Source organism: Paenibacillus sp. FSL R7-0312, assembly GCF_038004445.1.
In the GTDB taxonomy this organism is placed as follows: Bacteria; Bacillota; Bacilli; order Paenibacillales; family Paenibacillaceae; genus Paenibacillus_AQ.
The window spans coordinates 7,319,565-7,434,907 of sequence record NZ_JBBORE010000001.1; the positions used below are offsets into that span (position 1 = coordinate 7,319,565).

Sequence of the window (115,343 nt, forward strand, 5' to 3'; positions counted from 1 at the left end):
ACTGCAGTGGGTAACCCAGGGTTGGCCAAAATCGTAGAATATCGAGCCATTGTGGTTAGAGATCAGATGCTGATAAGGATCATTGTCTGTCACGATTCTGGCGTATCGCTCCCAGTCCTCAAGCGTCTTGTTTCCCATGAAATCATATTCATTCGCAAGAGACCACCAGATATTGCGGTAAGCCGAGAGTCTTGCCACGAGGTAATGAAGATAACGGTCATCCGCTTCCTTGCCCATATCAGCATATCCCCAGCGGTCGTAGGGATGGAATAGAATAAGATCTGCCTCGATGCCAAGTGCGCCGAGGTCGGCAATCCGCTCCTCCAAATGCCGGAAAAATGCCGGGTTAAATCTGCTATAATCCCAGCCATCCTGAGGCGAGCCTTCGAACGGATAATACACTGGCTCATTCGAGTTGTAGGAATATGACTTAGGGAAGACACACATTCTTATTTTGTTGAATGAAGTCGCTTTCAAAGTTTCCAGAGTCTGCTGTTCCATCTCTTCTTCCTGGTGGGTCCATGCGTAGCACGTGGTTCCGACAGGAAGATACGGCGTCCCGTCTTCATAGGCAAAATGAAAGGTATTCCTGACGCGGACCGGCCCATGATTCCCTGCACTTGCCGCAGAACATTCGAAGGCTCCTTCAATTCCGTGAAGAGAGGGTTCTGAGCTGCTTGTCCGGAACCCCCACTTCCCTGGGCTGCCTGGCATGAACCGGATGCGGTACACACCCTCCCCGTCATAGAACCCGGAAGTTTGAATTGAGCGCTCTCCGAGTGTAAATTGTGCATGTAATGAAACATCCGTAAACGGATTTCCCTGTACTGGCCCTCCATGCAGTACAATTTCACATACTCCCCATTGGAGGACCGGGTTTGGGACCGAAATAGAGACACTCCCTTGAATAGTCATAATACCTGCTCCCTTCAGCATGAAACATTAGATAAATAACGATCAATAAAAATAACAAAAAAAAACTAAACAAATACTAAACAAATTTAACATAAACCAATATTGTTTATATAAAATAATCCTACACTACGCAAGCAAACTTCGTCAATAACGTTATTTCTCAGTATGAAAAGTGGTTTAATCAGCTCTAAGATCAACTAAACAAAGCTAAACACTCCACCATAACCTATGAGCTTCTATCAACTCGCCCGATCGATCCCATAAGAAATCTGTCCAATTGCTAAATTTAATATCTTCCCTTACACTAAACATACTTAACATGCTCAGAATGGAGGAATATCCGTTGAATATGGAGGAGCTTGCTAAACTGGCCGGGGTCTCCAAAGGAGCCGTCTCTCTGGCGCTGAACGGGAAACCAGGGGTTTCACAGGATACACGTGAGCGTATTCTCCGCCTGGCCAAAGAATTAGGATATTCAGGTAAAGGACGGGCGGCGCCTGCAGATCCGAACGGCAGATCCTTGAGGTTCCTGGTGTTCACCAATGCCGGGCTTGTCCATGAGCAATATTATCAGCAGCCTTTTTTCCGGGAGCTCATTCATCATATTGAAGAGCGCTGCCGTATGGGCGGTTACAGCCTGATCTTCTCAGCGATCGAAGAGAAGCACTATGCGGAGGGAATCCGGACGATTATGGAGGAACGGACCAGCGGAGTTATTCTTCTGGGCACCAATTTAGGGGCTTCCAGAATTGCCGATATTGCGGACAAGCTGCCACACCTGGTCGTCCTGGACACTTGCTTCGATGCGCTCCCTGTCCATTTTGTGGAGATCAATAATTACATGGGGGCTTATCAGGCAGGGACCTATCTGGCAGAGCGGGGACATCAGAGAATAGGTTATATCGCTTCCGAGGAACGGATACATAACTTCGATGAGCGGCAACGGGGATTCATGTCAGCAATGGCTGAATATCATGTGGAGATATCCCGGAGCAACATTCTGGCGGTGCCCCCAACCATGTTCTCCTCCCAGGGGCCGTTGCTGGACAAGCTTCAGCACTTACGGGAGAGCGGACAGCCCTTCCCCACAGCTTTCTTCTGTGAATGTGATTATATTGCCATCAGCACCATGAAGGCGCTCAGCGAACTGGGCTTCTCGATTCCGGATGATGTGTCTGTCATCGGATTTGATAATATCAACGAAGCTCTTATCGTGACACCGGAGCTGACTACTGTTCATGTAGAGAAAGAGCGGATGGCTGCATGGGCTGTTGATCTGTTAACCGCTGCCATTCAAAGGCCGTCTGCCGTCACCACCAAGGTCAAGGTCGATACGCTGTTTATCGAAAGATCATCCTGCCTGCGGCTTGAACCCTCCCATCATTTTGAATAAAATAGGAGCCTGATCCAAGCAGCCTTTTTCATGGCTTTGGAATCGGCTCCTGTTTGATAAGTCTTAGTTATCGTTATCCAGCCATGTACGCATCATAGATAACAGCTGCGCACTGTTGACCGGTTTGGTAATGTAATCCGAACAGCCTGCTTCGAGGCATAGCTCCCGGTCTCCCTTCATCGCTTTCGCCGTCAGCGCAAGAATGGGGAGGTCCTTGAATTCCGGCTTGAGCCGGATGGCACGAGTCGTTTCATAGCCGTCCATCCCCGGCATCATGATATCCATCAGGACAATTTCGATGTCCGGTGTCTGTTCCAGAAGAGTGATGGCATCCTGGCCGTTCTCCGCAGGGATGACCTTCATCTGATGACGTTCCAGAATGGAAGTGAGTGCGAAGATGTTCCGGATATCATCATCCACTACAAGCACTTTTTTAGACTCAATCATTTCATCCGAGTGATGCAGCTTAACCAGCTTATCCTTTGAACCGGACGGCAGGTTCTCCGCCTTGCGGTGCAGGAAGAGGGTCGTTTCATCGATCAGCTGGAGATTCGATTTCACCTCTTTGAGCACCGCCATTTTGACCAGCTCATCCCACTCACTTTCTTCCGCCGGTGTTAGCTTCCTGCTCATGTGGACCAGGACGGGAATCCTTTTGTTCTTGGCGTTCTTGTACATATCCCGGATAAACCGGATGAGATTCATCTCCGTCAGGCCGCTGTCCAGCACCACACAATCGAATTCTTTGGTGTTGATCTGGTTCAATGCTTTGCGTGCCGTGTCCACTGCCGTGAGACTGATATCAGCGTTGCTTAACAGCTCAATGATTTGCTTGCGCTCTTCCTCATTCTGGACCGCCACCAGCAGATTTCTGGTCTTCTGATCTGCAAACTGGTTCAGACGGTCGAGCGCATTCTCCAGCTCTTCATTGGTTACCGGTTTGCGGAAGTAATCATGAGCGCCCCGCTGTAACAGCAGTACCTCATCCTCATCGACCGTCATCACACAGACCGGAATATGCCGCACCTCAATATCGTTCTTCAGCTGCTCGAGTACCAGCCAGCCGTCGGCGTCTCCGCCGAGATGCAGATCGAGTGTTATAGCAATCGGCTGGTACTTATGAACAAGCTCCAGCACATCATAGCCGCTGGATGTAATCACGGCTTTGATTCCTTTTTTGTGGAGCAGATCCAGCATAATTTCATTGAACTTCTGGTCATCCTCAATAATCAGGAAGACACGGTCTCCCGGCCCGATCTGATCCCGGTCATCAAGGAACGTGTCATCTGCCGGCTTAGCCAGAGTACTTCTGCGTTTGGATGGGGTGATATCGATCACCTCCGGAACATGTGCCTTGGGGATCTCCGGCTCGGTGAATTCCGCTTCAGTGGGCAGGTACAGATTAAAGACGCTCCCTTTGCCCGCTTCACTGTACAGGGTGATTTCTCCGCCTAGCATCTCGGCAATCTCGCGGGATATGGCAAGACCCAGGCCTGTCCCGCCGTATTCCCGGTTCGTGCTGCCATCCGCCTGCTGGAAGGCTTCGAAGATAATCTGCTGCTTTTCAGGCGGGATACCGATTCCTGTGTCGCTTACAGAGAAGCAGATCACTGTTTTGGCCCGCGTCAGCGATTCATTCTCCGGATGCCAGCCCTCGCCTGCTTTGCGGATCTGCAGCATGATCTGCCCTTGCTCCGTGAACTTGAAGGCGTTGGACAGCAGGTTCTTCAGAATTTGCTGCAGCCGCTTGAAATCCGTTGCTATTCTGGCCGGCACACCGGAATCAATGATGATCCGGTAGTCCAGCTTCTTGGCATCCACCATATGGCGGAAGGTACGGTCCAGCCCGTCTGTCAGCTCTGCCAGAGAAACCTCGCTGTAATCCGGCGTAATCGTGCCCGATTCGATTTTGGACAGATCCAGAATATCGTTGATAAGGTTAAGCAATTCAAGTCCGGAGTCCTGAATGGTCTTCGCGAACTTCACCTGAATCTCATGAAGATTCTCATCCGGGTTCTCGGCCAGCTGTTCTGCCAGGAGCAGCAAGGAATTCAGCGGGGTACGCAGCTCATGAGACATGTTGGCCAGGAACTCGGATTTGTACTTGGACGTGAGGGCAAGCTGTTCCGCTTTCTCCTCCAGGTAACGTTTGGCTACCTCTACCTCATGGTTCTTGCTCTCGACTTCCGCCTTCTGCAGCACCAGCAGCTTCGCTTTATCCTCAAGCTCGTCATTCGTACTCCGCAGCTCCATCTGCTGCTTCTGGAGCTCCTCGGTGAGCGACTGTGATTGGATCAGCAATTCCTCCGTACGCTGGTTTGCCTGCATGGTGTTGATCACAATGCCGATGGATTCGGTAAGCTGATCCAGGAAGGCAATGTCGATATCACTGTATGGACGGAAGGTAGCCAGCTCCAGAATCGCCAGCACCTGATCTTCGAATATAATCGGCAGCAAAATAATATTAAGCGGTGTGGCTTCTCCCAGTGCGGACGAGATCACTACATAATCACCCGGTACGTTGGTAAGCAGGATGCGCTGCTTCTCAATCAGGCACTGGCCGACCAGCCCTTGCCCGGCCCGGAATTCATTCGCCAGATGCTTGCGGCTCTGGTAAGCATAGCTGGCGAACAGCTTCAGAACCGCTTCACCGCCGGACGGTTCATTGATGTAGAAGACCCCATGCTGCATAGATACAAGCGGAGCCAGCTCGGACAGGATCATGCGGCTCACCGCGTACAGATCTCTTTGCCCTTGCAGCATCCTTGAGAATTTGGCCAGGTTGGTTTTGAGCCAATCCTGCTCAGTATTGATACGGGTCGTCTCCTTCAGGTTCCGGATCATTTCGTTAATATTGTCTTTGAGTGTCGCGACTTCTCCGGAGGCGGATACGTCGATGGCCCGTGACAGATCGCCATTCGTTACCGCCGTGGCAACATTCGTAATGGCTCGAACCTGCGTGGTAAGCGTACTCGCCATGTAGTTAACGTTGTCGGTCAGGTCACGCCACGTTCCTGCTGCTCCAGGCACACTGGCTTGTCCGCCCAGCTTCCCTTCGGCGCCTACCTCCCGCGCCACCGTGGTCACCTGGTCGGCGAAGGTCGCCAGCGTCTCGATCATATTATTAATGGTATCGGTCAGCTCGGCGATTTCGCCTTTGGCTTCCACGGTCAGCTTTTGCTTCAGATTACCGTTCGCAACAGCCGTCACAACCTTGGCGATCCCGCGCACCTGATCCGTCAGATTGGTCGCCATAATGTTAACGTTGTCGGTCAGATCCTTCCAGATCCCCCCGACGCCGCGCACCTGGGCTTGCCCGCCCAGCTTACCGTCTGTACCGACCTCGCGGGCCACACGGGTAACCTCGGAAGCGAATGAATTCAGCTGGTCCACCATCGTATTAATCGTATTTTTCAGCTCAAGCAGTTCGCCTTTAACGTCTACCGTAATCTTCTTGGACAGATCGCCGTTCGCTACCGCTGTCGTAACACCGGCAATGTTGCGCATCTGAATGGTCAGGTTGCTGGCCATGTAGTTGACCGTATCGGTCAGATCTTTCCAGGTACCAGAAACATCCTTAACTTCTGCCTGCGCCCCGAGCTTGCCGTCCGTGCCGACCTCGCGCGCTACACGCGTAACCTCAGAAGCGAAGATCGAGAGCTGGTCCACCATGGTGTTGATCGTATTCTTGAGCTCCAGGATTTCACCTTTGACATCTACGGTAATCTTCTTGGACAGATCCCCTTTGGCTACCGCCGTCGTAACGTCCGCAATATTCCGCACCTGGTCCGTCAGATTCCGGGCCATATTATTTACGCCTTCGGTCAAGTCTTTCCAGGTTCCGCCGACGCCCTTCACCTGCGCCTGTCCGCCCAGTTTGCCGTCTGTACCTACCTCGCGGGCCACACGCGTCACCTCAGAGGAGAACATCGAGAGCTGGTCCACCATTGTATTGATGGTATTTTTGAGCTCCAGGATTTCGCCCTGGACATCGGCAGTGATTTTCTTGGACAGATCCCCGTTCGCTACTGCCGTCGTTACAACAGCAATGTTACGCACCTGATTGGTCAAGTTCGAGGCCATATAGTTTACACTCTCGGTCAAATCCCGCCAGGTCCCGGCAACGCCTTTAACCTGGGCCTGTCCGCCCAGCATGCCCTCGGTACCGACCTCACGTGCCACACGGGTAACCTCGGAAGCGAAGGTAGAGAGCTGCTCTACCATCGTGTTAATGGTGTTCTTGAGCTCCAGGATTTCTCCGGTCGCATTTACCGTGATCTGCTTGGACAAGTCGCCCTTGGCAACCGCCGTTGTCACTTCAGCGATATTACGTACCTGATCGGTCAGGGTACCCGCCATAAAGTTCACACTGTCCGTTAAATCCTTCCAGGTGCCGGATACCCCCTTCACATCTGCCTGACCGCCGAGGATTCCTTCCGTAGAGACCTCCCGCGCTACCCGCGTCACCTCGGAGGCGAAGTTGCTGAGCTGATCCACCATAATATTGATGGTGCTCTTCAACTGGAGAATCTCGCCTTTCGCATCAACGGTTATTGTCTTCGATAAGTCGCCCTTAGCGACGGCGGTTGTTACTTCGGCAATGTTGCGCACCTGATTGGTTAAGTTCGAGGCCATGTAATTTACGCTTTCCGTCAAATCCCGCCAGGTGCCGGATACGCCTTTGACATCCGCCTGTCCGCCAAGGATCCCTTCCGTACCGACCTCACGCGCCATCCGGGTAACCTCGGAAGCGAAGGTCGACAGCTGATCCACCATCGTGTTGATGGTGTTCTTGAGCTCCAGAATTTCGCCCTGGACATCGGCAGTAATCTTCTTCGACAGATCGCCGTTTGCGACCGCTGTGGTCACAACCGCGATGTTACGCACCTGGTTGGTCAGGTTGGAGGCCATGTAGTTTACGCTTTCGGTTAGATCCCGCCATGTACCCGATACATCCTTCACGTCTGCCTGCCCGCCAAGCTTACCCTCCGTGCCAACCTCTCGTGCTACACGAGTAACCTCGGAAGAGAACATGGAGAGCTGATCCACCATGGTGTTGATCGTATTTTTGAGCTCAAGGATTTCTCCCCGTGCATTTACTGTAATTTGCTTTGACAGATCACCGTTCGCCACAGCAGTCGTTACCGCCGCAATATTACGTACCTGATCCGTGAGGTTAGTCGCCATGTAATTTACGCTGTCAGTTAAGTCTTTCCAGGTTCCCGATACCCCTTTGACATCTGCCTGGCCGCCCAGAATCCCTTCCGTGCCGACCTCGCGTGCTACCCGGGTGACCTCGGAGGCAAATGTGCTGAGCTGATTCACCATCATGTTAATATTGCTTGCCGTCCGCTGGAATTCACCAGTGAGCGGTCGTCCTTCAATCTCCAGCTCCACCTTCTGGGACAGATCGCCTTTGGCTACGGCGTTAATTACCCGGACCATCTCGCTGGTCGGCTGAATTAAGTCAATAACCATCCCGTTCAGCGAATCGGTAATGGTCTCCCAGGAGCCGCCCAGATTCTTCTGCACGAATCTGCGCGACAGATTACCTTCTTTACCGACCACTCTGGCTACTGTCTGGACTTCATTCACCAGACTTTCCTGAATATCCATGATCTCGTTGAAGGTATCCGCTACCTTACCGGCTATTCCTGTGCGGTCATAGGGCATTCTGTGGGAGAAGTTTCCTTTCTTCATCGCCATTAAGGCGTTGAGCAATTCGCCGGCATCAATCTGATCCCCGCTTATCTCTTTGCTTTGGTTCTGATCGCTCATAGTATCAACCCTGCCCCTTATGCATTATTTACTTGGAATTGTTTGACTGAAATGGTAAAAACAAAGGTGGCGCCAGGTTCAATCGACGGTTCTACCCGGATGCTGCCGCCCATTAATTCAACTAAAGATTTGCTGATCGATAATCCCAGCCCCGTGCCTCCGAACCTGCGTGTTGTAGAGGCATCCAACTGGGAGAAGGGCTGGAACAGTTCGTTTATCTTATCCGGGGGAATTCCGATCCCCGTATCTTTAATTATAAATTCAAGCGTAAGCGTATTCGCCTCTTCGGACAGCTTGTTAACCCTTATGTATATACTGCCTTCATGGGTGAATTTCACTGCATTGCCCACCAGATTATTCAATACCTGACGGAGGCGGGTCATATCTCCCATTATATAAGTCGGAACCGAAGGATCTACGGTCACAGCCATCTCCAGATTCCGTTCCCTGGTTTTGGCTGTGAACAAATCAATCGTTTCAGTCAGGCAGTCCTGAAGGGAGAACGGCGCCGCTTCCACTTCCATCTTTCCGGATTCAATTTTGGAATAATCGAGAATAGGATTGATGACCGAAAGCAGTGCATTGCTGCTCGTGTGGATAATTCCCGCCATCTCAGCATATTCTTCCGGCAAATCGGAGGTGAGCAGCAGATCAGACATGCCTATGATTCCATTCAGCGGAGTCCGAATTTCATGGCTCATCATGGCCAGAAATTCTGATTTCGCACGGGATGCGATTTCCGCCGCTTCCTTGGCCTCTCTGAGCTCCTGATTCGTTTTCTCCATCTGCTTCGCTTGTTGCTTGAGCATGTCGCTTTGGATCTGCAGGGTTTTGTTAGCTTCATACATGCTGACATACCCTTCGATTTTGGATTTGAACAGCTGCGGGACGAAGGGCTTCGTCATATAGTCCATAGCTCCGACTGAATGGCCTGCGAAGATATCCTCCATTGCATTGCTGGTCGCAGTCACAAAGATGATAGGCACGTAATTGTTTTTCTCCCGGGTCCGGATGAGGCGTGCCGTCTCCAGCCCGTCCATTCCCGGCATTTGCACATCCATGACGATGACGGCAAATTCTTCTTCCAATAAACAGCGCAAAGCCTCTACCCCGGAATATGCCCGAAATAGATGGTAGGGTTCTCCGCTTAGAAGGGCCTCAATGGCAAGCAAGTTTTCGGGGTGATCGTCTACGAGAAGGATGTTGACTGGGAAATCCATGAGGACCCTCACTTTCCGACTTGTGGCTTGCTGACGTTTATATTTCGAAAATATAGCTTATATACCCCTAATTTCAAATAACGAAACTCGACTTTCCCCAGCCTTTGTCGCCGGTCACATGTATGTTTCCCGGCGTTTTGTCTAATCAATCTATATTTCCAGAAAAGAAGGGACTTTTTTTGAATATATCTTTGGAGGAGCCAGATCTTTGACCGGATCGTCAACGTCGGAATACTTGAACATGTCAGCCGGGTTAATCCCGGTGTAACTTCCGGCTCAAAGATCTAGAGAATCTCCGTCAGTTTGGAATCACCAAAGGTGTCAGTAAAATCAAAAGAGCAGTGAGGTCTATTTCCTGACCTCCTGCTCTTAGGGGATGCTATGTATGTACACTCTAATCATTAAAGCACAGGCAGAATAATCTCAACTATCGTCCCTGCCGGCAGGTTCGTCAAGAATTGGAGAGTCCCCTTGTGATTATGTATGATTTTCTTGCTGATCATAACACCAAGCCCATTGCCTCCCGGTTTGGTCGTAAAGAACGGCGAACCGATCTGGCTAATAAGCTCTGCCGGTATGCCTGGCCCATTATCCGTGATGCGAATAACTCCTATATTCCCCTCACGGCTCAGCTCTACGGTAATTTCTGCTCCGTGCGGACTTGCTTCTATCGCATTTTTCAGCATATTGATAAAGACCTGCTTCAGCTTGTTGTCCGCACATCTAAGAAGCAGTCTGTCGAGGTCCGTGTGCATAATAATTTCGTTGTCTGTCAAATGCGCCTGGGCATTCAGCAGTACGACTACTTGGCTTAACAGCTGGACCAGATTACAGTCTGACATTTCTGACGGCATCTCCTTGCCCAGGAGCAGCAGTTCGCTGATAATAGAATTAATCCTGTCCACTTCAGATAAAATTATCTCGTGCAGCTCCTTATTCATCTTAGACTGGGAATAGAGCAGTTGGACGAACCCCCGGATACTGGTCAGCGGATTGCGGATTTCATGTGCAATGCCTGCTGACAACTCACCTATCATGGACAAGCTCTCGTTATACCTCAGGAACTCTTCGGTTTTCTTTCGCTCTGTCATGTCACGGGTAATCGAAATTACCATTTCCCGGCCATTCAGCTTAAACGGCTTTGCACTGATCTCCACCGGGATCTCCTTGCCGTCTTTCGTTACCTGAACCCATTCGACGAACATCCCTTCTCCGCTAAGAATACACCCAAACGTCTTGTCCACCTCAGGCACCAGCACCTCCGCAGCGATGGAATAAGGAGTCTTGTCCAGCAGTTCGCGGCGTGTATAGCCCAGCATCCGGCAGGCTGCTTCATTCACATCCAGGAACTTCGAGGGTTTGCCCCCCTCATCCTGTTCATAAATGAAGATAGGATCATTCGCTTCATTAAAAAGTTTATAATATTTCAGCTCTGAGAATTTGATCTCCGTTACATCCCGCAGCACACATACATAAGCCGTAATGCGCCCTTCCAGATCTTTTACAGGAGAGATGGTTATTTTGACACTGATCAGCTCACCGTTCCGTTTAATCCGAAAGGTGTCGAGGGCAAACAGCCGCTGCCCCTGGTCAATGAAAACATACATCTGTGCAAGCTCGTTCCTAAGCACCATAGGGACATGCGGGAAATCGTACTGGTTCAGCTCCTCCATTGTCCAGCCGTATAGCTCGACGAAGTTTGAATTGGCGTAACTCACCTTTTTATCAGTGCCTAGAATGTAAATCGGATCCGGACTGTGTTCGGCAAAGGAATACAGCGAATAATGCATCTTGTGATGAACGGAAAAACAACTCATATAGCAGCTCCCGCGGCCAGTTTATTTTCCATCCATGGTAACATGTTGTCTGGAACTTATCTGTGACAAAAGCAGGCCTATGTCTGCTGATAATTCACAGCTGTGATCAGGCAATCCCTGCACAGAAATGCATAATAGATTCCCTCGCTGTCCTCTGCTTGTTCCATATCCATCTGCGCGATAAATTCCATGGTCTCCGAGCAGCATGGGCATGCGGGATATTCCGCATCCTGAATCCAGGTCGGATGTCCCCCGATTTGTGATGCCGGCGCCTCAAGCATCCAATGTGCATTTTCATAGCTGCCTGCCGGCTGTTCCGACAGCTGCATACAATGCCATGCCGGTTCTTCCAACTCGCTTTCGTTATCAGGCAAGTAGTCAGGAACAGTATTATATTCGCTCCATGCATAGCCGCCATCCAGATCCACTTTCATAAACACGGTGCCGTAACAATTACAGTGCAAACAGGCGGCAATTCTCAAATATCGGCCGGAGAGCTCCATAAACTGGACTAATGAATTGTGCAAGTCGTAATCAAAAATAACTGTCAACTTACTTCTGCACCATGGGCAGGAATAGGCTCCTGTCTGTAAAGTCTTCACCGCTGAAAGATCCCGGGATACTCCCTTATTGTCTTCCCCGCACACTTTAAAAAGGTAACTTTCCGGGTGAAACAACAGCCTCTTTCTGCCTCCGGCATCTAATTCCCAGCCCGCTTCGTGAGCATAGGCTTCCGGAGACTGGTATAACTCTGAGGCCCACTCCGGCGGCGACTGCCTCCATTTCGCAAACAGCCGGGCCACCTCTTCATCGCCAATCCAGGCCAGCGCCAGCAGCAAGTGATTACGATTTACCGGATCGCGTTCCACTTGATCCATGAGCTGATCACGTATAACGGCTCCTGCGTCCTTATAGAGAATTGCAGGATAATACTTGCCTTTGCGAAAAAACACCTCAAGCCCCCGCCCAATCCGGGTGTCTGTATAACAGGTAAGCGACAATAGAATGGTTTCCGCCTGGTCAAAATCCTCTTCCTCCATTAAGGTAACCGCGTAAGCCACCAGACGCTCCCGTCCGCTTTCCGTCAGCTGATGATAGAGCTCCTTCGCGGTCTTGGGATAGGGTACTTCTTGGATAAGAGGGTTGTATTTCCGCGGCTGGTGCATGATTTTAAGAATTTCAACCAAATCCCCTACACCGGCATACAAATTAACCTCTTTGCGGTTTTGCTCAATATATGCCTTCTCCGCAAGCGTAAGCTTCCTCTGATGACAAGGCATGCAGATTCCACCTGTTTTATGCGCCGTTGCAGGAAGAATGGTCGCCTCACAGCCCGGAGTCTGACAGGGCAGACGCTCACTCATTGTATCTCTCCTGTTCTGTATAAGTCCGCAGACTTAGATTCTTGTCCCATTATATGTTAATACCCGAAATATAATCGCCCTTCAAGTGTGCAAAACATCTACTTCTTGTAGTGTATCTGAAAAGGTTAAAGGTGTCCAAAATCCATTAAATTACATTCTAACCCTTGACTGTTAGCGCTTCATCTATGATAATAACAACCTCACCCAAATAGATACGGGACAGGCACATCATTGATTATAGAAAAGGGGCGGTCGTTATCAGCTGGTTAAATGATCTCTATAAATTACAGAAGCGGGAGCTGAAAAAGGACATCGAACCCGCTCTGGTCAATGCCATCTTCCGGATGTATGACCGGTTTCCCCGGATCGGCCTCACAGAGAGGCTCGGCCAGCAGGATATGTCTCTGGATATCGCGGATGCTTATGTACATAGCCGCAATGCGATGATTGAGGCCGGAGTCGGCATCGGCAAGTCTTTCGCCTACCTTATACCCGGCCTGCTCATTAACCAGATCTCCCGGCAGCCGGTCGTTATTGCCACCTCCTCCATCCAGCTCTCCGAACAGATCCATAAAGATCTGCGGTTCATCGGCAGCCGGCTCGGGTTCACTTCGGTCCGCTCCGTAGTAGGGAAAGGGATGGGGCAATATGCCTGCCGGTATAGGGCTGCTGAACTATACAAGCCGGATGCTGCCGCTTCCCCCCTGTCTGCGCTTGCCGAACGTATTGTGAATTACGGGATCGATGAGCGGGCAGATATTGAGGGCGGTGTTAGCGACGCGGTGTGGTCCGGTGTTTGTGTGAATGATTGCAAATTTGAGCAATGCCATTACCGTAGCACCTGTTCGTTCTACGAGATGAGGGCCAAAATTAATGCCGGCCCCGGCGACATGGATTTCATTATCGTTAATCAGGACCTGCTTATCCGTGACCTGATTAAGAAGAAGGAAGGAACCAAGGGCTTAATTACGGAACGGCCGGCGCTGATCATAATAGATGAAGCGCATAATCTCGAAGCAAAGGTCAGAGATGCAAGAACGCTCGAATTCACCTTCCGGGGAACCTGCCGCATACTGGAGGACGCCCTACAGATTCTTTTCAGGCAATCCGCAGATAAGGGGCTAATGGCACAGTATAAATTCATAAAAAGATGCGCCGGAGATATTTTCAGACAGGTAGAGGCGGATCTGCTGCACACAGCCAAGCAGGACAATGACCGGATCAAAGTATCGGAGATTACAGGAGTCCCGCTGCAGCGGGGAATTCAGGTATTGAAAGAGTTCAGTCTCAGCCTGTCCGTCTTCACTTCCCGGCGTGAGCGGGAGATTGACAATGCTTTTGAAGCCATAAACGGACTTATCGACCTCTTTGCTGTACTCGCCGGAGCGGAGGACAACTATCTGATCTGGGCAAGCCATACGCGGGGGGAGAGCACGGTCAGTATCTGTCCCAAAGGTATAAGCCAGTTCCTGAAACACAGCTTGTTTAACGGGAAGACCTCTGTCATCTTAACGTCAGCAACCCTGTGCCAGTCCGGAGATACGCTGGAGGAACAATACGCTTATCTGACAGAGTCTCTCGGATACCGGGGAGATTATATGGAGCGCCAGGCTTCACCATTTGATTACGATAACCACACCCTGATGTACATTGCCAGGAACGTTCCCTACTATAACCACAACAACCGGGAAGCCTATCTGGAAGCAGCGTACAAGGAGATGCTGAGACTCTGTAATTTGACGGACGGGCGGACACTGGTGCTTTTTTCGGCAAAAGAGGATATGAAGTACATTCATAAGAAGCTAAGCGCCGAGAAGCTTAATTGGGCGCTGCATGTGCAGAGGGAAGGCTCGTCCCAGGACGGGATAATCGCTGAATTCCGGGCCAGTAAAGGCGTTTTGCTGAGTACGGGGGTATTCTGGGAGGGCGTAAATATCGCAGGCTCCGATTTATCGCAGTTAATTGTGGTCAGGCTCCCCTTCCCGGTTCCTGCCGATCCGGTCTATGAATATAAGGCCTCCTTGGCCGGGGACCCCTTGAAAGACGTATTCGTCCCGGACATGCTGCTCCGGTTGAGACAGGGCACCGGGCGTCTGATCCGCAGTGAAACGGACCTGGGTGTGCTCAGTATCCTCGATTCCCGTCTGTCCGCTGCAGCCCATAAGGACTACCGGGATAAGGTGCTGGGAGCTTTACCCTTCAAGCGTGTTACCGAGGATTTCAGGGTGCTGGAGAAGTTTGTACAGGAGAAATTTGATAAAATTTGATATCAACCGCTCTAACGGACACGCTGGCGCATCGGATTTCCTTTTTTAAGCTTCATGCTGGTTTGCTTCAAATTGTTCTCGCCTCCAGCCTCCCCTTTGCTTGGAGTAACAGCGAAAAAGGACAACAGTCCGCCAGCTGCCCCTACGGCTGCCATAGTGCCAAATAAGACCCAATGCCCCCGGTTCATTAGAAGGGACACGACCGGCGGGCCCAGCGCAACCCCGATAAACCTCATGCTGCTGTATAAGGAAGTGATTGTTCCACGGTTCTCTTTGTCTATTCCCTCCGTAATCAGCGCATCCATGCAGGGCAGAACCACACCAATCCCAACTCCGCTTAAACTTAAGAAGCCTACCATGAAATATATATTCTGGCTAAAGCCTGTGATCAGCATGGCTGTAGTAAGCACCGCCATACCTCCGAAACCGATCCATTTCATTAACAGCTTATTTTTGCCGATGATTTTGCCGCTTCCGTAGGAGGCCAGACACAGAAGTGCAAGGGGGATGGCCAGTACAAACCCCTTGGAGGCCCCATGCAGGTTATACTCCGACTCCAGCGTCTCCGATAAATAGAATAGCACGCCGAAGGTTGCGAACATACAGATTCCGCCTATCGCAAATATGGCATACAGCCAGCGGCCCCTTTCATGCAGGATTTCTTTGATGCCGGTTAAGAATTGCCCAATGCTTTTCTTTTCGGCCTTCTCCTCCGACTTGGGTTTCTTCACCAGAAATACAACAAGCGCAAAGGAAATCATACACAGGACTGGAATCGCGATGAAGGGTGCATACCATAGCAATGTCCCGAGATAAGCACCAAGGATTGGACTTAATACTTTACCGAAGGTGTTGGAGGTCTCAATGATTCCCAATCCTTTACTAACCTCTTTCTCATCCTTGAACAGATCGCCTACAAAGGGAAGGACGATCGGAAAGGCTCCTGCGGCTCCAACCCCCTGGACTAAACGCCCTCCGAGGATGACCCAGTAAGCAGTGACTCCGGTTAAGAACCAGGCAGCGGCAACACAAATAGCTCCGCCTATGGCTGCAAGGAAAAGACTGGGTAAGATAACGATTTTTCGCCCATAGCGATCCGATAAGTAACCGGCAACCGGAATCATCAAGATCGCAATCAGGCCATACACCGTGATGATCATACTGACCTGAAAAGCAGTGATACCAAGCTTTTTGGAGATCTGCGGCAGAATAGGCAACAGCATGGAATTGCCAAGTGTCATGATTAACGGAATGGAAGCAAGTGCAATTAATGCTCCTTTTGAACCTTTCATGGCGAACCACCTTCTTTGTAATCACATCCTGCTTATTGTGGTTCCTACGGCATTATTTAATACACCTAAGTTTAAAGCACACTCCACATATATAAAAGGCCCGCGAGCTTTCGCGGGCCTTCTTGGTGGCTGTCCTTTATCCATCTTTACCGTTTATAATTAAATCTTGTTTTTGCGCAGCCTGATCCCTGTGATCCGGAACTCAGGACCGCCCTGCAGAGAATGGGATTCACGGGTACCGCCTTTTTTGCCGCGAAAGTGTTGAACCATCCAGTCACTCAGCGCAATCAGTGAAACAATCAGCAGACTGATGTAGAAGCCCGGGCGGCTGAGCGTATGAAACAGTGTCCCTGCTACAGCAGCCGCAATCAGCACCAGGCCTGTCCAGCGTTTCACACCGCTGAGAAAACTGGGCTTAAGCAGCCGGCCGGCTGAGAGCAAGATAAAGGACCAGTTATACAGGATCATGAGGCCCGCAGCCGTGGTAATGTATTCATATACTTTTCCCGGCAGCCACAATGACATCATGATAGCGCCTATCAGACCGGCAGCAATCAGACATAGGGCATAGAACGGATATTTATCCTTCCATTTCTTCGAGAATAACTTCGGTGCATCGCCTTCCTGCGCAAGAGTGATCATCATCGAGGTAATGGCATACAGCGAGGCTGTCATCGTAGAGAATCCGGCAATGATCAGCACCCCGTTAAACAAATGCGGCACAAAGGCCAGATGATCACTGCGGAGTGCGAGAACAAAAGGACTTTCTTTCGGGTTGAAGGCGCTTAACGGCACCATGATCACCGCAAGTCCAATCGACAGGACATACACCCCAGCCAGACCGAGCAGCATGACCTTCCCCGCTTTTGGAGCCTCCTCAGGCTTCTTGAGCCTGTAGGACATAATCCCCAGCACCTCAATGCCGCCGTAAGCATAAAAAGCAAAAATAAAGGCAGACCAAAGTCCGATGCCCCCTGACGGAAACAATGCCTTATACCCAAGGGGTACCTTCGGTGTGAACTTCCCGCCGCCGATCCAGCCTGCCAGAAGCGCAGCAGCAATCACAAGAAACATTAGAATCGCCGCCACTTTGATGACAGCCAGTATATTTTCAACCCGGTCAAATCCCTTATTCCCAAAAAACACAATCAACAGGCTCACTGCGGCAAACCCGGCAGCAAAAACCCACATCGGTACGGCCGGAAACCAAAAACGCGAAAAGATGGATAACGCTGTGAGTTGGCTTCCCATAATCAGCAGCTCCGAGAACCAATATACCCAGCCGCTTCCGAACCCTGCCCATCCGCCGAAGGCTTTCTTGGCATAGGACCGGAAGGAGCCCTGCTCCGGATGTTCCGCCGTCATCCTTGCCAGCGCATCAAATACAACGTAGGTTCCGCCAGCCGCTAAAATGTAGGCCAGCAGCACAGCAGGACCGCCAATGGAGATGGCCAGTCCCGAGCCCAAAAAGTATCCGGTTCCTATAGTCCCTGCTATGCCCAATAAACTAAGCTGCCACCATTTAAGCTTCTTGTCTTCTCCGGTTTTACTGAAAGTTTGATTCATGAATTCTGTCCTCATCCTGATTAGAATTTGAGAGTTCTCATCTCTACAATTCCCCTCGGGCGGATAAATTAGTACTCTCTTTTATTCCCCTTCTTCACATACTCCCATTCGACCTCAATATTTTTCCGGACTCTCTGCAGAAGCTGATACAATAGTTCTGATTCTTGTCCGGAGAATCCGGCTAAGGCTACCCTGTCTGTATGATCCCCTTCTCTCTTCAGAAAAGAGTAAGCCTGTTCACCTTTTTCAGTTGTAAACAGTCTGTTTATTTTTTTGTTTGATTCATCATCCTTCTTCTCAATGAAGCCTTGGACTTCAAGCTTCTGCACTGCACGTGCGGCAGTTGTCCGGTCTACCTTGATCATTTCGGACAGCTTCTCCTGAATAATTCCCGGGTTCTCATAGATACGGATGAGATATAAATACTGCCCCTTAGTAAGATTTAATTCCTTGAATTCTATATTACTTATAGAATCCAGTGCCCTCGCAATCATTCCAACCTCACGAAGTATCTCTTTCACTTCATCACCTGTCCGTCCAATAATGTTGTATTTACAACAATAATGAATCTATATATACTAATGAATATCGTTATTTCATTATGGCGTTTTTGGCACAAAAAACAAATGCAGAATGAATCGTCATCTTACATTTAGGAGTGAATAACATGGAGATCAGAATCGATAATTTGACTGGAACTGAAATCATAGCATTGATCAGCGAGCATTTACAGAGCATGTTTGAGCAATCCCCGCCGGAAAGTGTACATGCACTGGATTTGGACAAATTACGGACACCGGAAATCACCTTCTGGAGTGTCTGGGAACACAGCGAATTGTTAGGTTGCGGGGCGCTTAAAGACCTTGGGGACCATCATGGTGAAATCAAATCCATGCGGACTTCTGCCAGGCACCTCAGAAAGGGTGTCGCCTCTGCAATGCTTGCCCACATCCTTAAGGAAGCTAGAGCGCAGGGCTATGCGCGGCTGAGTCTGGAAACCGGATCGACGGAAGGCTTCGAGGCGGCCCGGAAATTATACGAGCGATTCGGATTTGAGACCTGCAGCCCGTTTGCGGATTACATTGAAGATCCTTACAGTGTGTTTATGACCAAGACATTGTGAGACAACAAATTGAAGTCAGATAGACGATGGAGCCCGTGAGAACGCTGCGCGAACGGACCGTTGTTGTATTCAATGGGACAGTGGTGCCGAAATTGACAGATTCGCGTTGGCCTCGATCTTGGTGCCGTCCACAAAGTAATGCTCCAGGGAAACGTATTTTTCGTCAGCCAGAAACTGAAGCACGGCGGTAAATACGCTTTCAAGGACGTCCTTCATCCGCTGAGAACGAAAGCGGCTAAGCGTGCGGAAATCCGGGCGTTGTCGTCCCGCCAGCCACATGAAGGGAATGTGTTCACGGAGCGTCCTCACCGAGCTCAAGTGTCTATCCAACTCCAAAAGAAGGGGGTGTCCCAGCCATTTCATGGCTTATGGGACACCCCCTTTTAACGCTGCAATTGGTTCATTCCGTTATTTGGATTCAGTTGATAAACAAAGTGTTATCAAAGAAATAATAAAGGTTTCCCTTATCATCATAGAATAGGTTGGTCGCACCAGCTAAATCAATGGATTTGACCTTTTGGAAGGTGGTAAGATCACTATAGGTAAATATTATGACAGTTAGTATGAACGAATACTGCTGCTTAAACTCGCAAAAAAAGCGGCCGCCCCTTGCTCAGCAAGGATGCAGCCGCCATATTAATTAAAGCAGAAAAGATACATATTATTAAACAATACGCCCCTTATTCCTTACCCATCGTGCTGATATCAATGACAAACCGGTAACGGACATCAGAAGCGAGTACTCGCTCCCAGGCTTCATCAATCTGGTCGGCAGAGATTACCTCGATCTCAGAGGCAATGTTATGTTCAGCGCAGAAATCAAGCATCTCCTGCGTCTCACGGATTCCGCCAATCATCGATCCGGCAAATGAACGGCGGTGGGCGATCAGCGAGAATGCATTAACAGCCAGCGGATCAGCAGGCGCACCGACATTGACTAAGGTACCATCCAGCGCCAGGAGCGATAGATAAGCATCGATATTAATCTGCGCGCTTACCGTATTTATGATCAGGTCGAACGAACCGGCAAGCCGCTTGAATGTCTCCGCATCGCTAGTCGCATAATAATGATCCGCCCCTAGTTGCAAACCGTCTTCCTTCTTCTTCAGTGACTGTGACAGAACCGTAACCTCAGCCCCCATGGAATGAGCGATCTTCACAGCCATGTGTCCAAGTCCGCCAAGACCTACTACAGCTACATTTTTGCCTGGAGCGGCTCCCCAATGACGAAGCGGTGAATATGTTGTGATTCCGGCGCATAATAGCGGGGCAGCGGCGTCAAGCGGTATAGCGTCTGGAATCCGGACCACAAAGTCTTCTGTCACCACAATATGGGTGGAATACCCGCCCTGTGTATAGTGACCGTACCGGTCGGTAGCTCCATAGGTACCCGTATTTCCATGTAGGCAATATTGCTCCTCGCCTTTATGGCAATTACTGCACTCTCCACAGGAGTCAACCATACAACCTACTCCAACCCGGTCACCAACGGAATACTTTGTAACTCCGGAACCGACCTGGCTGACAATCCCGGCAATCTCATGGCCCGGAACGAGCGGATACTTGACTGGCCCCCACTCCCCGCGGGCGGTATGAATGTCCGAGTGGCAGATCCCGGCGAATTTAATCTCAATCAGAACATCCTGCGGCTGAAGCTCCCGGCGCTCAATGGTCGTTAGCTTGAACGGGCCTTCCTGGCTGAATGTAGCGCGTGCATTAACTTGTATCATGGTGTAACCTCTCTTCTTGTTCATAGTAGAATCCATAAGCCCAACTTTACAAACCATATGATATTACTTAAAGTTAACTCTAAGTCAAGCACAAAATATAATTGAGACTGGAGATTCGTGATGAAGACATACTCTATAACTGAGGCTGCAGAACATTTTAATATGACACCCCATACTCTGCGTTACTATGACAAGGAAGGTCTGATGCCCTTTATCGAAAGGACCTCCAGCGGAAGACGTGTGTTCAAGGAAGCGGATATGGAAGCTCTACAAATAATTGAATGCCTGAAATCATCAGGGATGCCGATTAAGGAAATCAAACATTTCATTGAGTGGTGCTCTGAGGGAGATTCCACCCTGCAGCAGAGATATGACATGTTCCTGGAGCGGAAAGCCTCCGTAGAAGCACAGATGGAGGAGCTGAAGAAAACGATGGAAGTCATCGAACATAAATGCTCTTATTATAAGACTGCCTTAGACAGCGGTACGGAAGATATTCATAAATCCAAGAAGGTGACAAGCTTTTAACGGGAGGATGTGAATCGGGAAAAGCAGGATTTGGTGGTTCACCCCGCCGGGCGGCGGTTATCGTTACATAGAACGACTTTTATTGACGCATTCTATCACAGACGCTGCATACAAAAAGGAGATGGACAGATGAAGGACAATAAGGAAGCTCCGCTTGACGGGCGCAGCCCGGGCGTTCACCCTATACCTGAAGCCGATTCAAGCCTGAACGAAGAAAAAGGGGCCTCTGGCAAGCTGGACGAAATTGTGGGTGCTCTGATGGGTGATGATCCGGAGGTGTCGGCTCCCGGTATTGCACCGGATCACAAGGAGAAGCGGGAACCCAAGGGCTGAGTATACGACAAAAGGGTAGCCGGGCTTGCAATATTTTGCAGAGTCCGGGCTACCCTTGTTTAAGGTTAACTCAGCGAAATGGAATCTTCCTTTTGTGATTTTCTGCACTTGCACTATTTTAAAATACCGTACGTTATATTGGGAAATATGAAAACAGCCTTGCAGCAGGAAGTCGGCGTTGAACCGCCCGCTTTTCTTGATGGAGAGTCCGCTTTCCAGCAAAGTTTTTTCCATCCGGAATACAGTCGTATGTAAATTCTGCTCTGCCTTATGGGGATCATGCTCCGGCCATAAGCTCTCACAAATGACCCATTTGGACACATTCGTATCATCCCTGTGAATGAGCAGAAAAGCCAGCAGCTCCTCCGCCTTAGCGGTCGGAAAGTCTACCGGCCCGGTTCCACTTGAATGGTGAACATGAAAATGTCCGAAACATTCTATATGCGGAGTGGAGCGGCCAATTCCAGCCCGTTCATTCCGGGCATATCAATATCCAGAAAGACTGCATCAGGTCTTGAACAGGTGAAGTCATGTAATAGGTCTGTATATTTGGTAAACGCCCCAACCACTTCGACATCGTCAGGGCACTCCAGGATTTGTACAAGCCGCTGGACCGCCAGCCGTTCATCGTCAACAATTGCAACTCTCATGAATGATCCTTCCCTCTTCTAAAAGCTTACGCTAATGCTGAATTTCGAAATGAAACCGAACGCTTGTCCATTCCCCTTCTTCACTGGATACCTGTAATGCTTCTCCATAGAAATGCTTCAGTCTTCGCTGAATATTCACGAGTCCAACTCCCCGTCTTTCGGAAGAAGCACTCTCGCTCGTCCATAAGGCTTGGAGCCCCGTCTCACTGATACCGCCCCCGTTATCCCACACTTCCACATTAACCCTATCCTTGTCCAGGGAAATGGAGATTCTGACCGTTCCTCCCTCCATTTTCTTCGTTACCCCATGCCGGATAGCGTTCTCTACCAAAGGCTGTATCGTCAGCGGCAAAATCTTTCTCTTCAGAACCTGCGGGTCCACATCATATACAACCGTAAGCCTCTCCTCAAACCGGGCTTCCTCGATCTGCACGTAAGCATCGACCAGCTGTAATTCGTCCTCAATCCGGACAAAGCTGTCAGGCTTCGGGTCAAAGCTTCTTCTTAAGTAATAGCTTAAATGCATAATCAGCTTCTCCGCACGCGCGCCGTCTGTCCGGCATAAGGCAATAATCGAGTTCAACGAGTTGAACAAGAAATGCGGTTTGATCTGCGACTGGAGAAAATCCACCTCTGCCTTCAAGGCGTCTTCCACTGACTTCTTAAGCTTCAGGAGCGTTTCCGTTCTGGCCCTGACCTCTGCAGCATCAAACGGCTTGATGATATAATCATTCGCCCCTGCCTTGAAGCCGGCAGCAATATCGCTATTGCCGTAACGCGCCGTCAGCAATACAATAGGCAGCTCAAATAGGGTATATTGCTCGCGGATCTCTGTGCAGACTTCAACCCCCGACATCTTAGGCATCATTACATCGAGCAGAACCAGGTCGATATCAGAGCGTTTCTTCAACATTTCCAAGGCCTCCAGCCCGTTGGTCGCCCAGATGACCTGATAAGGCTCATTGGCAAAAACCCGGGACAGGACCTGAAGATTGGATGGTTCATCGTCAACGGCCAGCAGCGTGAAGGTGCTCTTGTCCCTGCCTGGTAATTCCGCCATGCCCCATGCTTCGCTTATGGAGACAGATTCCTTGGCTGCTTCGTAATCCGGGAGTGAATTCCGGACTGCTTCGGCAACCGGAAGTGTAAAAGCGATGCCCGTCCCCTGCTCCGGCTCTGACCATTCTACCTTAATGGTTCCATCCATCAAATGCAGCAGCTTCCTGCAGATAAACAACCCCAGTCCTGTTCCCCCGTACTCCTCGGGAGAATGTGCTTGCTCAAAGGGCTGGAATATATCCTCCCAGTCAGATAAGCTCATCCCCACTCCGGTATCCTCCACCACAACTTTGACCTGACCCTCTATCACCTGGGCATGAATCGTAATCATACCCTCATGAGTAAATTTCACCGCATTGCCGACCAGATTGTGGAGGATTTGCCTGAGCCGGTTCTCATCCGCATAGACGAGGGGCAGATGCTCCGGTACGGCATTAACAAATCTGATTTTTTTACCTGTGATCAAACCCTGGAATAAATCGAACACGAGGGAGACGGACACACGGACATCCACACCGGTTAGTTGAACCTTTAGCTCGTTGCGTTTGATTTTCTCCAGATCCAGAATGTCATGAACCAGTCCCGAGAGCCTTCTGGAGGTATCTCTGATCAGGGACAGATTCTGGATATGACTTGCGCTGAGTTCTCCTGCTTCTGCTCCGGCTCCTGCCTCCAGCATGGATTGGGATAAATTAATAATTCCGTGAAGCGGAGTCTGAAATTCGTGAGAGGTATGCAGCAGGAACTCGTCTTTCTGCTTATCCGCCTGCTGTAGCATTACAGCCATTCCTTCTATCGTCTTATACGCTTCCGAATACCGGTAAGACAGGAGGAAGGAGGCCAGAAAACAAAAAATCAGTATAGAGCAGTATCCTAGGGTGTAACTGGGCGTCAGGCTGCTCAGATACAACCCGTAATCGAACAGCCCTATTACATATCCGGCTAAGGCCAATATAAAGAGGAGCAGTGTCCGTTTGCTGAATTCTCCATACCTGCCCTTCAGGTATGAATGAAGCATCAACCCCAGAATGATGACATAGATGAATAGCTGCAGATAGCTGAATGCCGCATTGAAACGCGAATACCATTGAAACGGCGTGAGCAGCACAAAGCCGATATACAATGCCGTCACACCGACAACACTATTAATTAACCACTCAGGAATCATGCTTTTACACATAGTCTTAATAAACATGACCATCGTGATCAGAGAGAGATACAGCGATACAGCTTGAATCTTATAATAAATCTCATGCGGCAGATTCACATACTCAACCAGAATCCGGTCACCGTTGCTGGCAAAAGACCAGGCGATAATGATGCAGCTGAGTCCGAAATAAAGAAGTCCTCTTTCCTCTCTCCGTATAATAAACACACTAAGCTGATAGCACCCGAGCATAAGGAGCGATACAATCAGAATTAAATTAAGAATGGTTGTATGGGTATTCAGCTTAAGAATTCCCCCGGCGCTCCCGAAATAAAGGCTATAAGGAATCCCGCCCTGCGAATTCTCATAATTCGCTGCATGGATGATGATCTCCGCCGTATCTCCCTGTACCGTAAAAAAAGCATTAAACGGTTTATTCTCATACGTATACAGGCTTTCGGATTCCGCGGGTTTACCGCTGCCGCCCACCCTGTTCCCGTTCACATAGATCTCGCTGGCCATGCGGATGTTAGATATTCTAAGCCCATACATCGTTGCCGAAGGCTCAAGCTTAATCTTTAGACGGTAGGTAACGGCTCCTTGGCTGTTTACGTCCCCGTTTTCATTCGCATGCTTCCAAAAACCGGGTACCTGCATATATCCAGGGGAAACAGAAGGTGCTCCCCCCGGCCTGAGCAGCTGATCCCAATAAAATTCCCACTGTCCATCCAGCGAAACCACCTGTTCTCCCTGAAAATCCCATGCACTCAAATCTAGAACACCATGCCGGGCGGGAGCGGGGTTCTGGGCTTTATGATCAGAGGCCTTCACTAGGCCGAATAATATAGCAAAACATCCGAGGCCCACTATAATCAGGCCCATCAGCATTTTTCTCATCTTGAGGATCTACTCCGTTTCTCAGCCCTATCTTTATTCATTTCAATGCAGGTTTAGTTCCATCATATCATCTGTACCATTTAGAGGCATGTCCTTTTCTTGCGCATGATCTATGACGATTCTCCTAAGTCCAAATTATTATTGCTTACCTACTGGTATGGGATTATGTATGATGTCACTCTCCCACTTGATATCAACATCTTAAAGAAAACAGTTGAAAGACATGACATTTAACATAGTTTGAGCATGTTTACAGTCACATCCGGGAAAGACTTAACTGTGTTACGATATATCTTATTCCTCAAGAGGAGTCTTATATTGTCAACAACTTGCGAAAGAGGTGTGTAATTGAAACTTCCAACAATCCAATTCGGACATATTAAGTCGAGAGTTCCTGTTATTCAAGGTGGAATGGGCGTGGGCATATCCTTAAGTGGATTAGCCGCCGCTGTAGCCAATGCAGGCGGGATCGGCACCATCTCTGGTACAGGGATCACTACTGAAGAGCTGAGAATGCATATTCGCCAAACAAGAGAACTCTCTAAAGGGATTGGCTATATCGGTGTGAATGTACTCTTCGCAGTGAAGGACTTTGCCGAAAAAATGAAGGTTGCTTTGGAGGAAAAGGTTGACTTCATTATTTCCGGAGCGGGAATTTCCAGAGATATTTATGCTTGGGGCAGAGAATATGATACTCCTGTGGTAACTATTGTTTCATCCGCCAAATTAGCCCGAATCTCCGAAAGACTTGGTGCCTCCGCAGTCGTTGTGGAAGGGTTCGAAGCTGGGGGACATTTAGGTACAGACAGATCCATGTTTGATATCCTTCCTGAAGTCTTAGAGGCCGTTTCGATTCCGGTTATTGCTGCGGGTGGAATTCTGACAGGGGACGATATCGCAAAAGCCCTTCGGCTTGGCGCATCTGGTGTTCAAATGGGTACCCGTTTTGTGGCTAGCCATGAATGTGATGCTCCCTTAGCCTTCAAGCAAAAGTATGTAGATGCTCAGCAAGGAGATACCGTCCTGATCAAGTCTACTGTGGGTCTAGAAGGCAGAGCGATTCGGAATGAATTTACGGACCGGATCAGTAATGATGCCAGATTAAAGATAGTCAAATGCTATGATTGTCTAAAGGTTTGTTCACATCGCTTCTGTACAATGGAATCCTTGCTCACTTCCCTTAGAGGAGATGTTAAGAACGGATTGGTTTTTGCCGGGTCCAGAGTTCATGAGATTAAAGAGATTTTGTCCGTACAGCAGATTATCGACAATTTAATGAATGAGTATCAAGGGGCATTTAACAAAGCAATTTAAGGTTGCTGCTCTTAGGTACACAAGCACAATTAACCACTTAGGCTTGGGATTTCCGAGAGTAAGTGGTTATTTATTTCGCTTTGTGTTCAATAAAATAATAAAAGCAACTCATCCGTAGACAAGTTGCTTAGTAAAGTTATAAAAGCAATAAGGCCAGCTACCACAGTTTCCCCTACTATCAGGATTGGTGAATAGTCATTGAGTGCCAGGAATAAGACAACCACGAACAGCATGGAATAAATAAAGATTCTCCAGCGAAGACGCTTCATTCTAATTCTCCTTTGAATATCATAATTAACAAGCAAAAAAATCCCATTTCAAATATTGTATTGTCTGAGCTTTAGATCATCTGCTCACCGCTTTTCTCTATCCGCGACACATAACTCCTCGATATCCCCAGATCCTTCGCAATCTACCGTTGCGTCCGCTCTTCCCCCGCATGTATCCAAACCAAATTGCCCTACCACGACTCCCTTCTCTCTCGTCCAGAATATAGAGATTTCGGTAGATCTTGCTCTTCTCAATCTTCAGATCCACTTCCTTTATCACATCGTCTGCCTCTGAGCCGAGAGTATTAATCAACGTAATCTCGTTCCCTTCCTTGTCTGTCCCAATAGGATCATGCAGAGACAAGTCCTTCCGGGTTTTTTACAGCGAACGGAGGTGCATCGGTATCCAGAACTATACATATCACATTATGTTAGTTAATCTATCTGATAGTTACCATATATATCACAAATTTTAATAAATATAGTGTTTATTCTATATCAAAACTCTGAAAATATATTAAATTTTTAATATTTATTGACTGATAGGAATAACGATGTTATATTTCCTAACAAATATTAATAAATATACATACAGGAAGAGGAGATTACTGAAATGAATAAGCTACAACGTCTAAGTAAAACTAAAAGAAATCATTCTGGTTCCCCCCGCTCCGAATATTCACCAGCAAAAAATAATTGGAGTAAAAAGCAATTTATAGCTACGTCCATTGCGTTATCTGTTATCGCTTCGAGTGTCATTCCGTTTCAGACCGCTGATGCTTTAACCCGGGTTACTTCAGCAAGCGGCACAGTATGGGAGATTCATGATGTCTTTGCGCCTAGCTTAGACACAGGAAGCTTACGTACCGTTGGGACTACACAAGTACAAGGCTTCGGTAATATCTTTGTTAAAGTGTCATCGCCTTCTGCTTCCCTGATGAATGGACAAATGATGCGCGGGTTTGACCTGAAATACGATGGCGTGAATAGATTCACTTCAACTCAATCTGTAAATCTAGGAAATGTAACAGTCACTCGTGATGTGTATATTGATACAATAAATAATAGAACGAGATTTTTTGATACATTTACTAATAAGAATGATATGGCAGTAAAGGTTGATGTATCTTTCGGCGGCTCTTTAGGGTATGGAACAGCGGCAAATGCTTCAGTAGTCAAGGCAACTTACTCCGATGATCTGGAGGTGACTGCAGACGATTCATGGATTGTTGTCGACAGCAGTGCCAAAAACAATAAACCCCTAGGCGTTGCAGTCGGATCTCCACATCCATTTGAGAATGGATTAACCGGACTAGGCAATCAGCAGCAGAATCCATTTACCACACCATTAGCCAGGTCCGGAAATGAGGCGAATTTCTACGGTTTCATTAACACCTTAAATATCGAGCCAGGTCAGTCAAAATCCCTGGTACATTTTGTACAAGTCGGTGAAGCTGGCGAAGAAGGGCTGAACAATCTGGTTACTATTCTGGATGGACTCAATCGTCAGCTGGATGTATCTGGATTAACCAATGCACAAATCCGTACAATCAGTAACTGGGATATCTCTGCTATAGAGGGGCTTGATACTGGAGATAGCCTGGTTATTCCAGATGCTCCTGCTGCCAAAACATTCTTAACTTCATCCCCCTATGATGTCACGAATAAATCAATTGCAGAAATGCAGCAGGATATGACGAACGGTAAAACGACTTCTGTACAAATTACTCAAGCATATTTAGATAGAATCAAGGCGTACGATGAGGGTCAATTAGGATTCCATGCCTTCCTGCATGTATCTGAAACTGCGCTAGCCCAAGCCAAAGCTGCTGACGATGCCCGTGCACAAGGCGCTCAAGGTGATTTGCTGGGTATTCCAATTGCGATAAAAGATATCTATGATACCAAGGATATGCCTACTACAGGCGGCAGTAAGGCGCTTGAAGGCTGGAGGCCTGATTCTGATGCATTCCAGGTCGCTAAGCTAAGAGAAGCTGGAGCTGTAATTATTGGTAAGACAAATACTTCGGAGTTTGCTAATAGCGGAAGCTTTAGTGAAAGCGGCTGGATGCAAACATGGAATGCGCTATATCCATCCAAAACATCCTTTGGCTCAAGCGGCGGATCGGCAGTATCAATTGCAGCTGATTTTGCAGCAGCAGCAATGGGATCGCAAACAGGGGTCTCTCTCTATGCACCTACGACAGGCTCCAGCTTAAAAAGCTTCCGTGGTACAGACGGTATGGCCAGTACTACAGGTGTACTGCCGCTCACTTGGGGACAGGATTATGCAGGTCCCATTGCTAAGACAGTAACTGACCTTGCCATTATGTTGAATGCTACAACGGGTACGGATCCACAGGATATTTTCACAGTGACCGCTGATGCAGACCATAAGCGTCCGGTTAACTGGAAGGAATCTCTGGATACTAATGCATTGAAAGGAAAGAAAATCGGATATATCCCTGCTTCCTTTGTCTCTAGTTATGCCGATGATGATACCGGACAAGCCATAATGAATAAGTTCTCCGAGCTTCAGGCAGCGGGAGCGACAATGGTTGAAATGTCAAAAGTACCGTCAGCACCTACCCGTCCAGCAGGCATTAATGGATCTACAGAAGGTTGGGCACGCTATATTGAGCTCCATAAAGACTTCCCTTACATGGATGGAGCAAGTGTACTGGCTTCAGATAAGGTGCTTATCTATAATCAAAGAGGCTATGCTCAACCTACGCGTATGACTGAACAGGCTGTACAAGATTACATCAAGTATAGAACTGACTATAAGGAAGTTATCAAAGGCTGGATGGATGAGAATGGCGTTGATGCTATTGTTTATGCAGGTTTCATTAGTGACGTATATAACAATGACGCATCAGCCTCTCAATTAAGTTCGGACCGCAACACAGGGGTATTAACGTCTAACGTGGGTCTCCCTACGGTAGTGGTTCCTGTAGGAACGAACGACAGCGGATATTCTATCTCTATGCAGCTTGTTGGCAGAGCATGGGACGATGCAAAAGTATTAGGTATGGGCTATGCTCTTGAGCAACAAAGTCAAGCCAGACTGCTTACCGCATTTGCTCCAGCACTTAAATACGTTTCAAACCCTACTAATCCTGATCCAGTAGATAATGAACCAAGTAATCCAGGTCCTGGAGGAGGTACCGTAACTCCCCCGGTAACAGCAACGCCCACACCAACACCGGCTCCTACAGCACCTGCAGAAACAGCAACACCAACCCCTAAGCCGGAAGTGGTCAGTTTTACAGATACAACGAATCATTGGGCAAAAGCAAGCATTGACGCGCTTATTGCTAAGGGACTACTAACAGGTTATTCCGATGGAACCTTCCGTCCAAATTCAGGATTAACCCGTGCTGAAGCCATCAAGGTCATTGCAACGTACATGGGACTTGAAGGGCAAGCAAGTAGCTTTACAGATGTATCTGGGGCTCACTGGGCGAATAAGTTCATTGGTGCAGCGGCCGGATCAGGCTTGATGAACGGATACAGCGATGGAAGCTTCCGTCCGGACAAGAAGATTAGCCGTGGTGAATTAGCAGCACTAATCACTAGAGCCTTTAAGCTGACAGGAACCGGAAATACATCCTTCGCAGATGTTAACAGAAATGTATGGTATTATGCTTCTATTGATGCCCTCGCCTCCAATAAGATTATTACCGGATACGCCGACAGCACCTTTAAGCCTGAAAAAGATATTACCCGAGCAGAGTTTGCAACCATGGTATCCAGATTACTGGAGACTGTGAATTAAAAGAAGCATAGCCCTTTGATCTGTGACCCGCAAGAAAGACACTTTGAAAAAAGTGACCTTCTTGTGGGTCTTTTGTGTTTGAATCAGAAGATTAGAGAAGAATCCAAATGTTCAGCGAGTATCCGAGACGAATATTTCGTATACTTCTGAGTTTAAGTTGGCGGCAGTGAAGGCCTACAATGAGGGGACACCCCCATCAGAAATATTTCTAATTCCGAGCGATACCAATGGAATTACGATAGATCTTGCTCTTCTCGATCTTGATTGTTCGGTCGATAGCTTTCAAAGGCTTTAATCAGTCCAATGGTGCCGATGGAGATGAGATCCTCCACTTCTTCACCTGTATTGTCGAATTTCTTGAGGTTGTGGACACGATGCGATGTCAACCTCGATCTCAGATGCAATGTTGTGTTCAGCGGAGCAGATTGATCTGGCCTGCCTTTCACCAATTCGTAGTTTAACCGCACACTCCCTAGTCCTACATAAAACATAATGATGCAGATGCTGAGACAATTAAAAGAGCCCATGCTGTTCATCCTATAAGTTTTATCGAAATGGAATATTCCTTATTTAATAGAAGCATTGAGAAAGAGATTGTTCCTACAGCCAGAGAGCTGGGGATTGGAATTGTTGCTTTTGGCGCTCTTGCTCATGGATTACTTAGTGGGTAGGTTATATAGTTCTTAATCGTTGCGGACCTCACATCCAACCCATACATCGAACCATTTGGTGCAGCCAGTATGCCAAATTTGACCGATATAAAAGTACTTTCTCTCTTTTGACCTTTGAGCGCTTCGCCGATAATCATTTCATTTTTCCCCGAACCGTAAAAGTCACCTGTATTCAAATGATGGACTCCTGAATCAAGTGCTTCATGAATGGTTGCTATATATTCCTTTCGCTGATCATCATGGATCATTCCACCGCAGCCTTCTTCTCATGAATTTCAGGCAGTATGTCCTTTGCCTTAGCGGTAAGATATATTCTGTAAGCCTTACTGTTACTCTCGTGCTGCTTCTTATAGATGTAGCCCAATTCAATGAGTTTTTTTATGGTTCTTGCCGACATCGCTTTATCATTACCAACTTCTTCACTCAGTTTATTTTGGCTAATTCCTTCATTGCTTTCTAAAATAATCAAATCTTGCTTCGCTAATAAATGCTGTTGTTCCTGCTTGTACAAGGTTTCTAATTTCAGCAGTGCTCCAGCGTACATCCGGCCTCCTTCTACAAGGCGCTTGCGATTATTCTCATATCGTTCCAGCGCTACCTTCGCCATCCCAAGCCATTGCTGTTTATTGGCCACGTTGATATCCGCTGTTCTTAGACTCTCCTGTACTTCCTTCAACTTCTCCATACTTTCTTCCCAGTTGTGCTGTACCTGATCAATGCCATGCATTTCAGCAAAAATACGAAACCGCTCCTGCGGGTCCATGACCGCGAATTGATTGACCTCCTGCTGATACCAAATCAGGTAGAACAGATCGGGATCATTTCGGCTTATAAACGAAAGGATATCATCTGAAGTTTGCACTTTTGCCTCCTATCCGAAGCTCTTTAATGGCATATTCATGATATAGAAACATAAATAACCTGCAGGAATGAGACGTTATTCTCTCATCCCTACAGGCTATTATCCTACATATTAGTTTTTCTTAAGAAATGATTTCTATAGTTACCGTATAAACATAAATACCTTTCTTAATTTTATATGGATCGTGAATATTTTTGGTCCAGCCGGTATCTCCGCCAAGACCTGCATGTTTATAATCAATATTAAGATAAACAGAATCTGAATTTCCCAGCTCGTCTTCATAGGCGGCGTTGTCATATTGCTCAATACTGTGCCCATGAATATCAAAATGGAAATGTCCCGCTGCCGATACTTTTACTTCTTGTTCTTTGGATGACAAATATAAATACCGGACATCCTCCTTACCACCGCATTCTACCGGTAAGATATAGGGTACGTGCTGCTGTTCTACAGTGCTCTCATATACTCCAACGAATGCGGCAGATTTACGATCCGCGTAGTTTTCCCATGGCCCACGACCATACCATTTCATCTTCTTCCAAGCATCAGAGAACTTAAAGCTTAGCCCAATTCTCGGGAGGGTGTCGACCTTGGCATTGTTCACAACTGTATTTGTGATTTCTATACCTTTGCCGCCGACGGTATAATTGGTTTTTGTTTCAATGCATCCATGATATATACAATGAACTTGAATGATAACAGCAGCGGGTGCTGCAAATACCCGAATATTCTTGATTTCTTTCTCATTGGAATGGAGCCCGAGAGCTTTCCATTCATCTGCATAATTGGACGTTTCGAGATGAATACCTGAATCAATTCCTGTTGGAGGGCGATAGAAGTTATTTGTTCCTCCCGTGAAATAATTCTTGTTATTGTATTTTACAGAAATGAACTCTGCGGTTTCTTTCGAGAAAAGAACCGTTGTATTTTCATTATAGATATGAATTTCGTTTGTCGTTTCATCATACTTCAAGCTATCCTTTTCTATATCTCCGGTATGCACTTTATTCACAGAATCTCTAATCTCTATCTGGCAGGCATAAATACAGGTTCCCTTCTTAGAATAAAAGGTGTCCTCGTCCAAATAAGCATAGAAATTAAGAAAAGCTTCCCCGGAGACTTTAGACGAATCGTATGGCGCTTGAAGCTTATCAACGGATTCGGGTGCTGTGTGATATCTAGGCAAACTACCGCTTTCAATCACATTTCCATCGCAAACCAGCTCCCAAACCATATTCAAATGGCTTAAATCCCGATGCGTGTAATGATTATAAATTCGATAGCCATTATTCCCAGGCATGTAATCCATTTGGATAGGAGATTGTACATTTTTTATTTCATTCGCAGCCGGCTTGAGAGTTAGATCAGGGAAAACAATACCATTCAGGCACATATCAGGAGCAGGATCAGTAACTTCTTCATTGAATGCCCCGCCATAGACATACTTTTTATTTCCGTCTTTATCTTGCTTAACAAGCGCTTTATCCTGAAAATCCCAAATAAATCCTCCTTGAAACCGCGGGAATTTATGAATGAGATCCCAAAATTCCTTAAAGTTTCCGTTACTGTTACTTTTCGCGTACGCATATTCACACATAATAAAAGGACGCAAATCTTCGCTTTCAGCCATGACATCCAAGATCCAATCTTTCTGAGGATACATAGGCGCCACAATATCGGAGATATTTGCCGGAGGATTCAAAGATTCATACTGAACATACCTTGTTTTGTCATACTCCTTAATCCAGCCGTACATCGCAGCATGATTCGCTCCATAACCGGATTCATTACCCAGAGACCAGAGAATAATGGATGGATGATTTTTATCTCTCAGAACCATCCGTGTAGCCCGTTCCATATACGCATGTGTCCATTCGGGGGATGCGCTTAACTGGCCGCCAAGACCGTGTGTTTCAATATTAGCTTCATCTACCAGGTAAATGCCCAGTTCATCACACTGGTCATACCATTCGATTGCGTGCGGATAGTGACTTGTTCTTACCGCATTGATATTCAGCGATTTCATGACCTTGATTTGCTCGCGCATATATTCTGTTGTTACGGCTCGTCCGGTTTCAGGACAAAAGGCGTGAAGATTGGTTCCCCGTATAATGAGACGCTTCCCATTAATTCTCAGGACCCCTTTTCGATCGATCTTCACTTCACGGAAGCCGACATTCGCGCTCTCAATATCAATTACATTTCCAGAACAATCAATCATTTCTAACACCAATTTATAGAGGTAAGGGCTCTCATCGCTCCACAATTGAGGATTTGAAATGCTTTTCGTAACCTTTGCTACATATTTTTCTTGCAGGTAGAAATCACAATCCGCAAATTTTGGCGTTTCAAACTCAGTAACCAATTGCTGATCGCTATCATACAGGGACAACCGCACATGGGCCTCACCATAACCATTCACTTGATTATTAGGTGCAACCGTCACTTTTAATTCGGCATTGTTGTAATTCCCTGAAAAGAGGGTTTCGATCTTATAATCATGAATGCGCATACGTGGTTTTGCATAAATGAGAACATCTCGGTAGATCCCCGAGAGATGCCAGTAATCCTGATCCTCCAGATAGGTCCCGGCTCCAAACCGCATCACCTGAACCGCTATACGGTTTTGTCCCTTTTGAATGTAATCCGTGATATCAAAAGAAGCGTTAAGCTTACTGTCCTGAGAATAACCAACCATTTTGCCGTTTAACCAAAGATAAAAACACGATTCTACACCTCCAAAATCGATAAATATATCCCTTTCGTTAAAATGTTCGTCAACTTCAAACGTTCGGACGTAACAACCGGTAAGGTTACTATCCGGCACATGAGGCGGATTCAAAATGTATTCATTATTCTTGAGTTGAATTTCGTGATGAGAACCCTCCCCTTTTTGAACAAAGGGATACAACATATTGGTGTATACAGGTTTTCCATACCCCGAAAGTTCCCAATGGGAAGGAACCGAAATATTATCCCAATGGGAAACATCATGTTCAGGACTATAGAATTCATCCGTTACTTCATCGGGAGACCCAAACCACTTAAACTTCCACATTCCATTCAGGCTATTTACGTATTTAGACTTTCTCCGGTCTCCGCTTAAAGCCTGTTCAACGGTTTCGTATACTCCGTAGGGCTCATGCATGGGATAACGGTTTTTTTGAGTAACATATTGATTTTCCCAATCTCTGCTTAGCTTCATTGGCTTAAATAACACTCCCATCCATTGTTCTAATTGGTTGATCTTTCAATGTAGATAACCTTATAATATAAGGAAAATACCTTATATTAAATGTTGAGTATGGTATTTCATTTATCCATTTTGGTAGGAGTGTGAATGCATGAATTTTGAAGACATTAATGAAAATGATGTAATCTACCGATGTATCGGCAAAGATTTTAATCAAGGTATTTTATCTTGCGGCTTTATGCGGAAAAGATCAGCGGAGCGTTCTCAATATGATTTTAAGATAGGATATTACAGCTGTTTTGTAGTCTTGCAAGGCAGTGGAACGTTTATTTCTACGGACGGTACCGTTACTCCTATGCAAGCAGGTGATCTTATTCAACGTCTACCTGAACGTTTGCACTCTACTGCAATTGAACCAGATGGGAATTGGATCGAGTTCTATATCAGTGTCGGGTATCCTGTCTATTCATACTTAAAGACACTTGGAATTATTAATTCCGATAAGGAAGTTCAATCGACACAGCATACGAATGATTTTTTCTTTGATTTTGTTTCCTTGCTGAAAGCCTTGAAAAGTGCAACAGATGAAAGTCTTCCCTCCCTGCTAATGAAGTCTCAGGATTTGATTATCAGATTACACAGTAGCATTCATAATGCTCATAGCAATGAAAATGAAAGTAAAATAACAAAAGCCTGCGAGCTGATTAGTGTTTCCAATGATATTCACTTTGATATTCAGGAAGTGGCATCTGCCGTGAATATGGGCTACGAGAACTTCCGGAAATTTTTTAAAGATACTACGGGGATGTCCCCTAAGCGATATCACACTGAACATTTAATGAGACAGGCAAAAATGATGCTGCTATCCGGACTTCCCATCAAACACGTAGCCGTTAGTCTTGGTTACGGGGATATATATTCATTCACCAAACAATTTACGAAGTCAGAAGGGGTATCTCCAGGACGATATATTCGTAAAACAAAACCTATTCAAAATTAAGTTTGAAAGATAAAAAGCAACTCATCCGCGACACATAACTCCGCGAGATTCCCAGATCCTTCGCGATCTCCCGCTGCGTCCGCTCCTCCCCGCCAGTGTCCAGGCCGAAGCGGCCAACGACGACCTCTTTCTCGCGTTCATCCAATATATCAAGATTACGGTAAATCTTGCTTTTCTCTATCTTGAGATCCACCTCTTTAATCACATCATCTGCCTCGGAACTAAGAATATCGATAAGCGTGATCTCATTGCCTTCCTTGTCTGTCCCAATCGGATCGTACAGGGACACGTCCTTGCGAGTTTTTTTGAGTGAACGTAGGTGCATCAGGATTTCGTTTTCAATACAGCGGGCAGCAAAAGTCGCCAGCTTCGTGCCCTTGTTCGGGCGGTAGCTCTCGATGGCCTTGATCAGCCCGATCGTGCCGATGGAGATCAGATCCTCCATGTCTTCGCCGGTGTTGTCGAATTTTTTGAGGTTGTGGACACGATGCGATGTCAAAAAAATAAACCAATCACGATCGTTTCCGATTCTAATTGGTTCTTTTACGTTTTGTATTTAATCTGTAATTGTTTATCAATTATTTTGACCCATTCAGGTAATTCCTTTAAATAATATTTTATCCCGCTTTGATCTGCTTCAAGAATAAATTCCCCATCAGCTTTACTATTATCAACAACAATTAATTGATCAATCAGGTCTAAGTGAGATAACAGGTTATTCATACTTGTTACATTGCGTCTAACAATATCCTCGGTTTCAATATGATGACCACCGTTTTTCACGCGCAAAGCAACACGTTCAATATTTAACCGAATATCTCCTAACCTACATAAAAAATAATAATTTTAAAGCCTTGTTCCTTTGCAGCTCTCATCTGCCTTACAACGTTACCACCGGCTAAAGTAGTTTCCACGGTGAAGTCCCACTTATTCCGGATACATTCCCTGGCTATTCTTATGGCTTCTTTTCCAGCAGATACTTTACTCTTTTCAGGATGCCCATTATTACCGGCAAACACAAACATCGTTGCCTTTGTCTCATTCATGGATGAAGTCCTGTTCATTCATATTCTCGATCTTTCCCGTACTTATAGTTCGAGTATACTACAGTACAGCGCATTTTATATCCGCCTAAAGCTTAAGCACAATACAGTGAATTTTGAATTCCTAACTTAGAAATCACAAATAACCTGCAGGATCGAGACATCTAATGTCTCATTCCCACAGGCAACTTCTAACCTCACCGCTTCGCCTTATAAAACTCATGATACAGCTTCATGAGCGCCCGCTTCTCTATCCGCGACACATAACTCCGCGAGATCCCTAAGTCCTTCGCAATCTCCCGCTGCGTCCGCTCTTCACCGCCGGTGTCCAGACCGAAGCGGCCGACCACGACCTCTTTCTCGCGATCATCCAATATATCAAGATTACGGTATATCTTGCTCTTCTCGATTTTAAGGTCGACTTCCTTAATTACATCATCCGCCTCAGACCCGAGGATATCGATCAGCGTGATCTCGTTCCCTTCTTTGTCTGTCCCAATCGGATCGTGCAGAGACACGTCTTTCCGGGTCTTTTTCAGCGACCGGAGATGCATCAGGATTTCGTTTTCAATACAGCGGGCAGCAAAAGTCGCCAGCTTCGTGCCCTTATTAGGCCGATAACTTTCAATCGCCTTAATCAGCCCAATGGTGCCGATGGAGATCAGGTCCTCCATGTCTTCGCCGGTGTTGTCGAATTTTTTTACTATATGCGCTACGAGTCTCAAGTTGTGTTCGATCAGCAAATTCCGTGCTTTGGCGTCCCCCTCGGCCATCATCCCTAAGTATTTGCTCTCATCCTGCTCCGATAAAGGTTGGGGGAAAGCATTGTTCCTTACGTAAGATACCAGCAGCGTCAGTTCTTTGATCAGCAGTGCAATCGTGCTTATGATTCCTGGCAACTTGGCGACACCTCCCGCACATGTACAATGAAACCGATCTGTAGTCGAGAACTACGGGTTCATGGTCTCTTTATTGTATGTGGGTAGATGCCTAGAAGTGCATGTACGGGTAAATAGGTACGAGCTATGGTGAACAGGATTTACTATGGAATGGATCCTAGAAGGGCTTGCGAATAGCTATCATCCGACATTACATATTTATTGCGGTCCTTATTTCGTCTATTCTTATCCCTTTTTGCAGCATGTCTTAATTATTCTGAGAATAACCGCTATATTTACCTCTATAATCATAGAACGAAGCACCCACTGTATCATTTCATATCTTTGAGCTATTTCTTTTAGTCTCTTTACAACCATGCTGGTATAAATTCCTGCCAGAATAGGGGATGGCCCTTCATTCTTATATGGGTTTTCAGACAATATTCAACAACAGCATCAGCAGGTGGTCATCCCCAAAGATTATTCGGAGTTTAGAAAAGCTTTTGAAAGCAGGATATCAATATCATTGCTCTGCACAGTTTCACGAAATTCTTGCAATGATACAGAATGAATTGAAAACCTCCGGTGCGAGCAATATTATATTCATAGTCACTATACGGATTCTTCTATTACGGTTAGAAAGCTTGCAGAAATGTCACATATGAGCGAGGTATATTTCAGAAAGCTGTTTAAAGAAACATTCTCTATTTCTCCATAGTGGAGGGCATCTGGAAAAAACCTGACTAATCCATACTGTATCATGAGTTTTATAAGGAAAAGAAACAATTCATTCAAAAAGGGGGTGTCCCGAAAGCCATGAAATGGCTCGGGGCACCCCGTTGATTATTCATTCTGCAGATGAATGGTTGTTGAATTAGAAGGTGAGAATTCCCGAGGTATGGAGCAACACCAGGAACACCAGAATAGGCGCAACATACCGGAGCATGAACAACCAGATGCGGAACCAGCGTGCCTGTAGTCCAGCTGCTTCCGCTGCCCCTTTCCAGAAAAATCCGGCAAAAATGGTAATCAGCAGACCGCCAACCGGCAGCATAATGTTGGAGGTGATGAAATCCATCCAGTCAAACAGGGCTTTGCCACCAAACGTAAGCTCAGGGAACATCCCCAGCGACATCGCTGAAGGAACACCGAGCAGGAAACAGAGCAGAGACAAGATCCAGACCGAACGTTGGCGGCTCCAGTTCCAGCGCTCCATCGCGAAGGATACTGGTACTTCTAGCAGGGATACGGCCGAGGTCAAAGCAGCAATCGCCAGCAGGATGAAGAACAGACCACCGAAGAACGCACCGAAAGGCATAGCTGAGAAAGCCGCTGGCAGAGCGATAAAAATCAGCGAAGGCCCTTGATCGGGGGCAATGCCAAACGAAAACGTCGTCGGGAAAATAATCAATCCGGCGATAAACGCATATAGCAAATCTCCGGCGCCAATCGCAAATGCAGCGGTACCCAGCGACTGATTTTTATCCACATAAGAACCGTAAGTCAGTAGAATCCCCATCCCGAGCGACAATGAGAAGAAGGCATGTCCCAAGGCGACCAGCGCAGATTCCGCCGTCAGCACCGAGAAGTCCGGTTTGAGGAAGAAGGATACACCTTGGTCTGCACCCGGCAAGGTTAGCGCGCGAATCATCAACACAATGAGGAGAACGATTAGGCTGGGAATCAATACTTTGTTGAATTTCTCAATCCCGCCCGAAACCCCAAGGATGACTACGCCCGCCGTAATCAGGATGGCTACGCCCTGCCAGACAATCGGCATATACCCTGAGATAAAGGAGCCAAATTCACCTGCGTAATCATTAGTACTGAACAGTTGTCCATTGAAGGCAATCATCGCATAGTTCAGCGTCCAGCCTGCAACAATAATATAAAAGGAGAGGATTAAAAAAGGTGCCACCACTTGCAGAATTCCGGCTGCCTTCCAGCCTTTCCCGCCTCCGGCACGTATGAACGAAGTCGCCGCGCTTCCGCGTCCGCTGCGTCCGATGGCCAGTTCGGCCAGCAGCACCGGCAAGCCGATCAGTACCAGACAGACGATGAAGAGAAGGAAGAAAGCCGCACCGCCATTTTCCCCTGTAATATAAGGGAACTTCCACATATTCCCTAGACCAACAGAGCTGCCGATGGCAGCGAAAATAAAACCACTGGAAGAAAATCGCTCCTTCTTCTCCGTGAGCATATTTTTGTCACCTTTAAACTGATTCATTTACTAACCCCATTTTCTTTTTTAGACCTAATTATAGCTTAAGTAACCAATAGAGTCATAAGAAAATTTTCTAATTCTCTAATAATTATTACCTTTTTTCTGACTAAAAAATCAAAGCATCAGGGTCAATGTTGACGCTAATGCCAAGCGTGTCTACAGTCAGATTTCGAATCATGCTCTTCCTGCCGCCGTTATTTCCGACAAATCTTGAATACTGGCCACAATGATGAGTCCCCTCCCACCCTGCTCGTCCAAACCTCTTCACTATATGGGCAACCAGCCGCAGATTATGCTCAATTAGCAAATTCCGTGCTTTAGCATCCCCCTCGGCCATCATCCCTAAGTATTTGCTCTCATCCTGCTCCGATAGAGGCTGGAGAAAAGCGTTGTTCCTTACGTAGGATACCAGCAGCGTCAGTTCTTTGATCAGCAGCGCAATCGTGCTTATGATTCCAGGCACCTTGGCGACACCTCTCGCACATGTACAATGAAACCGATCTGTATTCGATTCAAACTGCAATTGTTCTTCATGATCAAACAACAGAGGAGCTTTCTCTCTATTAATACCAGGTTCCATCCCGGCTATTAAGGAAATTAAATGATCCATCTGATTATATTTGCGTTTGTCTGTGCTTTAGGAAGGTGCAGCGGAGGCTGCGGTCCGCTTCTTGGATTCGCTACTCGCTGATTCCTTGGTCTGCAGTACGTATATAGCAAAAAGTGTTGCCGCCACATACTTACAACTGGCAGAGTTCTCGTAAGCAGGACAAGTACAGTAGACTTCGGTATCATTTCCTGTAAAATTGATATTAAAAATCTCAACGTGGTAAGCTTTGCTTCCTTTTACCCATGCTCTATAGCGGTTGATTTCTGCATCAAAGGTCAGCTTGCTTACCCGCCCGGAATTATAATAGGATTGTCCGCGCTTATAAAAGGTGTTCCCGCAGAAGCCTTTGATATCTTCTAAAGTAAAATTTATCTTAATCACCTTCTTTATTTCTAGGTAGCCCTATAATTCATCTCTGTCTGAAGCATTTTCATTAAGGGGTAGAGTCTCTCTAGTCTCAGAACCGTTTTGTTACGCTTCATGTTCTTCCCAAGTAATTCCAAAGGGGAATCCACCCTCTGTGTATCCGGCAATATAATAAAAATTCTCATCCTGCTCCAATACATCGTGTTCCATTGTCTTTGCTATCTTCTTCCGCTTTCGTTTCCTGCCTGACAATATAATCACGTCCTTATATATTAAACTCATAATCTCAAAACAACCCTAACTGATCCACCCGCGCTTTCATTCGCTCCAGCGTTTCGGGAGCATGATCCCGGAAGTAGGCATGCTGGATCTGCTGGGCCGGTTCGATAATTTGTTTGGAGCTATCGGTAGTGGTGCGCAGACGGCAGCTGTAGACAATCGGGAAATAGTCCTGGAGAAACTTGCCTTCTGCATGCGCGGTCAAGGCGATAATCTGGAAGCCCAGCTGCTCAGCGATGAAGAAGACCGGACTGAGTACATGATCGCTGGACGCCTTGCCGAACGGGTTGTCCAGGATAACGGTGCGGTGCAGCTTCATATTGGCCTTGATATATTGCCGCCGTTCAGCAACATAATTGAGCAGCCCGAGGAACAACGTCATATTCTTGCTCCATTTCTCCCCGCCAGACCAGCGGCCCGACTGTTCCCAGGAGTAGGAGGCCTTCGTCACCTGGTGGTCGTTCATTACCTTGCGGCAGGTGACCTTCATCGCTTCGCTCTTCAGAACAACCTGCAGCAGTTGCCTCGAGTCGAGCCATTTTTCCAGACTTTTGCGCACATCACTCTGCTGAGATTTGCCCTGCTCGTCCATAGATTGACTGCGCTCCAATTGGGTCAGAATCCATTCGATATGGCTGCGGATACGGTCCTTGCCGTCCTGGTCCTCCCACTCCGGAATGGAGAAGCTGTAGATTTCCCGCCAACCGTCCAACGTCTTGATGCGTGTCTTCTTCGGCAGCTCCTTCAGCTCCTGTACAATATGCTTCAGGTGCGTATGAATCCGCTGAATGAATTCCTGCAGGTCACGGTCATGGGTCTGAATGGTTTCCTCCATAATATGAATCGCCTTCTGAATCCGCGTCTCCATCGTCTGCCTGAATTCGATAACCTCCGCATAGGTTTCCTTCAGTTCAATCCCCTGGATCGCCATTTGCCTGAGCTTCACATCCTTCACACGTGAAATGCAGAAGTCTTTGAAGCTGTTTCTGCCCCTGGTAACCAGGCTCCGCTCCTTCTCCGCCTTCTGCAGACTACTTTGCAGAACGGTGATCGACCGTTCACTGAAGTCCATACGTGCATATGCAAAATCTATCAGAGAACGCTCCTCAAGCTGTACCGGCTGAAGCCGTTCGTCATCCAATCGGTACAGCAGGGCATGTTGGTTCCACAGCTGCAGCACCCCTGCGAGATCATGAAGCTGGCGTTCTACCGCATCACTCCGCTGCTTCCACTGTCTATGCTCCTGCTGCAACTGGGCAGTCTCCTGCTGCAGCCGCTGCTTCACCTGCTCCAGTTCCCCGTCAAACCTTGCCGGTGTCTGCTCCGGAAACTGCTGAGAGAACTGCTCGCGCAGAACGGTCATGCGCCCTTCACTCTTTTGCAGCTTACCCTGATGGGTCTGAATCCGCTCAGTCGTCTGCTCACGTTCCCTGCGGTACTGCTCAATCTGCTTCCACAAGACCTGCTTCTTCGCTTCCGGTTCAGCAGGCAGGGCCAGCCCCGAATCAAGCTCCGGAACCTCGCGGGACAGATCCTTCATCGCCTGGTCGGCCGATACTATCTTCTCCCGCTCATGCTTCTGTCCAATTTCCAGCTGGTTGCGCTCTTTCAGGATGCCGGCGCGCTCATACTCCAGCACTCTGTGCTCTTCCTTAAGCTCTGCCATCGAACGGCTGGAAGCGGTGTAAGTAAAGCTTTGAACCTTCCCGTACAAATCATCCATGTGCAACAATTGCAGCTGCATCCTGGCATCACTCGCTGCCTGCTGCACCGCCTCATGCTCTTCCTGAACCCGGGTCAGGCTGTATTGCTTCATTCCCAGCTGTCTTTCCAGACTTGTAACCTGATCTTTGACCGGAGAGAGCGCCTTCTCCAGTTCCTCTATCTCTACACCAAACGTCAGGTAACGTTGACCATCCTTCAGCCAATCCCCAAGCTGATGACTCAAATCCTGCATCTCAGTCATTTCCGTACGAATGGTCTCCATCGACACTTCGAGCTGTTTCAGTCGCTGTTCATTCTGCCTGTGTTCTTCATTAGATTTCATCAGCCCTTCACGGCCTGCCTGGAGCTGCTGTTCCAGGGCTTGAGAGACAGTCAGCGGGAACTTCAGCAGAAACTGCTGGAATTGCTGCTCCGCCTTTTGCCACAACGCCAGCCCCGCTTCCCGCTGCTCACGCTCACGCCGGGTCTGCTCCGCACGCTCCACAAGCCCTGTCTTCCACTGCCGGAATTTAACTTCATCTTCATTGTTCTGAAAGTGCAGTGGAACAATCCACTGCTCCGCTCCTCCGTTCACCGTTCCCTGTACCATCGCTGCCGCTTCCGCTGTACCCAGCACACGGATTGGAAAGACAAATTCACTTCGGGCAGCCGAGAGCTTCTGCATCAGCTGCCTCTTATCCCCGTCGGTAGTTACCAGTGTCACGGACCATAAACGGTCTTCCCTCCGGCCCCGGACCTCATCATCCAGGTCTAGGGCACGGATGTATTCGGTACCTGTCTGCAGTAGGCTGAATTGTCTGCCCCAGGACTTGATGAATCTCTCGATCACCGGATCAGCAAAAAATATCTCCTGCCCGTTATAGTCATCCACATATCTGTAGGCCAGCCGTTCTTTCAGCAGAGAGGCCGTCTTCTGCTCTTGCCGCTTCTGCACTCCCTCACGGAGCCGCTCTGTAATGGAAGCTTCTGTATCGTATACGGAGGTCAGCCTCTCCCAATTCGGACGTAGTCCGCCCAATTCCTGAACAAGCCCGGCCTGCTCCTCACGAAGCTGCTTCTGCTGCTGTTCAATCCTGGCAACCTCCCGTTCCGTCTTACGGACCTGTTCCACCACGGTACGTTGAATATCGCGGATGGCGCCTTTTTCTTCGGTGATCTGCTTGAGCTGGCGCATAGATTCAATCCGCTTATCTTCCAATTCCTGCTGCCGCGCCCCCCAGACCGGAATTTGCTCCTGCACTTTCTCCAGCGACGGATTAGCCAGGATGGCGCGGGCGATTTTATGCTGCTGCGTTTTTTTCTCATCCAGCTGCGTTTGCTTGTCCCGCAGCGTAAGCTCCCACTTCCGGGTCTCCTTGCGAAGTCCGTCGATGGCCGTCTCCGCCGTATGTTTTTCGCTCAGCAAGCTCTCCAGCTCGGAAGTATGCGCCTTAAGCTGTTCCCCTATTTCCGTCTCCTTCCGGGCAAAAACACTCCGCAATTCCCCGCCGTTCTGTTCCCAGCGCTCCTGAAGCTGCTGCTCGTCTTCATTCTGCTCCAATCTGTCGAGCTGCTGATCTACTTGACGCAAACGCGCTTCTGCCATCTCCCGGTCCACCCGGTGCTGGGCATATTTCAGCGAATAAAAAGAATGCTCCGCTTGCCGCAGCCGCTGATGCAGGACATCCGCCTCTCCCTGAATCTGTGCCAGCTCAGCTTCCAGTACGGACTGTTCCCGTTCAGCCTCAGCAAGCTCCAGTGACTTCAACTGCAGCTGCAGATTCTCATTCTGCTTCACCCATTCTTGCAGGCGCCCGGCAAGTCCGGCCTGCTCCTGCTTCTGTTCATCATGCTGCTGTCTGGCCAGCCGCTGGTAAGCCTTCGCCTCTGCACGTGCCTCATCATATCCTTCCTCCGCCTTATGCAGCCCTTCGTATAGCTGCACATATTGGCTGAGCTCCTGCAGAATCAGCTTATTTTCCCCAATCTGCTCCTTCAGCTCTTTGTACCGCTTAAAGCCTTCGCGATGAGACTCGAACAGACCTGCGAAGCTACCCTGCTCGAAGCCTTCCATCGTCTCCTCCACGGTGGGAATCAGCAGTCTGTCGAACAGCTGGGAGGTCGATTTACACTCATCGAAAAAGCTCTCGATCCCGCCCTCCGTGCTATTAATTTTGGCGACAGCCTCCCATTCCGAGGAGATAATATGATAATTCTCTTCCAGGTAAGACTTATACTCCTTGATGGTGCCAAACATCCGTGCCGTCAGCGGAAACCGCTGCGCCATCGAAGTATAATAATCCTGAATTTCGCCCTTGTCCGCCGGACGGTTCCTGCCCATGTACTCCTTCACATACGGAATATGATCCAGTCCATGAGCATCATGCTCACCATATTCATAGGCATACCGGAAGGAGTCTACTCCGCTGGCGTTCAGGAACAGGCTGACACAAGTGACCGCGTATCTGCGGCGCGGCTTATCGTTCAGAATCCATTCAACGGCGACATGAGCGGGACCATTCTCCAGCAGCAGCGTATCCTTGAGCTTGCGTCCGGCGAGGTCCGTATGCGGGAGCATTGCCTGTAACGCCGTCTGGATAAATACGGTCTTCCCTCCGCCGTTCTCCAGTACAATCGCGCCGTTATAGCCGTCGAACAGAAAAACTTCGTCATTGTACCGCTTGTTTCCGCCTTCATACAGCACATGAGTAAACCTAATTTTCGAGATCGACGGCATCCGGTTCCTCCCCCTCTGCATCCTTTTTCCGCTCATCCAGACGATATAGAAATTCCAGAATCCCCCGGTTATACTCAAGCTCCATAAAATACCGCCCCACAATGACCCTCGTCTTCCCGGTCAACGCCAGCTCGCCTGCACCCACTTCCTCTGCCAGCTGCTGCTCCAGCAGGAACCGTCTCGCCGTATCGAGAAAGCTGAGCCGGCTGATCGTATTCCCCGTTTGCCGTTTGGCCGTTTCCTTGATATCGTCCATCGTATCCCATTTCTCAATGATTGTTGACCAGTTATAGGAGAACTCCTGCTCGAAGCGCTTCAGTTGTTCCTCATCATGCTCCTTGAGCGATTCAATTCTCTCCTGAACCAGCATCGCCCATTCATCCAGCGGCAGGAAATTCCGGGTTGGCTCCAGACTCTGATAGCTGTCATAGAAAGCGCCAATGAACACAATCATCGCCAGATACATCAGGTACAGATCGGCATTCACCGCAGAAGCCCGCAAATAGGTTTTCTTCATATAATCATTGCTCACATGAAATGGGGACAATCGCGCCAGCGGAATGAGATACAGCTCATCTCCCGCTGCAATGACTGCGCAATCTACCTCCGCTGCAAACTGATCGACAAGTCCCCGGATTTCATCATCCGCCATATATTCCTGCAAGCGCTCCTTAGCCGCTGCTCCGTTCATAGCAAGCTGCGAATATAGCCGGAACGCCTGCATTACCGTTTCATTACTGTAGGTAAAGGCCATGTTATCCGTCCTCCCATTTTAGCTTCATATTCTGAATCTGATAACGTGTTCCCGTCATGGCCATACCTGCAGCTTCCTGGATCAGGAGCACTTTTCCTCCAAGCAGGCCGAATACCTTGTCCAACCCGGCACTGTCGTTACCCTGTTCTACAGACAGTGGTTTTACCGGACTCCGCTGATGCAGAATCAGCATGAAATCATAGAAGCTGCGCCGCTCCAGCCAATGCTGGTACCCGTAACCCTTAACCCGGTCTATGAATTGAAGAAGCTCAAGCTCCGGCTGCTGCTCCAGCTCCTGAATTAACAATTCCATAATTTCTGCAAAAAACGCGCTCCGCCGCAGCGAAAACTGCAGCCCGCTTTGTTCGTCCGCCGCTTCCAGAAATCCTTCCTCACGCGGACCTTGCTCCGCTGTCCCGGTAGTATTCTGCTCGGCAAACAACGTCAGTGGTGACCACGTTTTTCTTTGGGCAATTCCCATAAAGGGAGATACAATCCCTCTCATTGATTCCAGCGGAAGCGGCAGCCCGAAGATCACACCTGCAACATCCTGCTCGAAGTTAAAGGAGCTTAGCCCCGTGTAATATAATGATTCCTTGGCCGAATGTAGCGCATGATTCTTGAGATCCATACTTTTCTGCAATAGACCTGAATGTTCAGCATGTACCTTCTCCAGCTCACCCGCTATCCGCAAAATATATTCATAAGCCCGCTCATGCTTGTCCGGATGGATCGCAGCATACAGCCGCGTCCGCGTATCTCTCACAAATTGCCTTAGCTCGTCAAACTCTTCATTCTCACGCTGCAGTCGGGTGTAAATATCATCAAGAAGTCCGCTATATCGCTTCAGCGTCTCCTCCGAGACAATGCTGCGTTTGATTTCATGCTCAAGCTTCACCATACGCTCCTGTAGCGACTCAACGTCAACCCGCATTTCATTGATCTGGCGCAGCGCGCCCTGGAATTCGCCTTTTTCGAGCTGTTTGCGCAGCACCAATTGATGAATGGACAGCTGAAATTCCGAGTAGAACTCCTTCGTGGCGAACACCAGCTCCAGCCCGTCTTCATCCAGCGCATAGTATTGCGTATTCGTCTTGGCATCAAAAGCATTCGCCCGTAGAATTGACGTATACACAGTTTGCCGTTCCCGGGATTCCCAGTTGAAGAAGGTGAATTCGCGTTTCTTGCCCGAGGCCGGCCGGAAGATTTGAATGATATCGCGCGCCAGCTCCTCACATTTTGCAATGTCCACCTGCAGCTTATCGTCCATAACACGCAGCAAATACAAGGCCAGGTCTCTGGCGCCTACCTTCGAATTCCTGACCAGCTTCTGTTCGAAGAAAAACAGCAGCGCAAGCAGGCCCAGCTCCATCATATCCACCGGCTGTCCGTTTGCGTCGGTCTGCTTTTTGCGCTGCAGTTCAAATAAAGGATCAAACAGCGCCACCTTCGACATTCGTTCCTGAAAGCCGGAAAGCGTGCCTTCTAATTCGAATCGGTCCATTGCTTCCATTCTTCGCTCCTCCATATAACCTGCAGTTCTTCAGTCGTCAAGATTTCTTGTGGGTAGTAGTTGCCGGAACCGAGACATCTTGCAATCAGAGCCTGCTGATCCGTGGAGAAATAGTGGACAAACGCCTGAACCGCATCCTCATTTCTCCGCTGATTGCTTTTGCCAGGTACAAACGGCTTAGCCAGACACGCCTCATAAAAGGGAAGCGCCGGAACCATCGCCTGCCGTTTGTGTGTATCATACCAGATGCGGATTCCCTCAACATCGAGGTCACCGAAATAATAAAAGACCTGCTCACGGCCTGTCACCGGATACTGTAACGGGAACATGTCCATATTGCCGGTGATTTTATTGCCGCTGCCGTAGATGAGTGTGCTGAACGTGCTGGACGGCAGAACAGGGAGCAATGCCTGAAAGGTGGTTTTATTCTCAACAATTAGATGCAGACTACGGAGGGAGGCTGTGCTCTTCAGGGCTTGCGGGTTTATAGCAAACATTAGAGGATCAGATACCGGATGGATCAGGAGCTGCTCCCAGAGACCCAGCCGCTTCAGCAGCGCATAGCCGCCAAGCTCTGTAATCCACTTCTCATTGCCGGTCAGCTGAAAGCTTCGTTCCGGGGCGGGAACCGGGGCGGACGGGAATCCGTTTGTTTGTAAAAATCGGTCAATCCGCTCGATCCACGGCCTGTCCTGCTCAAACTGCTGCTCGGACAACGAAAAATAGCTGTCCAGCCCAATCGCCGGATGAAGTCTCAGACGATACTGCTGCAGCTTATGGGTATGGTACATGATTATAAACTGTTTGTTCACACGGTAACGATAGCACAGCGGCGGTTGTTTCAACGTGCGGCCAGCCGATTTCACCGGTTCCAGCACTCTACTATTCTCCAGTTCAAGTACGGCTCCCGCAAACTCGCGGGGATCGGCTGCCACGCCGGCAAACAACAACTCCAGTTCCTCAAGCGCAATGGTCGCCTTTTTGTACAGACTAAGGTGTTCCTCTATCATTTGTTTCATATTCATATGAAGAACTCCTGAACTAAATTAGTGGATAGAACTTAATGAATATAAGCTTCAGATCCTAATTATAACATAGGTCTCCTATATCCCTTTAGCCCATTCACCTCACAGGTTCTTCCACTTATTGTGTTGAATTTAGGTGGTTTGGTAGGATCAGCTTTTTATTCCTCCTGAACAACAACCAACAGTACCATGGCGGTTGGCTCAGAACTACCGGTAAGCCACACTCTGGCAGTGGGCATTGTGTCTGTCTCTTTAACTGGTGAATTCATTATTGTTCCGAGATCTCCGGGATTTTTTTCTTCATATCTGCTTATAACCTTGAATTTCAAAAGACCTTTCTTCTCCACACGAACATACTCGAAGAAGATCCGCGTAGATGCATTGATAGATATCTGCTGATCCTCGATTACATACTCAGGTAATTCACTGCTGTCTTTGCCGCTAACCATAACAGCCTCGGATTCCGTAGATAACGTGAATGAATTCTCCTCCACCGCAGCCAGCCTACCGGATAAATCACCTTTCATATATACGTCTATTCCGCCCAGCTCCGGCTTATTTTCGGTGACATACTCTACCCCAGTATCCATGAATGGCAGCAGTTCAGGTTGGACCAACCCAATCCCAACGATTCCCCCGATACCCGACAGCAGATAGAATCCGACAATCGCCCCTAAAAGACGTTGCCGCGAATATATCATCCGGCTCATTCCCTTGTACACAGCGATTCCCAGCATCCCGCCTGCAAAGTTCAACAGAATATCATCAACATCGCTGCTGCCCAGAGCCAGAATATATTGAACCATTTCCAGAGCCAGAGAAACGGACAGAATAATAATGGCCTTGACCCTAAAAGATTTGCCGTGGCCCTGATAAGAAACAAACAGCCCCAAAGGAATAAAAATAACAATATTACCCAGTATATTCGCTAGCGCCCTCATACTTCCCATGGTCTCATTGGTAACAAACCCGGCAATGGTGTGGAAAGGAATCACATTTATACTTCTCAGCTGGGAATCCAAATCAAACATAGAAGTTACGGGAATTGTCTTAAACAGAACAATTTGCATAACAAATAGCAAATACACTCCAAATAACAGATACATTACGATGTGCAGCACCCGGCCGCCAGTTCGCTTTGCTTTCATTTGTATCCTCTTCCCTTCCTTACTTTAATCTCCCTAATCACTAGGCATAGCAGCCCCCTTGCTATTATCGTAACTCCAGGCAATAACCGTAGCGCTGTCCCGCCCTAACTGCTGATGCACATCCGTCAACAAGCCTTTTACACAAATACCCATATCGTCCTCCCCTGTAAAAGCAAGATAAAGTCTGCGCGGGTCCTCCAGTACCCTCGCTCCAACCTCCAAAAGACCGTCCGTGGTCAGCACGATCATGTTAGGCCCCTGCCGCAACTCACGGATTCCCGAGGAGTAACAGGCAACGGGCTGGGCGAAGGTATTCACGAATCCGATCCATTCATAGAAATTACGCTGGTTCAATGCATACTGCCCGCGGGCGGCAAGCTCCGGATGCAGCAAATACAGCGAATTATCGCCTACCGAGAACCACCAGATGTAATTCTCCATGCGTACGCAGATCAGGCACGCCGTCTCCCCTGTAACCTGCCGGCACTGCCTTATGAAATCCTCCGATTTGAATATAGACAACAGAAGTCCCTCCAGCGCGTGAAGCGCTTGATGAACCGGCAGGGAGAGGAGCTTAATGATTTCGCCAGCCTCTCTGTCGATTGTACGGACCAGTAGCTCCGCACTCTCTGCAGTTTTGTGCGCATCCAGAAGCATGGTGAATTCCCAGCCGCCGCCGGGTTCCAGTAATACATAGGCACCATCTTCATTCTTATCTGCACCTGCTGCAGTGTTCCCGCCGTAACGGCCGATAACCATACTCTTATGTGTAAGCGTTATCGGATGATCCGAATACATATCATCGCTGCCCACCCAGCTGAACTTATCAAATTCCTGTACCATCCTGATCCTCCTGCCTCTGCTCACCAGATGTTATGTTTTCATTATTATACGCTGTTCGGGAGGTGAATTGGATTTAGGATTATCTAATTTGGTAGGCAGGCTAAACACACATACAAGAATTTATAAAAAGTTTATCTCTTATTTAACTTTAACCCGGATTCTTCCTCCTTTTATTTATGCCTGTGTTAAACCTTTGCCTTAAGATAAGAAACATCTTCTAGCGGCTGACCTAGCCATAGACGGATGATGAATGTTAGGAGGGAATGAAATGAAGAATTACCGTGCCTATGCCGCTCTGGTATTGGGAGCGATTATTGCAAGTCAACACTTGGGTTTATCTGCATCTGCGGCGTCCAGCAGCGTTACTGTAAATAAGCCGCAGCAAAATCATACCCACGCCTTGTCTCAACTGTCCTCTGTGGCCATTCAGGCTGGAGTTAGCGTAAAGCTGACCGATGTGCAGCTGGCCAGGGGGAATGGCGGAAACAGCCTGACTTATACACTGACTTATAGCAATACAAGCAGCAGCTCTTATAAGCTGTTCAATATCTTCTCCAAGGTTACCACTCCTGAGGGAGCAACGCTTAAAGGCAGCCCTATTCCGGAGGATAAAGCTAAGCTGGAGGTCGCTCCCAAAGAACAATTATCTGTAACCTACTATGCAAACATCAATAAGACAGCCAAGCCTGGCGGAATCAAGATTTCACTATTCGGCTTCGACTTCAGCGGCTCTGACTACCAGAAGAAGCTTGGGGGCTTCACTGTTCCGGCCGTTTATACCCCTTACGTTCAGCAGGGTATAAGCCAAAAAATCACCATCAGCAACCTTCCGATTACCCTGAAGCCGGACAGTCTGCAAATCTACCGCTTCAATAACAAGACCTATGCCAAAGTCGCTCTGGGCTTAACGAATCTTGGCGCTAAGGCACTCTCTGCACCCGGCCACCGGGTGTACCTCGAATCCTCCGGCGGCTCCACACTTGAGCTGACGCTGGATAGTGCCAGCCGTGATTACAAAGTGCAGTCCGGTGAGAATAAGAAGGTCTACTACCTGGCTGAAATTCCTTCCTACATAACAACAACAAAGATGTCGTTGTTAATTACTGAGGAGAATGCAGGACTTAAGGTTGACTTGCCTGTGGTCTCCTTCCGGCTCCCGGACGCAACCTATCCAAGCCTTAACGTGAATGCCTATGCGGTCAAAAAAATCGGGATCAACAGCAATACCATTGAGACCCAGCTACAAAAAGCATCTGTCTCCTCTACAGGTGAAAAAGCCTTGTGGACGATACAGCTGCGGATCAAAAATGCCGGTAACAAAGCAGTCACCCTGCCGGCTTATGAATTATCCGTAATAGCCAAGGAAGGCTACTCCTTCCCCATCAATAACAAGGCGCTTGCAAGCCTTACGCTGAAGCCACTTGAAGAGAAAATCCTGCCGTTCTCTGCTGAAGTACCGCTTAATGTGAACCAGGGGACGCTTAAGCTCCAATTGGTGGAGCCGGCCGCCGAGGGCAAGGTGCTCTTTCCTGCAGCCTTGTACCAAATCCCATATGCTCTGGAAATGAATAACTCCGTAGACTCCGAGTACACCATTGATAACAGCTTCGGAACCTTCGGCGTCGTTCTGGAATCGGTTCAGCGCCTGCCGTGGACTACCGAGGATTTGCTTGTGGCCAAAATCAGGATCCGCAATGCCAGAGATGCGGCAGTGATACTCCCTGCTTTTACAGGGGGAATCAAAGCAGGACAAACCGCCTTGGACCCTTCGGTGCAGGTAGTGGCCGCAGGCTCCAGCCAGCAGCTCGCCGCAGGAGCCAGCGCAGTGTATTATGTGATCGGCAAGCTCCCGTATGAGCAGTCACTCGATCAAATCAAGATCGGACTGAACAGCGGTGCGGACGATACTGCGGAAGCCTTCCTCTCCCTGAACACACGGCAGGTAGCCCCCGGCATCCCTCCGGCAGCCGACGGTACAACAGCGTTCAACATCGAAACCGCAGGCAAACGGGCGGAGGTCAAAGAACGCCGGACGATCCTATATAACGGGACGAGCCAGAATATTGTGTATACGGAGCTTGAGGTAAACAGTCTTGAAGCCCGGAAAGCGGAATTGTCCAGACTCGTGGCGTACTACAAGACGCCAGACAATACCTATTATGAAGCGGAAGTCAGCCAATCCGTGCTTGCGACTGCACCCAAGGGCAAGAATGTGGTGACCGTGTGGAGCAAGCTGCCCGCATCCCTCGATGCCTCCCAGCTGATGCTCTCCGTCGGAGAAGGGGTTAGCGAAGGTAAGCTGACAGCACCAAGCGGGACTCCGACAGCCTATATTAACCCTCAAGCACTCGGACTCCATATTCAGACTCCCGCTGCACTGACCACCCTTGGTAACGGATTGCAATTGTTCCCATACACGTTCACAGTAACCAATGCCACGGGAGCTGTAGCTGAGGGGCAGGATACGCTGAATGTTAATCTGATCTACTCCCTTGCCAAGGATAATCTGTATGATATGGGCGCTTACGCGCATAAGCTGGTCGTGCAGCTGACAGATCCTCTCGGTCAGACGCAGGAAAAGACACTTGTACCTGGGACCGATCTGGTGACAGGAAGATTCCTGACCTATTCGGCAACCTTGACAAGCAGCGCTTATAAGACACTCCGGAGCGGAAAATTCCTTGTGACTATATATGATGAGTTCCAGGGAGAGAAAATTCTCTTGGGCAGCCAAAGCTACAACTTGACCTACACGCCTGCGGCGAAAGCCCCGGAGGCAACCACTGCCCCGAAAAACACGACAAATCCAGATAGCGGAGGATCGCTATGAACATCAAAAAAACAGTCTGGCTATCAGCCGCAATAATTGTGACCGCAGGAATCATAGCCTTTAGCTTGTGGCCGGACAAGAGCACGCAAGGAAATCATCCCGCTGTTCAAACAACTGCGGTGACAAAGGGCGATCTCTCCGTCACCGTGAAAGGCTCCGGCACTGTGAAAGCCACGAATACAAAAATTGTCTATGCTAAGGACTCGGGGAATGTAGCCCGGGTATCGGTTCAGGAAAATGAACAGGTAAAAAAGGGCCAGGTTCTGCTGACCTATGAGGGAGCCAATGTAGCCAGCAACGTGAGAATACAGGAAAATACGCTCAGACAGTCGCAAAATGATCTGCAGGAAAAACAGGATCAGTATAAGAAGCTCATCATGGACGGTGCTATCCTATCCGAAGTCGATGCGGCGAAGCTTGCTATTGAAAGAACTAAGGATACGATTACGGCGACACTGACCGAGCTTGAAGCACTGAAGAAGGATCACATCCCTCCCGCTTCCATTAAGGCACCTATGGACGGAACAGTCACTAAGATCAGCGCCTCCTCAGGCGGGATGGTCACGGACGGAGCCGAAGTATTCTCCATTACCGACTACAAGAATCTGAGCGTTACTATCAAGATTGATGAACTGGATATTCCCAAGATTAAGCTGGGCATGCCGGCGACCCTTAGAATGGATGCCTTGCCCACTACAGCCTATCCGGGCAAAGTCACGCGAATTGCTGACGAGGGAACGGTGACGGGCGGCGTCTCCGTCTTTGAAGTGACTCTTCTGCTCGCTGACTCTAACGGAGCCAGAACGGGCATGTCGGCACAAGGGCTGATTACGATTGAGGAGAAGAACAACATTCTCCTCCTTCCCATCGAGTCCGTGACGCAAAAGGATGGCAAATATTACGTTCAGGTGCAAGAGCAGAAGCCGGAGCAGACCCCTTCCGCCAAGGGCAGCTCCGCCACTCCGCCTCCAATACAGACAAAGGCTGTTATTGTAGGTATACACGATGAAAGCCGGATTGAAATTGCCAGTGGTCTGAGCGTAGGAGAACAGGTGATTGTTCCAACAATCGTGGCTGCCAGCACTGCCGCTCCTGCGGCCCCGGGCCTGTTCGACATGGGTGGCGGAGATGAAGGCGGCTTCGACAACAGCGGCAGCGCTGAAGGCGGTGTCCAATGACTGCAGAACCCCTGATCCGGATTGAGCATATGGTCCACGGATATATGATGGCCAAGGAACAGATGACGGTACTCAAAGGCCTCTCTTTTGTTATCCATCACGGCGAGTTCGTTGCCATCATAGGCCCTTCTGGATCAGGAAAATCAACTCTGATGAACATGATAGGCTGCCTGGATATTCCCAATGAAGGAAGCTATCTGCTGGACGGTCAAGACGTCAGGCGATTATCCGATAACCGTCTGGCGCAAATCCGTAACGAGAAAATAGGCTTCATCTTCCAGAACTTCAACCTGCTTCCGAAATTATCCGCTATCGAAAATGTCGAACTGCCGCTTGTCTACCGGGGCTTGTCTCACCGTGAGCGAAGACAGCTGGCCGCTGCAGCTCTTGAGAAGGTGGGCCTTCAGGACCGGATGCATCATCGTCCCAGTGAGCTGTCGGGAGGCCAGCAGCAGAGAGTCGCCATCGCCAGAGCACTGGCCGGCAATCCCCCCATTCTGCTTGCCGATGAGCCTACCGGGGCACTGGATTCCAAGACAGGACAAGAGGTCATGCAAATGATCAAAATGCTGAATGAACAGGGGCATACCATTATTGTAATTACTCATGATCTGGAGATTGCTGAACAAGCGAAGCGGGTGATCCGGATTCAAGATGGATGTCTGGTGGAAGATCGGAGAAATGACCAATGATTCTTTTTCAGAGTATACGAATGGCGCTGATGAGCATCGTCGGCAACAAGGTTCGTTCCTTCCTCACCATGCTGGGTATTATCATCGGGGTATCCTCGGTCATCCTGCTTGTCTCGGTTGGACAGGGTGTCACGGGCCAGATCACCAGTCAGTTCAGTGATTTGGGCACCAACCAGTTAACGGTAATGATCGCCGGACGCGGAACAGTCACCTCCCTCACGAATGAGGAAGTCGCAGCTTTCGGCAAATTGCCTGGTGTAGACCAGGTTTCGCCTACGATCAGCAGCAATGTAACCGCCAAGTACCTTTCGGTCCATACCACCGTCTCGCTCGAAGGCATCACCCCGAGTTACGAGAAGGTGCAGAACTTTCATGTTCAGTCCGGCCGGTTCCTGCTTGATATCGACAACGAGTACCGGCAGAAGACTGCTCTAATCGGTACAGAAACCGCTAAAAAGCTGTTTGGTGCTGAAAACCCGGTTGGCCATGAACTCCAGCTGAACGGCACAACCTTCAAAATTGTAGGCTTGCTGCAGGCGAAAGGCTCCTCACTCAGCGGATCAAATGATAAGAAAATCCTGATCCCCTTGGCTTCTTCCGAGCGGCTATTGCAGAGCAAGGGCATTCAGACTTTTGCCATAACCGCCTTGAGTGAAACTGACGTAGCGCCTGTTAAAGCAGCCGTCTCACAGATTCTGGACAAAAAGTTTCTGCACGCCAAGGATGCCTACAGCATCTTCGATTCCAAGCAGATGCTGGACACCTTGAAGAAGACCTCCGGCACCCTGTCCATGGCCCTCGCCGGGATTGCCGGGATTTCCCTCTTCGTCGGCGGAATCGGAATTATGAACATTATGATTATTTCGGTGAACGAACGCACCCGCGAAATCGGCATACGCAAAGCGATTGGCGCCAAAAAGATAGATGTTCTGCTGCAATTCATCATTGAGTCGGTTGTGCTTAGCACCTTGGGCGGAATCATCGGCATTGGAGTGGGATTAGGGCTAACCTGGCTTGTCGGCCAATTGACAGCCTTGCAGGTAGGTTATGCCTGGAACATGGTGACGATTTCGTTTATATTCTCACTTTTTATCGGTGTGTTCTTCGGCATCATGCCCGCCAACAAAGCGGCAAGACTCCGGCCCATCTACGCCTTGCGTACAGATTAGCAGCCCTGCTGCAAGGATGTTATGATTGCATTAAATATACGAGAAAATGTCGACAGGAAGGAACCGGGTATGACCATTAAGCGGCGCTTGTTCATCTCAAATATCCTTATGATTGTAATACCGGTATGTATTTCCCTGATCATTGCTTTTGTTGGTGTGGCACTTCTTTTTCAAGTATCGAAGCAGGATAAGCAAGGCCCGTTCTATACCGGATACGATGATTTGATTCAGCTGTCCACGAAGCTGCTTGAGGACAGCAGAGACGGGAATCAGGAACAAACCACACGTAAGATCGAAGATATATTGCAGAGAGACGGGTTGAGTCTCGTTATTTATTCCTCAACGAAAAGTCTGTTCAGCTTTGGCCTCCTTGAGGGCGGGCAGACAGACAAGCTGCTGCAGGCGATTTGGGCCATGGATGGAGAGGGTTTTGCTTCCGTCAAGGACCAGGAGGTCTATGCAGAACAACTGCGGGTTGGCGGCAGAGCATATACCGTTTGCATTTTCAGCACGGCAACCAACTACGATAACGGGAAGGTCACTCCAGCTATGGTTACCTTCATTATTGTGATCACCCTGGGGATCATCGCCACTATTATTTTGACGAATCAATTTCTAACCCGGTTTGTATTCAAACGGATCAAGCAGCCCCTGGATACTTTGGCAGAGGGAGTTCATCAGATCAGGGACGGCAATCTCGATGTTAGAATTCACTACGAGAATAAGGATGAATTCGCTCCCGTTTGTGAAGATTTTAATGACATGGCCCTACGCCTTAAGGAGTCTCAGCGGCTGATTCAGAAGCAGGATGAGAGCCGCAGGGAGCTGCTTGCCGGTATCTCGCATGATCTCCGTTCTCCGCTGACCTCGGTCCGGGCGTATTCAGAGGGTCTGCTGGATGGTGTGGCCACAACCCCTGAATCCCAGAAGAAATATATTCACATGATCAAGACTAAAGCTGAGGATATTGACCGGATGGTGGGTAAAATCTTTCTTTTCTCCAAAATGGATCTGGGGGATTATCCTTATGAACCGGAGGTCCTGGAAGTCAATCAAGAGCTTCTCTCCTTAATTAAAGCTACTGCCGAAGAATATAGAGAGAAAGGGCTGGATGTAATCATTGCTGCTCTGGCTCAAGATGTGCATATCTTTGCCGATCCGGCGCAGCTGAGCAGTATCTTCTTCAATATCCTGGAGAATAGCTGGAAATATAAAATGAAAGAGCGTGTTCAAGTAACTATTCGTACCGAAGTTAAGGGAAGTGACATGTTTATCTACCTGGAGGATAATGGACCCGGCGTGCCGGAGAATGCGCTTGATAAGCTGTTTGATGTGTTCTACCGCAGCGATCCTTCGCGCAACAACCCTACCAAGGGCAGTGGATTAGGGCTTGCAATAACCGCAAAAGCAGTCAGCCGGATGGGCGGCAGTATTCACGCTAAACCCTCTCTTGAAGGAGGCTTGTGCATCATCATCCAATTGCCAGTGCTGGATAAAGGGGCTAACTATGACAAAAATATTAATCATTGAAGATGACAGTGCGATCGCATCCATTGAGCGTGACTACCTGGAAATTAATCAATTCTCCGTGGAGGTCGCGGAAGACGGGATCACCGGGATCGAGCTGGCACTCTCAGGACAATTCCAGCTTATTCTGCTCGATCTGATGCTGCCTGGGGAAGATGGCTTCTCGGTTTGCCGCAAGCTCAGAGGCCAATTGGATATTCCTATCCTTATGGTTACTGCCAAGCAGGAGGATATCGATAAAATCCGCGGGCTTGGGCTAGGCGCGGATGATTATATCGTCAAGCCCTTTTCACCAAGTGAGCTGGTGGCCCGGGTCAAATCCAATTTAGCTCAATATTCGCGCCTCAAGGGCGGGAACGGGTTGACAGCCCAGAGCAGCAGCATCGAAATCGGTCCATTCGTGATCCACACCTTATCTCACAGAGCCTATCTTCATGGCCGGGAGCTGGAGTTGAAGAAAAAGGAATTCGACCTTCTGCATTTCCTGGCTATCCATGCTGACATCGTGTTCAGCAGAGATTCCTTGTATGAGCGCATATGGGGCTTCGATGCCATGGGGGATAATGCCACAGTAGCTGTTCATATCAACAGGCTGCGCGACAAGATCGAACAGGACCCCGGCAATCCGAAGTATATTCAGACTGTATGGGGAGCGGGGTACCGTTTTCAAGTGTAAAGTTGCTGCGGCAGGACAGATATAGAAGCAGGACGTCAGCTATAATGCTAATGTACTGCTTCTACTTTTATATGTCACTGTCGCTATATTATCGAGGTATATCTCACCTCGCCGAAACTCTGAACAACGCTGCTCCATGCGGCGGAATAGCTGAACTCAGCGTATCTTCGAGCGGACCTGTCTGCTTCCCGGTCCATAGTTCCTTGGCGTTAACCCTGCCCACTATTCCCAAATCGGCAATAGATATGGATACCTCCGCCAGTGACTCCCCTGTGTTGAATAAGGCTACGAACCGCTCTCCTTCAGGTCCTTCGGCTAACCACACTACCCTATCACCGGTACGGCTGATCTGGCGGGCATTACAGCTGTGGCGGTGCATATTCAGTACATCCTGGTTAGTCAGTAGTGACAGTGTCCATTCATCGTTGTCACGCATCTCGCCTCCGAACATCAGCGGCGAACGGAAAAGGGTCCATAATGTCATCATCGTTACTTGCTCGTCCTTCGTGAAGTTTGTCCAGCGGTCATGCTGTACACCGCGTATTCCAATACGCCCAAGCGGCAGCATATCACAATCCGGCCAGCAGCCGGGTTTAGGCCGGCCTTCCCAAGTGGAACAGCGGTCGAACATATCCAGCAGGAGCGGCCAGCGGTCCCAGAAATCATCCGTCATTCTCCATACATTCGCGTGGTTCTCCAAGAATTCCGCATGCTTCACAGGTGCAGGTCCCGGCGACAGGCTCAGCACAATACTGCGGCCAGTATGGTCAATGGCTTTGCGGATCAGCTCGATCTCAGCCAGATGCGGGCCGCCATGCAGCCAGGAATCTGCGATGTCATCCACCTTGATGTAATCGACATCCCATGAAGCGTACAGCTCGAATAAAGAATTGTAATATTCCTGCGCACCTTCCTTAGAAGCATCCACACCATACATATCCGTGTTCCAGCCGCAGAAGGAACAGGTATGCGCGATATCGCGTGCTGTCACCGCTGTTCCCTTAATAGGTGTATTGTCGTGAACCGCCTGCCGGGGAATACCACGCATAATATGAATTCCGAACTTGAGGCCTAGACTATGCACATAATCTGCAAGCGGCTTAAATCCAAGGCCGCCTTCTGCCGAAGGGAAACGGTTCACCGCTGGGATCAGCCGGGAATAGCCATCTGTCTCCAGACGGACAAAAGGACGGTATTGGTCCGACACTGCCCCAGGCTCATACCACTGAATATCAACCACAATATATTCCCAGCCATGCTCCTTCAGGTTGCGGGCCATATAATCGGCATTTCCCCGCACTTCCGCCTCTGTCACTGAAGCACCATAGCAATCCCAGCTGTTCCAGCCCATTGGCGGAGTAGGGGCAAATTCCCTATGATTCATAAGTTAATGTAACCTCCATTTGTGAATGAATTGTATTTTATTGTGGATACAGAATCATTGTATCGGCTATCCTTCTCTGATTCCACCGTAAAATTGATTCACAAATAGCACAAAATTGCTGTCTAATATAACGCACCATTCTTATTTTTCCTTTATCGTAGCATTTCATCCGAACTTCCCGCCGTAACATTCATCTCCTTCACTATTGTAATATATGTAATAGATTTCTAACTGCAAAGCTGCAAGAATCAGAAGAAGTTCTGAACACACTTTCACTTTCACCGGAGGGTAATCACTTATGCTGTTACTGGAATCATTCGCTACTGCTATGCTGCTGTCTTTTTCATACAAGATATTCGAGGGAATACTGGGAGTTGTCTCTAAGCAACAAGCACGATTTACCATTTATTATTGGGGAGCCGCCATGATTGGGGTAAGTGTTCTCTGGAACAACAGCTATACGTTCAACGCTCCACAGCAAGTGATGAAGGTGCTTCCGTTATTCCTTGTCATTCTGCTTGTGAACCTGATCATCTCAAGAACCTCCGGCTATTCTCCTGCGGGAACCTATAATACAATCAACTTCGTCCTTGCCTTCCCTGTCTTTGAAGAGATTGCCTTCAGAGGACTTATCCTACCCGTACTTGCGCGCCATCCGGCACTCGGTCAGCTGCATTCCAATTCCATCATCGATATAAGCTGGGCTATTCTCCTAACCTCGCTGCTGTTCGCGGTGTCCCATTTGCAGTATTACAGGCTGAACCGCGAGAGCGTCAGGTTTATGCTCTTTGCTTTTACCGGAGGGATCTTCTTCGGGTTATTCGCACAGGTGACTGGCTCCCTCCTGCTGACGATTCCGCTGCATATCGCTTTTAACGGATCGGCCGTGCTGTATGCCCGGGCTTACGCAAGCAAGCACCTTCAGGCCTGACGTATTTCTATATGTATATATGAAAAAAGAGCCACAGCTCATCTACAGAGCCAGCGCCTCTTCCGTAATTCTTTTAATATCAATGGAGGACAGTGTTTCTTCATTCACCATATCCGGCAGAATTTCTGCCAGGAAGTAATCCACACATCTCAGCTCAATGTTCTTGATCTTGATCAGGGCATTGCGGTACATCACCACAAATTCCTTCTCCGTGTTCCCTCTTTGCAGCTCGGCAAAAGCTTCATATACCTGATCCATTTTGTCGGCAACCTCCAGAATCAAGCCTTCAATCGACTCGTCCTTGCCCTCGCGCAGCTGATGGTAGAAGGTGCTTTTGAACTCATCCGGGATATGCTCCTTGATGAAGTTGTCGATCATGCCCTCCTCAACCTGCTGAATCAGCGACCTTAGCTGGAGTGAGGAGTGCTTCACCGGCGTTTTGATGTCCCCGATAAAAATCTCTCCGTAATCATGGCTGCTCGTAATCTCGTACAGCTTCTTCCAGTCGATCACCGCACCGTGTTTCTCTTCAATATCAGCCAGTGTTTTGGCGTATTGTACGACCTTCCAGGAATGGGCCGCTACGCTGTGCTCCTCGAATTTGAATTTGCCCGGACAGCGGATAATGCGTTCCAGTTCGTTCAGAGAGCGAAAATACTTGTGAATCCCCATGAGGCCAGTCCTCCCGTATGTTTATGATAGGCTCCGCTAGAGTACAGTTTAATCCTCCAGTATTAACCCCGAATGAACAACAAGACCTCTTTGTGTAAAATCCGTGTTTTCCTGGATTCATCCGTATTTTCCCGACCTCTCCCCGTCCTATTGCGGTCAGCATCCCCGACTAAGGTCGGGAACAAATAACAGTCTGCAGGCTGTTTTGCTGCGCGGGATTAATTCGTACAATACATACATAGACAACGCAGTGAACACGCCGCCAACCGGCGATCACCATATAAGAGAGGAAGATATTCATATGAAAAAATTATACCGTTCCGTAACTGACAGCAAACTTACAGGCTTATGCGGAGGATTGGCACGCTGGCTCAATGTTGACACTACCCTTGTTAGATTGCTCGTAGCCGCCGCTGCCGTATTTAGCTTCGGTACCGTCCTAGTCCTCTATGTCATCGGCAGTGTCATCGTGCCCAAAGAATCCTATGGCGGCTTCACTGACGGTTTCGACTACTAATCCTTCATTTCTGCTACACCCACCCCAACTAAAAAGGAGATCATAATCATGAGTATATTTCAAAGAATCACAACGTTAACCAAAGCAGCTATCCACGAGGGATTGAACAAACTGGAAGATCCGATGCTGCTTACCGGCCAATATCTGCGGGATCTGGAGGATAAAATCACCGATGCCGAGAGCAAACAGCGTGAATTCAAAGCCGCTGCCAGTGTGCTGGAGCGCCGCATCTATGAATATCAGGTGCTTGCGGAGCGCAGCGAAGCGGAAGCTGTTCAAGCCATGAGTGAAGGCAATGAGCCGGCAGCCCGCGCTGCGGTAATGGCTAAACTGCGCTATACGGAGAGCGGACAGGAATGCACAGCCGGACTGCAGGAGACTCAGGCCACACTCGCCTCGCTTGAGGTTCAACTGGCGAATGTGAAGGAAGAACATAAACGCCTCAAAGCCAAAAGAGCAGAGCTGGCGGAACGTGCCCGCAAAGCGGCAGAGATGAAGCAGGCGGCTCAAGCAAGCGCCTCTGGTTCCCCGGCCGGATGCCGTGGCCAGGTATTGAACGCCGGCAGCGCATCCCGCGGCTTCGAACGGATGGAGGACAAGATTGCCATGCAGGAAGCCCTTGCTGAGCAATCCGGACTGGCAGCAGCAGCAGCTCCTGAATCTCCGATGAATAGCGCGGTAGAGGCTGAGCTTGAGCGCCTGCGTAACCGCAAATAAGCTGACAGCGTGAGGTCAGCAACAACAAGGATGCCTCCCTTTTCATAAGGGCTGGCATCCTTTCTTTTGCTGATATACAATTTATCCAAATGTGTAATATACCTGATTTAATACTACTCAGCAGCAAGCCTCACCAATACTCTGGCGCCCTGTACCAGCACAGCCTCATCAATGTTGAACCGGGGCTGGTGAAGCGCATAGGTTATCCCCTGTTCCGCATTGCCGCAGCCGATAAAGGCAAACGCCCCGGGCACCTGATCGAGATACCAGCCGAAATCTTCCCCGGCCAGGCTCGGCTGCTCCAGCAGATACGCCTTCTCATCTCCCAGCACCTTGCGCGCTGCGCCGAGCATCCGCTGAACGGCCAAGCCGTCGTTCACCACGGCAATGCCTTCGCGCAGCTCCAGGCTGCTGCTGCCTCCATATGCCGAGGCTATCGCTGCAGCGTGGCGCTTCAGTCCTTCCGTAATCCGGCTGACGGTTGATTTCGTGAAGGCTCTGAAGGTGCCGGTCAGCTCACTGTGCTCAGCAATGACATTGATTGCTGTTCCAGCACGCAGTGTGCCGAAGGCCAGCACCGCTGCTTCCGACGGATTGATCCGATTGGCCATCAGCCCATTGGCTTCGGTCACAAACCGTGCCGCCATCTGTATAGCATCGACCGCTTCATGCGGTGCGCTGTGATGTCCGGCGGTGCCCCGGAATTTCACGGTGAAATGGCTTGAGGCCGCCATGGCATACCGGGGATGAATGCCCAGCCTACCAACGGCAAGCTCCGGCATCACATGCAGCGCATAACACTGGTCCACACCTTCCAGAATGCCGTCTTCGATCATATCCCTACCGCCGGAGAGCAGGTGCCCGTCCAGCGGACTCCGGCTTGCGCCTTCCTCCGACGGCTGAAAGACGAAGATCACCGTCCCGCTCAGCTGATGCCGGAATGCCGCCAGTGTCTGCGCGGCCCCGAGCAGCATCGCCGTATGGGCGTCATGCCCGCAGGCGTGCATAACACCAGGATTCCTGGACTTATAGTCCACCTCATTCAGCTCAGCAACCGGCAGCGCGTCCATATCCGCCCGCAGCAGAATTACCGGTCCGCTCCCTGCCGTTCCCCGCAGCGTCCCGGTGACTCCCCTCCCGAAATGCCGGCCCACATTCCGCCGCACTTCAATCCCCCATGACTCCAGGTGCGCAGCAACCTTGCCGGAAGTGCGGGCCACATCGTAGAGCAGCTCCGGATGGCTGTGCAGATCACGGCGGATCGCGATCAGCTCCGCCTCCAGCCCGCCGGCATACTTCATCATGGCTTCAAGATCCGGTTTCAGACGGTCTGCACCGGACTGCATTTGCGTCACACCTGCCCTGCCGGTTCAGAAGCCTTAGAGTAACGGTTCTCCGGCACTGGCAGTCCGAGATTGCCCCGCAGCGTATCGCTTTCGTATTCGGTGCGGAACAGTCCGCGTTCCTGCAGAATCGGAACGACCAGATCCACAAATTCCTCCAGCCCGTTCGGTACGGCGGCTGCCAGCATGAAGCCATCGGCTGCTCCGGCCTCGAACCAGGTCTGAATCTGATCAGCCACCTGCTCCGGCGTGCCGATGAAGCTGCTGCGAGGCGTAGCAGACTGCAAGGCTACCTGCCGCAGAGTTAAGCCCTGTTCTTTAGCATCCTTTTTGATTTTGTCCGTGCCGCTCTGGAAGCTGTTCCGGCCCAGATCACCGACATCCGGGAATGGCTCATCCAGCGGATACTGCGAGAAATCATGATGCTCGAAGAACCTGCCCAGATAGTTCAGCGCATTCTCGATCGTCACCAGACCGGCAACCTCCTGGTATTTGCGTTCCGCCTCCTCAGGGGTAGCTCCCAGAATCGGTGCTATTCCAGGGAAGATCAGCACTTCTTCGGGATTGCGCCCAAACGAAGCTACGCGGGTTTTCACATCCTTATAGAATTCCTGGGCAGACTTCAGCGTGTCATGACCCGTGAAGACGGCATCTGCTACACTCGAGGCATAATCTTTGCCGACCTCTGAGGACCCTGCCTGGAAAATAACCGGCTGTCCCTGCTTCGAGCGGGCGATATTCAGCGGTCCCTTCACAGAGAAGAATTCACCCTGGTGATCAAGCGTGTGCACTTTCCCCGGATCGAAGAAGACGCCCGTCTCCTTATTGCGAACAAATGCATCATCCTCCCATGAATCCCACAGCCCGCGCGCTACCTCCAGATATTCGGCGGCAATGCGGTACCGCTTGCCATGATCGGGATGCTCCTTCTTGCTGTAGTTAAGAGCTGAGCCTTCAAGCGGTGAGGTCACCACATTCCAGCCGGCCCGTCCGCCGCTGATGACATCCAGCGAGCCGAATTGCCGGGCCACAGTAAACGGTTCACTGTAGGAGGTGGACAGGGTACCTACCAGACCAATACGGCTACTGACCGCCGCCAGTGCACTAAGAATCGTCAGCGGCTCGAAACGGTTGAGGAAATGAGGGATAGACTTCTCATTGATGAACAGACCATCTGCAATGAAGATCAGATCCAGCTTGCCTTCCTCCGCTTTACGCACCCATTCCTTGTATAGCTCAAAGTTCACACTGGCATCAGGCTTCGCATCGGGATGACGCCACATGGAGGTACTTCCTCCAACCCCGTGCAGCAGTGCTCCCAGCTTCAATTGTCTCGCTTTAGTCATGCTCATTCCTCCTCAAGGTTGTGTATTCATTACAAAGTGGCTTGCTGGGCAGAGAGACTGGCTTCTGCTCCCCGCTTGACCCGTTCGATCTGGGCCAGATGGTTCTGCACATGGGCGGTGAAGCTGCGGACGATATCGGCAATCCGGACGGTGTCTCCCTTGACATTAATCCCGCTTTTCTCCCATTCTGCGGCAGTCAGTCTTCCCAGCAGGAGACTATTGTAATGCAGCAGGCTGCGGAACAGCTCCAGGCTGTCTGTCGCCTTACCCAGATTGCTGTGCTGCCCGCTGACCCAGGCATCCTGATTGAATGCCGGAAGCTGCACCTTCGTATCCGCCAGAATATCACGGATACGGAAGGAGACCACAATGCTGTGATCAGCCAAATGTGACAGTACCTCGGTTACGCTCCAGCTGGCCGGCTCCGCCTTCCACTTCAGATGCTCATCGGATAAGCCTTCCAGTGCCTGCATCAATTGCCCGTGCGTATTCAAGTACTCTGTTAGCTCCACACTACTCATTCGATCTCCTCCAATATAAGTTTCGGTTGCGGCTGGTCAGGCCTGATAGGGAAGCGTGACAGCACAAATGGCGCAATATTCTGCCTAGTATTTCCCTGTACAGCCAAATCTGCGAGGATCTCCCCGACCACGCTGGAGAATTTGAAGCCATGTCCCGAGAAGCCTCCGGCCAGCAGCACATTGCTGTAGGCCGGGTGGCGGTCAATAATGAAATCCTCATCCGGCGTATGCTCATATTTACAGACGGACCCTTTAAGCAGCTTCCCGGCTGCGCCAGGCATATAAGCCTCCAATACACGGCGAAGATCGTCTTCATCGCTCTCCAGACTGCCGAACGGTGCCAGCGGTTCGCCGGGCCTCCATTCCTCGCCTGTATCATGGCGGCCGATCTTCAGTCCAGCACCGCCGATGCTGGGGAAGCCGTAGAAGCCTCCTTCCTCAGCGCCCAGCGTGAAGCCTGGGAACTTCCCGGCCTCGAAGTCCGGCGTACTCCCAAACCAGCCCACTACCTTACGGACGGCCTTAATCGGCAGGCTGACGAAGGGTGATAATGAACTGAACCAGGCTCCAGCGCTGAGCACAGCAGCCGCCCCCTGATAATCGCCGTTCTTCGTATGAACGGTGACACTTCCTTCGCGGGCCGTTACATTCAGCACAGGTGTGTTCGTCAGCAGCTCTGCACCATGAGCCAGTGCCAGCTGCCGGTAGGCTGTTATGCACCGCTCACTGTAGAGGTAACCCGCATCCGGCTCATACATCGCCTCGAAGGATTCCGGAAGCTTCAGCGCCGGCCAGCGGCGGCGGATCTCCTCCGCATCCAGCTGCTCGGCCCGGACCTTCCGCTTACGCGCTTCCGCCAGGCGACCGGCGAAGGAATAGACGCCGCTGTCTGCCAGATTGAGCACGCCTGAAGGGACAAGCAACTCCGTCCCGCTCTCCGCTTCGGCCTCTTCCCATAGCACCTGGGCACGGAGCGCCAGGTCAATATAGGCCGGATCTCCGCTATAGGCATGCCGGATCAGCCGGGTCTCCCCGTGATGGCTGCCTTCGGTATGCGGCGGATCAAAGGCATCGATCAGCAGCGTCCTCACGCCTTGCCGGGCCAGATGATAACCCGCGCTCATTCCCATCGACCCTGCGCCAACAATGATCACGTCATATACGGGATGGTCAGCTATGATCCGCACCCCCTTCAGCCGCGAAATGCTCCAGCACCCGTACCGCCAGACTGCTGAAGAACCCGGCACCCACAGGCAGAGCCGCTTCGTCCAGATCGAACTCAGGGTGATGCCATTCCCGGCTTCCGGCCGTGCCGGTAAAGACAAATAAACCGGGAACCTCCCGCTGGTAGAAGGCGAAGTCCTCTCCGGCCGGTGATGGTACCGGCTTAACAGAGGTATAGCCAAGGTCCGCGGCCGTTTCTTCTCCAAGCCGGGCCAGCAGCGCGTCATTGATAACCGGCGGCGGTCCGCCGATCCAGCGCACGCTGGCTTCGGCACTCAGTGCGGCCGCAACACCAGTCACCACCTCTTCGAAGCGCTTCAGCACCCTGCCGCGCACCGCTTCGTCGAACGAACGTATCGTCCCTTCCAGCACCGCCGTTTCCGGGATGATATTCCACGAGTTCCCGCTGTGAATCTGCGTAACGCTGATGACGGCACTGTTCAGGCTGCTCACATTCCGGCTGACGATGGACTGCAGCGCCGTAACGATATGGGAAGCTGCTACGATGGGGTCTATACCGGCTTCCGGCACTGCCGCATGGGTTCCGAACCCGCGGATCTCCGCTATGAAGCCGTCAGCAGCTGCCATCAGCGGACCTTCCTTAATACCGATGGTCCCTACCGGCAGATCCGGCTTATTATGCATCCCGATGACCGCGCGGACATTATTCAGCCCTCCGGCAGCGATGATCTGCTGCGCGCCTTTTGCCTTCTCCTCGGCAGGCTGGAACAAGAAGCGGACCGTTCCCTTCAGGCTGCTCTCCTGATCCTTCAGCTGATAAACCGCCCCCAGCAGCGCCGCCGTATGGAAGTCATGGCCGCAGGCATGCATTCTGCCGGGAACCTGCGAGGCATAAGGCAATACGGTTTCTTCCTGAATCGGCAGTGCATCAATGTCGGCCCGCAAGGCAATCACCGGACCGCCCTGCAAGCCGCCGATTTCAGCAATCACTCCGGTCTTCAGCCCGTAATCTGCTATCTTCACGCCTACCTGCTTGAGCAGTGAGGTAATATATTTCGTAGTTTCATATTCTTCATTAGAGAGTTCAGGATGCCGATGCAGATGACGGCGGATCTGGGCCAGCCGCTCATTGAACGATAACCTGTTAACTGCCTGTGCAGCGGATTCCGCAGTTGTACTTGTCATGATGAGGCCTCCGCCGGAACCCCGGCGAGCGCTTCAGCCAGCAGCTCGAAGGAACGCAGCCGTTTGTCAAAGGGCTGCACATTGGTCGTGATAATAAACTCCTCCACCCCGGATGCCTCAGCCAACGCCAGCAGCTGCCCGCGGACACTTTCCTTCGTTCCTTTGGTAACCTCCGGCTCCCGTTCTTCCAGGGTGTAAGGCTCCGTGGTCTGGCGGGTGAACTCCTCCGCCTGCTCGCGGGTGGCCACCGTCAGCTTCTTCCCGCTGGCGAGTTGAATGCGGATCAGCTTATGCGCTCCGCCTAGCTCTTTGGCCTCCTCTTCCGTATCGGCCACGATTACAGCCAGCGCGATAATCACTTGCGGCTCCTTCCCGCTGCTGGTATTGAAGCCGCTGCGGTAAGCACGCACCGCTTCCAGGGCAACGGCCTGATCGCCGCCGATGAACAAAGAGAACACATACGGCAGCCCCAATTCCGCAGCGATTTCGGCACTGGCGACACTGGCCCCCAGTAAATACAGCTGCGGCGGAGTTCCGGGCAGCGGGCCAGCCTTCAGCCCGGTGAGCGGATGATCCTCCTCCAGCCGGTTATGTACATATTTCTCCAGCTCTATGATTTTATCGGTCAGTGAAGGAGCCTCGCCGCCTCCCTGCTGCAGCGCCTGCGTACTGCGCGGCAGCCCGCCGGGAGCACGCCCGACGCCCAGATCTACACGGCCCGGCGCCAGCGAAGCCAGCACGTTGAAGTTCTCAGCCACCTTATAAGGGCTGTAGTGCTGCAACATAATCCCGCCGGACCCGATGCGGATACTCTCAGTCTTGGCCAGCAGATGCGAGATCAGCACCTCCGGTGAAGAACCGGCCACCTGCTCGGAATCATGATGCTCGGATACCCAGAACCGGCGGAAGCCGAGACGCTCCGACAGCTGCGCCAGCTTGATGGTATGCTGAAAGGCCTCCTCCGGCGTCTCTCCCGGATAAATCGGGCTTTGATCCAAAACGCTGATTGTAATCGCCATAGTTATGCCTCCTAGATGGAATAGTTCAGCTCCGGCGTAATCCGCTTCAGGAACTGCTTCGTTCTTTCTTCACGCGGATGGTTGAACACCTCGGTGGGTGTGCCTTCTTCTACAATCACGCCGCCGTCCATGAACACCACATGGTTCGCCACATCGCGGGCAAAACCCATCTCATGCGTCACCACAATCATCGTTATCCCTTCTTTGGCAATCTTGCGGATCACCGCAAGCACTTCGCCAACCAGCTCCGGGTCGAGTGCAGAGGTCGGCTCATCGAACAGAATCACTTCCGGCTCCAGCGCCAGCGCCCGGGCAATGCCGACCCGCTGCTGCTGGCCGCCGGACAGCTGGCTTGGATAGGCATCCAGCTTGCTTGCTAAGCCGACCTTTTCCAGCAGTGCGATGCTTCTCTTCCGTGCTTCCTCCTTCGGAAGCTTCTTGACGATCAGCAGCCCTTCCATCACATTCTCCAGCGCCGTTTTGTGGCGGAACAGATTGTATTGCTGGAAGACCATGGCCGTTTTTTGCCGCAGCTGGTGAATATCCTTTTTGCGGGCATGCCGGCAGTCCAGCTTGAACTCACCGATCGAGATTTCGCCGCCGCTTGGCTTCTCCAGATAATTCACACAGCGCAGCAGGGTTGTTTTGCCGGAACCGCTGGGGCCGAGAATGACGACAACCTCCCCTTTGGACACCTTCAGATCAATATTGTTCAGTACCTGATGGCGCCCGAAAGACTTCGATATACGTTCCAGCTTAATCATGCGACTCCACCCCGGTTATACAGATTTATCCGTTTTTCGATCAGGGCGGTGGCCCGCTCAATGAGGAAGGTCAGCCCCCAGAAGATCAGCGCCGCCGCCAGATACGCCTCGAAGAATTTCCAGTTTGTCGAAGCTACGATTTGCGCCTGGGCATTGATATCCACGACCGATACGGTAAAAGCAAGCGTAGACCCGTGCAGCATTCCGATCACGGAATTCGACAGATTGGGCAGGCTCGCCGCCAGCGCCTGGGGGAATACGATCCGCCGGAGCGCCTGGGGAGTACTCATCCCTATGGAATGTGCAGCTTCGATCTGACCGCGGTCCACCGCCAGCAGGCCGGAACGGACCACCTCGGACATATAGGCTCCTGCTGTAATGGAGAAGGAAATGTAGGCGAAGCCGATCATCGGAATCGACACCGAGCGGAAGCTCCATCCGAACTGTACAGCAAGCCCGTCGATAATCATCGGCAGCCCGAAATAGATCAGCAGCAGATGCGTCAGCATCGGGGTGCCGCGGATGAAGGTGACATACCCCACCGCCAGCGGATACAGGACAGGTACTTTATAAATCCGGACCAGTGCCACCACAATTCCAATCGCGAAACCGGCCAATACTGAGACTACCGTGATATACAGCGTTGTAGGAATGGCACCCAGAATCTGCAGGAACGCCGTCCAGATAAACGATGGGTCCAGCTTCATTACGCGCCGCCTCCTTTACCCGGTCCCATGTCCGCAATGATATGGCGGTAGGACGCTTTTTTCTGCAGACTGAATTTCCGCTTCACCGGACTGCCCTGGTCTTCATGACGGAGTAACCGGCGTTCCGCCACCAGCAGCAGCTTCTCAATCGTAAAGCTAATCACGAGATAGATAAGTGCAAGTGCAATATAGGTTTCAATAAAATGCTGGGTCACGCTGCCCAAAGTCTGCGCCTTACCCGTCATCTCCATCACGCCCAGCGTGAACGCAAGCGAAGTATCCTTCAGCAGCGCAATGACCAGGTTCGAGAACACCGGAATGGCAATCCCCAGTGCCTGGGGCAATACGATCCGGGTAAAAGCCTGATAAGAGGTCATCCCCGTGGCGTAAGCCGCTTCCACCTGGCCTTTATCGACAGCCGTTACCGAAGCGCGGATCATCTCCGACATGAAAGCTCCCGTATGCAGGCCGTAGGTCAGAATTACGAATACCAGCACCGGCGTCCGCGTCATATCGAGATTTACCAGCTTCAGCACCTCGGGCAGACCGTAATAGAACAGGAACAATTGGATCAGAATCGGCGTCCCCCGGAAGAATGAGATGTACACCTCTGCGCAGGTCTTCAGGACCGGCACCTTGTAGAGGCGGGGAAGGGCAATGATAAATCCGACAATCACACCTGCCAGCAGCGAACAGGCTACGATCAGCAGTGTTGTGCTCAGCGTAGTCAGCAGCTTAGGCAGAAAAGAGAATACAAAACTAAGATCAAACGGTGCTCCCATCCTGCCCCTCCTTCTCCGCTATAACGGCAGCCTCATCATTGAACCGCGGATGTGGTGACGTCAGCCCCCAGCCACTGCGTACTTATTTTGCCCAGCGTGCCGTCTGCCTTCAGCTCTGCGACCACTCCGTCAATGGCATCCGACAGCTTCTGCGACGGGGCATCATCCTTGCGGAACACATACAGAATGTCAGCGGAGGACAGCTCAGCACCTACCGCCTGCAGCTTGCTCTGCGGATCAATAATCGGCAGTACGAAATCCGCAGCGAGCGTAGCATCCACACGGCCCGAATCAATCTGGCTCACCGTATCGTTGGCCGCACCGTTCTGATAGACAATTTTGATCGAATCCGCGCCGTGCTCCTTGTTGTAATTCTCGAGAATTTGCGCTTGTGCGCTGGTTGCGCCTGTCAGCACCTTTTTACCTTGCAGATCGTCCAGCGTCTGGATCGAATCATTGCCTTTGGCTACAATAATGCGGTTTCTCCAGTGGGCATAAGCTTCTTTGTTGAAAGAATACTTCTGCTCCCGCTCCGGGTTCTTCTCCATAACATGGGCTACCAGATCAATCTTCTTGGTCTCCAGGCTCAGCAGCAGATTGCTGAAGTCCATCGTCTGGAATTCGAACTCATACTCCGGCAGACGGCTGTCAATTTCCTTCAGCAGCTCTACATCGAACCCGGTCAGCTTGCCGTTCTCGTCAATGAAGCAGACATTCGGAAAAGCGGTGCCTGTGCCGACCACGATCTTGGTCACCTCTGCCGGTTCTGCGGCTGCAGTCGTTGCCTCCGCACTGGTCTGCGGTGCTGCTTCCGCCACATTCCCGCTGCTGCTGCTGTTCGCGCTGTTATTGCTGCCGCAGCCGGCGATCACCAGCGTCAATGCCAATGCAGTTGTGAGCGAAATGGTCTTTTTCATCTCTCTATCCCCTTTAGGTTGTAGTATGGTTGAGCGGTAAGTGTCTTTCTCATCAGATACATAATGCCGTCACCATTCTGTGCATCCAGCTCCAGAATCCGTTCATACCCCCGGCGTTCGTACATGGGAACCAGCCAGGGATGCTTCTGCGCCGTAGCCAGGGTTACAGCGGAAGCCCCCAGCTTGCCGTGAATAATATGCTCCTCCACCCAGTCGAGCAGCTTCCCGCCGTAACCTTTGCCGCTGCGCTCGGGATTCACTGCGAACCATTTCACAAAAGGCAGCTCGGTTACCGCCTTGACCTCTCCGCTCTTCGAGAGGGTGATCGTCGCCTCCACGTTGCCGTCGATCTCCAGCACATAACATTCATTGGTGGCGATGTTATCCTGAATTAGAGCCAAATCGGCGTTTGCCGCCGGCCAGTGCAGTCCAAGCTCGCGGATCAGCTGATAGGCACGATAGGTCACATCCAGCAGCTGCTGGGCATCCTTCTCTCCGGCCTGCCGGTATACCTCGCTCATTTCGTGCCCCCGTTTCTCAATTTATATAATTCATATCTGTTTAGTGGTTATTATATGCAATTAACTTTATCACTGCATGCAGCCATGCGCTAATAGAGTTTTTTAATACTGTTATACAAGAAGTCGATCCGGCTTGCTGCGGCCCACCGCCAGTTCCAGCAGCGACTCAATGAATTCCGCATTCTCCCCGTTCAGCGAGATCAGGCTGGTCCTCAGGGAAATCCCTTCCGTCTCGGCGACATCCACCCTGATCAGCGTTCCTGCCTCCACTTCCTCCTGCACACTGAGGGCCGGAAGGAAGCAAATCCCCGCTTGCCTCAGCACCAGCTTCTTGGCCGTCTCCAGATTATCCACCTGATACACAATGTCCGGCGGCTGCTCCATGCTCTCGAATACCCGGTGCAGGCGCATCCAGTCCAGCGAACCGCACTCGAAGAATACGAGAGTCTCCTCACGGATCTCCTGGATAGAGGCACGGCCCTGGCGGGCCAGCGGATGACCGGCATATACATACAGCGAGATCGGATCTTCACAGAAAGGGAACGACTGAATGGCCGGATTGACCACTTTGCGGATAAAAGCGAGATCAATCTCCTTCGCCTTCAGCTTCTCAATTAATGAATCGGTGGATGAGGTCGTCAGTTTAAAGTGGACCTGCGGATATTTCCGCTTCAGATGCAGCAGGAGCTGCGGCATCAGATAATTGGAGACCGACACCGTGCTGCCGATTCTCAGTTCATCCGGAATTTGGCCCTTGGACTGGATCTGATGTTTGCCGTTCTGGTAGACCTGCAAAATCTGCTGCGCGTAAGGAAGGAACTGGCGTCCTTTATCCGTAAGGTTAATCTGCTTGCCCAGCCGGTCGAATACTCTGCAGTCCAGCTCCCGTTCAAGCGACTGGATGCGAGCCGTTACTGTCGGCTGGGAGATGTAGAGTACATCTGCCGCTTTGTTGAAGCTTCCGTAGTGGTTGATGTAGACAAAGGCTTCAATGTTCTCGATATTCATGTGTAGTCCTCCTCCACAACTTTATTTAAATTAACTATTCCAATCGATTAACATGGAATTAATGCCGTACGTATGTATAGATTTTGTTTATATCTTAGTCACCGGCCCTTTTTTTGTCAACCGACTCATCGTGTAATATACAGCAAAAACCATTACATAGATCACAAAACCAGATAGAACTTTTCTATCTGTTAATCGGTTTTATTAAATTCCTCTTATGTTCGTCGGAATTGTGGATTATAATAAGCGTCACATCCCATTTCTGAACAGGAGGTACCCGATGAATCATTCCGCAGAAATTGTAATCCGTGAAGCCGCAGATGCTGACCGCGAGGCTATCGCAGGAGTTCTGCTTGAGGCTTACAGCGAATATTCAGCCGTGCTGCCCGAACCTTTTTGGGCGCAGTACCGCGACTCCATTCTCGATTCCGTCCATGGCATCGCTCCAGTCTCGCGGATTGTAGCGGAGCTGGATGGGCAGATCATAGGCAGTGTGCTGCTGTTCACCTCTTCAGAGGCCGCTTACGGCAGGCCGGAGCTGGGTATCCACACGCCAATCATCCGTCTGCTCGCTGTTTCTCCGGCTGTCCGTGGACGCGGGGTTGCCAGACTGCTGATCAGCGAGGCCGCCAGACAATCCATGCTGCTTGGAGCAGCCAGCCTGAATCTTCATACTTCAGATATGATGGTATCCGCGATCAAGCTGTACGAGAAGCTCGGCTTCCAGCGTGCTTATGAAACGGATATTAAGAACGGGGACACGCTGGTCAAAGGATACCGCCTGGAGCTGCCCGTCTCCGCGGGCCTGCAGACGCAACGAACCTCCACCTCCACAGCTGAGCGGAAACGTCCCGCCGTCCTTTAGGGGACGGTAACCGCTCCAGCGGGAATATAAGGATAAAGTATGCGGAGGTTGTGCTGAAAGAAACCCGCCTGCAGGATAAAACCCGAGCAGGAGTACTTAGCTGCGCTGATAGGCAGACTTTTATTTTGGGCAGGAGCCTATAGCTCCGTCCAGGCCGGGGGGTTTGGTTTATTTTAGCCGCTGATAGTAGTGGAGGTCCTGTGATTGTGATGGAGATATGCTAATTATGGTGGAGATCTGCCAATCATGGTGGAAATCCGGGGTATTTAAAAAATCCTGCACAAAATACAACATTTTCCTCATAATCTCAGCCCTAATCCAAAATTGTTGTATAAAATACAGCATTCCTCCTCCTCTAAGCCGCTTAGCGGGAAAGATTGTTGTATTTCATACAACAATCTTCCCAAACGCCCAACTATCTGCGAGTCAAAGTTGTAAAAAGTACAACAATAATGCCTATAAAGTGTGAAGGTCATCATTGGTGAGCGCTATAGTGGTAAATACGGCTATAGATAAACGCTATCCAGTGTGAGCGCCATACGGGTGAATACAGCTATGAATAAACGCTATCCAGCGTGAACACGATACAGGCGTACGCCATACTGTAGTTCGCCGCTAGAGAATCCGCTTCGCCTTCGCCGCCTTCAGCCACTGCGGGAATTCATTCAACAGCTGATCATAGAGCTGCTCGTCGTTCACTTCTTCTATGCGGTCCAGATGGATGAAGTTTGCGTTATCCACCAGCCTTCCGCCCATCGTATCGAGCTTCTTCAGTACCTCGAAATCGGAATCACCGATCCCCACAAACTGCCAGAAGATCGGCAGCGAGGAAGACGCCATAATTACTTTTTTGGTTGGCTTCACTACGCCCCCGTCATTAATAAAGATAATAAAAACCGGAGTTGTATCCATCTCCTCGCGGGTGTATTTCTGAATCACATCCTCCATCACCGGCGGTTCATTGTTGCGTCCGAACTTATGGATTGAATCGTTGTTCATAATATGATTGAAGACATAGCTCCCGAGATCCCGTTCCGTTACCGGCGGCAGCCTGCTGAATTCCGTATCATACACCCACACATCCAGCGAGCCGTTGTCATCCAATTGGCAGGCTACGGCCAGAATACGTTCCACCACTTCCTGTACGACACCGCTGGAATAGAGATTTCTCATGGAGCCGGTGATGTCCAGCACAATTCCAACCCTGGCTTTTACATTGGTCAGCTGTTTTTTGACCAGGGTGAACCCGACTATTTTCTTGCGCAAATCTATGGATGACAGGACGTTGACATCGGCGGCCGGTGCAGTCTGCGGAAGGACGGTCTCCGACTTTTCTACTTCCTCTACATTCTCTACTTTCTCTACCTCCTCCTCCGCCGTCTCCAATACCTTCTCGAGCTTCTCCGTCTTCTCCAATAGTTCGGCTGCCGCTTCGTTGCCTGCCTCCGGTTCAACCTCAAGCCCATAGCTCTTGCAGAGCGCAGCCAAGCCTCCGTTAAAACCGCTGCCGATCGCGCTGAATTTCCACTCTCCCTGATGACGGTACAACTCCCCGGCTACCACTGCTGTCTCGTCGGACAGATCCGTTCCATAATCGAAGCGGTATAATTCCTCACCGTTCTTGCGGTCCATTAGTGACAGCTGCAGTCCGGACAGCTCCTTCATCCGCAGATTCTGCTGCTCCCCCTCGTAGATCGTCAATGTCACTGCAATCCGGGCATATTGCCCCGGAATTCCGGATAATGAAATCAAGAGGCTTTCCCCGTTCTCCCCCTCTGTCGTATGACTTACCATTCCATCCCTTGATACCGGATTACCGTAGAATATGAAATCCTCGTCCCGTTCACACCGGTTCTGCCCCGACAGCAGAAAAGCGGCTGCATCCACACTGATTCCGGCGTGCTCCGTATTCCAGCGCAACCGGATGGTTAGATCACTTACGCCCTTACCCTTGGTAATATCTACTTTTTGGCCTTTTAACAGCTGCAAGTCTCTCATCTCCCCGTTTAGCAGCATATTCCAGCAGTTCATAGATAAGGCATACCATATCCGCTGCGTTTTGTACATTCTGCTGGATTGTAATTCTCTCTGCGCTCCTTTAATATGAACCTTATACATGATAGATAAGGGGCTTTACCTATGGATTTTACAGCAATAGACTTTGAAACAGCCAATTCCAGCCGCTCCAGCGCTTGCGCATTGGGGCTTGTTCAGGTTAGAAATGGTGTGGTCACCGCAGAATATGACTGGCTGATTGACCCGCGGCAGAGGTTCGACGGAATGAATATCGCGATACACGGAATTACACCCTCGATGGTTAAAGGCAAACCGACCTTCGCAGAGCTGTGGCCCACGATTGAACCGCTGCTGCAAGGCGAGATTGTGATTGCGCATAATGCTTCCTTCGATATGAGCGTTCTGCGTTATTGCCTGGATGATTCGTTATTCAGCTATCCGGATTTCAAATATATGTGTACCTACCTGCTGGGCAAAAAAATGCTTCAGGAGCTGCCCTCCCATAAACTGAATGTCGTCTCGGAGCATTTCGGCATTAGGCTGAAGCACCATGATGCGCTGGATGACGCCAGAGCTTCGGCACTCATTCTATTGAAATTGATGGAGCAGTGGCAGCAGTTCGATCCCCTCCTCTTAGCCGGCAGCCAGGGCTATCAGGCAGGCACGATGTATGCGGGCGGTTATACAGCCTTCAAAGCATCACCCAAGAAAGCCGCCAAGAAACCGGCGGCCCCGAAGACTGCTGCGAAGACGGGAATTCCCGTAATCCAGGCTGTACCGGATCACGGAGTTCTCTTCGTATCCACTCAGCGTCTGACTTCTTCTGCAAGTCTCCCGGCTACAACACCGCCTGCCCCTGAAGTTCAAGCTGTACCCGTGCTGGTGAGAGGCCAGCGGGTGGATATCGGCGACAAGCTCAGTGCTTCGAGAATTCTCGTGTCTGTGGAGTGGGATCCAGCGCTTTCAGCCATGGAACCAGACATCTCTGCTTTCCTGCTCCGGGACACAGGACGCTGCGAACAGGATCAGGATTTTGTCTTCTATGGCAACATGGAAGACCCCAGCGGTTCTGTGTTCTACTCGAAGCCTGCGCCAAACGCGGGACATCTGCATCTTCAATTAGCGAAGCTGCCTGCGTCCATTACGCGGATCGCTTTGACCTTCACACTCTATGGGGAGGCTTCCGGCCAGAACCCGGGCCAGATCAATAACGCCTCCGCTTCACTGATTGATTCCCAGACGGGAACCAGGCTGGCCGCTTTTCCCTTTGGCCTGGGCTTAAGCCTTGAGACGGCAGTATTCATAGGCGAATTCTACCGGTACAAGGACAAATGGAGATTTGTTGCCATTGGAGAGGGATTCCCGGGCGGACTCCGTGCCCTGTGTAATCATTATGGTCTTGAGGTGGAACCTCCTGAAGCTGCGGCTGCGGCTGAGTCTACAGCTGAATCAGCCGTAACAATAGAAACGGCAGAAATAGTACGAACAGCCGGCAGGATTCCTCCGTCTGCCCGCAATTCATAGAATTCATGCCCCTTATGGCATACACAAATACCCCCGAGCTGCAATCGTGGCTTGGGGGTGTTGTTATTCTCTTATGCGTTACAGCATGGCCTCAGATCTTCATACGGTAAACCGCTTTATTCTCCAGTCCCCTGATGAACGGTGTCCATTCCTCCGTCTCCGGAGTGGTATCCAGCGCATCCTCCACCATCTGCAGCTTGGCGTCCATGGCATCGATATGATGCAAGGCGACCGCTTCCGCTGTCTGGGGCTGGACCGGACTTCCCCATTCCCCCAGATTATGATGCGATAATACCAGATGCTGCAGCGCCAATACCTTCTCCGATTCCAGATCAATGCCGGTGCGGATAGCCGCTTCCGTAATCCAGCTCGACGCCATCGAAATATGTCCGATCAGCTTGCCCTGCACACTATAATCCGACACAATGCCGAATTGCGAGATCATTTCTTCCGGTTTGGCAATATCGTGGAGGATAATTCCCGCTCTCATAAGATCAGGATTCAGGAACGGGCGCTGCTTGCACAGGAAATCCCCGATCTCCAGCATCCGCACCATATGATAAGCCAGTCCGGCGAAATAAGCATGATGATGCGTTTTGGCCGCAGGATAGTGCATCAGCTTCTCTTCCACTTTCCCCACACAGAAGGAAACGATCGATGCGACCTCCGGGTCGGTTATACTGGCCATTGCATTCTTAATCGTGTGGATCAGATCCACAGGACGCACAGGGGCTGAACGGATGAACTCGGTAAGCGACACGCCATCGGACTCATCCGCCAGTCTGATTTTGGTTATTTTGACCTGCAGCTTCTCCCGGTAAGTATGGGCAATCCCGCGGACCTTCACCAGGGCCATCGGGAAAAAAGTTTCTTTATCCGTTACACTTACATCCCAATATTTAGCCGACAGCTGGCCGCTGGAATCACCAAGTACAATATCAAAATAATCCTTTGGAGGAGTACCATTTGTCTGTTTGAGCACAAGTTCCCTAAGCAGATAGAAGCCGGTGAATTCATCCTGTGGGGATAGCTGTTTAATTAATGTCATGAGGAGCCTCCTATTACTTACAGGCTTTGAACCTGCGGTGTATATTAAAGTTTAGACATTCACATCCGAAATCCCTTTAAATTACTATACGATATCTATTCTTAATTATGTCGATCCCTCCCTTGCAGCCCGTTCGTGCAACAATAAAAAAGGGATGCCCCCAACCATTTGCATGGTCAAGGACGCCCCTTTGTGGTTAGATTTAATTATTTTCCAGCTGCTTCAAGTGCTGCTTTGATAGCTTCAACAGCTTTGGCAGAGATTGCTTTCTGAGCATCATTCGTTCCGAATGCTGCAGCACGGTATCCGTACTTGTGCAGTCCTTTGCCGTTAGAAGTATTCTCAATTTCGTATTTCACGAGCAATTCGTCATCCGTCAGGTTATATCTTACTTTACCTTTATCATCAAGGTAGTAAACAACCATAGTTACTGGAACATTGAACTTAGTAGTAACCATTACATTGACGGATTTGTCTGCACTAGCACCGATGAAGATCCCATCGAAGTATGCAGCCTTCTCGGTTTCAACAACTTCAGCTTTACCGTAAGCTCTGTCAACGGCAGCTTTAAGTGCATTGCTGCTGCTGGTAGCGCCGGATACAGCATCTACTTGTGCTGCGCCTTCTCTTGTGCCTGCAGCCAGGAAGTTAGCTGTCAGCACCGGAATTGCTTTTTGAACTTCAGCATAAGCGGCTTTACCCAGGTCTACCATGTTCATTCCTACACGGGAAAGAGCAACATTTACGATCTTGCCGTTACGCAGGGTAACGTCAGCTTTGTTTGTACCCTTGTCATAAGCGTCGCCGTAAGCGGTGAACGTGCCGTCTTTATAAGTGCCTTGTACTTTGGAAGCATTGGTCAGGGCATCAGTCAGTGCTGCCTTTGCTGCAGCAGATACAGCTTCCTGGCCAGCGATATCAGCAGTGTCCACGCCGTTTGCAAGCAATCCGGCAGTCAGTTGATCAACAAGGGATTTCTGCGCATCTGTACGCTTGTCATCAGCAATAATCTTGCCGTCTGTACCGAACAGGCTCAGTTTGATAGCAGTTACTTGATCGCCAGCAACATCTGCCAGCAGAAGAACTTTAGACTGGTTATCCACTCCGGCAAATTTGCCGTCGAAGTATTTACCTTCTGCAGATACCTTCAGAGCCTTCTCGAAAGCTCTTTCTACAGCCTGGTTCCAGCCGTGGCTGCTCTCAGTGGCGCCCGAAATTCCGTCTACCTTCTCATCATAATTAGCGATATAAGAACCGTTCGCAAGCAATTTAGCAGTCATAGGAGCATTTGCTTTCACTACTTCAGCATAAGCAGTTGCGCCTCTGTCAATCAGGTTAGTGCCAAGTCTGAACAATTTCACATCAACCAGCTTACCGTTGCGGATTACAACATCGGCTCTCTCAACGCCTACGCTTCTTGCTGTACCGTAGGAAGAGTAGAACCCGTCCACATAAGCGGAAGTGTTGTTGATGCTGGCATTTTGCTCAGCATCCCAGAAAGCTTTGATCGCAGCTTTGGATTCAGCTTCGAAGCCGGCTACAGACTTGGCAGCAGAACCATTGGCCAGCAGTACTGGTGTAATTGCTGCAATCGCTGCCGTTTGTTCAGCAGTATAAGTCTTCTCATCTGCGAAATCACCAGTTGCAGTCAGCGGGTACAATTTAACTGCTGTCAGTTTGTTTGCATCGTAAGTAGCAAACACTGCATATTTGGCTTCAGGATCTACACCCATGTGAACGCCGGCGAAATAAGTAGCATCAGCCGGCTTATCCTGCAGCGATCTTTCGAACGCTCTGTCCACCGACAATTTCCAGCCGTTGCTGGAGCGGGTTGCGCCGGATACAGCGTCAACAGCTGCTGCGCCGTCTCTCGTTTTGCCAATCAGTCTGTCTTTCATCAGACCGTATGCCACCCATACGCCGCTGTAGTTATCACGGGCGTTCCGGTCGATAATTTTCGGGCTGGTTCTCAGCAGCTCGATGTCGGCAATTTTGCCGTCTTTGATTGTAACTTTAGCGCCTTCAGTACCTTTGGAGTAAGCATCGCCATAGGCTACATAGACTCCGTCTTGATACACGGCTGCTTTAACAGTAACTGGTACTGCTGTTGCAACAGGCTTAGCTGTAGCAGCTGGCTTAACTGTTGCTGCTGGTTTAGCAGATGCTTTGGCGGATGCTGCAGGTGCAGCGGTTGCTGCCGGTTTAGCAGTTGCTTTAGGTGTTGCTGCCGGTTTAGCAGTTGCCTTAGGTGTTGCTGCTGGCTTAGCGGTTGCCTTAGGTGTTGCTGCTGGCTTAGCGGTAGGTTTAGGAGCTGGTTTAGCTGTCGGTTTCGGAGCTGGTTTGGCAGTAGCTGCCGGAGCTTCCTCCGAAGCTGCCGACACCGCATCCACCTTCAGGTTCAAGGCTGGTGCATTAATCGTGTAGGCGAGTGGCGCAAGCAGTAAGGCTGCGCTTACAGTCAAAGCAATTAGTTTTTTCAAATGCGTATTCTCCTTTATTATATCCCCAGTAGTATGTAGCCCTTTTAAACTGTTCTTCCCGTTCACACCATCCCTTCTTACGAAGAGTACCCGGACTCTTCATAAGAGGTCATCCCCCCTTTCCCGTTCCTGCGCGACCCATCCCGTGTGTGAAAAAGATGCATCCATTTATACAATCTTTCAAAAGGTGAAACAATTCACATAAAAAGGTGAATTAATTCACATAAGAGGATTTCAGGTTGCTAGCGGTAATTTCTGGCTTGATGGTATCAAATTTGAAACACTTTTCTCTGTATATAAAATCACACACCCTATAAGAAACATCACTATTTCGAAATTAACGTAAAAAGTACAATTGTTATCCCTCTCAAATTCTCCCATTTACACCGTCTTATGATATTAATGTGACAGATTATATTGTAACTCAGCCCCTTAATGTGATATTTTAAAACGATGTCATGTTCGTGAAAAGGAGCCGCTACTGCTCATGAATCAGCCTTCTATAGGAGTTATTCTTGCTCAGATTGGAACACCTGACGCCCCCAGCGCCAAGGCGGTTCGTCCATATCTTAAGCGCTTTCTGTCTGACCGCAGAATCATTGATTATCATCCGCTGCTCTGGCAGCCTCTGCTGCGCGGGATTATTCTGCGCACCCGGCCGCGCCGGTCTGCGAAGCTGTATCAGGAGATCTGGATGAAGGAAGGTTCCCCGCTGCTCGTCCACTCCAGGGCTCAGCAGACTGCGCTGCAGTCCCTGCTTGGCGGCCGCTACCAGGTTGAATTAGGACTTGCCTATAGCGAGCCAAGCATGCCGCAAGCCTTCCGCAAGCTGGAAGCTGCAGGTATTACACGGATCATTGTACTGCCGCTGTTCCCGCAGTATTCCTCGACCACAACTGCGTCGGTCTATGAAGCTGCAAGCTTCGCCGCACTGGGAAGGGATAGCCGCTCAGGGCAGGTCTCCAAGCGTTTCGTGCCGGCGCTGCGTTTCATAGAAGCCTATTATGATGCACCGGACTATATCTCAGCGATGAAGTCGCTGCTGCTCCGGAAGCTTGGAGAGCTGGACGAAGAACCAGATTACTATATTCTGTCCTTCCATGGAATACCCCGCCGTTATGCGGAGACTGGAGACCCGTATCCGCAGCAATGCCATCAGACCGGCCGTCTGCTTGCCGAGGCTATGAATTGGGCACCGGAACGCTGGCAGATTTCCTTCCAATCCCGCTTCGGACCCGAGAAATGGGTCGGCCCTTCTACTGCCCATACGCTCAAAGAGCTCAGCGGACGCGGAATTCGGAGGCCTATGATTTTCTCGCCGGGGCTTGTAACCGACTGCCTGGAAACGCTGCATGAGCTGGCTGTTGAAGGCCGGGAGCTGTTCGCTTCAGGCGGTGGAACGGCTGAGAATTTAACTGTCGCCCCCTGCTTGAATGACCATCCGGAATGGATAGACTTCCTCGCCCGGATGGTGAATGGCACAGCGTTGGGCTGGCTCCCAGCTGCAGAAGCTGTGGAAGCTGTGGAATCGTCCACTCCGGAGACGTTCAGTACCTAAGTGGAAGCGGCTATGCAGTCCTTTAAGGGACGACTCCCGTTTCAGCGGGAAGTATAAGGATAACGTATGGCGTAAACATTCCTTCTATATTTAAAGAAAAAATTACCCTAACGGGTGAATCAAGACGGGGCTTATGCGGCCTGAGCAGCTTATGCAGATTATAGGCCACTTCACATTGCTCCATTCAGACTACCTCTTGGACATCATCCCGGTGTAATCAGGGGCACTATTGCCCCTCATTTCTTCCTTTTGGCAGCCTCCGGTAGAAGCAGAGGCATTTATCCCTTTTCCCCCCTACCGCCCGCTTTCGGCGGATTCAGCGGGATTCCTGATACAAGGACAAATTCGTCCTTTAGGCGGATTTGCTCCAACTCCCAAAGAAACGTATCCAAAGCATCATGCGGGTTTTATCCCCGACAGACGAATATCATCATTTCCTATACAACCGAAAAGCCGCCTGATCGGCAGGCTGACTTCCCCTGCGGCCCGGACGGCTTTATTATTTGAATTGTATTCAGGCAGCTTACCTTCCGCATAAGATTCAAGCGGTCAGCTGTTTATATTTGGCAGTCAGTTCCTCGAACCACTGTTTATCCTGCAAAGTCAACGCAAAATCAATCAATTCGGCAATCTCTCCCGGCTGCAGCTCCGGCGAATCATTGAAGCTGATTTCAGCAGTAGCGACCGCTGCCCCATCTGCCCCATCCGCAAAGTCATAAGAAAACATCAGCTTGATATCACTCTCCAGAAACTCATTCCGCAGGAAGTATAGCACCTCACACATCAATACAGGTCTGACATGACTGTCGAAGACACAATCCATTACTTTGGCCCAATAATGCTGGTTGCTGAGATGCAGCTTATCATTGGTCAAGAGATACTGCTCACCCTGAAAGTCGTTGACAAATCTCAGTTCCACCGGCTCCATTTTAAAAATACCGGTAATTTGCTTCTTGGTGATATTCACGATGTCCTGTGTTTCTAATCTCATCATCTCATACACCCCGTTCCTTATATTTGGCCTTTCAGTATTTTTCTGCACATACACGATTCGACAATAATTTTAACTAATTTAAAAGTATTATCGACTTTTTCTCACAATTTGTTAATGTTTTTCATTAAAATTTTAAAAAAATATGTTTCTAATTGTGTTGAAATGGTTAATTATATGCCCCGCACCGGATTAAAGTCATTAATTTAGCAGTAAAGGCTATTCTGACAAGAGAAATCACATGCAAATAAGGGATGCTGCCCAGGCTCTATAATGAGCGGGCAGCATCCCGTTTCGGTGATGTCTGTATGATCCTGCAAGACTTTTGCCGGCTTCTGAACGTAGATTTAGCTCACAAACAATGGAACCAGCTGAATCCCCTCTTCCGGCGAAATCCGCACCAGCCCTTTATCTGAAATCCGCAGCGTCGGAATGACCGCCAGTGCAAGCAGCGACAAGGTCATAAAAGCATAATTCAATGTGCAGCCTGCATCATACAGCGCTTTACTGATGGCCGCAGACTGGGCTGCAGCAATCTCGAACGGCTCTGCCGACATCAGTCCGGCAATTGCCAGCGGGAACAGAGTTGTTCCGGAAGCGGTAATAACCGCAACACCGCCCTGAGCTTCAGCTACTGCACCCGCAGCTTTAGCCATGAGGTTATCATCATTGCCGATGACCAGCACATTATGGCTGTCATGGGCTACAGTCATGGCAATCGCAGCAGGCTCATGGAAGCCGATCCCCTCAACCACGCCAACCGATTTGTTGCCGGTTCCCTTATGCCGCTCCAGGACGGCGATTTTGCACAAGCCCCCCTGGACCAACAGCTTGGATTCAGCGACCGGCAGATTGATGATCAGTTCCCCGGTCTCCACATGATTCTCGATCACCTTGATGATCCGTGTGGCCAGAATACCTTCAGCAATTGGCGCGTGGATTACGAAGTCCTCCGGAACCGGAGGCTGCGGCAGATGTACAGAGGCCAACACTTCATCCGGATAAGTGTACGGACTCAGCTCAGCCGTCATGATCCCGTTCTCTGCTACGATAACTCCAGCCGCAATCGTCATCACGACGTGTACATCAGCCAGATTTCCGTCCAGCAGAATGATATCTGCACAGGAGCCCGGCGTAATTGAGCCGATATCACGGGCTACCCCGAACCGTTCGGCGGTATTGATCGTTGCCATTTGAAAAGCCGTGACCGGCTTAAGACCCTGGGAGATGGCGTGCCGCACCACAAAATCCATATGACCTTCATCCCGCAGCGACTCCGAGCTGCGGTCGTCGGTCACCAGCATCATCCGGCGCGGGTCGAGCCCATGCTCGGTGTGCGCGGTGATGGTCTTCGCCACATCATGCCAGGCGGAGCCGCGGCGCATTTTGGCATACATCCCAAGACGTACGCGTTCGATTACATCCTCCGCCGTCACACACTCATGATCGCCGGTTACACCTGCGGCGGCATAAACCGGAAGTCTCCAGTCATCCGCCGGCCAGGTGAAATGACCGTCTACATAACGTCCCGCGCGCAGAGTCGCCTGAATTTCCCCAAGCATCTTCTCATCGCCGTACACCACGCCAGGGAAATTCATCACTTCGCCCAGCGCAATGACATCCTCGCCCCAGGTAAAGGCCTCGGCTACTTCCTCCGGTCCGATCGATGCGCCGGTTGTTTCGAATTCCGCTCCTGCTGAAGGTACGCAGGAGGCAACCTGCATATAAGCCGCCAGCGGAGTTTCACGCATCTCATCCAGCATCAGCTTAATGCCCTTCAGCCCGAATACATTGGCGATCTCATGAGCATCAAAGAATCCGCCGGTCGTGCCCATAGGCAGCACTGCACGGGCAAACTCAGTCGCCGTCAGCTGTGTACTCTCGATGTGACAGTGCCCGTCAAGCAGACCCGGGGCAATGTATTTGCCTGCAGCATCAATGATCTGTGTCCCCTCACCGATCGTATGCGAGACATCCTTGCCAACGTAGGCAATACGTCCGCCCTGTACTGCTACAGACATCCCCTCCAGAATCTCTCCGGAGCATACATTGACCAGTTTGCCGCCAGTAATCACCAGTGTCGCCGGCTGGTCGCCGCGGGCAGTAGCCACAAGTCCAGGTACGCAGTCCGCAAGTGGTTTTCTTGTATAAGTCATAATACACACTCCCTTCCTGTTATTGGTTTCCTATATTTATATTCTATTTAGCAAAAACGGCCCTGACGCCCCTCACGGGTCGCAAGCCGTTGTTTGAACTATCGCCAGGAGAATAGACCTGACTGCTTATCTAAGCGGAGCTTAACGATGCTTATACAGCGTATTTAGCCCAAAACACAAGCCGTCCGGCTGCTCCGGAGCGTAACTTGTGCTGCTTACCTTTCACCACTTAGCGCATTTTTATGATTATCTTACTTTTGACTCGTATACGTCAAGTGCCGCCTGGACACCCTGGCCGGCTGAAACGGCGAATCCGTGGCGTACAAGCGCCGCCTCCAGTGCTCCAAGCAGACGCAGCACATTATTCTCCCGGCAGCTGAAGCCCATGGTGCCGATGCGCCAGATCATTCCTTTTAACGGACCGAACGAACTGGCAATCTCTATCCCGAAATGGTTCAGCAACATGGAACGCACCGACTCCCCGTCCACTCCCTCCGGAATCAGCACACAGGTGACTACCGTCAGCTTGCTCTCCGGATCACCGTACAGCTCCAAACCCATTGCGGTCAGGCCGGCTACCAGGGCTCGCTCATGATGCTTATGACGGACATGCCGGGCCTCCAGCCCTTCTTCCAGCACCAGCCGCAGTCCCTCACGCAATGCGTACAGCATGGAGGTCATCTCCGTATGGTGATTCAACCGCTGGGGGCTCCAGTAATCCTGCAGCATGCCGAGGTCAAAGTAGTTGCTGCGGACAACCGGCAGCTCGCTTGCCTCATCGACACCGGTTCTAAGGCCCCGCTCTACCTGTTTGCGCTTCAGCAGTTTAGCTTCGGCACGCTCGTTATAGGTGACCGGGGACATGCCCGAAGGGACAGACAGACACTTCTGCGTTCCGCCGACCACGGCATCGAGCATCCAGGCATCCGTCTCCACAGGCACCCCGCCAATGGTCGCCACCGCGTCCACAATCAGCAGGGCATCCTGCTCACGGCAAGCCCGCCCGATCTCGGCCAGCGGCTGCACACGTCCCGTAGAGGTCTCCCCGTGGACAATCGCCACCACATCCGGCTTAAAGCTGCGTATGGCCGCGATCACATCCTCCGGCGGAAACACGCTGCCCCAGGTCTGCTCAATGATGAATACCTCTGCACCGCAGCGCTCGGCAATCTCATGCAGCAGATGGCCAAACCGCCCGAAGACCGGAATCAGCACCCGGTCTCCCGGAGCGATCAGACTGACCATTACCGCTTCAATCCCGGAGCGTGATGTGCCGTCCACCGGATAGGCCCACTTATTGCCTGTGGCAAACAGCTCCCGCAGCATCTCCATCGTCTCGTTCATAATATCTGTAAACTCGGGATCGAATTGACCCAATACCGGATACGACATGGCCCGCAGCACACGCGGATCAACCTCTACCGGTCCCGGAGTCATAATACACCGCAAGGACGGCGATAAATCTTCGTAGCGCTTCATCACTCTCTCCCCCTCTTGTCTCTCTGGATCTCCTGAATCTCCGGAATTGCACCCTCTCATGAACCCCTGAGCTTCAGTTCTCTGTATAAGCCAATTTATATAAGATTGCCGTCAGTACTTCGAGTCCCGCAGTCAGCTCTTCCGGTGACGTATATTCATCAGGAGAATGGCTAACCCCTCCCCGGCTGGGCACGAATATCATTGCCGACGGGCAGCGCGGCGCGAACAGCTGGGCATCATGCCCTGCCCCGCTGACCATGCTCCGGTACGATCGCCCCTGCTCCAGGCAGATTTGTTCCAGCAGCGTGCACAACCCGGCATCCATTGGTGCAGGAGTGGTGGCCAACTGAGGCAGCACTTCCAGAATCAGGCCTCGCCTGCCGGCAATGTCTGCGAATTCATCAAGAATTCCTGAGCAAAAGCGCTCCAGCCTCAAGGCTTCGCTATGCCGGATATCCAGTGTGAACTGCACTTCGCCCGGAATGACATTCGGCGTCCCCGGATAGACTTCCAGCCTGCCCGATGTAGCCACCAGCGGATCTCCTTCCGCCAGAGCGGCACGCTCCAGCGCCAGCAGCATTTCTGCGCTGCCTGCCAGCGCATCCTGCCTCAGCCCCATCGGCGTTGTTCCGGCATGATTGGCCGTTCCGCACACCTTGACCTTGCATCTCTGCTGACCGGCGATCGCCTGCACCACACCGATCTCCCGGGATGACCGTTCCAGAATAATACCCTGTTCAATATGCAGCTCCACGTAGGCGGCAATATCACTGCGGACCGGACTGTGTCCGAAGACAGCGTCTCCGCTCTCAGAAGTATTATACGAGCCGGTTCCCGAGGCTTCAAGGCTGCCGCCCAGACCGCAGGCAGCCATCGCTGCCGCGAGCGTTACCCCTTCGGCATCAGCACAGCTCTCACGTTCACTTCCGTCATACAGCCCTGTAACATTGCCCGAACCCCAGAACGTTAACGGAAAGCGGCTGCCCTCCTCTTCACAAAAGGACACAACCTCCAGCGACCGCAGCGGCTGGCCGAAGGTCCTCTGCAGATAATGCAGTGCAGTTACAGCAGCAGCTACTCCGTAAGCACCGTCATAACGTCCGCCGCTCACCACCGTATCGATATGTGAGCCGGTTAAGATGACTTTATCTTCCACCTCTGATCCGGCCAGCTTGCCGTATACATTTCCGACCTCATCCGTTCTGACCTCAAGACCGAGTCCAGACATTCTCTCTTGCAAAAAATGCTGAACCCGGTACCACTCCGGCGTGTACAGCAGCCGGGTAACCCCCTGGCCGGGAGCACTGAAGGCTGCGAGTTCATCCAGCAGCTTCAGCATCTCTCCGGCCGGGACATGCCGGACCGGCAGCTTCATCGGGCCGGCCGGCGGCTGGAGATCCGCAGCCATTCACCGCCATCCGCTGCAACAATGCCTTCTCCGGCTGTATAAACCACATTGCCGCGGGAGAGGGTTGCCGTTACCTTGCAGGATAAGGTCATACCGGCATAAGGACTATGCTTGTGGCGGTAATATAAATCCTCCGCCTGAAGGGTATAATTCGCATTCGGATCAAGCAGCACCAGATCGGCATCCAGCCCCGGAGCGATGGAGCCTTTGCGCTGCTCCAGTCCGAAACGCCGGGCAGGCAGCTCCGACAACAGCGCTGAAATCTGAGTGACCCGGAGGCCGCGCACCCGCACCCCCTCATGGAACATCAGCTCCAGACTGCTCTGCGCCCCTGATATTCCTCCCCAGGCTTCAAAAAAAGACAAGCCGGGCGCCAGCTTCAATTCCGCCGGACATGGGGAATGATCAGAAGCAATCAGATCCACCAGGCCCGCAGCCACCGCATCCCACAGACGTTCCCGCTCCCCGCTGCTGCGCAGCGGCGGAGCACATTTCGCCAGCGGCCCCAGCTCCTCCATGCTGTCCTCGTTCAGAATCAGATAATGAGGGCAGGTCTCCGCTGTAACATCCAGCCCCCGCTTCTTCGCCTCGTGAATCAGCTCCAAGGCTGCGGAGGTGCTGATATGCACGAAATGCAGCCGGCAGCCGGTCCGTTCACTATATAGCAGTGCCCGTGCAACAGCCTCAAGCTCTGCTTCGGGCGGGCGGGAAGCGGCGAAATCACGCGCAGTGCTCCGCCCCTCGCGGAGTGCAGCTGCTCCGAGCGCCGAGGTCATCTCTTCACTCTCCGCATGCAGGGCGAGAATGCCGCCGATTGCGGCGATGCGGACCATCCCCTGATACAGGGTGTCGTCATCCACCTCGCGGAACCGGCCTTCGCCTTCACCGCCGGGATTCGAGATAAACGCCTTGAAGCCGGTAACACCTGCCGCCGCCAGCTCCTCCAGGTCCTCCAGATTGCCGGGCACGAGTCCGCCCCACAGCACATAATCCACCGCCGAATTCCCGGCTGCAGCTTCTGTCTTCAAGCGGAGTGCTTCTATATTTACAGTCGGCGGATTACCATTCAGCGGCATATCCGCATAACAGGTACAGCCTCCAGCAGCAAGGGAAGCCGATCCGCTGCGGAAGCCTTCCCAATGGCCGAACGCCGGCTCATTGAAATGAACATGCATATCAATCATGCCGGGGAGCACATATTGTCCTGCTGCATCAATTATTGTAGTGGCAGGTGAGCCGTGCAGCGCTTCGCCCAGGGCAGCGATTCTGCCGTCCTTCACACCGATATCCAGCTTACGGACTTCTCCAGGGAGTACAACATCCCCATTCCTGATAATAAGCTCATAGGATTCCTCCATGTAACGGTCACCTCCGGTCTAGTGGTATTCGTAATGGTATTCGTATTTGTATTTGTATAGGTACGTTTAACTGCCTCGGTATGTGCTGTATCCTCCCGGTGCAACCAGCAGCGGCACATGATAATGCTCTGCCGGGTCCGTAATGCTGAAGCGGATCGGGATATGCTCAAGAAACATGCTGCCGGTCCCGCTTGCCGGTTCACTGCCAGCACCCGCCTGAGCACCCCTGAAGTAATCACCAGCCATGAAGAGCAGCTCGTAGCTTCCGGCCAGCAATGCTTCCCCTGCCAGCAGGGGAGCGTCCAGCCTGCCGTCACTGTTCGTGACAGCCTCGCATAACAGTGAGGGCATTCCCTCACCGAAACTCCAAAGCTGTAGCGACATGCCCGCTGCAGGCTTCCCTTGCGACAGGTCCAGCACATGAGTCGTTAACCGCCCGCTCATGACAGGTACCCTCCAGTCCTGCTGCATCTATTGATGCAGCGGACTTCCGGTTCCGGCAGAAGCATTTCTGGGTTATTTCCCCCGCACAGATTGCCGCACTTTTTGCCTATTTTTTTGTTCATTCTTCGCACCATACTAAGGATTAAGCCGCTGGTTCCGGTCATGAACGATACCTCCTGCTGATTTGTTAGAAGCAAGTATGCTGTAATGTGCGGATCGGATGAGGCCACTTGCATTGTACCCTATTCCTCCGCCAGCAGATCCTCCAGCCGGAAACGGGTAATCTTGCCGATTTCCTGCAGCGCCTGATCCCATTCTTCCTGCAAGCTTCGGTCCACCCGCTCACGGATGGCCTTAATGATGTCATCTTTATTTTTGCCGCGCACAGCCAGAATGAACGGGAACTGGAATTTATCAGTATAGGCGGCATTCAGCTTCGTAAGCTGCTTGAATTCCTCCGGTGTCAGCCGGTCCAGCCCGGCCCCCTGCTGCTCTGCCGCCGATAGCGGAGTGACCTGCAGCCTTGTTGCCAGATCAGGGTGGGCTCGGAGCAGCGCAAGTACCTGGCTACGATCCGCCTTCCGTGCCGTTTCCACCATAGTGTCATGCAACTGCTGCACCGATTCAAACGGACGCTCACTGTAGGCGCCTTCCGCAACCCAGGGCGAATGTTCGAATATACCACCAAGGCTCTCTACAAATTCCGGTTGTTCCATGCTGTTGATCTGTTCCAGTGTCACAATATCCGCAGGTGTATTCAATGGCTCATCCTCCATCCATCTAATTTGCATAGTTTAAATTCAAACATTATTTAGGGTAAAAAAAGCCCATTTCCGCATTCAAGCCATCTACTTAGCCATCAGCACCTGAAGTGCCGATCTCTTAGTGATTTAAGATGTCCGAACTGCATGAAATGGACCATACCGGTATTACTCTGAAATCCGTGTGATATTCCTTCCTGTTCGCATATACTTACTATCTTATATTGTACCTTCTATGCAGCATTCAGCAACTCAGAACCGCTGTTCACGAACATAAGGGGTTCCCAGCGATTCCGGCGTGCCGGAAGGCTTGTTGCGGTTGCGGTATCCGAGATACATCAGGACGAGAATCGTAACGACATAAGGAATCATTTTGAGGAAATACGACGGCACCACACTGCCCAGCAGCTGTATGCGGAAGCCCAGGGAATCGAGTGCCCCGAAGAAGTATGCGCAGAAGAGCGCACGCAGCGGATTCCATCTGGCAAAAATCACCAGACCGACGGCGATCCAGCCCCGGCCGGCCGTAAGGCCTTCATTCCAGGTCGGTGCATAGGCCAGCACCATATCTGCCCCGGCAAGACCAATCAGTGCAGCTCCGGCTGTAACGTAGCTATAGCGGATCAGCTGTACACGGATGCCCATGACGTCCGCAGTAGCCGGATTGTCTCCGACTGCCCGCAGATGCAGGCCCCAGGAGGTATGATGAATCAGCAAATGCAGCACGAGAACAAGTAGCAGGCTGAACCAGGTCAGATAATCCATCCGGCCAAAAATATCCCCGATCACCGGAACCGACTTCAGCGCCCCCAGATCCAGCTTGGGTGAGGTGCCGGGAAGCGGAATGCCGCTGATGGACTTACCTAGATAGGCGCTGAGTCCGCTGCCGAACAGCGTCATGGCAAGCCCTGACATGGTCTGGTTCGCCCGGAGGGTAACTGTAAGGAAGGAATGCACCATACCCAGAAGCGCAGTAATGGCTACAGCCGCGAGCAGGGCAAGGATCAGGTTCCCGCTGCGGATGTAGACGATACAGGTCGTCACCGCCCCCATCAGCATCAGCCCTTCCGCACCGAGCTGAATGATGCCGGCCCGTTCGGTCAGAATGCCTCCCAGTGTAGCCAGCAGCAGCGGTGTTCCGGCGGATATGGCGGCTATTAATAACTGTGTAGTGAAATCCATGAGTAAACTCCCTTCTCTAAGCGAATGCTGTTATGCGCTCCGGCGGATGCGGAAACGGTGAATCATGTCGCCGGCAATCAGGAAGAACAGGATCGCACCCTGCAGCATTTCCGATATGGACGAAGGCAGTCCGATGGTCTGTACACTATAGCCGCCGACGATCAGTCCGCCGAACAGAATGGAGGTGACAATAAGACCCAGCGGGTTCAGCTTGGCAAGCCAAGCCACGATGATTGCCGTATAGCCATAACCGGGTGATATCCCCTGCATCAGCTTATGTGTAACCCCCGAGACCTCAGCCATGCCGGCAATACCGGCAAGGCCGCCGCTAATCAGCATGACGATAATGATATGCTTCTTGATATGAATCCCCGCGTAGCGGGCAGCTGTAGGATTGGCACCGATCAGGCGCAGCTCATAGCCCCAGCGGGTGAATTTGATCATCAGATAATAGATAAGGACGGCCACCAGCCCGAAGATCAGCCCGATATGCAGCCGTGTGCTTCCCAGGACAGGCAGTGACTGAGCAGCGGTGAACATAGGTGAACCCGGGAAGTTGAAGCCCTTCGGGTCCTTCCACGGTCCGAAGACCACATAGTCCAGAGCCAGCAGAGCCACGTAGTTCAGCATCAGCGAGGTAATCAGCTCATTGACACCGAAATGCGTCCGCGGAACTGCGGTCATCAGACCCCACAATGCCCCGGCCGCCGTACCGAAGACCAGCATCAGTGTGATCGACCAGAACGAAGACAGATCAGGGAAATAAATCGTCACCGCTGTAGCCGCCATAGCCCCTACAGTCAGCTGGCCCTCCGCACCGATGTTCCAGACGGAAATCCGGTAAGCCACCGCGATACCAAGTCCGCATAGCAATAGCGGAATGGCTTTTACCATGGTTTCTGTGAAGCCGTAGGAGGTCCCGAAGGCTCCGCGGAACATTTTTTCGTATACAACAATCGGGCTCATGCCATTGGCGGCAATGAACACCGCACAGAGCAGCAGCGCCAGAATAACAGACAGAACAGGCGTCCACCACGGTGAACGGGTACGGCTTGAATCGTATTCAAGCCTGAGGGAGTACCATTTCCCGCTTTTCCCCGGTGAGGGCTCCAGCACTGTAGAATTGCTTCCAGTATTCGGACTCATACGGCGCTCCCCTCCATGTTCCGGATTCCGGCCATCATCAGTCCGATTTGTTCCCGGTCCGCATGCTCATGATCGCTTTCCCCTATGATTGAACCGTTGTATATGACCAGAATGCGGTCAGACAATTGCAGCAGCTCATCGAGATCCTCGGAGATCAGCAGTACGCCGCTGCCGGAGCTCCGCAGCTCCATCAGCAGCTCGTGGACACCAGCCGTCGCGCCGACATCCAGCCCCTGGGTCGGATGAACGGCAACCATCAGCTTCGGCTGGTGGCTGACCTCGCGGGCGAACAGCAGCTTCTGCTGATTGCCGCCCGACATCTGCTGCACCGGGGTATCCAGCTCCGGTGTCTTCACATTGAAGCGGCGGACCAGCTCCTGTGACCAGGAACGGTTCTTCGCAGCCTTCAGGAAGCCGAATCTGGAATGCTCCTCACTGCGGTAAGACTTGAACAGCAGATTATCGACCGAACCGAGACGTCCGGCCAGACCGCTCTTCATCCGGTTCTCCGGCACATGCGAGATTCCCGAGTCGATGGCGCCTCTTACCGAGGCTGTTTTTACAGGACTGCCGTCAAAAATAATCTCGCCGGTCTTCCACGTTCTAAGCCCGGTCAGCACCTCGGCCAGCTCCTTCTGCCCGTTGCCGGCGACACCGGCCACCCCTACGATCTCGCCTTCACGTACGGTGAGCGACAAGGCATCGAGTGCCTTGCGTCCATGATCGGCAGCAACATCCAGCTCCTTAACAACCAGCAGGGGTTCACCTGCAGTAGCCTCGCGCTCCTGACGGGTGATCGTCACTTCTCTGCCCACCATCAGCCGGGCCAGCTCCAGCTCATCCGTCTTTGCCGTCTCCAGAGTGGCAATCATTTTCCCTTTGCGCATCACCGAGATCCGGTCTGAGGAAGCCATGACTTCCTTCATTTTATGAGTCGTCATGATTACCGTCTTCCCCGTCTGCTTCATCACCTTGAGGGTTTCAAACAGCTGCTCCGCCTCTCCCGGTGTCAGCACCGAGGTCGGCTCATCGAGAATAATAATGTCTGCACCGCGGTATAGGGTTTTGACAATTTCAACACGCTGCTGTTCACCGACAGACAACTGCCAGATCGGCCGGTCAACCGGAAATTTAAGTCCAAACCGTTCTCCGAGCGCCTCAATCTCTTCATGTTTATGCTTGATCCACTTGCTGCCACGCCAGAAAGACGACTTTTCGCCAAGCACGATGTTCTCCGCTGCCGTGAGACTTTGCACCAGTCTGAAGTTCTGAAATACCATGCCTACCCCGAGGAGTGCCGCATCTTTCGGAGAACGGATTTTGGCTGGTTTGCCGTGAATGAGGATCTCCCCCGCATCCGCCCTGTACACACCTGACAGCATACTCATGACTGTGCTTTTCCCTGCTCCGTTCTCACCAAGCAGCGCGTGAATCTCACCCGCATTTGCCGAAAAATCGACTTGATCGCTGGCCGTTACAGAACCGAACTTTTTCACTATCCCGCGCATTTCAACTGAATGGTCCTGCATTGTGGGAAGCTCCTTTCCTTTATAGTTGTAGTACGGGTGGGGAAGATTCCGACATACGGAACCCGCCCCACCCATAAGGCCGTGCTGTATTCAGTTCAAAGCTGCCATTATTGCGGGATGGTACCTTCAACACCCTTAACCAGCCAGTTCATGGAAAGCACTTCTTCAAGCGTCAGCTTTTGGCCGTCTTGAACCACTACATTTCCTTGGTTGTCCGAGATCGGGCCGGTGAATACATCCAGCTCTCCGCTGATGATTTTGGCTTTGGCTTCTTCCACCAGTTGCTTCACATCATCCGGAACCTTGTTGCCGAACGGCGCAAGCTCAACCATACCATCAGCCATATCGCCGGAGTATTGCTCGCTCTTCCAGGTTCCATCCATAACGGATTGAACGGCTTTTACGTAATAAGGGCCCCAGTTCCATACAGGGTTGGTCAAATAGTTGTCCGGCGCATATTTGCTCATGTCAGAGTCATTTCCTCCGGCAAAAGCTCCGCGTTCTGCAGCAGCCTGCAGCGTAGCCGGTGAATCCTGGTAAGCCAGCAGAACATCTGCACCTTTATCCAGCAGGCTGATTGCCGCCTGACGTTCAGTAGCAGGGTCATACCAGGTGTTGGTCCATACTACATCCACTTTGACATCAGGGTTTACACTTTGTGCTCCCAGGGTAAAAGCATTTAGGTTATAAATAACTTCGCTGATCGGGAAGGCTCCAACATAACCAAGATGATTCTTCGTCGTCATTTTGCCTGCCGCGATACCGGACAGATAACTTGCCTGATAGTTTTTGCCGAAATAAGTCCCCATGTTATCGGCTGTTTTGTAACCGGAGGCATGAAGGAACTTCACATTAGGGAATTTGCCGGCTACGTTCAAGGTGAAATCCATATATCCGAAGCTTGTGGTGAAGACAATGTCATGATTCTGGGCGAGTTCTGTAATGATGCGTTCCGCATCGGCGCTTTCCGGTACATTTTCCACGAAATCCGCTTTAATGCCCAGTTCCTTCTCCATGTACAGACGGCCTTGATCATGCTGATACGTATACCCGCCGTCACCCGGAGGCCCGATGTAGACAAAAGCAACCGTCGGCTTCTCTGCTGCCGGCTCTGCTGTTGCTGCTGCCTCGGTGGCTGCTGCATTCGTTGCCGCAGGCGCCTCAGTGGCCGCCGCGTTCGTGTTCGATACCGTATTGTTGTTGCCGCACCCCGTCAGAACCACCGCTAACAGGAACATGGTTACCAGGCTGAATTTAAATCCCTGACCCCTTCTTTTCATAATTCTCCTCCTCCAGGATATCTCTTCTAATGGCTCTAGCCATTAATGTATCTCTACTATACTGAGACACGGCAGTTACGTAAATTTATATAACATAGCTTTGTGTCATTTTATAAGAATTGCTATCGTTTTTGTGTTTTGTGCACTAGAGTACCTTGAATTATGCTTAAAATATGTGATATTCCCTAACATAATTTTGGAAAATAGCAATTTCTCTGTCAGATGTCCCTTGGCGCACTCCATTCCCTGCGAATCTCCCCAAAGCTGACCGGCAGCTCCGCATCCATGAAATCCCGGCCGGAATCACTCTGCAGCATCATTCCCTTATAGCCTGGAGAATGAAAAACAACCGATAACCCCCTATCACTGTCCAGTGCCTGAAGCTCCGGAAACACAGATTTCGCGAACAACACAGGGGGATTCACCATGCCTTCAGTTATGCTTGCCACATAGTCGAGACCGGGATTCCGCTCAAAGGCATCCGTCAGCCGGTTCACCAGCGCCGCAGGAATAAACGGCTGATCCGCCAGAGCGATGACAACGGCATCAGGCTGTAGAGATGATATGGCATTCAATCCGCACCGGAGAGAGAAGGACAGCCCTAAATGAGCCGTCAGGCAGGTCTCCGTGCGCCTGCTGCTCCGGGAACTGGCGGGAGGCATCCATTTTAGAGGATCATCTGCCCGGACCACCACAATCAGCGGATCAAGACCGCACCGCTCCAGCTCACTTAGCGTGGCTGCTCCCGCCATTATTCCACCCGGCTGCTTCAGAGAACCACTTCCAGTTGCTGCTTCCTTGCTCCGGCTTGCCGCCAGATAGATTCCGGCTACTCTCATGTGCACTCCACTCCTTCCGTTAATTTGCAGAGGCATACTACAGCTATTCACGTTCCAGCATTCTGCGGAACAGGAATACCAGCTTCAGCCTCATGAGATCATTGATTTTTTTGAAATCGACATCGAGCAGCTCACTAAGCTTCTCAATGCGGTAAGTGGCGGTATTGCGGTGAATAAACAGCTTCTTCGCAGTTTCATTCACATGGCCGTCATTATCCAGATAGACCTCCAGCGTATGGAGCATTTCCTTGACGTATTCCGGTTCACGGCTGAGCAGACCGCGCAGACTGCCGCTGCAGTATCTCTCCATCGTCTCCGCCGGGATCTGGTTCAGCAACAGATGGAGCTCAAGCTGCCGGTAATGCACCACATTTCCATGTGCCCCCCATTGCTGGACCATCCCCATACATTCCTTAATCTCGGCAAAAGCTTCCTTCAGCCCTTCCGGCTTCACCTTCACCCCGCTGACGGCAGCCCGCGGATAATAACCTTTATCAAACTTCAGATTGTGAAAACATTCATTAATCAGCTCCCGGAACTGCTCCGGAGCTAGCGGTCCTGCCGGATAGAGGGAGAGCAATCCCTCTTCCATTATCAAATGAACCGCCTGCAGCCCATGCAGCACCGGATGCTCCAGATACTCCTCCTTCAGCCGCAGCAGCTCCGCCTGCCTTGCTTCTCCGGCAGCAGCCACATCGGTAAGCAGAAACTGGAACGGGGCTTGCAGCAGCAATACATCCAGCTTAAGCGCCGCCTGGGACAGCTCGGCACACGACAGCCCGCCGTTCAGACAACGCCGCAGCAGCCCGCTGAATTCCCGGTGCTCGGGATGCTCGAAATAATCCTCAAACCCGGTATGGATATGATATGAAATAAGTTCAGCACCCTGGATAAACAAGCTTTCCTCGACCGGCAGCAGCAATGGATCAATCCTGCAGTACAGAAGATAACCCGAGCATTTCTCGCCTTGCATCAGAGGAATCCGGTATCCCGAGCATTCGCCCATGCGGAAGCGCTGATTCCGGTTCAGCCAAGGCCAGCCCTCCAGCAGCTGGCTGTCGGAATAACCGGAGTTATTGAAGACCGCAGCGCCCCGGACGCTGATCACCGCCAGCGGATAGCCGATAACCTCAGAGACTGATTCGAGCAGCGGACGGCTGCGCCCGGAACGCAGGGCGAAGCGCATCAGCTTGCGCTGCTTCTCCATAATGCTCTGCAGCACACTTGTGCTGCGCGAGAGTTCGGCGCGGAACAAACCGTTCATCTGATCGGAGAAGGTGAACTGGAACGGCAGCTCAATCAGCGGGAAATTCAGCGTTTCCGCTTCGGCAATCAACTCCTCCGGCACCGCATCCCAGAAGCGGCCCAGCTTGATGCCAAGACCTGCCGATCCGCGGCGGTTCAGCGTCTGCAGCAGTGCCGAGGCATCCTCGAGACTGTCTTTGATCAGATAGGCGGTAGTCAGCAGCATTTCCCCTTCTTTGATCCAATCTGAGATATCCGGGGCATCCATTACGTTGATGGATTTGACAATCCTGTGCTTCCCCTTGGAGCCTGCAATGAGTTTAGCTTCAGATAAAGGATAAATGGACAACGCTTCTTCAACCGTAAGATGCATGCCATCCCTCCTTCTATAATTTCATCTTCTTTAAATCTTCTTCAGTGTTACTTTATGTAACATTATAGATAAAATGACCCTTCATGGAAAGAGAAAAGTGAAAATATAAACTGAGAATGTCAGGTAATATTACGTATGTCACAGAATTTTAACGATTGGTTGCTGGAGGATAATTAAATCTTTCCTTATTGTCAATTCAATAAATCCTCAAGCACAGGTTCTAATCTGACGCAAAAAATAGAAAAAGCCCCGATTCTCCTCGTCGGGAGAGCTAGGGCTTGCTGTGTGCAAGTGCGATGTTAAGAGGGATGATCAGCTGCTGTGCGCAGTGCGATGTTAAGAGGGATAATCAGCTGCTCTGCGCAGTAGCTGGCGTCCTTCAGATCCGGCGGCAATAAGCACCGGTTTGGCCCCCCCGGAGAGGGATGAACCGATAGCCGTAAAGCGTTCCGGACTGGAGGGCCCTTATTGAGGCGAATTATAGCCTTTCAACAGGTTATGCGGACTCAGATTCCGTTATTAAGCTCATTTCCCCTCATTTCAGGCTTCAATGAACAAGATAACGGCTCCTGAGTCCGCAACCGGCAGAATAACAGGTTTTCGGGCAAAATAGGGTCTTCTGAGTCCGATTCACTCTGCAGCTGCCCGTTTGCTTAAGTATCGTACACATGGTCAGCACATTTTTCTTATTCCTCATTTACTCTCTTACTCTCTTACTCTCTTACTCTCTTCCCAGTACTCAGCGTATCACTGCTTCCATACTTCCTGCACCCATGCTAGGAGTTGGAGGTCCTGCCCATACCCGCCAATAATGGACAGTCCAAGCGGCAGATCACCGGGTCCCGCCACCGGCAGCGTTACCTGCGGCAGCCCGGCCAGTCCGGCAATGCAGCTGAGCATCATGGCACCGCTCCGGTTCAGCTCCAACTGCGCGGGATCTCCGCCACGCAGCGGCGCCGGGCCGGGCACGGTCGGAATGACGAGGCAGCCGTCATTCCCGAGCAGCCCCCGCAGCCGCTCCGTGAACTCCCTCTGCAAGGAGCGGGCCCCGCTGTGGTCCGCTCCGGCCAGCCCCGCCGCCCAAGTGAACCGGGCGGCAATATCCGGTCCGAAGACCGGCCGCTCCTGCTCAATCCACGCTCCATGCGTTGACCAGATCTGGGCACCCTGCAGTTCACGGAAGACATCCATCCATGTCTTCAAGCCTTCCGGGGCAATCTCCATTTCGGCAGTCTGCAATGTGGAACCTGTCTGAAGCCTATTCAGCCCCAGCTTCAGATAGCGGCCGTACTCCTGACCGGCTAATGACCAGCATTCCGGCGGGATGAACATCCGGGACAGCCTGTGCACATTGGTTTGCTTGCCGGTTTGAGCACCCGTTTGCTTGTCCTTTTGGATCTCACCAGGCTGATCCGTCACCCTCACGGGCTGTCCCAAGAGCACCTCACCAGCTTTCACCAGCAGCTCCGCGCTGCCCGCCATCCATCCCACCGTATCAAAACCCGGTGCCAGCGGAATCACACCTTCCATATCCACTGCTCCATGGGTAGGGCGAAAGCCGTATACCCCGCAATATGCCGAAGGGACACGGATTGATCCTCCGGTGTCCGTGCCCAAGGCGAAGTCCACACTGCCGGAAGCTACCGCCACCGCAGAGCCGCTGGAAGATCCGCCGGGAATCCGGTCCTCCCCGTGCGGATTCACCGGTGTGCCGTAGTGATAGTTCTCGCCGCCCAGGCTGTACATCAGCTCATCCGTATGAGCTGCCCCGCGCAGCGCAGCTCCGGCTTGCAGCAGCCTGCTCACTGCCGGTGCGTGGGCAGCCGCAGGCTCATGGCTGCGCAGCCAGTCCGGGTTGCCGGCGGATGAACGGTGTCCGGCTACCGCGAATACATCTTTAACGGTGAAGCTTAAGTCATGCAGAGTCCCGTGTCCGCTGCCGGGAACCGCAAGCTCCGGAACTCTGAACGCACCGTAATGATTATGTAGAGCCATGCTGTTCCCACCTTTCTTCCCGGACGGACCGGGCTTCCTCTGTTTCCTTGAAGCGGTGTTGGCCAGCTTCCCATATGCTTACCACCCGATGGCCGCTCCGTCACAACGCGGGTCCGTACCGCCGCTGCGGTAGCCGTTGCCGTCAATTGAGATGGCGTGGGCATGGCCCATGATCCCATCGTAGCTCCCGACCGCACGGACCAGATGCCCCGCTTCTGCCAATTCGGCCTGCACGCCTGCTGCCACCCGGCTCTCTATCTTCAGCTCCTGGGTAGGCTCTCCCCAGGTTCTGCCCCAGACGAAGCGGGGTTCATTCACTGCCGTCTGCGGGTTCATGCCGTAATGAAGCATCCGGGTCAGCAGCAGGGTCTGCGTCTGCGGCTGACCTTCGCCGCCCTGCGTGCCATACAGATAGGCGGGCTTGCCGTCCCGGCAGGCCATCGCCGGCATCAGTGTATGGAACGTGCGCTTATGCGGCTCCAGCGTATTAATATGACCTGGATCAAGCGAGAAGAAAGAGCCTCTATTCTGCAGCAGAATCCCCGTATCTCCGGCCACAACCCCGGAGCCGAATTCGAAGTACAGGCTCTGGATGAACGAAACCGCATTTCCTTCCCCGTCCACAACCGCAGCATAGGCCGTATCCCGGCCGACCGGCTCACTGCCGATAGCCAGCGCCTGCTGCGGGGAGATTGAAGCTGCCAGCTGTGCTGCATACCCCTTATCCAGCAGCTGATCCAGCGGAATCCTGCTGAAGGCCGGATCGGTCAGCACCCGGTCCCGGTCGCGGAAGCTCAGCTTCAGCGCCTCCACCAGCAGATGATAATACTCATACGAGCCATGCCCGATGTCAGCAAAGTTATAACGTTCCAGTATATTGAGTGCCATAAGCGCTGTGAAGCCCTGCGAGTTGGGCGGAACCTGATAGACCTTGTGCCCGTGGTAGTCCGTGGACAGCGGCTCTTCCCAGTTCCCCCGGTGATCGGCGAAATCATCCCGGGTAAGATATCCGCCCGACGCCCGCATATACTCACTTATCTCCTCCGCGATCTTTCCCTTATAAAAAGCATCCCGGCCTCCGGCGGCCAAGGCCCGCAGCGTCCCGGCCAGCTGCCGCTGCACAAACCTCCCGCCCGCCGCCGGAATCCGGCCGCCGGGAAGATAGATCGCCGCTGCCTCAGGAGACAGCGCGGCTCCGGCCAGAACGCTGCCCCCGTGCTGGTCCGGCGACAGCGGAAATCCATCGGCGCAGTAGCCGATTGCCGGCTCCAGCACCTCAGCCAGGGTCAGCCGTCCATACTCACGCTGGACGGCCTCCCAGCTATCCGCCATTCCGGGTACCGTAATGGCGCTGCGCACACCCCGCCGCGGGATGGCCGTCTCCCCCGCGTAACAGTCCCTGCGGACGGCGTAACCGGATCGTCCGCTGCCGTTGTAGGCCCGGACGCGCCCTTCCCCGGCGCTGTAGGCCAGCCAGAAGGCGTCGCCGCCGAGCCCGGTCATATGCGGATAGACTACAGCCAGCGCGGCGCTGACTGCAACCGCCGCATCATAGGCGTTGCCGCCTTTTTCCAGCATCCGTGCTCCTGCAGCGGATGCCAGATAATGGGGACTGACCACCATCGTTTTCGTGCCGATTACAGGTCCTCTCGTCAAGCTGACCATCTCCCATTCCGGTGTCGTTCAAGTTAGTGTCATTTAACAGTACGCCCGAAACCTTTGTCAATCGGTTCCGGGAAACCGTAAATTCACGCTGTTATTTTTGTGAGCCATGCACAAACTTTACGTCTACAAGAGCCTGTAATATAGAACCGGGCATATGAATTGTATAGAATAAGCTGATCAAGCGGCCAAGCACCATTCCGCGCTGCGGAATCCACTTATGAAATGGGGCCTATCCTAATGAAAACCACCGGTAACGAATACATCCAGATGGCTATGGCTATGTCCAGAACAGGCATCCTCGGCTATGGCGGCGGACCGTCCGTCATCCCGCTGATCCGGCATGATGCCGTAACCCGCTATGGCTGGCTGAGCGATGAGGAGTTCGGCGAGACACTTGCCATTGCCAATGCGCTGCCGGGTCCGATCGCTACCAAAATGGCCGCTTACCTCGGCTATAAGCTAAAAGGCGTCCGGGGAGCCACTCTCTCCGTACTGGCACATATCTTTCCCAGCGGAATTGCGATGATCGCGTTGTTATCTGCCGTAAATTACTTAAGCGGTTCCAAGGTTGTAGCCGGAATGATCGCTGCGGTTTCCCCTGTGATTGCGGTTATGCTGGGAATGATGGCTTATGAATTTGCCCGGAAGGCTTTTAAAGGCCTTGGTGTAATGATCGGGACCGGCTTCCTGCTGCTCGCTCTGGTGCTGCTTGAAGTGCTGCATCTGCATCCGGCCATAGTCATCGTGCTATACCTCGGTTATGGAACAGTCCATTACCGGATACTCGCGAAACAGAACAAAGGGGGGACCGCCTAAATGGAATGGCTCAAGCTGATCTATGGTTTTTTCATGGCCAACGTGCTCGGCTACGGCGGCGGCCCCTCCTCCATTCCGCTAATGTACGAAGAGATTGTGCCGCATTACGGCTGGCTGACCGATGAAGAATTCTCCAATATGCTGGCGCTCGGCAATGCGCTCCCCGGACCGATTGCCACCAAAATCGCTGCTTATGTAGGCTACGATGTCTATGGCTGGCCCGGACTGGCCGCTGCTCTGCTGGCGACGATTGTCCCTTCCGCTGCTGCGCTGATCATCCTGCTGAACGTGATGCAGAAATACAAGCAGTCGCCTGTTGTCAAAGGCATGACGCTGCTTGTCCAGCCGGTTATCGCCATTATGATGGTTGTGCTTACCTTTAAAATGGCCAAAGGCCCGGCAGATTCCATTGGCATCTGGCAGACCCTGATCATTGCCGCAATAGCCTTCTGGGCCCTGAAGCACTTAAAACTCCACCCCGCGCTGGTTATTCTCGCTGCTTTTGCCTATGGCGGGCTGGTGCTGCAGTACACGTTCTAGCTGACGATCACGTTCCCCCTGGCTAATAACCTTCTCCGGGACCACGCTCACTTCAGAATATATTGCGACAGCACCGCCTGCACCTCATAGATATTGACGGACTTGTTGAAGGTTTTCTTCAGCGGCACCGCCGCACCGGACACATAGAGGCACAGCTCCGCATCGAGATCGAAATGCCCGGCCGTTTCCACCGAGTAATGGGTGATGCTTTTGTAGGGAATTGAGTGATATTCCGTTTTCTTGCCGGTCATCCCCTGCTTATCTACGAGGATCAGGCGTTTGTCTGTAAAAATAAACATATCCCGGATCAGCTTATAGGCGCGTTCGATCGTTTCCTGCGGAGCCAGAATCTGCGCATATTCCCGCTTCACATCTTCCAGCGGGACCTGGGAAGCATTGCCCAGCAATCCGTTAAAAATCGCCATAGTCATCCCCTTTTCCTGTAATAGATTGGCAGCAAATCCTCCTCTGCCATAGTCCATACTACTTGCAGATTTATGGATTTATACCAGAGCAAGGGGATTTCCCTCTTGCTTATTCCCGGTTTATTGGTTAAAATGACTATAAATTTAGAAGAAGGAGGTGTAGGAGAATGGATCACAATCGGACCAACAGTGTTAGTAGCCGGCTGATTAATATTATGGCTGGCATCGTTCATGTAAATGCCCTGGACGGGAGAAGTCTGTCCATTTACAAGAACTTAATAACACTACAACATTGTGAAATGCCTTTCTCGCCTACACTTCAACGGATCTCATAAACCGGAGAATACTCAGGCCGCGGGGAAATTTCCCTGCGGCCTTTTTATGTTGTTTTGTAGTCAGGGCGTTCCTATAAAAGGAGAATAACTATGATCATCTCATGCCAAAATGTCCAAAAATACCACGGTGCCCAGCTCGTCCTGGAGAACATCACCTTCGATATCCGCCAAGGCGAAAAAATCGGCCTGATCGGCCGCAACGGCTGCGGCAAGACCACCCTCTTCCATCTGCTGAGCGGGGAAGAACGTCCCGATCAGGGACAGATCTCCATCCGCCGGAGCAGCGTCATCGGACTGCTCGCGCAGATTCAGCAGGTGAGCGACGATGAAACCGTATATGCGGTTCTGCAGCGCAGCTTCGCGGAGCCCTTGCAGTGGCAGCGCCGCCTGCGGGAGCTGGAGCAGACCATGTCCGCTTCCGGTGCAAGTGACGATGAACAGGCTTGGAACCGGCTGCTTAAGGAATACGGCAACCTGCAGGAGAAATTCGAAGCCGCTGGCGGATATGAAATTGAATCCTCCATCAGCCGTGTTGCCGCCGGCCTTGGCATTGGAAGCGGCCAGTATGACCGCCGGTTCTCTTCCCTCTCCGGCGGGGAGAAGACCAAGGTCGGCCTCGCCGAGCTGCTGCTGCGCCGTCCCGATATTCTGCTGCTCGATGAGCCGACCAACCACCTCGATATGGATGCTATCGAATGGCTGGAGCAGTTCCTGCAGAGCTATGACGGCACTGTGCTGGCCATTTCCCATGACCGTTATTTCCTCGATGCCGTCGTTAAGAAGGTCATTGAGATCGAAGACGGCGAAGCCTTCACCTTCCATACGAACTACAGCGGCTATCAGGTGGAGAAGGAAGCCAGACTCCTGCAGCAGTTCGCTGACTATCAGGAGCAGCAGAAGAAGATTAAGCAGATGCAGGAGAGCATCAAGCGGCTGATTGAATGGGGAAAGCTGAATCCGCAGAACATCTCGTTCCCCCGCCGCGCAGCTTCCATGCAGAAGGCGCTGGACCGGATGGTCAGAGTCAAACGGCCGGTTCTGGAACGCAAGTCCATGGATCTGCAGCTGGAGCAGGATGACCGGACCGGCAATCAGGTCGTAATCCTTGACCAGATTAGCAAAGCCTTCGGAGAGCGTAAGCTCTTCTCGGCAGCCAGTGATATTCTCAGATATGGAGAGACTACGGCACTGATCGGCGGCAACGGCGCAGGCAAAAGCACGCTGCTGCGGATTATTCTCGGGCTGGAAGCCCCGGACAGCGGCAGCTGTACGCTGGCTTCCAGAGCCGTTGTCGGCTACCTGGCCCAGGAAGCTGTACCGGAGGAGAACGGCCAATCCGTGCTCCGTTATTTCCGCGAGGAAGCAGGGCTTGAAGAAGGAGAAGCCCGCGGGCAGCTGGCCCGGTTTCTCTTCTACGGCAGTGATGTGTTCAAGAACATCACCAATCTCTCCGGCGGAGAATGGACACGGCTGCGCTTCGCGGTGCTGATGCACCGCCGTCCGAATCTGCTCATTCTTGATGAGCCGACCAACCATCTCGATATCGATTCCCGCGAAGCGCTGGAAGAGGCGCTGGAGGAGTTCCCCGGGACCGTGCTGGCTGTATCGCATGACCGTTATTTCATTAACCGCTGCTTCGGAAAGCTATGGAGTATTGATGGCGGACGTTTCTCATCCTTCTCCGGGAATTATGAATATTATAAGGAGAAGCAGGCCGAGAAAGCAGCGGCTGCCGAACGGCAGGCAGCAGCAGGGAGTAAATCTGCTGCTGTCATTAAGCCCCGCCCAGCCGGTGATGCCGCATCCTCCGCTCCTTCCCGCAAGCCCCGTCCGGCTGTCTCCTGGGAGCAGGACATTGCTGCTGTTGAGGCTCAGCTAAGTGTTATCGACGGCGAGATGCTGAACCCTCGGTTTGCCAGCGATTCCGGGAAGCTGGCTGAGCTTATGACGGCGCGGGATGCCGCACAGCAGAAGCTGGATGACTTGTACAGCAGCTGGTTAAGCGAAGCGGATAACTCTTAGATCATTTACGATTATTCTTTAGACTGATTACTAATCCCATAACAGAGGTGAACAAGGTGACATTAACCCCGGCAATAGCACAATACTGGGAGTCTTATCTGCAAGACCATCCTGAGGCAGCGGAGAATTTCGACAGCGCCTGGGCTTTTGGCGACAACCCCCGGCTGGCCGATGAACTGCTGGAGCTGGTCCTGGCTGGAATCAAGACTGGAACGGCACAAAATTATGAGTTAAATGATGCACACGGTACGCCTCTGCCCTTTGCGGGCGGGCTATCCGTGCTGCTGGACAGTACGGGGCAGCCGCGCGGAATCATCGAGACTACGAAGGTTGAGATTGTTCCGTTTGCGGATGTAACGGCTGAGTTCGCGTATTCTGAAGGGGAGGATGACCGCAGCCTCGAATCGTGGCGCTATAACCATGAAGTATTCTTCACCAGAGAGCTTGAGGATGAAGGTAAGCCATTCGACCCTGGTATGCGGGTCATCTGCGAGACCTTTCGACTGGTGCATATCAATAAAAAACTGTAAATCTTAGCACTTAAAAAGGCTGCTTCTTCTTAACCGAAGAGGCAGCCTTCATTGTATAGTTGCACGTTAGTATAAGGTTAGAGCTTCAAGGTGAATCTTAAAATTTCCAGATGCCCGTAATCCAGCCGATAACCGAGATCCATAATGGAATACTGATTAGGACGCCCCATACCAGGCCGGTGGCAATATTACCTTCTGCAGGACGTGTTACACCTTCCTGCGTCAGCGGAAGTCTTAACTCTTCTTGTTCCATGTGATCCCCTCCTAAAATTGTTATCGACACAGCAGAGGAAAAAATGTAGACCGCCTGGCCCAAAAAGTTGTGTTTCTGATAAATTTTTTAGATATAAAGGCTCAGCGGTTGATTAATGCAAAGGCTTACATAAATAATATTAACCAATTTTTGTCTACTTTAAAACTTATATACTCCTGATCATCTATTATATGCAGTACTTTAGTCCAATATTACTGCCTTTTCAGAATTATGTAAATATTGGAACAGTGTGTGCAGCTGCTCCACCGTATTGCGCTCCTCAGACAATTCAGGCAAGGCATCCTCGGCAAAAAAGCCTACCCCACTTGTCTCCACACCCGCTTCCGCTGCCCCGCCGGTAATCCGGCACAGGATGAACATTTTGTAGACATGATAAGGCTCCGGGGGATGCTGGTGAAATTTCTTGTCCAGCACAGCGAGCAAACGTACGGCTTCCGCCTGATAGCCGGATTCCTCGGCAATCTCTTTCACAACCACTTCGCTTGGAGACAAGCCGATGTCCGCCCAGCCTCCAGGCAATGCCCACTTACCGTCCAGCTTCTCACGTACAAGCAGAATTTGGTTATCCTCAAAAATCACTCCGCGGATATCCACTTTCGGCGTGCTGTATCCGCCCTCTCCCGCGAATGAGAGCCGGATGCGTTCTTTGCTCTCATACGTATAGTTAGCCAGAATATCTACACTCAGCTCCCGCAGCGCCTGGTAACGTTCGATATCATATACATCCTTGGCATAGGTCAGACCGGTCTGGGCAATCCCCTGTATTTCTTTGGCCCAGGTTAACCATTTCTGTTCCATAAGTACACCGCCTTTAATCAGATATGGGATAGAACATACTTTTTCAGAACTCCAGCAGCTCCATTCATTATATTAGCGCTACTCGCACAGCATCAGATGACGGGAGAACGCACCTTTCTTCGCAATACAGCGGTCGATGATCGTGAAGCCGGCAGAATGTATCATCTTATCCATCGCTTCGATCGCCACAATAACAACCCGGTCCGCAATCCGGCGGGTATTGGTGAGAATGGCAAACTGCTCCTCAGGGGTAATCCGCGAATACAGATTATAAGGCATATCCACAATAGCAACATCATAGTGCTCCTTAATGTCGGCGATATCCCCGAGCGTGACTTCACTCTCGAAGCCGAAATGGGCGATATTCGTCCGCGCTCCGGCAGCAATAAGCGGGTTAATATCACGTCCTACAATATCGATTCCCATAGACAGTGCCTCAACCATTACCGTGCCAATCCCGCAGCAGGGATCTATCATCTTCACTCCGGCTATGCGGGGAACTGCCATATTGACCGCCGCCCGGGCCACCCGTGTGCTGAGTGCTATGGAGTAGCTGCGGGGCTTTTTCATCTGCCGGAACCAGGTTGCCTTATTCTTATGATAAGCTCCGAAGTACCAGCGTCCGCCCAGCGTTACAATTCCATACACCAGCTCCGGATGATTCACATCCGCCTCGCCTTCGATCCGCAGGCCGATTTCCCGTTCAATTACTCTGCGTTCATCGTATTCAATTTTATGCTCTGGTGTCAGATCATTCGTCTTCACAAAAATCACCTTAAAGGTCCGTCCATTCAGCTCTACCCGTTCCGTCTGCCGGTAGATTTCCGGGAGCGTGTCCCCTTCGTACATCACATCAATCCGCTCTTTGATAAAAGGGCTGCGGCTGACGTCCACCCGGGTCCCGCTTGAGAATATAGCCGGCGGGATCTCGCCGCCAAACAGACAGCGCAGCTCCATACCGCATAGGGATGCCTCATCCTCAGAATGGGCGTATGTATAGATATAAGAATTGTTTCCGCCCTCGGGCATTTGTGCTTCATATTCAAGACTTGCTGATACATTCGCTGACACTGTTATTCCGCTCCTATCGCTTCCGCCGCTTGCGGCGCTTCTGTTTCTGATTCTAAACTGAACTTTTCCGGGCTATCCGCCGGTTCAGCATCTCCATGCCCGCCATCATAGCTGATCCTTGCCTTGGCGATTTCTCCACGGTTTCCCCTCACCCATTCTACCAGTAAAGTCAGCGGGCCAAGAAGAGATTCACCCAGCGCTGTAAGACCGTACTCTACAGTTAAAGGGACTGTAGGGGTGGCTTTGCGCCAGACCAGCCCATCACGTTCCAGATGGCGGAGCGTCTGGGTAAGCATACGCTGAGAGATACCGCTGGAACGGCGCTGCAGTTCCTTGAAACGTAAAGACTGCGCTCCAAGGTTCACAATGATCAGCATACTCCATTTATCTCCGACACGGTCCAGGATCTGCCGGGTAACCGTGCAATCCTCCAGTATAGTTAGTTGCCGGCCAGCTTGTAATCCATCCTTCTCCTGATTGTTCAAGGCAGTTACCTCCATGTAACCTAAGCATCTAATAGTGCCTTCTTGCCGCTTAGGCCCACTAAGTCTATCATGGTTACTGTTAGTAATCAACAACCTGAAAGGAACTGATCGACTATGCAAACCATCGCTATCGTAGGTGCAGGACCGGGCCTCGGCCTGTCCATTGCCAAGAAGTTTGGCGGACAGGGCTTCCGTGTCGCTTTGATCGCCCGCAACGGAGCCAAATTAAAAACTTTGGTAGAAGAACTTACAATGCTGGGTATTGAAGCAGCCGCATTCCCTGCGGATCTTTACAACAAGGAAGGGCTCACCACAGCATTCCGGAACATCAAAGACAAATACGGCTTCATTGATGTACTGGAATTCAGCCCTACCAGCGGCAGCTTTCCTCCAACTCCGGCAACACAGGTAACAGAAGAAATTGCACTTGACGCTTTCCAGTCGCAGGTCATCGGCGCGATCCGTAGTGTGGAGCAGGTGCTGCCGGAGATGCTGGAGAAGAATACAGGCGCTCTTTTATTCAAAACCGGACTGTCCTCCCTGTATCCGATTCCTATGATGGGCAACATGGGAATTGCATTTAGCGGGCTGCGCAACTACGCTATGAACCTGCACACGGATCTGGCACCACTAGGCATTTATGTAGGTCATTTAGCTATAGGAGCCATTATCAGACCCGGGACTGATGCCGATCCGAATCTCATTGCCGGTGCATGGTACGATCTTTACTCCCGCAGAACTCAGCCCGAGGATACTTTTCCACAAGGTGTAACGCCAGCCACCATCCTCTGGTAAGGTGCTTGAACAATCCTTTTTGATCCATCTCTATATCTCCAGTATAATGGATGCATTACACTGCCGATTCTAAACCGACGGGGCCTGTCATCTTGCGTTGCATGATACAGGGCTCCGCGGTACTAGGCAGCGAATTCCAAGGAGGTACATAATTACGATGTCTTACGAAACTTATTTTCAGACTGAGCGTGACGCTCAGCTAACCGAACTCAAGCAATGGCTGGCCATTCCCAGCATCTCGGCCCTCTCCGTACACAAGGAGGATGTGAACGCCGCTGCAGGCTGGCTGGTAGAGACTCTGAAACGCGCCGGATTAGAAAATATCGAGCTGCACCCTACTGCAGGACATCCAGTGATATATGCAGATTATCTTCATGCCCCAGGTAAGCCGACCATTCTGGTGTACGGACATTATGATGTACAGCCGGTTGATCCGCTGAACCTGTGGACCACCCCTCCGTTTGAACCGGAGATCCGTGACGGCAAGCTGTACGCCCGTGGAGCCACTGACGATAAAGGTCAGGTGTTCATGCATATCAAGGCCATTGAAGCCATCCTCAAGCAGGAGGGCACCTTGCCGGTCAACATCAAACTGTGCATCGAAGGCGAAGAAGAGATCGGCAGCGTGAACCTGCCTCCATTCCTGGAAGCCAACCAGGACAAGCTTGCGGCAGATGCCGTCCTTGTCTCGGATACCTCCCTCCTGGAACGCGGGCGCCCTGCGATCTGCACCGGACTGCGCGGTCTATGCTCGCTTGAGGTCACTGTAAACACCGCATTAACGGATCTGCACTCCGGCTCCTATGGCGGCGGCGTTCCAAATGCCCTGCATGCACTGGTGTCTCTTCTCAGCTCGCTTCATGATGACAAGGGCCGTGTGTCCGTTGAAGGTTTCTATGAAGGCGTGCCTGTACTCTCTCCTCTCCTCCGCGATGAATTCGCCAAGCAGGGAGTAGACGAAGACAAGATCAGAGCGTCCCTTGGCCTGGAGCAGCTGTACGGCGAGGAAGGCTACAGCTTCGTAGAACGCATTGGCGCACGTCCAACCCTGGAGCTGAACGGCGTATACGGCGGCTTCCAGGGCGAAGGCAGCAAGACGGTTATTCCGAAGGAAGCCCATGCCAAAATCACCTGCCGCCTTGTCGGCGACCAGGACCCGCAGCATATCCTGGATGCCGTGGAAGCACATCTGAAGGCCAATATACAGAGTGGTGCGAAAGTGCATGTGAAACAGATGGAGAAGGCCCGCGCCTTCAACATCGATCCCTCTCATCCGATCCTGCAGACCGCTGCAGATGCTTACGGCAAAGTATACGGCACCCGCGCCCTCTTCACCAAAGACGGCGGCTCGATCCCAATCATGGAGAGCTTCTCCCGCATCCTGAAGGCTCCTGTGGTACTGATGGGCTTTGGGCTGGACGACGAGAACCTGCATGCTCCGGATGAGCATTTCAATCTGGAGAATTTCGATAAAGGCCTGCTGACGATTGTGGAGTTCCTGAAGACCGTATAATCCGGCACAGCATTGTCCAAGCTGGTCCACGAATAGCTGCAACAGCAAAGCCAGGCTCCCGGAGAATCGGGAGCCTGGCTTGTTGCGGATCAGAATACTTGTTGTATAACGAAAATAAACAACAAAAAAACCCTTGCGGACAAGGATTTGGAATTTAAATATGGAGCGGGTGATGGGAATCGAACCCACGCTATCAGCTTGGAAGGCTGAAGTTCTACCATTGAACTACACCCGCAACTCAAATTGAGTACAAGAAACATTGTAGCATTACTACGAATAAATTGCAACCCTAGCAGGATCTCCCGGATCATATTACGATGGCATTTCCAGCAGCGGCTTCAAAAAAGACAGTTCGAATTCCTCCGCCTTGACCGGCTTGCTGAACAGAAACCCTTGTGCTTCATGGCAATGCTGCTGGCGCAGGAATTGCAGCTGTTCCTTGTTCTCAACGCCTTCCGCAGTTACCTTAAGCTTCAGGTGGTGAGCCATGGACGTTATCGTGGAGACAATCGCCGCATTGTTGCTGTCCTCCATGACATCCGAGACAAAGGAGCGGTCAATCTTGAGCCGGTCAATCGGCATGTTCTTGAGATAATGCAATGAACTGTACCCTGTGCCGAAATCATCAATACTGATGCATACGCCAAGTCTCTTTAGGCGGTTCAGTTGGTCAAAGGCAGTCTCCTTGTCCAGTGTCATGCTCTCGGTAATCTCCAGATCAACATAGCTGGGATCGAGACCGATCTCCTGCAGAATCGCCCCTATCTTACCAGCCAGATTCGGCTGCAGGAACTGACGCATCGATAGATTAATAGAGACACAAATGGGCCGATAACCGGCATTTTGCCATGTTTTATTCTGCTGGCAAGCCGTTCTGAGCACCCATTCCCCGATTGGAACAATCAGTCCGCTCTCTTCTGCGATTGGAATGAAATCTACGGGAGAGACGAGTCCGCGTTTGGGATGATTCCAGCGCAGCAGCGCCTCCATGCCGACAATCTCTTCGGTCTCAAGCAGTACCTGAGGCTGATAGACGAGATAGAATTCATTCCGCTCTAGGGCTCTGCGCAGATCATTCTCCAGCTTGAGGCGTTCCTTAGCCTTCATCTGCATAGCCGGAATATAGCGGCGGATATCCACCCCTTGCATCTTCGCATTGTGCACAGCAGTATCCGCGTTCTGGATTAGCTGCTCTGCCGTATCACCGTCTCCGGGGAAGATGCTCATCCCCAGACTAAGCGAGATGTGATATTCTCCGGACTCGAGGCTTACGGGTGTCTCGAACAGCCGCAGCAGATCATTCGCCCGGACCAGACAGTTCTCAAGACCAGTCCGCTCTGTCATCAGAAAAGCAAACTCATCCGCTCCCATACTATAGAGCTCTTCATTCACTCTAACCTCACTACCGATCCGCTGGGCGACCAGTTGCAGCAGCAAATCTCCTGCATAATGTCCAAGAGAGTCATTAATATTCTTGAAATGATTGATGTTCATGATGACCAGACCCGAGAATCCG

General features: G+C 51.0%; 91 protein-coding genes, 1 tRNA gene and 5 pseudogenes (2 of these 97 cut by a window edge). 28 read left to right on the forward strand and 69 right to left on the reverse strand.

The features are described 5' to 3' along the window. Positions 1–915, reverse strand: the 5' portion of a protein-coding gene (locus MKX70_RS31590; protein ID WP_042233636.1) for a DUF5605 domain-containing protein. It extends 591 nt beyond the left edge of the window; 915 of the gene's 1,506 nt are visible here — the first part of the coding sequence; the start codon lies at positions 913–915; its stop codon lies beyond the left edge, outside the window. A gap of 343 nt (positions 916–1,258) precedes the next feature. Between MKX70_RS31590 and MKX70_RS31595 the strand changes: the two genes are divergently transcribed. Further along, on the forward strand, positions 1,259–2,308 hold the full coding sequence (locus MKX70_RS31595) for a LacI family DNA-binding transcriptional regulator (RefSeq protein WP_197073050.1): 1,050 nt from the start codon (positions 1,259–1,261) through the stop codon (positions 2,306–2,308). A 63-nt stretch (positions 2,309–2,371) separates the two neighbouring features. Here the strand turns inward: MKX70_RS31595 and MKX70_RS31600 are convergent, their stop codons facing one another. The 4 genes from MKX70_RS31600 to MKX70_RS31615 all read right to left on the reverse strand — a co-directional run bounded on the left by MKX70_RS31600 (position 2,372) and on the right by MKX70_RS31615 (position 12,487). After that, positions 2,372–8,086, reverse strand: a complete 5,715-nt coding sequence (locus MKX70_RS31600; RefSeq protein WP_042233631.1) for a HAMP domain-containing protein — start codon at positions 8,084–8,086, stop codon at positions 2,372–2,374. A 17-nt stretch (positions 8,087–8,103) separates the two neighbouring features. Next, complete coding sequence (locus tag MKX70_RS31605; protein ID WP_042233629.1) at positions 8,104–9,306, reverse strand: ATP-binding protein; 1,203 nt, start codon at positions 9,304–9,306, stop codon at positions 8,104–8,106. A gap of 401 nt (positions 9,307–9,707) precedes the next feature. Then, on the reverse strand, positions 9,708–11,123 hold the full coding sequence (locus MKX70_RS31610) for a PAS domain-containing sensor histidine kinase (protein ID WP_081956414.1): 1,416 nt from the start codon (positions 11,121–11,123) through the stop codon (positions 9,708–9,710). Positions 11,124–11,200: 77 nt separating this feature from the next. Next, positions 11,201–12,487, reverse strand: a complete 1,287-nt coding sequence (locus MKX70_RS31615) for a hypothetical protein (RefSeq protein WP_042233625.1) — start codon at positions 12,485–12,487, stop codon at positions 11,201–11,203. Positions 12,488–12,885: 398 nt separating this feature from the next. Here MKX70_RS31615 and MKX70_RS31620 point away from each other — a divergent pair, with 398 nt between their 5' ends. Then, on the forward strand, positions 12,886–14,754 hold the full coding sequence (locus tag MKX70_RS31620) for an ATP-dependent DNA helicase (protein ID WP_231637799.1): 1,869 nt from the start codon (positions 12,886–12,888) through the stop codon (positions 14,752–14,754). Between the two features lie 11 nt (positions 14,755–14,765). On the opposite strand, the gene MKX70_RS31625 is transcribed toward MKX70_RS31620, so the two are convergent. The 3 genes from MKX70_RS31625 to MKX70_RS31635 all read right to left on the reverse strand — a co-directional run bounded on the left by MKX70_RS31625 (position 14,766) and on the right by MKX70_RS31635 (position 18,133). Beyond that, a complete protein-coding gene (locus MKX70_RS31625; RefSeq protein ID WP_042233621.1) occupies positions 14,766–16,046 on the reverse strand; it encodes an MFS transporter in 1,281 nt (426 codons plus the stop codon). A gap of 159 nt (positions 16,047–16,205) precedes the next feature. Further along, the gene (locus tag MKX70_RS31630) at positions 16,206–17,612 is read right to left on the reverse strand and encodes an amino acid permease (protein ID WP_340841514.1); all 1,407 of its coding nucleotides are present in this window, start codon (positions 17,610–17,612) and stop codon (positions 16,206–16,208) included. A 68-nt stretch (positions 17,613–17,680) separates the two neighbouring features. Then, on the reverse strand, positions 17,681–18,133 hold the full coding sequence (locus MKX70_RS31635; RefSeq protein WP_042233619.1) for a MarR family winged helix-turn-helix transcriptional regulator: 453 nt from the start codon (positions 18,131–18,133) through the stop codon (positions 17,681–17,683). Positions 18,134–18,279: 146 nt separating this feature from the next. Between MKX70_RS31635 and MKX70_RS31640 the strand changes: the two genes are divergently transcribed. Further along, on the forward strand, positions 18,280–18,735 hold the full coding sequence (locus MKX70_RS31640) for a GNAT family N-acetyltransferase (RefSeq protein WP_042233618.1): 456 nt from the start codon (positions 18,280–18,282) through the stop codon (positions 18,733–18,735). A 99-nt stretch (positions 18,736–18,834) separates the two neighbouring features. On the opposite strand, the pseudogene MKX70_RS31645 reads toward MKX70_RS31640, so the two are convergent. Together MKX70_RS31645 and MKX70_RS31650 are read right to left on the reverse strand one after the other, a co-directional pair. Then, positions 18,835–19,041: pseudogene (locus tag MKX70_RS31645) on the reverse strand (transposase); the annotation flags it as partial. Between the two features lie 374 nt (positions 19,042–19,415). Continuing rightward, complete coding sequence (locus MKX70_RS31650; protein WP_340841515.1) at positions 19,416–20,465, reverse strand: NAD(P)-dependent alcohol dehydrogenase; 1,050 nt, start codon at positions 20,463–20,465, stop codon at positions 19,416–19,418. A 120-nt stretch (positions 20,466–20,585) separates the two neighbouring features. On the opposite strand from MKX70_RS31650, the gene MKX70_RS31655 reads away from it, so the two are divergent. Both MKX70_RS31655 and MKX70_RS31660 read left to right on the forward strand, forming a co-directional pair. Further along, entirely contained in the window at positions 20,586–20,993 is a 408-nt protein-coding gene (locus MKX70_RS31655; protein WP_340841516.1) for a MerR family transcriptional regulator, read from the forward strand. A 129-nt stretch (positions 20,994–21,122) separates the two neighbouring features. Next, the gene (locus MKX70_RS31660) at positions 21,123–21,326 is read left to right on the forward strand and encodes a hypothetical protein (protein ID WP_340841517.1); all 204 of its coding nucleotides are present in this window, start codon (positions 21,123–21,125) and stop codon (positions 21,324–21,326) included. 437 nt (positions 21,327–21,763) lie between these two features. On the opposite strand, the gene MKX70_RS31665 is transcribed toward MKX70_RS31660, so the two are convergent. Continuing rightward, positions 21,764–21,976 (reverse strand): LytR/AlgR family response regulator transcription factor, encoded by a 213-nt coding sequence (locus tag MKX70_RS31665; RefSeq protein WP_340841518.1) that lies wholly within the window; start codon positions 21,974–21,976, stop codon positions 21,764–21,766. 31 nt (positions 21,977–22,007) lie between these two features. Beyond that, positions 22,008–25,079, reverse strand: coding sequence for a hybrid sensor histidine kinase/response regulator (locus tag MKX70_RS31670; protein WP_340841519.1), 3,072 nt, complete (start codon positions 25,077–25,079; stop codon positions 22,008–22,010). A gap of 348 nt (positions 25,080–25,427) precedes the next feature. On the opposite strand from MKX70_RS31670, the gene MKX70_RS31675 reads away from it, so the two are divergent. Continuing rightward, positions 25,428–26,393, forward strand: a complete 966-nt coding sequence (locus MKX70_RS31675; RefSeq protein WP_340841520.1) for an NAD(P)H-dependent flavin oxidoreductase — start codon at positions 25,428–25,430, stop codon at positions 26,391–26,393. Between the two features lie 415 nt (positions 26,394–26,808). Here MKX70_RS31675 and MKX70_RS31680 read toward each other — a convergent pair. Then, positions 26,809–27,068 (reverse strand): annotated as a pseudogene (locus MKX70_RS31680) (RNA polymerase subunit sigma-70); the annotation flags it as partial. A gap of 207 nt (positions 27,069–27,275) precedes the next feature. Here MKX70_RS31680 and MKX70_RS31685 point away from each other — a divergent pair. Next, positions 27,276–30,440 carry an amidase family protein gene (locus tag MKX70_RS31685; RefSeq protein WP_340841521.1) on the forward strand — a complete coding sequence of 1,055 codons (3,165 nt, stop codon included), beginning with the start codon at positions 27,276–27,278 and terminating at the stop codon, positions 30,438–30,440. A gap of 266 nt (positions 30,441–30,706) precedes the next feature. On the opposite strand, the pseudogene MKX70_RS31690 reads toward MKX70_RS31685, so the two are convergent. Beyond that, a pseudogene (locus tag MKX70_RS31690) lies at positions 30,707–30,856 on the reverse strand (sigma factor); the annotation flags it as partial. A gap of 138 nt (positions 30,857–30,994) precedes the next feature. Here MKX70_RS31690 and MKX70_RS31695 point away from each other — a divergent pair. Beyond that, positions 30,995–31,111, forward strand: a complete 117-nt coding sequence (locus MKX70_RS31695) for an aldo/keto reductase (protein ID WP_340841522.1) — start codon at positions 30,995–30,997, stop codon at positions 31,109–31,111. On the opposite strand, the gene MKX70_RS31700 is transcribed toward MKX70_RS31695, so the two are convergent. The 3 genes from MKX70_RS31700 to MKX70_RS31710 form a co-directional block, all read right to left on the reverse strand. Next, positions 31,090–31,359 (reverse strand): aldo/keto reductase, encoded by a 270-nt coding sequence (locus tag MKX70_RS31700; RefSeq protein WP_340841523.1) that lies wholly within the window; start codon positions 31,357–31,359, stop codon positions 31,090–31,092. The genes MKX70_RS31695 and MKX70_RS31700 overlap by 22 nt on opposite strands. After that, positions 31,356–31,973 (reverse strand): MarR family transcriptional regulator, encoded by a 618-nt coding sequence (locus MKX70_RS31705; protein ID WP_340841524.1) that lies wholly within the window; start codon positions 31,971–31,973, stop codon positions 31,356–31,358. Before MKX70_RS31705 ends, MKX70_RS31700 begins: the two co-directional genes overlap by 4 nt. Before the next feature lie 121 nt (positions 31,974–32,094). Then, the gene (locus MKX70_RS31710; RefSeq protein ID WP_340841525.1) at positions 32,095–35,178 is read right to left on the reverse strand and encodes a glycoside hydrolase family 2 TIM barrel-domain containing protein; all 3,084 of its coding nucleotides are present in this window, start codon (positions 35,176–35,178) and stop codon (positions 32,095–32,097) included. Positions 35,179–35,317: 139 nt separating this feature from the next. Between MKX70_RS31710 and MKX70_RS31715 the strand changes: the two genes are divergently transcribed. Continuing rightward, positions 35,318–36,166: a helix-turn-helix domain-containing protein gene (locus tag MKX70_RS31715; protein WP_340841526.1), complete on the forward strand. Its 849-nt coding sequence runs from the start codon at positions 35,318–35,320 to the stop codon at positions 36,164–36,166. Here the strand turns inward: MKX70_RS31715 and sigK (MKX70_RS31720) are convergent. The 4 genes from sigK (MKX70_RS31720) to sigK (MKX70_RS31735) all read right to left on the reverse strand — a co-directional run bounded on the left by sigK (MKX70_RS31720) (position 36,153) and on the right by sigK (MKX70_RS31735) (position 38,108). Beyond that, entirely contained in the window at positions 36,153–36,701 is a 549-nt protein-coding gene (gene sigK / locus MKX70_RS31720) for an RNA polymerase sporulation sigma factor SigK (RefSeq protein ID WP_445323730.1), read from the reverse strand. The two genes, MKX70_RS31715 and sigK (MKX70_RS31720), sit on opposite strands and share 14 nt — an antisense overlap. A gap of 8 nt (positions 36,702–36,709) precedes the next feature. Further along, the gene (locus MKX70_RS31725; RefSeq protein ID WP_340789510.1) at positions 36,710–36,949 is read right to left on the reverse strand and encodes a hypothetical protein; all 240 of its coding nucleotides are present in this window, start codon (positions 36,947–36,949) and stop codon (positions 36,710–36,712) included. A 38-nt stretch (positions 36,950–36,987) separates the two neighbouring features. Continuing rightward, the gene (locus MKX70_RS31730) at positions 36,988–37,212 is read right to left on the reverse strand and encodes a hypothetical protein (protein WP_340789511.1); all 225 of its coding nucleotides are present in this window, start codon (positions 37,210–37,212) and stop codon (positions 36,988–36,990) included. Positions 37,213–37,406: 194 nt separating this feature from the next. After that, on the reverse strand, positions 37,407–38,108 hold the full coding sequence (gene sigK, locus MKX70_RS31735; RefSeq protein WP_042233525.1) for an RNA polymerase sporulation sigma factor SigK: 702 nt from the start codon (positions 38,106–38,108) through the stop codon (positions 37,407–37,409). Between the two features lie 580 nt (positions 38,109–38,688). On the opposite strand from sigK (MKX70_RS31735), the gene MKX70_RS33515 reads away from it, so the two are divergent. Next, the gene (locus tag MKX70_RS33515) at positions 38,689–38,805 is read left to right on the forward strand and encodes a helix-turn-helix transcriptional regulator (RefSeq protein ID WP_445323731.1); all 117 of its coding nucleotides are present in this window, start codon (positions 38,689–38,691) and stop codon (positions 38,803–38,805) included. Between the two features lie 156 nt (positions 38,806–38,961). Here MKX70_RS33515 and MKX70_RS31740 read toward each other — a convergent pair whose 3' ends face one another. From MKX70_RS31740 to MKX70_RS31775, 8 genes and pseudogenes are all read right to left on the reverse strand, one after another. Next, positions 38,962–40,314, reverse strand: a complete 1,353-nt coding sequence (locus MKX70_RS31740; RefSeq protein ID WP_340841527.1) for a sodium-dependent transporter — start codon at positions 40,312–40,314, stop codon at positions 38,962–38,964. 241 nt (positions 40,315–40,555) lie between these two features. Further along, positions 40,556–40,774: pseudogene (locus MKX70_RS31745) on the reverse strand (RNA polymerase subunit sigma-70); the annotation flags it as partial. Positions 40,775–41,573: 799 nt separating this feature from the next. Beyond that, positions 41,574–46,007: a chromosome segregation ATPase gene (locus tag MKX70_RS31750; RefSeq protein ID WP_340841528.1), complete on the reverse strand. Its 4,434-nt coding sequence runs from the start codon at positions 46,005–46,007 to the stop codon at positions 41,574–41,576. Next, a complete protein-coding gene (locus tag MKX70_RS31755; RefSeq protein ID WP_340841529.1) occupies positions 45,985–46,761 on the reverse strand; it encodes a DUF6063 family protein in 777 nt (258 codons plus the stop codon). Before MKX70_RS31755 ends, MKX70_RS31750 begins: the two co-directional genes overlap by 23 nt. Before the next feature lies 1 nt (position 46,762). Continuing rightward, positions 46,763–48,274, reverse strand: coding sequence for a replicative DNA helicase (locus tag MKX70_RS31760; protein ID WP_340841530.1), 1,512 nt, complete (start codon positions 48,272–48,274; stop codon positions 46,763–46,765). After that, positions 48,247–49,299, reverse strand: a complete 1,053-nt coding sequence (locus MKX70_RS31765) for a Wadjet anti-phage system protein JetD domain-containing protein (protein ID WP_340841531.1) — start codon at positions 49,297–49,299, stop codon at positions 48,247–48,249. Before MKX70_RS31765 ends, MKX70_RS31760 begins: the two co-directional genes overlap by 28 nt. A gap of 158 nt (positions 49,300–49,457) precedes the next feature. Further along, on the reverse strand, positions 49,458–50,447 hold the full coding sequence (locus MKX70_RS31770; RefSeq protein ID WP_340841532.1) for a VanZ family protein: 990 nt from the start codon (positions 50,445–50,447) through the stop codon (positions 49,458–49,460). A 33-nt stretch (positions 50,448–50,480) separates the two neighbouring features. Beyond that, positions 50,481–51,290: a protein phosphatase 2C domain-containing protein gene (locus MKX70_RS31775; RefSeq protein WP_340841533.1), complete on the reverse strand. Its 810-nt coding sequence runs from the start codon at positions 51,288–51,290 to the stop codon at positions 50,481–50,483. Between the two features lie 268 nt (positions 51,291–51,558). Between MKX70_RS31775 and MKX70_RS31780 the strand changes: the two genes are divergently transcribed. The 6 genes from MKX70_RS31780 (at position 51,559) to MKX70_RS31805 (ending at position 59,362) form a co-directional block, all read left to right on the forward strand. Further along, positions 51,559–54,120: a hypothetical protein gene (locus MKX70_RS31780; RefSeq protein ID WP_340841534.1), complete on the forward strand. Its 2,562-nt coding sequence runs from the start codon at positions 51,559–51,561 to the stop codon at positions 54,118–54,120. Continuing rightward, entirely contained in the window at positions 54,117–55,298 is a 1,182-nt protein-coding gene (locus MKX70_RS31785; RefSeq protein ID WP_052416073.1) for an efflux RND transporter periplasmic adaptor subunit, read from the forward strand. Before MKX70_RS31780 ends, MKX70_RS31785 begins: the two co-directional genes overlap by 4 nt. Then, complete coding sequence (locus MKX70_RS31790) at positions 55,295–55,990, forward strand: ABC transporter ATP-binding protein (protein WP_042233495.1); 696 nt, start codon at positions 55,295–55,297, stop codon at positions 55,988–55,990. Before MKX70_RS31785 ends, MKX70_RS31790 begins: the two co-directional genes overlap by 4 nt. After that, the gene (locus MKX70_RS31795) at positions 55,987–57,159 is read left to right on the forward strand and encodes an ABC transporter permease (protein ID WP_042233492.1); all 1,173 of its coding nucleotides are present in this window, start codon (positions 55,987–55,989) and stop codon (positions 57,157–57,159) included. Before MKX70_RS31790 ends, MKX70_RS31795 begins: the two co-directional genes overlap by 4 nt. 69 nt (positions 57,160–57,228) lie before the next feature. Then, positions 57,229–58,689 carry a sensor histidine kinase gene (locus MKX70_RS31800; protein ID WP_042233490.1) on the forward strand — a complete coding sequence of 487 codons (1,461 nt, stop codon included), beginning with the start codon at positions 57,229–57,231 and terminating at the stop codon, positions 58,687–58,689. Beyond that, a complete protein-coding gene (locus MKX70_RS31805; protein ID WP_042233488.1) occupies positions 58,667–59,362 on the forward strand; it encodes a response regulator transcription factor in 696 nt (231 codons plus the stop codon). Before MKX70_RS31800 ends, MKX70_RS31805 begins: the two co-directional genes overlap by 23 nt. A gap of 103 nt (positions 59,363–59,465) precedes the next feature. Here MKX70_RS31805 and MKX70_RS31810 read toward each other — a convergent pair whose 3' ends face one another. Next, positions 59,466–60,746 carry a glycoside hydrolase family 27 protein gene (locus MKX70_RS31810; protein ID WP_340789538.1) on the reverse strand — a complete coding sequence of 427 codons (1,281 nt, stop codon included), beginning with the start codon at positions 60,744–60,746 and terminating at the stop codon, positions 59,466–59,468. Positions 60,747–61,044: 298 nt separating this feature from the next. Here MKX70_RS31810 and MKX70_RS31815 point away from each other — a divergent pair, with 298 nt between their 5' ends. After that, entirely contained in the window at positions 61,045–61,677 is a 633-nt protein-coding gene (locus MKX70_RS31815) for a CPBP family intramembrane glutamic endopeptidase (protein ID WP_340841535.1), read from the forward strand. Between the two features lie 42 nt (positions 61,678–61,719). On the opposite strand, the gene MKX70_RS31820 is transcribed toward MKX70_RS31815, so the two are convergent. After that, the gene (locus tag MKX70_RS31820) at positions 61,720–62,349 is read right to left on the reverse strand and encodes a YfbR-like 5'-deoxynucleotidase (protein WP_042233482.1); all 630 of its coding nucleotides are present in this window, start codon (positions 62,347–62,349) and stop codon (positions 61,720–61,722) included. A 301-nt stretch (positions 62,350–62,650) separates the two neighbouring features. On the opposite strand from MKX70_RS31820, the gene MKX70_RS31825 reads away from it, so the two are divergent. After that, positions 62,651–62,866: a PspC domain-containing protein gene (locus MKX70_RS31825; protein ID WP_042211185.1), complete on the forward strand. Its 216-nt coding sequence runs from the start codon at positions 62,651–62,653 to the stop codon at positions 62,864–62,866. 48 nt (positions 62,867–62,914) lie between these two features. Further along, positions 62,915–63,583 (forward strand): PspA/IM30 family protein, encoded by a 669-nt coding sequence (locus MKX70_RS31830; RefSeq protein ID WP_340789543.1) that lies wholly within the window; start codon positions 62,915–62,917, stop codon positions 63,581–63,583. Positions 63,584–63,696: 113 nt separating this feature from the next. On the opposite strand, the gene MKX70_RS31835 is transcribed toward MKX70_RS31830, so the two are convergent. From MKX70_RS31835 to MKX70_RS31890, 12 genes are all read right to left on the reverse strand, one after another. Further along, on the reverse strand, positions 63,697–64,929 hold the full coding sequence (locus MKX70_RS31835) for a M20 metallopeptidase family protein (RefSeq protein WP_081956406.1): 1,233 nt from the start codon (positions 64,927–64,929) through the stop codon (positions 63,697–63,699). 5 nt (positions 64,930–64,934) lie between these two features. Continuing rightward, a complete protein-coding gene (locus MKX70_RS31840; RefSeq protein ID WP_042233476.1) occupies positions 64,935–66,272 on the reverse strand; it encodes an LLM class flavin-dependent oxidoreductase in 1,338 nt (445 codons plus the stop codon). 29 nt (positions 66,273–66,301) lie between these two features. Beyond that, complete coding sequence (locus tag MKX70_RS31845; RefSeq protein ID WP_042233474.1) at positions 66,302–66,793, reverse strand: DinB family protein; 492 nt, start codon at positions 66,791–66,793, stop codon at positions 66,302–66,304. After that, on the reverse strand, positions 66,790–67,971 hold the full coding sequence (gene solA / locus MKX70_RS31850; RefSeq protein ID WP_340841721.1) for an N-methyl-L-tryptophan oxidase: 1,182 nt from the start codon (positions 67,969–67,971) through the stop codon (positions 66,790–66,792). The genes MKX70_RS31845 and solA overlap by 4 nt, the downstream gene beginning before the upstream one ends. Next, a complete protein-coding gene (locus MKX70_RS31855; RefSeq protein ID WP_340841536.1) occupies positions 67,964–69,163 on the reverse strand; it encodes an amidohydrolase in 1,200 nt (399 codons plus the stop codon). Before MKX70_RS31855 ends, solA begins: the two co-directional genes overlap by 8 nt. Further along, positions 69,160–70,182, reverse strand: a complete 1,023-nt coding sequence (locus MKX70_RS31860; protein ID WP_042233470.1) for an LLM class flavin-dependent oxidoreductase — start codon at positions 70,180–70,182, stop codon at positions 69,160–69,162. Before MKX70_RS31860 ends, MKX70_RS31855 begins: the two co-directional genes overlap by 4 nt. A gap of 11 nt (positions 70,183–70,193) precedes the next feature. After that, a complete protein-coding gene (locus MKX70_RS31865) occupies positions 70,194–70,946 on the reverse strand; it encodes an amino acid ABC transporter ATP-binding protein (RefSeq protein ID WP_042233468.1) in 753 nt (250 codons plus the stop codon). After that, complete coding sequence (locus MKX70_RS31870) at positions 70,943–71,653, reverse strand: amino acid ABC transporter permease (protein WP_039301120.1); 711 nt, start codon at positions 71,651–71,653, stop codon at positions 70,943–70,945. Before MKX70_RS31870 ends, MKX70_RS31865 begins: the two co-directional genes overlap by 4 nt. Next, a complete protein-coding gene (locus MKX70_RS31875; protein WP_042233466.1) occupies positions 71,653–72,435 on the reverse strand; it encodes an amino acid ABC transporter permease in 783 nt (260 codons plus the stop codon). Before MKX70_RS31875 ends, MKX70_RS31870 begins: the two co-directional genes overlap by 1 nt. A gap of 35 nt (positions 72,436–72,470) precedes the next feature. Next, positions 72,471–73,352, reverse strand: coding sequence for a transporter substrate-binding domain-containing protein (locus tag MKX70_RS31880; protein WP_340841537.1), 882 nt, complete (start codon positions 73,350–73,352; stop codon positions 72,471–72,473). Further along, the gene (locus tag MKX70_RS31885; protein WP_042233463.1) at positions 73,349–73,873 is read right to left on the reverse strand and encodes a GNAT family N-acetyltransferase; all 525 of its coding nucleotides are present in this window, start codon (positions 73,871–73,873) and stop codon (positions 73,349–73,351) included. Before MKX70_RS31885 ends, MKX70_RS31880 begins: the two co-directional genes overlap by 4 nt. Before the next feature lie 111 nt (positions 73,874–73,984). Beyond that, the gene (locus MKX70_RS31890; RefSeq protein ID WP_042233461.1) at positions 73,985–74,881 is read right to left on the reverse strand and encodes a LysR family transcriptional regulator; all 897 of its coding nucleotides are present in this window, start codon (positions 74,879–74,881) and stop codon (positions 73,985–73,987) included. A gap of 280 nt (positions 74,882–75,161) precedes the next feature. On the opposite strand from MKX70_RS31890, the gene MKX70_RS31895 reads away from it, so the two are divergent. Continuing rightward, positions 75,162–75,746, forward strand: coding sequence for a GNAT family N-acetyltransferase (locus tag MKX70_RS31895; protein ID WP_340789549.1), 585 nt, complete (start codon positions 75,162–75,164; stop codon positions 75,744–75,746). Between the two features lie 615 nt (positions 75,747–76,361). Here the strand turns inward: MKX70_RS31895 and MKX70_RS31900 are convergent. Together MKX70_RS31900 and MKX70_RS31905 are read right to left on the reverse strand one after the other, a co-directional pair. Beyond that, positions 76,362–77,027: a vWA domain-containing protein gene (locus MKX70_RS31900; protein WP_340841722.1), complete on the reverse strand. Its 666-nt coding sequence runs from the start codon at positions 77,025–77,027 to the stop codon at positions 76,362–76,364. A gap of 195 nt (positions 77,028–77,222) precedes the next feature. Then, a pseudogene (locus MKX70_RS31905) lies at positions 77,223–77,864 on the reverse strand (TerD family protein); the annotation flags it as partial. A 21-nt stretch (positions 77,865–77,885) separates the two neighbouring features. Here MKX70_RS31905 and MKX70_RS31910 point away from each other — a divergent pair. Then, entirely contained in the window at positions 77,886–79,286 is a 1,401-nt protein-coding gene (locus MKX70_RS31910; protein WP_340841538.1) for a TerD family protein, read from the forward strand. A gap of 91 nt (positions 79,287–79,377) precedes the next feature. On the opposite strand, the gene MKX70_RS31915 is transcribed toward MKX70_RS31910, so the two are convergent. Both MKX70_RS31915 and MKX70_RS31920 read right to left on the reverse strand, forming a co-directional pair. Further along, positions 79,378–80,334, reverse strand: a complete 957-nt coding sequence (locus tag MKX70_RS31915; RefSeq protein ID WP_340789554.1) for a 3'-5' exoribonuclease YhaM family protein — start codon at positions 80,332–80,334, stop codon at positions 79,378–79,380. 206 nt (positions 80,335–80,540) lie between these two features. Then, positions 80,541–82,814: an FMN-binding protein gene (locus MKX70_RS31920; protein WP_340841539.1), complete on the reverse strand. Its 2,274-nt coding sequence runs from the start codon at positions 82,812–82,814 to the stop codon at positions 80,541–80,543. Positions 82,815–83,301: 487 nt separating this feature from the next. Between MKX70_RS31920 and hemH the strand changes: the two genes are divergently transcribed. Continuing rightward, the gene (gene hemH / locus MKX70_RS31925; RefSeq protein ID WP_042233452.1) at positions 83,302–84,372 is read left to right on the forward strand and encodes a ferrochelatase; all 1,071 of its coding nucleotides are present in this window, start codon (positions 83,302–83,304) and stop codon (positions 84,370–84,372) included. A gap of 541 nt (positions 84,373–84,913) precedes the next feature. On the opposite strand, the gene MKX70_RS31930 is transcribed toward hemH, so the two are convergent. From MKX70_RS31930 to ggt, 15 genes are all read right to left on the reverse strand, one after another. Further along, positions 84,914–85,366, reverse strand: coding sequence for an IDEAL domain-containing protein (locus MKX70_RS31930; RefSeq protein WP_039301415.1), 453 nt, complete (start codon positions 85,364–85,366; stop codon positions 84,914–84,916). A gap of 344 nt (positions 85,367–85,710) precedes the next feature. Then, complete coding sequence (locus MKX70_RS31935; RefSeq protein ID WP_042233449.1) at positions 85,711–87,519, reverse strand: adenine deaminase; 1,809 nt, start codon at positions 87,517–87,519, stop codon at positions 85,711–85,713. Positions 87,520–87,765: 246 nt separating this feature from the next. Next, positions 87,766–88,998: a pyridoxal-phosphate-dependent aminotransferase family protein gene (locus MKX70_RS31940; RefSeq protein ID WP_340841540.1), complete on the reverse strand. Its 1,233-nt coding sequence runs from the start codon at positions 88,996–88,998 to the stop codon at positions 87,766–87,768. A gap of 73 nt (positions 88,999–89,071) precedes the next feature. After that, positions 89,072–90,406 (reverse strand): Zn-dependent hydrolase, encoded by a 1,335-nt coding sequence (locus tag MKX70_RS31945; RefSeq protein WP_340841541.1) that lies wholly within the window; start codon positions 90,404–90,406, stop codon positions 89,072–89,074. Next, on the reverse strand, positions 90,370–91,764 hold the full coding sequence (locus tag MKX70_RS31950; protein ID WP_042233446.1) for an allantoinase: 1,395 nt from the start codon (positions 91,762–91,764) through the stop codon (positions 90,370–90,372). The genes MKX70_RS31945 and MKX70_RS31950 overlap by 37 nt, the downstream gene beginning before the upstream one ends. A 66-nt stretch (positions 91,765–91,830) precedes the next feature. Next, positions 91,831–92,208 (reverse strand): hydroxyisourate hydrolase, encoded by a 378-nt coding sequence (gene uraH / locus MKX70_RS31955; RefSeq protein WP_042233444.1) that lies wholly within the window; start codon positions 92,206–92,208, stop codon positions 91,831–91,833. Positions 92,209–92,450: 242 nt separating this feature from the next. Further along, on the reverse strand, positions 92,451–92,969 hold the full coding sequence (gene uraD / locus MKX70_RS31960; protein WP_340789562.1) for a 2-oxo-4-hydroxy-4-carboxy-5-ureidoimidazoline decarboxylase: 519 nt from the start codon (positions 92,967–92,969) through the stop codon (positions 92,451–92,453). 252 nt (positions 92,970–93,221) lie between these two features. Then, positions 93,222–94,151 carry an ABC transporter permease gene (locus MKX70_RS31965; RefSeq protein ID WP_039301426.1) on the reverse strand — a complete coding sequence of 310 codons (930 nt, stop codon included), beginning with the start codon at positions 94,149–94,151 and terminating at the stop codon, positions 93,222–93,224. A 30-nt stretch (positions 94,152–94,181) separates the two neighbouring features. After that, entirely contained in the window at positions 94,182–95,297 is a 1,116-nt protein-coding gene (locus MKX70_RS31970) for an ABC transporter permease (protein WP_156122992.1), read from the reverse strand. Continuing rightward, positions 95,294–96,826 (reverse strand): ABC transporter ATP-binding protein, encoded by a 1,533-nt coding sequence (locus MKX70_RS31975; protein ID WP_340789566.1) that lies wholly within the window; start codon positions 96,824–96,826, stop codon positions 95,294–95,296. Before MKX70_RS31975 ends, MKX70_RS31970 begins: the two co-directional genes overlap by 4 nt. 107 nt (positions 96,827–96,933) lie before the next feature. After that, complete coding sequence (locus tag MKX70_RS31980; RefSeq protein WP_340841542.1) at positions 96,934–98,106, reverse strand: BMP family ABC transporter substrate-binding protein; 1,173 nt, start codon at positions 98,104–98,106, stop codon at positions 96,934–96,936. Between the two features lie 218 nt (positions 98,107–98,324). Further along, complete coding sequence (locus MKX70_RS31985; protein ID WP_340841543.1) at positions 98,325–98,945, reverse strand: NTP transferase domain-containing protein; 621 nt, start codon at positions 98,943–98,945, stop codon at positions 98,325–98,327. A gap of 43 nt (positions 98,946–98,988) precedes the next feature. After that, complete coding sequence (locus tag MKX70_RS31990) at positions 98,989–100,563, reverse strand: PucR family transcriptional regulator (protein ID WP_340841544.1); 1,575 nt, start codon at positions 100,561–100,563, stop codon at positions 98,989–98,991. 747 nt (positions 100,564–101,310) lie between these two features. Further along, positions 101,311–102,558 carry an amidase family protein gene (locus MKX70_RS31995; protein ID WP_340841545.1) on the reverse strand — a complete coding sequence of 416 codons (1,248 nt, stop codon included), beginning with the start codon at positions 102,556–102,558 and terminating at the stop codon, positions 101,311–101,313. Between the two features lie 78 nt (positions 102,559–102,636). Continuing rightward, a complete protein-coding gene (ggt, locus tag MKX70_RS32000) occupies positions 102,637–104,181 on the reverse strand; it encodes a gamma-glutamyltransferase (RefSeq protein WP_340841723.1) in 1,545 nt (514 codons plus the stop codon). A 279-nt stretch (positions 104,182–104,460) separates the two neighbouring features. Here ggt and MKX70_RS32005 point away from each other — a divergent pair, with 279 nt between their 5' ends. Then, positions 104,461–105,039 (forward strand): chromate transporter, encoded by a 579-nt coding sequence (locus tag MKX70_RS32005; RefSeq protein WP_042233433.1) that lies wholly within the window; start codon positions 104,461–104,463, stop codon positions 105,037–105,039. Further along, entirely contained in the window at positions 105,040–105,579 is a 540-nt protein-coding gene (locus MKX70_RS32010; protein WP_042233431.1) for a chromate transporter, read from the forward strand. It begins immediately after the preceding gene. Between the two features lie 47 nt (positions 105,580–105,626). Here the strand turns inward: MKX70_RS32010 and MKX70_RS32015 are convergent, their stop codons facing one another. Continuing rightward, on the reverse strand, positions 105,627–106,004 hold the full coding sequence (locus MKX70_RS32015) for a PH domain-containing protein (protein WP_042241779.1): 378 nt from the start codon (positions 106,002–106,004) through the stop codon (positions 105,627–105,629). 425 nt (positions 106,005–106,429) lie between these two features. Here MKX70_RS32015 and abc-f point away from each other — a divergent pair, with 425 nt between their 5' ends. After that, a complete protein-coding gene (abc-f, locus tag MKX70_RS32020) occupies positions 106,430–108,361 on the forward strand; it encodes a ribosomal protection-like ABC-F family protein (protein WP_340841546.1) in 1,932 nt (643 codons plus the stop codon). A 56-nt stretch (positions 108,362–108,417) separates the two neighbouring features. Next, entirely contained in the window at positions 108,418–108,891 is a 474-nt protein-coding gene (locus MKX70_RS32025) for an ASCH domain-containing protein (RefSeq protein WP_052416058.1), read from the forward strand. A gap of 97 nt (positions 108,892–108,988) precedes the next feature. On the opposite strand, the gene MKX70_RS32030 is transcribed toward MKX70_RS32025, so the two are convergent. The 4 genes from MKX70_RS32030 to MKX70_RS32045 all read right to left on the reverse strand — a co-directional run bounded on the left by MKX70_RS32030 (position 108,989) and on the right by MKX70_RS32045 (position 111,519). After that, complete coding sequence (locus MKX70_RS32030) at positions 108,989–109,144, reverse strand: hypothetical protein (RefSeq protein ID WP_156122990.1); 156 nt, start codon at positions 109,142–109,144, stop codon at positions 108,989–108,991. A gap of 201 nt (positions 109,145–109,345) precedes the next feature. Next, a complete protein-coding gene (locus MKX70_RS32035) occupies positions 109,346–109,963 on the reverse strand; it encodes an NUDIX hydrolase (RefSeq protein ID WP_042233427.1) in 618 nt (205 codons plus the stop codon). A 78-nt stretch (positions 109,964–110,041) separates the two neighbouring features. Continuing rightward, complete coding sequence (locus MKX70_RS32040; RefSeq protein WP_340841724.1) at positions 110,042–110,992, reverse strand: TRM11 family SAM-dependent methyltransferase; 951 nt, start codon at positions 110,990–110,992, stop codon at positions 110,042–110,044. Positions 110,993–111,036: 44 nt separating this feature from the next. Continuing rightward, positions 111,037–111,519: a winged helix-turn-helix transcriptional regulator gene (locus MKX70_RS32045; RefSeq protein WP_340841547.1), complete on the reverse strand. Its 483-nt coding sequence runs from the start codon at positions 111,517–111,519 to the stop codon at positions 111,037–111,039. A gap of 114 nt (positions 111,520–111,633) precedes the next feature. Between MKX70_RS32045 and MKX70_RS32050 the strand changes: the two genes are divergently transcribed. Together MKX70_RS32050 and MKX70_RS32055 are read left to right on the forward strand one after the other, a co-directional pair. Next, positions 111,634–112,314 carry an SDR family NAD(P)-dependent oxidoreductase gene (locus tag MKX70_RS32050; RefSeq protein WP_340841549.1) on the forward strand — a complete coding sequence of 227 codons (681 nt, stop codon included), beginning with the start codon at positions 111,634–111,636 and terminating at the stop codon, positions 112,312–112,314. 157 nt (positions 112,315–112,471) lie between these two features. Then, positions 112,472–113,827, forward strand: a complete 1,356-nt coding sequence (locus tag MKX70_RS32055) for a dipeptidase (protein ID WP_042233423.1) — start codon at positions 112,472–112,474, stop codon at positions 113,825–113,827. Positions 113,828–113,988: 161 nt separating this feature from the next. Here MKX70_RS32055 and MKX70_RS32060 read toward each other — a convergent pair. Both MKX70_RS32060 and MKX70_RS32065 read right to left on the reverse strand, forming a co-directional pair. Beyond that, positions 113,989–114,062: transfer RNA gene (locus MKX70_RS32060), tRNA-Gly, on the reverse strand. 77 nt (positions 114,063–114,139) lie between these two features. After that, positions 114,140–115,343 carry the 3' portion of a putative bifunctional diguanylate cyclase/phosphodiesterase gene (locus MKX70_RS32065; protein ID WP_340841550.1) on the reverse strand. 920 nt of this gene lie beyond the right edge of the window, so 1,204 of the gene's 2,124 nt are visible here — the last part of the coding sequence; the start codon falls outside the window, past its right edge; it ends in the stop codon at positions 114,140–114,142.

Excerpts from the sequence above, each read along its gene's own strand:
- MKX70_RS31600 (WP_042233631.1), bottom strand. The coding sequence starts at position 8,086 with ATGAGCGATCAGAACCAAAGCAAAGAGATAAGCGGGGATCAGATTGAT.
- MKX70_RS31605 (WP_042233629.1), bottom strand. The coding sequence starts at position 9,306 with ATGGATTTCCCAGTCAACATCCTTCTCGTAGACGATCACCCCGAAAAC.
- MKX70_RS31610 (WP_081956414.1), bottom strand. The coding sequence starts at position 11,123 with ATGAGTTGTTTTTCCGTTCATCACAAGATGCATTATTCGCTGTATTCC.
- MKX70_RS31615 (WP_042233625.1), bottom strand. The coding sequence starts at position 12,487 with ATGAGTGAGCGTCTGCCCTGTCAGACTCCGGGCTGTGAGGCGACCATT.
- MKX70_RS31620 (WP_231637799.1), top strand. The coding sequence starts at position 12,886 with ATGTCTCTGGATATCGCGGATGCTTATGTACATAGCCGCAATGCGATG.
- MKX70_RS31625 (WP_042233621.1), bottom strand. The coding sequence starts at position 16,046 with ATGAAAGGTTCAAAAGGAGCATTAATTGCACTTGCTTCCATTCCGTTA.
- MKX70_RS31630 (WP_340841514.1), bottom strand. The coding sequence starts at position 17,612 with ATGAATCAAACTTTCAGTAAAACCGGAGAAGACAAGAAGCTTAAATGG.
- MKX70_RS31640 (WP_042233618.1), top strand. The coding sequence starts at position 18,280 with ATGGAGATCAGAATCGATAATTTGACTGGAACTGAAATCATAGCATTG.
- MKX70_RS31650 (WP_340841515.1), bottom strand. The coding sequence starts at position 20,465 with ATGATACAAGTTAATGCACGCGCTACATTCAGCCAGGAAGGCCCGTTC.
- MKX70_RS31655 (WP_340841516.1), top strand. The coding sequence starts at position 20,586 with ATGAAGACATACTCTATAACTGAGGCTGCAGAACATTTTAATATGACA.
- MKX70_RS31660 (WP_340841517.1), top strand. The coding sequence starts at position 21,123 with ATGAAGGACAATAAGGAAGCTCCGCTTGACGGGCGCAGCCCGGGCGTT.
- MKX70_RS31665 (WP_340841518.1), bottom strand. The coding sequence starts at position 21,976 with ATGAGAGTTGCAATTGTTGACGATGAACGGCTGGCGGTCCAGCGGCTT.
- MKX70_RS31670 (WP_340841519.1), bottom strand. The coding sequence starts at position 25,079 with ATGAGAAAAATGCTGATGGGCCTGATTATAGTGGGCCTCGGATGTTTT.
- MKX70_RS31685 (WP_340841521.1), top strand. The coding sequence starts at position 27,276 with ATGAATAAGCTACAACGTCTAAGTAAAACTAAAAGAAATCATTCTGGT.
- MKX70_RS31695 (WP_340841522.1), top strand. The coding sequence starts at position 30,995 with ATGGAATATTCCTTATTTAATAGAAGCATTGAGAAAGAGATTGTTCCT.
- MKX70_RS31700 (WP_340841523.1), bottom strand. The coding sequence starts at position 31,359 with ATGATCCATGATGATCAGCGAAAGGAATATATAGCAACCATTCATGAA.
- MKX70_RS31710 (WP_340841525.1), bottom strand. The coding sequence starts at position 35,178 with ATGAAGCTAAGCAGAGATTGGGAAAATCAATATGTTACTCAAAAAAAC.
- MKX70_RS31715 (WP_340841526.1), top strand. The coding sequence starts at position 35,318 with ATGAATTTTGAAGACATTAATGAAAATGATGTAATCTACCGATGTATC.
- MKX70_RS31730 (WP_340789511.1), bottom strand. The coding sequence starts at position 37,212 with ATGAATGAGACAAAGGCAACGATGTTTGTGTTTGCCGGTAATAATGGG.
- MKX70_RS31740 (WP_340841527.1), bottom strand. The coding sequence starts at position 40,314 with ATGAATCAGTTTAAAGGTGACAAAAATATGCTCACGGAGAAGAAGGAG.
- MKX70_RS31750 (WP_340841528.1), bottom strand. The coding sequence starts at position 46,007 with ATGCCGTCGATCTCGAAAATTAGGTTTACTCATGTGCTGTATGAAGGC.
- MKX70_RS31755 (WP_340841529.1), bottom strand. The coding sequence starts at position 46,761 with ATGGCCTTTACCTACAGTAATGAAACGGTAATGCAGGCGTTCCGGCTA.
- MKX70_RS31760 (WP_340841530.1), bottom strand. The coding sequence starts at position 48,274 with ATGGAAGCAATGGACCGATTCGAATTAGAAGGCACGCTTTCCGGCTTT.
- MKX70_RS31765 (WP_340841531.1), bottom strand. The coding sequence starts at position 49,299 with ATGAATATGAAACAAATGATAGAGGAACACCTTAGTCTGTACAAAAAG.
- MKX70_RS31770 (WP_340841532.1), bottom strand. The coding sequence starts at position 50,447 with ATGAAAGCAAAGCGAACTGGCGGCCGGGTGCTGCACATCGTAATGTAT.
- MKX70_RS31775 (WP_340841533.1), bottom strand. The coding sequence starts at position 51,290 with ATGGTACAGGAATTTGATAAGTTCAGCTGGGTGGGCAGCGATGATATG.
- MKX70_RS31780 (WP_340841534.1), top strand. The coding sequence starts at position 51,559 with ATGAAGAATTACCGTGCCTATGCCGCTCTGGTATTGGGAGCGATTATT.
- MKX70_RS31785 (WP_052416073.1), top strand. The coding sequence starts at position 54,117 with ATGAACATCAAAAAAACAGTCTGGCTATCAGCCGCAATAATTGTGACC.
- MKX70_RS31790 (WP_042233495.1), top strand. The coding sequence starts at position 55,295 with ATGACTGCAGAACCCCTGATCCGGATTGAGCATATGGTCCACGGATAT.
- MKX70_RS31795 (WP_042233492.1), top strand. The coding sequence starts at position 55,987 with ATGATTCTTTTTCAGAGTATACGAATGGCGCTGATGAGCATCGTCGGC.
- MKX70_RS31800 (WP_042233490.1), top strand. The coding sequence starts at position 57,229 with ATGACCATTAAGCGGCGCTTGTTCATCTCAAATATCCTTATGATTGTA.
- MKX70_RS31805 (WP_042233488.1), top strand. The coding sequence starts at position 58,667 with ATGACAAAAATATTAATCATTGAAGATGACAGTGCGATCGCATCCATT.
- MKX70_RS31810 (WP_340789538.1), bottom strand. The coding sequence starts at position 60,746 with ATGAATCATAGGGAATTTGCCCCTACTCCGCCAATGGGCTGGAACAGC.
- MKX70_RS31815 (WP_340841535.1), top strand. The coding sequence starts at position 61,045 with ATGCTGTTACTGGAATCATTCGCTACTGCTATGCTGCTGTCTTTTTCA.
- MKX70_RS31820 (WP_042233482.1), bottom strand. The coding sequence starts at position 62,349 with ATGGGGATTCACAAGTATTTTCGCTCTCTGAACGAACTGGAACGCATT.
- MKX70_RS31825 (WP_042211185.1), top strand. The coding sequence starts at position 62,651 with ATGAAAAAATTATACCGTTCCGTAACTGACAGCAAACTTACAGGCTTA.
- MKX70_RS31830 (WP_340789543.1), top strand. The coding sequence starts at position 62,915 with ATGAGTATATTTCAAAGAATCACAACGTTAACCAAAGCAGCTATCCAC.
- MKX70_RS31835 (WP_081956406.1), bottom strand. The coding sequence starts at position 64,929 with ATGCAGTCCGGTGCAGACCGTCTGAAACCGGATCTTGAAGCCATGATG.
- MKX70_RS31840 (WP_042233476.1), bottom strand. The coding sequence starts at position 66,272 with ATGACTAAAGCGAGACAATTGAAGCTGGGAGCACTGCTGCACGGGGTT.
- MKX70_RS31845 (WP_042233474.1), bottom strand. The coding sequence starts at position 66,793 with ATGAGTAGTGTGGAGCTAACAGAGTACTTGAATACGCACGGGCAATTG.
- MKX70_RS31855 (WP_340841536.1), bottom strand. The coding sequence starts at position 69,163 with ATGACAAGTACAACTGCGGAATCCGCTGCACAGGCAGTTAACAGGTTA.
- MKX70_RS31860 (WP_042233470.1), bottom strand. The coding sequence starts at position 70,182 with ATGGCGATTACAATCAGCGTTTTGGATCAAAGCCCGATTTATCCGGGA.
- MKX70_RS31865 (WP_042233468.1), bottom strand. The coding sequence starts at position 70,946 with ATGATTAAGCTGGAACGTATATCGAAGTCTTTCGGGCGCCATCAGGTA.
- MKX70_RS31870 (WP_039301120.1), bottom strand. The coding sequence starts at position 71,653 with ATGAAGCTGGACCCATCGTTTATCTGGACGGCGTTCCTGCAGATTCTG.
- MKX70_RS31875 (WP_042233466.1), bottom strand. The coding sequence starts at position 72,435 with ATGGGAGCACCGTTTGATCTTAGTTTTGTATTCTCTTTTCTGCCTAAG.
- MKX70_RS31880 (WP_340841537.1), bottom strand. The coding sequence starts at position 73,352 with ATGAAAAAGACCATTTCGCTCACAACTGCATTGGCATTGACGCTGGTG.
- MKX70_RS31885 (WP_042233463.1), bottom strand. The coding sequence starts at position 73,873 with ATGAGCGAGGTATACCGGCAGGCCGGAGAGAAGGATGCCCAGCAGCTG.
- MKX70_RS31890 (WP_042233461.1), bottom strand. The coding sequence starts at position 74,881 with ATGAATATCGAGAACATTGAAGCCTTTGTCTACATCAACCACTACGGA.
- MKX70_RS31895 (WP_340789549.1), top strand. The coding sequence starts at position 75,162 with ATGAATCATTCCGCAGAAATTGTAATCCGTGAAGCCGCAGATGCTGAC.
- MKX70_RS31910 (WP_340841538.1), top strand. The coding sequence starts at position 77,886 with ATGGATTTTACAGCAATAGACTTTGAAACAGCCAATTCCAGCCGCTCC.
- MKX70_RS31915 (WP_340789554.1), bottom strand. The coding sequence starts at position 80,334 with ATGACATTAATTAAACAGCTATCCCCACAGGATGAATTCACCGGCTTC.
- hemH (WP_042233452.1), top strand. The coding sequence starts at position 83,302 with ATGAATCAGCCTTCTATAGGAGTTATTCTTGCTCAGATTGGAACACCT.
- MKX70_RS31930 (WP_039301415.1), bottom strand. The coding sequence starts at position 85,366 with ATGATGAGATTAGAAACACAGGACATCGTGAATATCACCAAGAAGCAA.
- MKX70_RS31935 (WP_042233449.1), bottom strand. The coding sequence starts at position 87,519 with ATGACTTATACAAGAAAACCACTTGCGGACTGCGTACCTGGACTTGTG.
- MKX70_RS31940 (WP_340841540.1), bottom strand. The coding sequence starts at position 88,998 with ATGAAGCGCTACGAAGATTTATCGCCGTCCTTGCGGTGTATTATGACT.
- MKX70_RS31945 (WP_340841541.1), bottom strand. The coding sequence starts at position 90,406 with ATGGCTGCGGATCTCCAGCCGCCGGCCGGCCCGATGAAGCTGCCGGTC.
- MKX70_RS31950 (WP_042233446.1), bottom strand. The coding sequence starts at position 91,764 with ATGGAGGAATCCTATGAGCTTATTATCAGGAATGGGGATGTTGTACTC.
- uraH (WP_042233444.1), bottom strand. The coding sequence starts at position 92,208 with ATGAGCGGGCGGTTAACGACTCATGTGCTGGACCTGTCGCAAGGGAAG.
- MKX70_RS31965 (WP_039301426.1), bottom strand. The coding sequence starts at position 94,151 with ATGGATTTCACTACACAGTTATTAATAGCCGCCATATCCGCCGGAACA.
- MKX70_RS31970 (WP_156122992.1), bottom strand. The coding sequence starts at position 95,297 with ATGAGTCCGAATACTGGAAGCAATTCTACAGTGCTGGAGCCCTCACCG.
- MKX70_RS31975 (WP_340789566.1), bottom strand. The coding sequence starts at position 96,826 with ATGCAGGACCATTCAGTTGAAATGCGCGGGATAGTGAAAAAGTTCGGT.
- MKX70_RS31980 (WP_340841542.1), bottom strand. The coding sequence starts at position 98,106 with ATGAAAAGAAGGGGTCAGGGATTTAAATTCAGCCTGGTAACCATGTTC.
- MKX70_RS31985 (WP_340841543.1), bottom strand. The coding sequence starts at position 98,945 with ATGAGAGTAGCCGGAATCTATCTGGCGGCAAGCCGGAGCAAGGAAGCA.
- MKX70_RS31990 (WP_340841544.1), bottom strand. The coding sequence starts at position 100,563 with ATGCATCTTACGGTTGAAGAAGCGTTGTCCATTTATCCTTTATCTGAA.
- MKX70_RS31995 (WP_340841545.1), bottom strand. The coding sequence starts at position 102,558 with ATGGCTCTACATAATCATTACGGTGCGTTCAGAGTTCCGGAGCTTGCG.
- ggt (WP_340841723.1), bottom strand. The coding sequence starts at position 104,181 with ATGGTGGTCAGTCCCCATTATCTGGCATCCGCTGCAGGAGCACGGATG.
- MKX70_RS32005 (WP_042233433.1), top strand. The coding sequence starts at position 104,461 with ATGAAAACCACCGGTAACGAATACATCCAGATGGCTATGGCTATGTCC.
- MKX70_RS32010 (WP_042233431.1), top strand. The coding sequence starts at position 105,040 with ATGGAATGGCTCAAGCTGATCTATGGTTTTTTCATGGCCAACGTGCTC.
- MKX70_RS32015 (WP_042241779.1), bottom strand. The coding sequence starts at position 106,004 with ATGGCGATTTTTAACGGATTGCTGGGCAATGCTTCCCAGGTCCCGCTG.
- abc-f (WP_340841546.1), top strand. The coding sequence starts at position 106,430 with ATGATCATCTCATGCCAAAATGTCCAAAAATACCACGGTGCCCAGCTC.
- MKX70_RS32030 (WP_156122990.1), bottom strand. The coding sequence starts at position 109,144 with ATGGAACAAGAAGAGTTAAGACTTCCGCTGACGCAGGAAGGTGTAACA.
- MKX70_RS32035 (WP_042233427.1), bottom strand. The coding sequence starts at position 109,963 with ATGGAACAGAAATGGTTAACCTGGGCCAAAGAAATACAGGGGATTGCC.
- MKX70_RS32040 (WP_340841724.1), bottom strand. The coding sequence starts at position 110,992 with ATGCCCGAGGGCGGAAACAATTCTTATATCTATACATACGCCCATTCT.
- MKX70_RS32050 (WP_340841549.1), top strand. The coding sequence starts at position 111,634 with ATGCAAACCATCGCTATCGTAGGTGCAGGACCGGGCCTCGGCCTGTCC.
- MKX70_RS32055 (WP_042233423.1), top strand. The coding sequence starts at position 112,472 with ATGTCTTACGAAACTTATTTTCAGACTGAGCGTGACGCTCAGCTAACC.